Below are 111,091 nucleotides of genomic sequence, written 5' to 3' on the forward strand. Positions count from 1 at the left end.
TGCCACCGCCGCTGTTGCCGTAGCCACCACCGGAGCTGCCACCGCTGGAGCCACTGCCGCCCGGAGGCGTCCCGCCGTTGTTGCCGTAGCCGCCGTTGTTGCCGCCGCCGGAGCTGCCCCAGCCACCGCCGTTGTTGTCGTCATCGCGGTCTCGCCCCTGGCCGCGCCCGGGACGCGAGCCGCCGCGGTCATCATCCCTGTCCCGCCCGCTGTTGCCCCGGCCGTAACCACCGCCGTTGTTGCCGCCCGAGTTGTTCCCGCCGCCCCAGCCGCCGCCGTTGTTGTCCCCGTCGTATCGGGAGCCGCCGCGAGGAGGCTGGGTGCCCCAGCCGGTGCCGGAGGGAGGAGGCCGGTTCGAGGGACGGTCGTCGTTGCGAGACACGGAGCCGCGAGAAGCGGGGCGCGACCTGGCCCGGCTGTAGCCGTAACCCGCGGAGGCGGCGTGGGTCCGGTCATACACGTAGCCGCGGTTGCGCTCCCAGCGGTACGCCCGGCCCGCGTTCGGGTAGTAGTCGTGCGAGTGACGCCCGTGCAGGCCGCACGACGCCCCGAGCGGATCCAGGTGGAAGTCCCAGTACCAGACCATCGTCGGCCCTTGGTAGTAGTAGACGTCGTCTGTGTAGACGTAGTGCGTCTCGGCCGGGCGGTAGCCGTGCGTGTGGACGTGGTCGTACGGGCACCAGCCGCCACCGTCGTGGTCCGGAATGGGGTGGTCGCCCGAGAACCGGTAGTCCACCACCGCCACCACGGGGCGGCGGGCGGCGGGGCCGTGATAGTGGGCGTAGCAGCCCGTCCCCATCATCAGGGCAAGAGGGATGGCGAGTGCGAGCAGTCGGCGCATGTGACGAGTCTCCCGTGCGAAGGGCACTTCCAGCCAGTCCCTCTTCGCGACCACGGGCTGAAGACGGGCGGCCCGGGAGGAAATTCACGCCGGACTCCTTCTTGCCCGCCTGCTCCCTCTTTAACCGGGGGTGTGCCCTGGTGAACACCGTGCCGGCTGGTGTAGGTGCGGTGTGAGCGCGATGCGAGCGCCGGGGCTTTCTGGACCCGTCGCGCGAGGAGAAGGGCACCCATGTCGGAATCGGATTTTGGTCGGGGCAGGGGGGCGATGTGCCCGTTGCACCCGGATCACCTCGCGCAGCGGACCTGTACGCGCTGCGGCAACTTCATGTGCGACGCGTGCAGCGAGGGCGGCACGCAGGTGCACTGTCCCACCTGTCGTGAGCGCGAGGGCCTGGGTCAGGCCTTCCCGTTGGACCGCCACAACTGGTCCATTGGCGGGCTGCTGGAGGTGTGCTGGGAGCGGTTCAAGCGCGAGTGGGTGATGCTCAGCGTGGGCGCCATCCTCTTCTTCGCGGCCGCGATGGTGGGCAGCTTCGTCTCCCAGATTCTGTCCTTCATCGGCGGGCTGTCGGGCAGCACCACCGTCACCGTGCTGATGGTCATCGTGGGCACCGTGGTGTCGTGGGTCATCCAGGGCATGGGCACCCTCGGCATCACCCGCATGTGCCTGGACGTGCTCCAGGGCCAGCGCGCCGACCTGGGGAGGATGTTCTCGCAGTTCTCCAAGCTGGTGCCCTACCTGCTCACCCTGCTGCTGTCGTTCGCGGTGATGCTCCCCGTCATCATCCTCTGCTTCGGCGCCGCGCTCGCGGTGTTCCTCGGGATGACGGGGATACCGCTCGACGTGGGGAACTCGGCGGCGGCGGTCGAAGCGGCGATGTCGAACGCGCCCACGCATGTGTACGTGGTGATGTTCGTGGTGGGCATCGGGCTCTACATCTTCCCGGGGCTCTGGCTCGTCATGCCGCTGGTGCTCATGCAGCCGGCGCTCGTGGATGCGGAGAACCCGGGCCCCGTGGAGACGCTGAAGCGCTGCTTCGCCGCCGCTCAGGGGCAGCGCCTGGGCATGCTCGGCACCATGTTCATCGGCGCCGTCATCTTCATCGTGGGCATCTTCCTGTGCTGTCTGCCGGGCATCCCCGCCCTGGCCTTCTTCCAACTGCTGCTCGCCGGCCTCTACCTGTCGCTCAGCAAGGGCGCGGAAGAAGTCTGACGTCGGTCGCTCATCGGGGCCCGCGAAGGGATGCGGGCCCCGGTGCGGGACGTGCGTCAGTGCACCAGCCGCTCGGAGGAACCCGAGCGGGGCGTGGCCACCCGGCCCATGCAGGCCAGGATGTGCTCGCGGTACTCGGTCAGCTCGCGCAGACCGCACAGCATCCACCGCCCGCCGATGACGAGCGTGGGCACGCCGCGCACGCCGCGGCCCGTCGCGTCGCGGTGCTCATCCAGGATGAGCCGGCGCGTCTCCTCGGAGCGGAACGCGGCGGAGAACTCGTTCATCGCCAGGCCCACGCGCGACGCCAGCTCGAACACCACGTCCGGGCGCGACACGTTGACGCCCTGCTCCAACGCGGCGCGCTGCATGGCCCGCGCGAGGAAGGCGCGCGCCTGCGGTCCCTGGAGTCGCGCGGCCTCGAGCGCCGCCAGTGCCGGCACGCTGCTGCGCGGTGGGTCTCCACCCAGCCACAGGTCCGTGGACAACAGCGGAGCGGTCTGGTCCGACTCGCGTTGCGCGCGCTGCACTTCTTCCACGAGGCCGCGCTTCTCGCGCTCCGTGGGAAGCACATCGTGCACGCGAAGCGGATAAGGCCTCACGCTCCAGCGGACGGCTTCGCCCAACTCCTGGCGCAAGACGTCCAGGCGCAGCTCGGCGAGATAGCACCAGGAGCACAACACATCCTGGTACACGGTGATCTGCAGCGGCTTGTGCAGCGTTTTCATGGGGGGCCGCCAGATTAGAGGCCACGCCGCGCTGCTGCCAACTCCCCATGACACTCGGCCGCTGAATGCATTCCTGTGTTCCTGAGGAGCATGCGAGGTAGCTGTGGCCCAGGCTGCTCGCTTGCTTCAGGGCATGCGAGCAACCTCCACGGCCCTCCGTGCCTACTCTCCAAAGGCCTGCGGACCGCCCGACTTCGACCCGGCGTAAGCCAGCGCGTGGTCGATGATTTCTCCCGCGATGTCCCGTCCCGTGGCGCCCTCCAGTCCCTCGAAGCCAGGGCTGGAGTTGATCTCCATCAACCGGGGTCCCGCGTGGCCCTCCAGCATGTCCACGCCGGCGACCTCCAGGCCGATGATGTTCGCGGCCCGCACAGCGGCTTCCATGTACGCGGGAGGAAGCTCGATTGCCTGCCCTTCACCGCCGCGGTGGATGTTGGAGCGGAACTCGCCCTTCTTCGCCTTGCGACGCATCGCGCCCACCACCCGACTTCCCACCACGAGCGCGCGCACGTCCCGGCCCTCGCTCTCCGCGACGAACTCCTGGAGCACGATTTCCTGACCCAGGTCCCAGAACGTATCCAGGATGGTCTGCACCTCCGGCAGCGTGTGAGCGATCATCACCCCCACGCCCTGCGTGCCCTTGATGAGCTTGATGATGACGGGCAGCCCGCCCACCTCTTCCACCAGCCGGCGCACGTTGCTGCGGTCATGCGCCATCACCGTGCGCGGGATGTCCAGTCCGGAACGCGACAGGAACTGGAGCGCGCGCAGCTTGTCGCGGCTGCGTGCGATGGACGACGGAGGGTTGAGTACCGGAACACCCATCATCTCGAAGTGGTTCACCACCGCCAGCCCATAGGCGGTGATGGACGCGCCGATGCGCGGCACGACGACGTCCACGCCCTTCATCTCCACACCGCGGTACGTCATGCGCGGTGCGCCTTGCGCGAGCAGCAGGCAGCAACGCAGAGTGTCCAACACCAGCGGCCGGTGGCCCCGCTCCCGAATGGCGGACACCAGCCGGCGTGTCGAATAGAGCGAGCGCTTCCGGGACAGGATGGCCACCGTCTTCTTCACGCGTGAACGACGCGGCGCGGGGCGCTCGGGTGCCGGGGACCCAGGCGTGGCCGGGGCCTTCTTCTGCTGGATTTTTCGGGGAGACATGGGCGGAGCACCCGAGCGTACCATGTACCGCCGGACGGGGCGGGTGACGTGGTTCGTGTTTGCTATCCTCGAACACAGATGAGCGCGACAGATCCGCATCCCGACGACATCCACACCAGCCCCGGAGATGCCGCCGGGTTAGACCTTGCCCACTCTCCGTTGCTGGGAGAGACGCTCGTGGTGGACCCGCGTACCACGGTGAAGCTCCACAAGTGTCGGCTGGCCGTGGCCTCCGGGCCGGACACCGGACGCTCCGTCGTCAGCGACAAGGAACGCCTGCGCTGCGGCGCGCACCCGGGCAATGACCTGGTGCTCGTGGAGGACCGCACCGCCAGCCGCCACCACTTCGAAATCCAGTTCACCGAGCGCGGCTATCTGCTGGTGGACCTGGGCTCCACCAACGGCACGTTCCTGGACGGCCGCAGAATCGAGCGGGCCTATCTCTCACCGGGCTCGCAGATTCGCGCGGGCTCGTCCGTGCTGACCTTCGCGCCGCTGGATGAGGAAGTCACCATCGAGCCGGACCGCGACGGCGAGCTGTGCGGCATGGTCGGCCAGAGCATGAAGATGCGCCAGATATTCGGGCTCATCAAGAAGATCGCCCCGCTCGATGTCTCCGTCATCATCCAGGGCGAGACGGGCACCGGCAAGGAGCTGGTGGCGCGCGCCATCCATGAGCTGTCGGGTCGCAACAAGTCGCCCATGGAGGTGCTCGACTGCGGCGCCATCCCGCCCAACCTCATCGAGAGCGAGCTGTTCGGCCACGAGAAGGGCGCCTTCACCGGCGCGGTGAGCGGACGCCCCGGCGCCTTCGAGCGCGCGCACGGCGGCACCATCTTCCTGGACGAACTGGGCGAGCTGCGCCTGGACCTGCAGCCCAAGCTGTTGCGCGTGCTGGAGAACCACGAGGTGCGCCGCGTGGGCGGCAACGACGTCATCGAGGTGAGCTGCCGCGTCATCGCCGCCACCAACCGGGATTTGATGAAGGAGATTCAGGCGGGCAACTTCCGCGAGGACCTCTACTTCCGCCTGTCGGTGATTACGATTCAGCTCCCGCCGCTGCGCCAGCGCCGCGACGACATCCCCCTCATCCTCAAGGAAGCCCTCGCGGACCCGGAGGTCGTCCTCAAGCACGGCAAGAAGCGCTTCTCCGCGGAGTCCATGAGCCTGCTGATGTCCTACGCGTGGCCAGGCAACGTGCGCGAGCTGATGAACGTGCTGTCTCACGTGCTTACGTTCAGCGAGGGCGAAGAAATCCAGCCAGCCAGTCTCCCGCCCCGGGTGCGGGGGCAGGCCCGCGAGGGGCCGCTGCCCTTCAACGAGCACCTGTCCTTCAAGGACGCCAAGGAGCAGCTCCTGGAGAACTTCGAGCGGGAGTACGTCACCAGCGTCCTCACCCGCTGCGAGGGGAACCTCTCCCGCGCCGCCCGGGAGAGCGGCCTGCACAGGAAGTCCATCGAGCGGCTGGTGAAGAAGTATCAGCTCGATACCAAGGGCATGAAATCACGCTGATCCACGCCCCTGGGGTCGCCGCGCCCCGGGGGATTCCCGTGACACACGCGACACACGCGCTGCCCGGCCTGTAGCGCTGACTGGGAGACAGCCCCTTTGCGACGGGCAAGTTGACGTATGTCTTCTGGGGGGTAAATCCCTGGAACATGCGTGCTGCCATGAATTCCTACCCTCGAAGGAATGTTGGCCAGTCAGGACAAGCCATGGTGGAGGCGGCAATCACCCTGCCGCTGGTGGTGTTCCTGTTGCTGGGCACGTTGCAGTTGTTCCTGATGTTGCAGGCGCGCGTGCTGGCGCAGTACGCGGCGTTCCAGGCGACCCGGGCGGGCAGCGTGGCGCATGGCGAGTGCGAGCGGATGACCCACGCGGCCATCCTCGCGCTGCTGCCCTCGTTCCACTCGTTCCTGGGCATGTCGAGCGCCACCGACGAGGTGCGGCATGGTGGCGGGGGTGGCGCGCCGGCGAAGCTGGCGGCGGCCTTCGGCGCGCGCCGGGACAACCGCTACCGGAGCGGCCTGGACGGCGTGCACACCGGCGGCATCGTGTGGATCAACCGGGCGCTGGTGGGGGGCGGTATCGACGGCCCGCAGGACCGCGCGTTCGACGACCCGGGGCACCTCCGGCGGCTGGAGGTGCAGCTCATCTACTGGTACCCGATGCGCATCCCGTTCGCGAACTGGGTGATGTCGCGCATGTTCATGGCGCAGATGGGCATCCAGGACTACACGGCCGCCAATCCGCTGATGCCCGCGGAGCGCAACGCCAACTGGAACGCGGGGGAGTTCTCCACGCCGCTCAACCTGGCGGGTGACATCCGCTCCGAGCTGGCCTCGCGGGTGGCTCGCGAGGAGTACGTCTTCCCCATCGAAACCAGCTTCACCATGCGGATGCTGACGCCCGCCAAGCGGCGCCACTTCGCCACCATGGACTGCCCCCGATGAAGCGCTCCCTGTCTCGTGGTCAGACGCTGGTGCTGTTCGTGCTGGGCACCTTGTTGATGGTGCTCATGGTCACCATGACGCTCTCCTTCTCCATGAAGGTGCGTGAGCGCATCGAACTACAGACGGTGGCGGACGCGGCGGCCTACTCCAACGCGGTGGCCACCGCGCGCACCTTCAACAACATCGCGGTGATGAACCGCGCGCAGATTGGCCACGCGGTGGCGCAGGCGGGCGCCACCAGCCTGGTGAGCTGGGCCAGCCTCTACCGCGCGCAGCTCAACGCGGCCAACACGGGCTTCGGCATTGGCAAGAAGCCCTACCAACTGGCCATGGCCACCGGCTGTCCCTGCGCCGCGAAGAGCTCGTGGTGTCGGGAGAAGTGCCGCTGCGGGCGCCAGGGCGTGTCCGACCTGGGGATGCTCCAGACGCAATTGCGCATCGAGCAGGCGCGCGTGGAGGCCGTGTTCCAGTCCATGGACTTCATGGTGAACCTCCAGATTCTCGCGCACCAAATCGCGCAGGGAGCGTTCTACGTCGCGCAGCAGGACAACTACCGCGACCTGCGCGACGCCCTGGGGAGCCAGCACTTCACGAACAGGATTCTGCGCAACATCGAGGGGCCGGGGAAGTTCGTGGGGGACTCCGCCTGGAAGGTGCCCGACATCGGAGGCGTCAACGACGATGAGCTGAGCGGCGGCATCGCCTGCACGGACGACGGCGCCGTCTGTGATTTGCCGCTCACCGTCGCGCACGCCGTCAACGCGGCCATGGGCAGCCGCGGCTTCCACTTCGTCACCCACCGCCAGTGGCGGCTGGGGGACTACACCGCGCACCAGGCCAACCTGGACTTCGTCATCTGGCTTCCGGACGATGTGACGGTGCTGCCCACCACCAACGGGACGACGTACTTCGGCAAGCCGGGGCGGAAGATGCCGCTGCTGCCTCCCTATGCTCCCGCGCTCACGGGAGATGAGCAGGGCCGCATCGGCTGGATGTACAACCACCTGCTGCATGGCGGAAACCCCGTCGCCTGTCCCGCGAGCGTCGCGGGGACCCAGTCGACCACGGCGTCGCTGGTGTCGTCGGGGGGCTTCCTGCCCCGGCCCGAGCACAGGTGGACGGGCGGTGGGGATGCCGGTGGCCCCTTCAATCACATGCTGGCGCCCTGCCTGGGTGGGCCCTCGTCATGCCCTGGCATCTGGCCGCCGTTCCTGGACTACAACCTCACGCTGCTGCTCAACGGCGAGGGCAACAACTACGGCCAGCCGAAGAACTTCGCCGTCGTCCAGAGAGACCTGATGGCGCGCAAGCTGGACCCGTGGGACCTGTCCTTCCGCTACCGCTTCGAGTCCGGGAGCGCGGGCAACGTGTACGACGCGACCAGCTTCAACCTAGCGGATGGCACGCCCAACAGCACGCAGACGGCGCTGTCCACGGGCATCGCCTACTACCATCGTGGTGAGAGCCTGGGCTTCCACCACTGGAGCGAGCCGCCCAACCTGCTCAATCCGTACTGGCGCGCCACGCTCGTGGGCGCGGACATCGACAACAATGGCGTGCGCGACGCCATCGGGACGTTGGGAATCAGCTCGCCCGTCGCGGCGCAGACCTTCCAGGAGCTGCGCAACGCGGGCTTCAAGGGGCTTCAGTGATGACACCGCGCCGCTCTCGTCTTCAGCGCCGGAACGCTCGGGGCCAGGCCCTGCTCGAAGCGGCCATCGGCACCACGCTGTTCGTCACCATCATCGCCTTCGGCATCCACTTCGCGGAGGTGGGCTTCCTGTCGCTGAAGGTGCAGGAGGCCGCGGTCTCCGCGCTGTGGGATGGCACGCACGGGGAGATGCACACCATCCCCGTCTCGTATGACGACGCGGAGGACTCCATGCGGGATGCCGCCGCGAACGCCGAGGCGCGCTACTCGGACTTCAAGGGCCTGTCCTCCGTTCCGGGCGCCGGCCGCATCACCCAGGTATTCACGCAGGGCACCGGCATGCAGGTGCGCTGCGGCATGGACGTGGGCGTGGGCTGGACGGGCGCGATTCCCACCCGGCTCGTCTACCGGGACAACGGCGGCACGGCGTGCGGCGCCCAGGCCACGCTGAGCACCTGGCGCTTTCCCAGCTCGTTCCTCGACGGCCCCTCGGACGGCGCGCTCTACCAGAAGCAAAACCTGGACAACTCCCTCACCAACCTCCGGGTCTGCGCGGTGGGCCGCGCGGTGGGCGGCACCTGCAACGGCCGCTTCTCCATGCTCGTGGACGACTGGGGGCTCGCGGGCCCGCTGGAGTCGGCCACCTGCAACATCTTGATGCAGGACCAGCTCATCCCCTGCACCAACGCGCCCCTGCACGCGGCGGTGTGGTCCACCTACGCGCCGACGACGCTGCCCATCCCCACCGCCGCGAGCAACCTGGCGCAGGCCACGCTGTTCTGGAACCCGCTGCCTCCCACGGCGCTCGCCATGGTGGGCCTGGGCATGATGGAGAAGACCTTCTGGATGAGCGCGGCGGGTGAGGACGTCGTCAACTTCATCCAGGCTCCCCCCCTCATGGACCCCATCTCCCGCATCTGGCCCACGACGCCGGGCTCCATCATCGGCGTCACCACGTTCCCGTATGGCGCGGCTCACCTGGAGCGCTTCGGCAATGGCGGCTGCTTCCTGGGAAAGGACTGTGATTGAGATGACGCGCGTGTCCCTCTCGGGTGGGCGCTGGATGCTGGGCCTGGGCGCCGTGCTCATGGCTCAGCTGGCGTTGGCGGATGGCAACCAGTGCAGCATGGAGTGCACCACCAAGGCCGACGCCACCATGCGCTCGTGCATGGACCGGTGTCCCTCGCCCTCGGACGACCCCACGAAGCCCGGGCCCTTCCAGGCCTGCGCCCTCCGCTGTCAGGAGAAGCAGGACAAGAAGTTCAACGAGTGCGCGGAGCGCTGCGTGGACCCGGAGGGACTGGAGTCGCCCCGCAAGGGCAAGAGCGGACGGGTCCGTTAGATGGCGCGCGTGAGGAGCGGAGCCTGGGGTCTGCTGGTGTGGGGGCTGCTGTCCGCCGGACAGGCCGCCGCCCAGCGCACGCCCTTCAAGTGGGAGGTGCCCGGCGTCGTGGGCGTGGTGGAGGTGACGCAGCCGGTGCTCTCCAGCGGCGTCCCCGTGAAGCTCAGCGCGGTGCGCAGCAAGGCGCGGCCGGAGGACATCCTCCAGGCGCTGGTGGACCGCTTCCTGTCGTGGGGGCTGCATGTCCCGCCGGAGTCGCGTCAGCCGCAGTTGTTGCGCGAGCCGATGATTACCGCCATCGACACGCGCGCCTTCGTCTCCTACACGGCCATCCTCCAGCCCAATCCGGACGGGACGACGACGGTGTTCCTGGGACAGGCGGACCTGTCGCAGGGGCCGCGTCCGCAGTCCAACGTCGCGCCCATCTATCCCGGGGGCGCGGGGATGATGCAGACGGACATGGAGGGGGCGCGGACGCTCGTCTACTCGGTGAGCGCGAAGGCGGCGGACGTGGAGGTCTTCTACCGCAACGAGCTGACCCAGGCGGGCTTCGAGGAAGTCGAGCCCCGGGTGTATCGCTCCAGCCAGGACGAGATGCAGCTCAAGCTGACCCCGGCCAAGGATGGCAGGCTGGCCGTCATCATCGTGCGGCGCACCGTTTCTCCCGAGGATGCGAAGCCCGCGGGTGATTGAAGCGCTGAACCGAGCGTGTTACGGGCGCTGTCGACATGAGCGACACGCCCTCCCAGGACAAGGACTTCAAGGACTCGGTCAACCTGCCGCGCACGGAGTTCCCGATGAAGGGGAACCTGGCGCAGCTCGAGCCACGGATGCTCGGCTGGTGGGCGGAGCGGGGCATCTGGGGAAAGATTCTGGAGAAGAACGCGGCGGGTGAGCCCTTCGTGCTGCCAGACGGCCCGCCCTACGCCAACGGCCACCTCCACGCGGGCCACGCGCTCAACAAGGTCCTCAAGGACATCGTGGTGAAGTACCGCAACCAGGTGGGCCGCCGGTGCGACTTCATCCCGGGCTGGGACACGCATGGCCTGCCGATTGAGCAGGCCGTCGAGAAGCGGCTGAAGGACAAGAAGGTGGACAAGCGCACCCTGTCGCGCGACGCCTTCCTGGAGCAGTGCCGCGCGTACGCGCTGGAGTTCATCGACATCCAGAAGGCGGAGTTCCAGCGGCTGGGTGTGTTCGGCTCGTGGGACGCGCCCTACAAGACGCTCGACTTCGCCTACGAGGCGCAGGAAATCCGTGAGCTGGCCGTCTTCGCGCGCCGGGGCATGCTCTACCGCCGCAAGAAGCCCGTGTACTGGTGTCTGTATGACCAGACGGCGCTGGCGGAGGCGGAAGTTGAGTACGAGGAGCACGAGTCCCCGTCCGTGTACGTGGCCTTCGCGGCCGGCCCTGAAATCGCCGAGCGGGTGCCCGCGCTGAAGGGCAAGGACGTCGCCTTCGCCATCTGGACGACGACGCCGTGGACGCTGCCGGCCAACCTGGCCATCGCCGTCCATCCGGAGCTGGAGTACGTCTTCTACCAGCTGGGCTCGCGCGTCATCTGCGTGGCCAAGGACCTGTTGCCCAAGGTGCTGGCGGAGGTGAAGTCGGACGAACTGGCGGTGAAGCACGTGGAGCTGCCGGGCGGCGAGGTGTCCGCGGCGGCGCTGGTGGACCCGTCGCGCATCCTCGCGTACGCGCAGGGCCAGGATTTGGAGCACCTGACGTACCAGCACCCGTTCTACGCGCGCCGGGGGCGCATCGTCCTGGGCGAGCACGTGACGCTGGAGGCCGGTACGGGCCTGGTGCACACGGCGCCGGGGCATGGCCAGGAGGACTACGAGGTCGGCCTGCGCTACGGGTTGGACATCTACAACCCGGTGCGCCCGGACGGCCGCTACGACGACACGGTGGGCGAGGCGCTCACGGGCAAGCGCGTGTTCGAGGCGAACCCGCTCGTCATCGCCGTCCTGGTGGAGAAGGGCGCGTTGCTGAACGACGCGAAGGACACGGTGGCGCACAGCTATCCGCACTGCTGGCGCTGCCACAACCCCATCATCCTGAGCGCGACGTACCAGTGGTTCATCCCCATGGACGTGCCGTTCCACGGGGAGAAGACGTTCCGTCAGGAGGTGCTGGCGGAGGTGGACAAGGTGGAGTGGGTGCCCTCGTGGGGGCACAGCCGCATCCGGGGCATGCTGGAGACGCGGCCGGACTGGACCATCAGCCGTCAGCGCACGTGGGGCGTGCCCATCTGCATCGCGTACTGCGAGGGCTGTGACGAGTCGCTCGTGTCGCCGGAGTTGATGGAGAAGGTCGCGGCCCAGGTGGAGAAGGAAGGCGTGGGCGTGTGGTACCGCACGCCGGTGAAGGACTTCCTGCCCGAGGGCTTCAAGTGCTCGCGCTGCGGGCACGGGGAGTTCCGCCGCGAGACGGACATCCTCGACGTGTGGTTCGACTCGGCGTGCATGTTCTCCGCGGTGCTGGAGCGCCGTCAGCGGATTCCGGCGGACCTCTTCCTGGAGGGCAGCGACCAGCACCGGGGCTGGTTCCACTCGTCCATGCTGGTGGCGGTGGGGACTCGCGACATGTCGCCCTACAAGGCGTGCCTCACGCACGGCTTCGTGGTGGACGGCAAGGGCGAGAAGATGTCGAAGAGCCTGGGCAACGTGGTGGCGCCGGAGAAGATCATCCAGCAGTACGGCGCGGAGGTGCTGCGCCTGTGGGTGGCGGCGAGCGACTACCGCAACGACGTGCGCCTGTCGGACCAGATTCTCAAGGGCCTGTCGGAGGGCTACCGGAAGATTCGCAACACGGTGCGCTACGCGCTGAGCAACCTGTATGACTTCGACCCGGCGCTTCACACGGTGCCGTACGCGGAGCTGCTGCCGCTGGACCAGTGGGCACTGGGCCGGTTGTCGGAAGTCGTCACGCGCGTGAAGCAGGCGTATGAGGACTACGAGTTCCACCTCGTCTACGCGACGGTGGTGGACTTCTGCGCCGGTGACTTGTCGGCGGTGTACTTCGACATCCTGAAGGACCGCCTCTACACGTGGCGCACGGATGGGAAGGCGCGGCGGGGTGCGCAGACGGTGCTGCACGAGGTGGCCTCCGTGCTGCTGCGGCTCCTGTCACCGGTGATGAGCTTCACCGCCGAGGAGGCGTGGGGCTTTCTGCCCGGCAAGGCCACGGAGAGCGTGTTCCTGGCGGGCTTCCCAGAGGCGCGCGCGAAGTTGGAGCCAGCGCTGGCGGAGCGCTACGCGAAGCTGTTCGCGCTGCGCGAGGCGGTGCAGGGTGTGCTGGAGGCGGCTCGGCGCGAGAAGCGGATTGGCGCGTCGCTGGAGGCGCGGGTGCTGTTGATGGCGTCGGCTCCGGTGCGGGAGTTCCTGAAGGCGCACCTGGACGAGCTGCCCGGCCTCTTCATCACCAGCCAGGTGGAGCTGGTGGACGCGGAGGGCATCGACGCGACGTCGTTGGACGTGACGCGCGTCTTCGGTGAAGGCGTGAAGGTGCTGGCCGAGGTGAAGCCGGCGCTGGGCCACAAGTGCCCGCGCTGCTGGACGTACTCGGAAGCGGTGGGGCAGGGCGGCGACGTGTGCCTCAAGTGCCGCGAGGCACTGGCGGCGTAGGCTGTCGTCCGCGAAGGTCCACGGGCTCGCAGCTCTTCCATGCCGCGAGCCCGTCGTGTCTCCAGCGCTCCCGATGCTCTGGGGCCGCCAGGGCCCGAAACGAAACGGGCCCGAGTTCCGTGAGGAGACTCGGGCCCATGGGGACTTCGTGTCTGTCAGCGGGTGAAGCCGCAGGGCCTCCCCTCCAGACGGAGTGCTCAGTAAGGTGGTGGCTGCGCGGTGCACGCGGGCACGGAAAGGTTTTCGGCCTGCTTGGAGTCGCAGTCGAGCAGCGACGCCAGACCGGTGAGGGGCTCCACCATGAGCAGGCTGCGAGGGCGGCCCGACTCCGCGTTGAAGTTGAGCTGCAGGTTGCCCGGGGCCGCGGCGGCGAGCGCCGCCGTGTTGTCGAGCTGACCCTGCATGCAGCCCAGGTTTCCGGGCCGCACCGCGCGGCCCATGCCTGGCAGGTAGCAGAGCCCGTGCACCGAGGCGGCATTCATGGTGTCCGGGATGATGACGTCGGGCCCTACCTCGGAGCAGCAGGCCGCGTTGGTCCGGCACGTGGCGTTGACGCAGGCAATCTGGGGACAGGTGTTGTTGTCCCAGTTGTTGCCGCACGTCAGCCGCTCCCAGCGAGCCACCGTTCGCACCATTCCGTCCGGCATCGTGATGTTGGGTTCCACCACGATGCGCACCGGCTGGTTGGTGGCGATGGCGCGCTGACGCGCCCGCAGCGCGGAGGACCACAGCTCCCGCGTCGCGGCCGACTCACGCTGCCCGTCGATGGGCCGCTGGATGCCCATCAACGCCATGGACAGCATCAGCCCCACCACCGCCAGCGCGATCATCAACTCCAACAGCGTCATTCCGCGTGCGCGCATCATCCTCATATCCCCGCCGCGGGCTGCAGGCCCGCCGATACGAAGTTCCTGGGCGTCACCCGGAGGGTATAGGTCCGCCGCTTGAAGCCATCCTGCGGGAAGAAGTCCTGGTCCAGCACGTTGATGGTCGCCGGGTCCACCACCGACCGGTCCGAGCGTGGCGTCCGGATGACCAGCGTGATTTCCACCTCGCGCACCCGCTGGCGCAGGCGCGCACGCAGTTCCTCATTCGTCGTGACCGGGGTTTCGTCCGAGACCAACACGTCCACGGTGCAGGCCGTGGTGCCATTCATCGTGCACTGGTCGATGCTTGTCCCGCCAGGCACGGCGGGGAACCACCGGTAGGCGTTGTTGGGCAGGTTCAAGTTGATGACGCCATAGCGAACCGTCATCTGCTCCACGTCCCGGCTCACCACCGCCCAGGTGTTCGCGCCGGGAGCCATGTACTCCAGCGCGGGGCTGCCTCCCGCCCAGTTCACCCGGTAGGCCGCGCTCACGGTGCGCATGGCCACCCACCCCGCCCGCTGCCACAAGGGGTCCAGGGGGTCGGAACAGGGACCGTTGTTGGTGTTGGCGATGCCCAGGCCCGGGCTCGCCACCACCCGGGCATCCCCTGCGCGAACATCCGTGAGCCTGAAGTGACAGGCCAGGGCACCTTGGGTGGGGTTCGCGACGAGGATGGGGGTTGGCGGTCCGGCGGCCGGCTTGAGGACAGTGGGCGGGTTCGGAGTGGTGCACAGCTCCGCTCCCACCCTGACATTGCTGCTGATGCCACCGTCACAGCCCGTGAGCGAAATCATGCTGCGAGGGTCACCCCAGAACAACTGCAGCACGTCCGACGCCATGTCCGTATAGGGCGCGTTGGTGGGAAGCGAGAAGCCCAGGTCCGACGCGAAGGGCCCTGTCGCCACCCGCATGTCCAGCCCGGTCCAGCTCTGAATCGCGAAGCGTTGGTCTCCATCGGCGAACTGGATGGGCGAATTGCTCATGCCGATACCAGCCCGCTGCACGTCCAGGGTGAGCAGGTCCTTCACCGCCCGCCCCGTCACCTGGGCCACCATCGTCTGTTCCTCGAAGAGGGCACGCCGCTGCATCTGCATGCCCACCACCAGGCCCACTCCGAGCACGATGACGCCAATGGCGCTGGAGATCATCACCTCCAGCAGCGTGAAGCCCCTCTTGCGACGAAGAGACCCGCTCATGGCGCCACCCGCGTCTGGAGGACCACCACCTGGCGTCCCGTGCGTGCCGGCTCAATCCAGCTCACCGAGACGCGGACATTGACGACGTTACCGGGGCTGTTGGCCACCCCGCCGAGGTCCCGATTCACGGGTGGAAATCCCGCCGCACCATTTTCGATGGAGCCCCCGAGGGCGTTGCTGTCGAGGTCCACCGCCACCTCGTACTCACGCGCGACGGCGCCATTGGTGGGCTTCGCGGGCAGCAGGTCCCCAGCGGCCGTCTGCCATACACGCTCGCGCGTGTTGTCCAGGAACCCCAGGTTGCTGCACGGGTTGGGCGCGGGTGAGCATCCCATGGCGGTGATGGTCTCCAGCCTTCGCTCGGCGAGCAACTGCGCCTGGGTGGCGGTGAGGGTGCGCCGGTTGGACGCGCTGATCTGCGTCACCAGCGTCATCACCGCCGCGACGCCCACCAGCATCACGGCCATGGTGGCCAGCACTTCCAGGAGCGTGACGCCCCTGGAGGTATGGAACCGCGGAGACTTCATCGTGGCAGCCTTCCATCCGGGATGGGGTCGTAGATGAGCATACGCGAGCGTGAGTCATTCGCGTTGACCCCCGGGGGGATAAGGGCGCCACGCGATTGGGGCGTGCCACGACCCGGACCACCCGACGGAAGCACGATGACCTGGCTGCCCTGGACCACCGGTGCGCTGATGCCATGGCCCGTCAGGGCCACGCTCGTCTGCGCCACGCTGCCATTGCCATCCGGCGTCTGGGACGTCGAATAGAGCTTGCCGCTCTCGTCCTCGCTCAGGTTGCAGAGGTCCGCGGTCGTGCCCACGGCGGTGGTCGTGAAAACCTTGTCACCGCCCAGCGCCACGCCGCCCCACACGGCCTGACCGGCGTCCAGCGGGGAGACCCAAAGGGGGTCGAGCAGGGCACAAGCCCCGGTGCCCCTGGGGTCCGTGTCCTCGAAGGCCATCAGGTGGTACTGATAGTCGTTCTTGTTCGGGGGACCGTCGCTGAACTCGTCCGGGCTGTCGCTGGTGCCAAAGTAGAAGCGGACCCGAGGCGCGGCGCCGCTGCGCACCACCGAGATCGCCAGGTTGGCGTGAATCTGCTGGTAGATCTCTGTGCCAGCCGGGTTGTTCGCCGCGTCGCGGTGGGTCGCGGCCGCCACCGGAGCGCTGGCGATCTTGCACGTCTTGACCTGGCGTCCAAGCTTGCGGCTCGTCTCCACGGAGTCCAGGTTGATGCGGTACACGCTTCCCGCCGTGGTGGGCACGTACAGGACGTCGTATTCGCCGTCGCGGTTGGTGTCCACCGCCGCGGTCGCACCCGCGATGCCCGAGTTCTCGTCCAGGGTGATGACGCCAGCGTACCTGCCCGGGTTGCCGTTGCCCTTCCGGAGGGGTTTGCCTGTCGTCATGTCGAGCAGGTAGATCGTGCCGGAGCGGCCCGACGTGGGCTTGTAGTCCGTGCCGACGATGGCCGTCCACTTGCCCGCCGACTCGTCCCCCCACTTGATGCGGACCACGGACGGGTTGTGACGGGAACCAGAGTTGTCTGGCAGCAGAACGTCGTCGTCGTCATCGGCTGCATCCGTGAACGCGCCGAGGATGTTGTTGTCGTTCAGATTGAACTCCCACAACGGCATCGGGTACTCGGCGCTGTCAGGCCGGGTGATGTCGAGCGCGAACACGGCGGGGCTGCTCTTGCCGGTCGCGGAGACGAGCACCGTCCGGGCGCCCTTCAGGGGGCGGTCGGTCGCCTGTACGGGGCTGGGGAGCGTCCACTTGGCGCCAAGGCCGCCGAAGTCCACGTTGGCGATGGTGGGCGAAGCGTCCATCTGCGGCTTCGGCTTCTCCGCCGAGCCCTGGTACTTGACGTAGAGGTAGCGGTAGCGGTCGAGCAGCGTGCGCGGCAGGTACGCGAACTTCTCGGTGGCGTTGCCGTAGTCGCGCGGGGTGATGGGCGGGGCGCAGCCGGCGCCGGAGGGCTTGAAGTAGCCATTGGCCTGGAGCTTGCCCGGGCTACACGTGTCATTGGCGTCGACGCGGAAGGCACCCGACTCGAAGGCGTGCAGGAAGCCATTCATCGTCCCCACGTAGGCCACGGTGGGCCGCTGCTCCAGGGTCCTCATGAAGTTGCGACGATAGAGGTCGCGCTCGTCTATCGGCGCGTTCTGCGCCCACGAGTCGAGGTAGGGCGGGACGGCCACGGCCACCGTGGACAGGTTGATGCCGCCCATGGGCCAGGGGCGCTTCACGTTGGTGGCACCCGGCGACTGGTGGTCTTCCCACCCATACAGCCACTCGCGGAAGACGTTCCGGTCGTTGAAGTCTTCCGGGATGTGCTTGATCGCCGGCGACTCGATGGTCGGGGTGCCACACCGGCCGTCGTTGTTGATGTCGTAGAGGTACTTGCCAGCGACCTGCTCGTTGCAGAGCGAGTCGGGGAAGAGGACGCTGTCGGCCGCGTCGTCGCCGGTCATGTCGTCTTCGAGCGTGGCACGGCTGTCATCCGCGGCCTGCGTGTAGAGCTTGCGGTCGAGCGGATTGGCGGCGCCCCGGAGGCTCATGGCCATGACCCTGCCCGCATCCCAGCGCTCCATGAAGTTGGCGACGGTGGGGTTCTCCGGGTCATAGCGCGAGGCGAGGTACAGCCGGCCGCGCAGCGAGTAATCCTTGCGGTCGTCGTAGAGGCGCGTGCTGGCCTCGGGTTGCCCGATGCCGGGCCAGGACTTGCCCCAGGCGCTTCCGGGGGTCTCGTTCACGCCCCAGAGCATGACGTTGCCCACGGTGGAGGGTGAGGAGCGCGAGTACGCTCCCGCCCTGACGGCCTGATAGCCCACGTTGACGTTGTCGACGACAGGGACACACCGGTCATCAGGGCTGGTGATTTCCACCTTCCAGCACAACTGCGAGCCGGTGAATCCCATATCCAGTAGGTCGAGCTCCGTCGAGTTGGGGGAGTCGGCCGGGAAGCGCACCGGTATCCATTGCCTGTTCAAGTTCGGCTTGCGAACCCATGCGCCGTTCTCGAAGACCACGTTGTGGCAATCCACCGCCACCGAGTACTCGATGGTGGGCGGCTGGCGGCCAGGCAGCTTGCAGGCTCCCGGGGTGGTCTCCGTCCAACACGGGGGAGTGGAGCACCTGGCCGGGTAGTTCGGGTAGGGCGCCGCGTCGTCATAGCGCCCGAAACGCACCTTGGTGATGACGAAATCCGCCGCATCGCTCAGGTCGATGTCCCCGGAGAGGCTCGCCGAGCGCTCGGTGCCGCCATTCTTCTTGTTGATGACGAACACCACGTCGTTGAAGTCGCGGTCACCGCCGCCGGGAAGGTCCTCGAAGCCCAGAATCCATCGGAAGGGGTCGGTGGACGGCGCTCCCACGATGACGTGGGGCATGGGATTGCGGTTGCCCACGGGGCGAGGAATCGACACCGGCTCCTTGGGCATGACCAACTGGCCGTACGTCGCCTCTGAAGCCAGGCGGTCCAGCGTGTCGTCATCCAACCAACCACACATCTTCTTCGAGTTGTCCTGCAGCATGCAGTCAGCGGCCATGCTGGTCTGGTCGTCGGCATTGCAGGAATCCACGTACTCGCAGCCGATGTTGCGCTCGGCCACCGAGGGATTGTCCGTGGAGTTCTGGTCCATGTTCCACGCCGACTTGGAGAAGAACACGGAGATGGGGGAGCGGATGTGCAGCAGGCACTTCCCGTCACTGTCTTGCTTCAGGCAGGGATAGACGGTGCCCTCGTTCGGCCCATGGTTGGAATCGTAGTAGACGATGAGGAAGAAGACGATTTCCTTGCCACCCGGGATGGGGCCCAGGTCCACGGTGCGGTCCCGGATGTCGATGACATTGTCCCGGCTGCCCGGGTCCAACAGGATGCCCCGGTTATCGTAGTTGGAGACATTGTAGTCAGGGATACCGTTGAAGGAGTCGGAGATGTCGGCGATAGGAGGGAGTGCGCGGTAGGCGTCTTTGTCGCTATCATCGTCCGCGAGCAGGAAGACCATCTGGCCGATGCCCTTGCCGCCGTTCTCCGGGTCCTTGGGCTCCAGCAGGTTGGGGATGCGGGCAAACAGACCCCCGTCGGAGAAGCCCGCCCCCACGACGTTCCCGGCGCCCTTGGCGACACCCACGAGGTCTGTATCGATATGGGTGGACCCCCGGCCGGGGCGGGCATCCGCGAGTCCTGCTCGGGGGCCGGTTTCCCCTAGGCGCCGCTCCAAGGTGATGGCACAGTCGTCCTTCATGGCGAGTTCCGGTTCGGTGTAGTTCATCCCGCCGGAGGTAAAGGGCTTGTTGCAGCGGCGAGTGCCTGCCTTGCCAACGTAAGGACGCATCTTGGGGCCCGAGGTGGGCGCCATGTTGAACAGGTCCTCGTGGAGGTCGTAGATGCCGTTGGCGTTGAGGTCGAGCAGCGCTCCGGAATCCTCGTCCACGTAATCAGCATCAATCGCGTCATCCAGGAACATGTAGCCCAGCGCGTGGGAGGCGCCGGCGGACTCGAACACGTAGCTGATGGTGACGCGCTGGTCGTACGGGAAGAAGATCTTCTCCGGGTTGAGGGGCTCCGGGGGGATGAGCTGGAGGTTGGTGGCGTTAGTTTCAGGCGCCCCTCGTCCCGGTACGACGTTGATGGTCGCGTTCGGTTCGCCGGGGTCGCGCTCCATCGTGCCGCTGAACGTCTGCTGCTTGTCCACCGCCAGGTGGTCCTCACAGAGGTTCGTGGCGTTCTGGGCCGGTGCGAGCGGGGCCGCCAGCAGGCTGAGCACGGCAAGGGCACGGGTCAGGATTCTCATCACTTCTTCCCCTGTTCAGGACGGGAGGACTCACGCGCCTCGAGCCGCTGCTTCGCGCGGCGGGCGGCGAGGTCATTCTGGAGTTGCTGGCGAAGCTGGTCATCGCGCGACAGCGGGGGCGGCCGCGAGCTGGTCTTCAAGTAGGCCACCAACGCGTCCAGGTCGGTCGGATTCATCCCGCGCGTGTCACAACGGGTCTCCTTGTTGACCTCGCTGGGCGCGGTAATCCAGGTGCGGAGCTCCGCGCTGGAGCGCTCCTTCACGAGCTTGCCAATCTCGACCCGGCGCTCCAACGGAGACCGCGCGGGTGTCGTGACGCGCGCGTGGCCCGCCTTCTGTGCCTTCAACGCACGCTTCGAGGGCTGCGGTGTGAGGATGTGACAGCTTGAGCAGGTATTGTTGAAAGCACTCTGGCCTTCGGGATTCGCCGCAGCGAGTCCAGGAAGCAGCAGGAGCGCGAGAAGCGGGAGTCGTTTCATGGGCGGACTCGCAAGACAGCGAGAAATGTTCAGGGATTGGGGGGCAGTTCGATGGTGATGTCAGGGGCGGTGCCCCCGCCACTCTGCGAGGGGCTGTGCGTGTTGTCGGCGCCGCAGCCGCCTTGGGGACATCCAGGAGACACGATGATGGGGGGCGCCTGGTTGCGAATCAGGGCCTGGACGACGGACCGCGTGGGGCGTCCCTCCCGGCTCAGCACCTCGCCCACGGCGGCCACCCAGACTTGACCATTCACGTCTGTCAGGGGGTTGCCGTCGTCGACATCGTCGCGCACGAAGACGCGGTAGCGGACGTTGTTCTGCTCCGGGTAGTCGACGTAGACCTCGCCATCAGCGCTGGCCTTCTCGGCGGCCGGCATGTCGTTCGGCGTGAGGCGCAGGTAGTTCCAGGGGTCTCCGGCGCTGGCGGGAAGCAGCTCCATCCACGGCGGATTGGCACCGGCCAACCCCAGCTCCGCGACGATGGCGTTGGCGTTCTGGAGGTTGGTGAAGACCTGGTTGTAGGTCTCGTCGGTGATGGGCGTACGCAGGCGCATGGCCTCGCGACCCTCCGCCAGCCCCGCCTCCGCCGCGAAGAACGCCTCCTTCTGCCGGCGCGCATCCGCCTGCGTGTCCGCCTCGCGGCCCACCACCCGGTAGCTCAGCATCACCGCCATCGTCACCACCACGACGACGCCAAGCGCGACAAGCAGGGTGAATCCTCCGCTCGCTCGGCTTCGGGGTAGGTTTCGGTGCGCCATCTCACGGACTCCTGTGCGCGCCGCTTGGGGGAAAGCGACGGAAGTGTCGCTAACTCAGCAACTCACGTGCCCGTGGCGGGAAGCCCGCAACCCACTGAAATCCTTGTGGTAAGGGTTTTTCACCAGGAGTTTTGGGTCATTAGCGACCTCGCAAAAAGTGCGAGGGCACATGTTTTTGCGAGGTGCGGGCTTCACTGCGGGAGTTCCCAGGCGTGTGGTGGCCTGGGCGTGGATCAGCGCTCGGATTCCAGTGCGCGCAGACGGTCCACCAGGGCCTGCATGCGCTCCTGGTGCGAGCCGGCCCAGAAAACCCGGCGGCAGTCGGGACATTGCTGGAAGTGCGAGTGACGTTCCGCGACACCTTCGGGCACACGGCCCGTCACCTCGTGAGGTTCGGCGGGACTCAGGTTTGCGTTGCAGGCGATGCACCGGGAGAACGGTTTCATCCGGGCTCCAAGCCCATAGCGACGCACCACCTCCACCAACTGGTCCACGGGGTCCGCCGCGCGAGGGAAGTAGCCGAGCACGACTTCACCTCGCTTGAGCACGCCGATGTCGCGGGTCAGCACGACGCGGTGCTCGGTGCTCGAAATCCGCGCGAGCTCGTCGTCCGCGGAGTCGTTGCGCCACAGGGTGTCGAAGCCGAGCATCCGAAGGAAGCCGGACAGCCGGCCCAGGCCCACGTCGAGGACGAAGCGGGGCATTCCTTCCACGGGCTGGAGGGCCGGCCACACCTCCACGAACGAGCCCGGCGCCACCCGATGCGCGAAGCCCACGGGCTCTGCGTTGACGCGCACCCCGTCCACTTCGGGATGAGGCGGTCCGAGTGACTCGATGAGGTCCTTGACCGAGGGCGAGCCCAAGGGCGTCACCTGCAGCGTCTCCTGCGCGCGCTTCTCCGGCGAGAGGAAGTCCTTCAGTCGGCCATGGAGTCGAACAGTCACCACCGGGTGCTCTTGATTCCGCCGCGACGGTCCCGACGTCTCGGCCGAGAGGATTGGGAGAGGTTCGTCACCTGATTTTCACCGCTGTAAATGTACGATTTGGCGGTAAGTCGCAGGACTGACGCCCGGGTCGTCTCCTATACTCCCGCGCCCGTCCGCATGCCGGTGCTGGCGGTCGACACCCCTTGAATCGTCATCATGGAAGCAGGCCCGAGCGCATGAAGAAGACTTTTTCCTACCTCGCGTGTGCGGCGGTTTCGCTCACGATTCTCGCTCTGGCCTGTGGTGACTCGGATCCACCGAAGACGCCGCTGCCCCTCGAGGATGGCGGGGTGCTGTGGGTTCAGTGTGATCCGCAGCGAGGGGCGAGTGCCTGTGGCGAGGGCGAGGAGTGCCGCTACGTCCCGTTCTATGACCGAGCCATCTGCGTGCGCCCGTGTGGACCGCAGTCCGTGTGTGGTCAGGAGGAGGCGGCGTGCTGCCCCACGGGCGAGGAGCGCGACGGCGGCGAGACGACCTTCTGTCTGCCCAGCGAGGTCTGCGAAGCGACCCCGGATGCGGGGGATGACGCGGGCGTGGGGGATGGCGGAGACGGTGGAGAGGAGACAGACGGCGGCTCGTCGGCCGACGACGGTGGTGGGTCCACGCTGGATGGTGGCGACGTCGAGGTCGACGCGGGTCCTGGCACGGTGGTCGACGCGGGCACTGAGATTGACGCGGGTCCCGGCACGGTGGTCGACGCGGGCACTGAGATTGACGCGGGTCCCGGCACGGTGGTCGACGCGGGCACCGAGATTGACGCGGGCACGGTGGTCGACGCGGGCACTGAGATTGACGCTGGTACTGAGATTGACGCAGGTCCGGGTCCTGGGACCGACGCGGGTCCTGAGATCGACGCCGGCACTGAGATCGACGCCGGCACTGAGATCGACGCGGGCACCGAGATTGACGCCGGCACTGAGATCGATGCGGGCACCGATATCGACGCCGGTCCGGGTCCTGGCACCGACGCTGGCACGAGCACCGACGCGGGCACGAGCACCGACGCTGGCACGGGGACGGGGAGCTACACGAACATCCGCATCATGGCGGCGAACATCTCCAGCGGGAACGGGCAGGACTACGACCCGGGCCACGGCATCCGCCTGATGCAGGGCGTGGACCCCGACGTGGTGCTCATCCAGGAGTTCAACTACCAGACCGACTCCGTGGCGGACATCAGCTCGCTGGTGAACGCGGTGGGCAGCGGCTTCCATTACTACCGGGAGGAAGGCGCGCAGATCCCCAACGGCATCATCAGCCGCTGGCCCATCATCCAGTCGGGTGAGTGGAACGACACGCAGGTCTCCAACCGTGACTTCGCGTGGGCGCGCATCGACATCCCCGGTCCCAAGGACCTCTGGGCGGTGAGCGTGCACCTGCTCACCTCGGGCTCGGGCGCTCGCAACAACGAGGCGAACCTCATCGTCAACTACATCCGGGCGCAAATCCCGGAGAGCGACTATCTGGTCATCGGTGGCGACCTCAACACCGACAGCCGCTCGGAGTCCTGCTTCTCCACGTTCGATGACGTGGTCGTCACCACCGCGCCGTATCCGGCCGACAAGAACGGCAACGTCAACACCAACTTCAGCCGGGGCAAGCCGTATGACCACGTCCTGGTGGACGCGGACCTGAACCAGTACCGCCAGTCCACCGTCATCGGCTCCAGCACCTTCCCGGGTGGACTGGTGCTCGACAGCCGCGTCTACACGCCGCTGTCGGAAATCGCGCCGGTGCAGGCCGGAGACAGCGCCGCCTCCGGCATGCAGCACATGGGCATCATCAAGGACTTCCGCGTCCCCGCCTTCTGAGTCGGTGACGTTCGCGCGCGGCGGCCCAGGCTCGGGTCGCCGCGTGCGCTCAGAAGCTCCACTTGTGCTTGTTGCGCTCGATGAAGCGCGCCACCGGTGGAATGCGCGCGATGAGCGGCGTGAGCACGAACACCGCCGCCAGTCGCAAGGGCTTCACCACCTGCGAGGCCGCGTAGGCCGCCGCCCACGAGCCCGCCTGCTCGCCAGCGCTCGACGGCTGGAAGCCCAGCTTGATGGCGAAGTAGAAGCCCACCAGCACCAGGCCGAAGATGGCGTAGTTCGTCACCAGCGCCAGCGGGCCGTACTCCAGCATCAGCGTCTTGAAGCGCCCCATCAGCGTCGGCTTCTCGGGCTTCGCCGTCTGGGTCGGGGCGGGTGGGGGCGTGTCGGAGACTGAAGGATTCACGTCGGGCTCAACAGGCGACATATCTCCACCATGCCCCAAAGAAGCGCTGGCAGGGAGACAGAGCGGGCAGGCCTCCTGGGGCCAGGTGCGCTCACCGGGTTGTCAGGGCTCGGGGGGGCGGGTTAGAGGATTGGGACGCCTCATGAAAGCTTCCCTACGCCTCCTCCTCCTCGTGGCCACCACGGTGCTCGTCGCCGACCAGGTGACCAAATATCTGGCTGTGTCCCGGCTGACGGATGCCCTGGATGGGCGGGAAGGGGTGTCCCGGGTGACGGGCTTCCTCACCCAGCACAACCTGGACAATGACCCACCGCCCCAGGGTGAGCGGCGGGTGACGCGGCCCTATCGCTTCATCGAGGACTACTGGCACTTCCGCTACGTGGAGAACCCGGGCGCGGCGTGGGGCCTGTTCGCGAACCTGCCGGACGGTGTGCGGCGCGCGTTCTTCCACGTGGTGAGCGTGGCGGCGCTGGCCTTCATCTTCCTGATGTACCGCCGCACCTCGCTGGACCAGAAGATGGTGCGAGTGGCGCTGGCGCTCATCACTGGCGGCGCGCTGGGCAACTTCGCGGACCGGCTGATTCGCGGCTACGTCATCGACTTCATCGACTGGCATTGGCGCAACCAGCCAGGCATGCGCTGGCCCACCTTCAACGTGGCGGACGCGGCCATCTGCGTGGGTGTGGCCTTCATGCTGCTGGACTCTCTCAAGGTGCGCCGCCCGGAGGCCGTCGCGGCGCCCCTCACCCAGAGCCCCAATCCGTGACGGGCGGGGGCCCGGTGGTGTAAGCCCCCGGGCGTGCCTCGCAAATACGTCATCCTCATCGCCGTCGCCCTGGGCGTCATCGTCCTGGACCAGTGGACGAAGTACCTCGTCGTCCGTGAGCTGACCTCCCAGATGCAAGGGCAGGAGACGCTGGGCGGGCGCCTGGGCGCCATGTTCGGCGAGCCGCCCCCGCAGGGCTTCGACGGGCTGCACTACCGGCCCCGCCGCAGCATCGAGGTGGCCGACTCCTTCTTCCGCCTGCGCTACGCGGAGAACCCGGGCGCCGCGTGGGGCCTGTTCCGCAGCCTGTCCCCGGAGAAGCGCGGGCCGCTCTTCCATGTGGTGAGCCTGGGCGCGGTCGTCCTCATCGTCTTCTACTTCCGCAAGCTGTCCGGCTCGGACCCGGAGGAGAAGTGGGCGCTGTGGGGCCTGCCGCTCGTGCTGGGTGGCGCGCTGGGCAACTACATCGACCGGCTGGCCCGGGGCTTCGTCATCGACTTCCTGGAAGCCCACTGGTTCGACAAGGCCGCGTGGCCTTCGTTCAATGTCGCCGACGCGGCCATCTGCGTGGGCGTGGGGCTGCTGCTCGTGGACGCCTTCGTCCGCAAGGAGAAGCCCGCACAGGCCGAGTCCAAGGCCACCTGAAGCAACGCCTCCCGGGAGGGCAGCCGGGCGGACCGGCGGGCCCCCTCGCCTTGCCTGGCGGCGCGACAGGGGTAGCCTTCGCGCCGCGCCGCCCCTTTCGCCTTCCGGCAGGTCTCCATGCTCCCCGTCCTCATCCGCTTCACGTTCACCAGCCTCTGGACGCAGCTGTTGCTGTACGCGGTCGCCGTGGGCACGGTGGGCTACATCGCCTTCAACGGGTGGCGAGGCGCGCAGGGCGTGCTGGACCCGAAGACGGGCACGCGGGCCGCGACGAACTCCACCGACAAGCTGTTGCGCGCGCTGGGTTTCGGCGTCGCGGGTGCGGGGCTGGCGTGGTTCGGCCTGAAGTACGCGCTGCCCGCCGACGCCTTCCCCGGGGGCAAGGGCGAGGGCATCCCGCTGCACACCTACGGCGTGCTCCTGGCGTCTGGCTTCATCACCGCGCTGACGGTGGCGGGGCGGCTGGCGCAGGACGAGTGGCGCAAGGTGAAGCTCGTGGAGGGCCAGTGGGTGGATGTGGAGGGGCCCAAGAAGCGCGAGCAGGTGATGGACATGGCCTTCTGGGTGCTCATCGGCGGCATCGGTGGCAGCCGGCTGCTCTTCATCCTGGTCAACTGGAAGGACTACGCGCGGGACTGGACGCAGGTGTTGTCGCTGGGCGGAGGCCTCGTCTTCTACGGGGGGCTCATCGGCGCGGCCGTGGCGGCCTGGTTCTTCGCGCGCTCGTCCGGCATGGACTTCCTGCGGCTGGCGGATGTGTGCATCCCCACCGTGTCGCTGGGCCAGTGTCTGGGCCGGCTGGGCTGCTTCAGCGCGGGGTGCTGCTGGGGGGATGTGGCGCCCTCGCACGCGGCCACCGCCGTGCACTTCCCGGGGCCGGGGTTGGCGCAGGACCTGCTCGGGCGGGTGGGCAGCTCGTCGAGCCTCGCCTACTCCTCGCAGCTGGAGGATTCGCGCTTCGTGGTGGAGGCGACGGGGCAGATTCTGCACCAGGCGGCGCCTGATGCGATGCGCATCTCCGACTGGGTGGTCCAGCACGGCCACACCCTGGGTGTCTACCCCACCCAGTTGTTCGAGTCGGTGGGCCAGCTGGTCCTCTTCGTGGGGCTCTTGTACGCGCGGCGCTTCCGGCGCTTCCACGGGCAGATTTTCGCCCTGTGGCTGATGTCCTACGCGGTGCTGCGCAGCACGGTGGAATTGTTCCGCGGGGACGTGGAGCGCGGCACCCTGCACGGGCTCCTGGAGTCGTTGGGGGCCCAGGGCCTGGCGGGCGCGGTGCCGCTGGAGGCCTGGTACAACGTCTCCACCAGTCAGTTCATCTCGCTGTGCATGTTCGCTTTTGGCGCCGTGCTGCTCTACCAGAAGGGGCGGCGAGGGGCGGGCGAGGCGGCGGGCGGTCTGGGTCCGACACCGTCTGCGGCGTGAGGTTGATCCCCGGGCGCGGGTTGGGGACACTCTGAGGCGTCATGCCTCCCCCCGACGCCCGACAGTCCGCTTCGAAGTCCTTCGCTGGCAAGCCCCAGGCGGACCGCAGCTCCAGTGAGGCCGTCCTCCAGGAGTGTGAGGCGCTGGAGGCGGAGCTGGCCGTGCTCCGCAACCTCTACGAGCAGTACTTCCTGGGCAACGAGCGTCATCCGCCCACGCGGGCCCACGACGACTTCAAGAAGCGGGTGATGCGGCTGAAGACCGGCTTCATCCGCAGCACCGCCGCCAAGTTCCGCGTCGGGAGCATCCACGGCAAGTACCTCACGTACGAGCGGCTCTGGACGCGCACGCTGCAGGAAATCGAGGCGGGCACGTACAAGAGGGACTTGTTCAAGGCCCGCCGTCGCGCGGAGGTGCGCGGCACGTCTTCCAGCAGTGACGCGAAGAAGGGCGTGGTGGAGCTGCCGGAGGACATCTCCGACATGGACTTCGAGGAGGTGGAGGAAGTGCTCCGCCCCCGCCCCACCAACGAGCCGCAGCTGGCCGGTATCGCCGCCGCCGCTTCGGCCATGCCCGCGCGCGGGTCTTCCGCGGTGCCTTCGGTGGCACCCGCCATGGCGCCCGCGTCGCGAGCGGGCGTGCCGGGTGTGGCGCCGCTGACTTCGAGTGGAATGCCTTCGGTGGCGCCGGTGACGGGAACGCCCCCTCGTGGCCAGCCCACCGTGGCGCCGGTGACGGGAACGCCTCCGCGCGGACTGCCCACGATTACGTCGCCGGTGGGTGGCACTCCGGCGAGGGGTACCGCGACGGTGCCTCCGGGCATGGCCGCCGCGAAGCCGGCGGGCACCACCGTTCCCCCGGCGCGTCCGTCCTCCGTGCCTGCTGTGACGGCGCCCAGCCGGCCTCCGGCTCCGGTGGCTTCGGCGGCGCCCAAGCCTCCCTCGGCGGGTGGCGGAGGCATGTCGGACGACAAGCTGCGCGCGGTGTACGACGCGTATGTCACCGCGAAGCGGCGGTGCCAGGAAGACACCTCGAAAATCTCCTACGAGTCGGTGGCGGCGACGCTGCGCAAGCAGGTGCCGGAGCTGCTCAAGCAGCACAACGCCAAGGCGGTGGAGTTCAAGGTCGTCATCAAGGACGGCAAGGCCTCGCTCAAGGCCGTGCCGAAGTAGGCCGCTCGCGATGAATCAGAACCTGGAATCGCTCAAGGCGCGGGTGGCGCGTCTGTCGGTGATGATTTTCGACATCGACGGGACGCTCACCGACGGACGCATCTTCTGGGTGCCCAACTCCGGCTGGACGCAGATGTACAGCGTGCGGGATGGCATGGGCATCAAGCGACTCCAGGAGGTGGGCATCGAGGTGGCCGCCATCTCCGGGGGCGACAGCCTGTCCGCCCAGATGCGCATGCAGTCGCTGGGCATCAAACACGTGCACTTCGGCAGCCAGGACAAGGTGGCGCACTTCGAGAAGCTCCTGGCGCTGCTGAACGTCTCCGCGGAGCACTGCGGCTACATGGGTGACGAGGTGGTGGACCTGCCGCTGCTCAAGGCCGTGGGCTTCTCCTCCGCGCCGCCCGAGGCCCCCGACGAGGTGCGCGCGCAGGTGCATTACGTCGCCCAGAAGCCCGCGGGCTTCGGTGCCGCGCGCGAAGTGTGTGAGTTCATCCTTCGTCACCGGCCGTAGCCACTCGCGGGCCTGCGTGGACGGAGGCGAGGGGACTTGGATGAGAAGCCCGTGGGCGTGATGAAGGTCTCCCGGCCCTGGTGGTTCGTCGCGCCCGTCTTCGCGACTTGCGTCGGCCTCTGGGCGGCGAGTGCTCACGGTGTCCGTCCCGCCGCGTTTCTTCCGAACCTCGTGGCCATCGTGTTGGGCGGCGCGGGCTTCATGCTGCTGACGCGGGGCCCGTGGGAGTCGCATCGCCGGGCGGAGCGCGTGCTCCCCGTGCTCGCGTGTCTCGCCATCGCCGCGACGTTGGCCGCGCCGGGGCTGGAGGGTGTTCATCGCTGGTGGTCGCTGGGGCCCGTGCGAGTCAACGCGTCAGCGGCCTTCCTGCCGTGGCTGTTGCTCGGCGTCGCGTCTCGCGGGGGCTGGCCTCCGTGGCTCGCGTGCGGGCTCATGGTGTTGGTGCAGGGATTTCACCTCCTGCAACCGGATGCCTCGCAGGCCACGGCGCTCGCGCTCGCGACGCTGCCGTTGCTGGTGGGGGGCGACTTCGTGAACAGGCGCATGGGCATCCCCATCGCGATGGGGATGCTGGGGCTCGCGGTCGTCACCTGGACGCGGAGCGACCCGCTCGCTCCGGTCGACCATGTGGAGCGCATCCTCGTGCTCATCGTTTCGCGAGGCGCGCTGGGGGTGTTCCTGGCGATTGCCGCGATGACGGGGTTGTTGCTCCCGGGACTCCTCGCGGCGCGGAGTCGGGATTCGCGGACCGCGCGACTGGGCGTCGCCTTCGTCCTGTATTTCGCCGCGCTGGTGGGCTCGACGTTCTTCGGAAACTTTCCTGTGCCCGTCCTTGGCGCGGGCGCGGGGACTGTTCTCGGTTGGTGGGCGATGCTCACCGTGCTCGGCGTACATGTGCCAGCGCTTCGAGAGTGAAAAGAGGGCGTTGGCACCGCCGCCAACCCGCGCCGCGGTGTTGAGAATCGTCACTTCGTGAAAAGTCCGCCGGGTCGCTTGCCCGCACGGGTTGTCGCGTCAGGGGGGCCTCCCTAGTTTGGGTTTCGCGCGAGAGGCTTGCGGATGGCGCGAGACACGTGGGAGGCGATGTGGGGATGCAGAGGTGGCTCGGGCTGTCGGTGGTGGTGGTGGGCCTCTCGGTGACCACGGGGTGCTCGACGCCCTCGGAAGAGTCCCAGGAGCGGCTCGCGGCGTTGGAGGCGGAAGCCGAGCAGCTGGACGCGGTGTTGGACAATGTCGAGGAGCGGCTCCTGGGCAACCAGGCCATGCTCCAGACGTGGCAGGAGATGGGGCGTCGTCACCAGGAAGTGACGCAGCTGCATTGTCAGACTTCGGAACCGCACATGCTGGCGCGCATGAAGCACTACGAGAAGATGGAAGAGCGCGTGAAGCAGATGCGGCGTCGCAGCAGCGTGGCCGCGGTGGACACGGTGCTCACCTCCGGCAAGTCGTCCAAGCGCCAGCGTGGCGCCAACTGACGCGCGCTTCAGAGGCTCATGCGCTCACGGAAGCGCTGGGATTGACGGCGTGACATCTCCACCTCGGTGCCTCCGCGCAGGCGCGCCACCAGCGTGCCTCCGGGGCCGGGCTCCAGGGTCTCGACGAAGTCGAGGTTGATGAGGTGCTGGCGACTGGCGCGGAAGAAGCGCGCCGGGTCCAGCTTCTCTTCCAGGTAGCTCAGCGAGCGCAAGAGCAGCGGCTGATGTCCCTCCAGGTGCAGCCGGGCGTAGTTGCCCTCGGAGGTGATGAGCGGCACCTGCGCGAGCTGCACCAGCCAGCAGCGCTCACCGTCTCGAACGAAGACCCGCTCCAGGGATGCGTCCTGGGTGCGTGAAGGCGCGTGCGGTACATGGCCGCCGCGCTGGCGTACCCGCTCCAGGGCCTCGGCGAGCCGCTCCGCCTCGATGGGCTTGAGCAGGTAGTCGAGCGCGTTGACGGAGAACGCACGCACCGCATGGGCGTCATACGCGGTGGTGAAGATGACGTCCGGAGGCTCGTCGAGTCGGGCCAGCACGTCGAAGCCCGTACCGCCTGGCATCTGGATGTCGAGCAGCAGCAGGTCCGGCTCCAGGGCCTCCACCTGTCGGCAGGCGTCTTCCACGTGGGTGGCTTCACCCACCACCTCCACGTCAGGGAAGGCGGCCAGCAGTCGGCGCAGCTCGGCGCGGGCCAGTCGTTCGTCGTCGACGATGAGGACTCTCATGAGGGCAGGGGAATCCGGACGCGCGCCGTGGTGAGCGCCGCATGTGTCTGGTCGAGCAGGAGCGAGGCGTGGGCGCCGCACAGCAGGCGCAGTCGCTCGCTCGCGTTGTGGAGGCCCACGCCGTTGGAGTGGGGCGCGGTGGGAGTGCCGAGAGGCGCGGCGGTATTGGCCACCTCCAACAGCAGCGCGCCTCCGTGAACGTGGGCGAACAGGCTCACTTCGCCACCTTCCGGAGTCCGCGCGATGCCGTGCTTGATGGCGTTCTCCACCAGCGTCTGGACCAGCATGGCGGGCACGGGGATGTCGAGCGCTTCCGGGGCCACGTCCTCGCGCACGCGAAGGCGTTCGTCGAGCCGGATGGCCTCCAGGCTCAGGTAGTCACGCACCACCTGGAGCTCCTGGGACAGTGGCACCGTCTCGGGGCCGCGCGCGGAGAGGGCGTGGCGGAGCAGGGAGGACAGGCGCGTCACGGCCTGCTGCGCGCGGGCGGGGTCCTCGACGATGAGGGCGCGCACGCTGTTGAGACAGTTGAAGAGGAAGTGGGGTTGGAGCTGGGCCTTGAGGAAGCGCAGCTCCGCCGTCTGGGCCGCGGCCTGCTGTTGCCAGCGCTCGCGCTCCATGGTGCGGGCCCGGTCCACGAAGTGGACGGTGAAGTAGGTCAGCAGCCACATCAGCATCACCACGGCCCAGAACGAGACGCCGGTGATGGCGAAGGCGAAGGAGAAGTCCTCGGGCTTGTAGAGGCCGAGCACGGGGTAGGCGAGGAAGAGGCCCACGGCCTGCTGGATTGCGCCCAGTCCCACGCACGCGAGGACGACGCGTGGCGCCAGGCGAAGCAGCGGGAGTCGCACCCACGCGCGAAGGTTCAGCGGGGCTCGGGCGAAGTGCGTGATGACTCCGCCCGAGAGACTCATCGCGAGGGTCCACAACGAGCGGGGCAGCAGTTGCTCCGTGCCTCGCGACAGGGCCACCACCGTGAGGAGGGTCAGCAGGATGTTCACGAGACCGTAGAGGCCCCAGCCGCCCACCTGGCAGGCCGCATACACCTTGGCGCGTCGGGATGACATGCGAGCTCCTGCCTTGCGTGGGACCAGAGTTCACCACGCTCAGCGCCGTGACTCCACGGGAGCGGGGGTCTTCAGGAAGCCCTCCAGCGTGGCGAGGAAGCCCTGGGGGTCGTCCCACATGATGAAGTGCCGGGCCGTGTCGTGCATGACGACACGCGCGGTGGTGAGGGTCTGGTACTGGCCGCGATAGTTGGCCTCCACGGCCTCGCGCGGGACACGACCCTCGAAGGCCACCCACGAGCCGAGCACGAAGGTGGGCGCGGTGATGCGCGACAGCTCCGGACGCAGGTCGGTGATGCTCATCTCGTACATCGCCTGCGTCACGGTCTCCGGGTCCGAGTCCGCGCCCCAGCGCGCGGCGACCTCTCGTCGTGCCTCATCGGAGATGTAGACCTGAAGCGCGTGACGCGAGCCCTGGCTGCGCTGCTCCACGGTCTGCATGCGCATCTGGGTGCGGAACTGCTCGGCGAACGGCTTCGAGGTCTCCACGGTGGCGCCCGGGTACATCAAGGCGGGCAGGAAGGGCACGCTGTCCACGATGAAGATGCCGCCCACCAGGTCCGGTGCGTCGGCGGCGAGGCCGAGCGCCAGCGCACCGCCCAGGCTGTGTCCGACGATGATGGGCTTCTTCAATCCCTGCGCGCGGATGTACTCGGCGAGCGCGCGCCGCATGGTGGGCAGGAAGGGCGCGGGGACCGACGGCTGGCCCGCGAAGCCGGCGAGCGTGAAGACGTGGCAGTCGTACTGAGTCTGGAGCCTGGCGACCGTCTCCTCCCACACCTCGCCCGACGACGCGAGACCGGGGATGAACAGCACGGGCTGGCCCTGTCCGGAGCGCTTCACCGCGAAGGGCGCAGTGGGAGTGGCGGCGCTGCTGGCGCCGGAGGTGGTGGCGCAGCCGAAGATGAGGGGCACGGCGACGAACGCCGCCAGGAGGAGGGCACGAGACATGGAGGACTCCCACGAACTGGACGCCGCCGGGATGGCGGTGCCGGGCGAGGAAGAAGGTACGCGCCGGGCAGCCAGGAGCCCCGGATACTCCATGAGCGGTTCTGGTGCGGGATGAGTGGTGGAGGGGCCGGGCGGCTGGCGTGGAGACGGGCTTCTCGTGCAGGCTCATCGGTCAGGGCTTTGGGAAAGGAACCGCTGTGTCGCCGCCACCTTCCACGCAGTCCGCCTCCGAGGAAGCGTTGACAGGGCAGGTGCCCGCGCCGCCCGCCGCGGTGACTTCCGGACCGCCGTTCGCGGAGTACCTGGCGCGGCGGTTGATGGCCGACAAGGGCTTTCAGCCCGGCACGCATACAGAGGCGGCGGAGTTGGTCGATGTGTCGGACGCGGTGCTCACGTATTCGGACGGGTACTCATGCGTCATCGTCTGCATCGTGGACCGGGAGCGTGAGCCCTCGCGGCGCTTCTCGTTGGAGACCTCGGCGCTGGAACGTGTGGGCAAGGCGTGTCTGCACTACTCGGGCACGGTGAGTGGGACGAAGCTTCCCGTGGGCCTTCAGCTCATCGAAGTAGGGAGCGGGCCCGCGACGCGGGAGGACCAGGAGCGGTTGGAGCGTCACCGGCTCGGCATGTTCAACAAGGTCCACCTGCATGCGATGCACGTGGACGTGTCTTCTGGCGAGGTGTGGGCGAACACGTGGCGGCGCGCGATGGTGTCGCGTGGCTACGTGCGAGGGTTGCTCCGGGAGCCTCGCGTGGTGGAGGGGCAGGAGGTCGAGGTCGCGGAGGCCGTCGAGCGCAAGCCGGTGCTGACGGTGGCGTTGCTGGTGGCGCTGGCGCTTGGCTTCGCGGCGGAGCACCTCTTCGCTGTGGGCTCACCGGGCACGGGGCTGCTCGCGCCGGGTCTCCAGACACTGGTGGGATTGGGAGGATTGGTCTCGGGGCTGGTGCTGGAGCATGGGCAGTGGTGGCGGCTGTTCCTGGCGCCGCTGCTGCATGGAGACCTCATCCACCTGCTGCTCAACGGCTTCTGCCTCTGGTTTGGGGCGATGGTGCTGGAGAGCATGGTGGGCCGAGCGTGGCTGGGGGTGTTGCTCGTCGTGAGCGCGCTGGGCGGCGGGGCGTTGTCGATGGCTCTCAATGGGGATGCGGTGGTGTCGGTGGGCGCGTCGGGGGCACTGATGGGGCTCCTGGCGGCGGTGTTGGCGGTGAGCCGACGTCTGCCCGTGGGGCCGGGCCGTGTGGAGGTTCAGATGATGGCGCTGCGGCTGCTGGTGCCTTCACTGATTCCCATCGCAGTGTCGCGCACGGGGAATCAGGTCGACTTCGCGGCGCACGTGGGAGGCGCCCTCGCGGGAGGCGTGGTGGGGCTGGGGCTCGCGCGGGTGTGGCGGCGTGAGGACGCGACGCCCCCTGGGACGCGGTGGGCGGGCGCGGTGTCCTTGTTGGCACTGGGCGCGGTGGTGGTGAGTCTTGTCTTCGCGGCGGGCTTTCGCGAGGACCTGGCATCGATGCACTGGCCTTGATTCAGGCGAGTGACGGGCCCAGGGAGGAGAGGAACTCGGGGTGCCCTACCGTGCGCGCAGCTCTTCTCGAATCTCCATGAGGATGCGGCCCAGCATGTTCTTGCCGCGGCCATCTCCGCCGTCGCCCCAGTAGTCATCCTGGTCGGTGTGCTCGACGAGCTTCGCGTCGCCGGTCTCCAGCAGGAGCCGGGTGAGGTCCTCGTGTTGGGTGAACTTGGCGCGCACGGCCTCGCGCATGATGGAGACCTTGATGGACTCCCAGTCTCGTCGGAGTTTGCGCTTGCGGTCCCTGCCCAGGCGGGCCGCGAGCATCGGGGTCCGGGCTTGTCGGATGGCTTCTTCGTCCGTGGGGTCTTCGAACTTCCGGGCCTGGAAGTAGTGCTCGCTGGTGGGCCACGTCTTGCCACCCAGCTTGATGGGGTAGGGCGCGAAGTTCGAGCACCAGCCGTGGTCGTCGGTGACGCTGTAGAAGTGGATGGCCTCGGTCATGTTGATTCACCTGGGTGTGAGCCAAATCCTACCGGCATTGTGCCGGGTACTTCGTGACACGCTTGCTTTTCAGGCTTCACCGTCTGTGGTGAGGGTGCAAGGGGTCTCCCGGTAGGCAGACGAGCAGACACACCGTTCCGTGACGGCGTGGGCGAATCCAGGTAGAACCGCCGCCGTGAGACGCGCCACGCACGCAGTCCTCGCCGCCATCGGAGCGGGGTTGCTGGGATGCAACGACCTGGAAGTCTGCGGTTCCACGGCCCAGGACGTCACCCGTGAAGACGGGAGCGTCTTCCGCTGTGTCACGTCCGAGGACTGCCCTCGCACCTCCCGCGTCGACGTGTGCGTCACCGACGTCTCGCCCATCGCCGAGTGTGTGAGCTGCGAGGATTCGCGGTGCGTCACCGTCACTCCGGAGAAGTGCTAGTGCGGGCGCTCCGGTTCGCCCTCGTCGCGTTGGCCCTGGCGGGCGCCGGGTGTCGTCGCGACAAGCCTGTCGACCACCTCCAGAGAGCCCGCGACGCCATCTTCGAGAAGCGTCCCGACGAGGCCCTCGTCGAATACCGCAAGGCGTTCGACATGCTGCGCCACGACAGCTCGCCGGAGGCGCTCGTGTTGCGCGCCCGCTCGCTGAAGGGCGCCGCCGACGTCTACTGGCTGGAGCAGCGCAAGGTGAAGGAAGCCGTGGGCGTCTACCGCGAGCTCATCCAACAGTGCCCCGAGTCCCCCGAGGCACTCGAGGCCCGCATCATCCTCGCGGAGCTGCTGCGGGTGCACTACCGCGACCTGCGCGGCGCCATCGACCAGCTCACCGCCGCGCTCCAGCGCAATCCTCCGCAAGGCGCGGAGCTGCACTACCAGGTGGGCAAGCTCTACTTCGAGCTGGGCGACTATCAGCAGTGTGAGCTGGAGACGCGCCGCCTCGTCGAGCGCTTCGCCACCAGCGTCTTCGTGGACGACACCCTGTTCCTCCAGGCGCAGGCCATCGCGATGATGGAGGGCCGACGTCAGGAGGCCTCGCGCGCCTTCGCGGACCTGCGCACGCGCTTCCCGGACTCGGAGCTGTCCCCGCACGCCCTCTTCGAGATGGGCAAGCTGCGCTCGGATGCGGGCGAGCACGAGAAGGCCATCGAGACCTGGGTGGAGACGCTGAAGACGCACCCGGACCCGACGCTCGTGCAGGACTACATCGCCCGTGCGCGCAAGCGCATCGCCAACACCACGGCGGAGGGTGTGGGCGAGCGTGAGGTGGCCTTCGACCGGGCCCGTCCCGCGCGCTCCTCGCTCGAAGCCGTGGGCGGCAGGCCCGAAGAGGCGGCGCACGAGCACGACTGACGAGGGGCCCATCCAGGGCGCCTACGCCGGTACGTCCAGCACCGCCTCCAGCAGGGGCGCCGCCACCGTCGGGTCATCCGCGTCCGCCACCAGCAGCAGGTGCACGCGGCCACCTTCCACCCGCGCGTCCACGCCCTCCAGCTTCACCTTCGCGTCCACCGAGTCCAGGAACAGCGGCGTCCCATCCGGCGCCAGCAGCCCCACCGCGGAGCCCGCCACCGGGCCATCCGCGTAGGCATTCCGGGTGTCCTCGGCCGTCGCGGTGAAGACGAGCCGCCCATCCGGCAGCGGTGACGCATCGGTGAAGGACAGCCGCACCCCGCCGGCGTGGCCCAGGTCCCAGCGCCGAATCGTGCGCAGCACCTCCGGACCCAGCGCGCCCACTTCGATTCCGCGCAGCGCGCGCTCGCGGTCCAGGTCCACGAGCGCGTCCACGCCCGCGTCCCCATTGCCCCGCTGCAACAGCCGCAGGCGGCTGCCCACCATCGCCGCGCCCTCGATGTTGAGCGAGCCCAGCTCCCGGCCAATCTGCTGGTACAGCGCCGAGCAGTCCACCGTGCGCGCCTCGCCCGCGAGCGCTCCCTCCGCGCTCAACGGCAGCACGGCGCCGCGCATGCGCACGGAGGAGGAGCCCGACGGCAACGCGAGCAGGGCCCCATGAGGTGCCCCGGCGAAGGGCCCCAGCGCGCAGAGCACCTCCAGGTCGGGCTTGGCCGCCTTGCGTGCCTGGGTTTCCTCCGGCAGCTCGCCCGCGAAGAGTCGCGCGAGTCGTCCCGGGGCGTCTCCGCGCGCGGGGAACGTCGCCAGGTGCAGCGAGTCGTCCGCGACGACGTAGAGCCACTCCCCCACGCGCACCAGTCCACTGGCGGCGGAGACATGGGCGATGCGGCCCGGAGACTCAGGGGCCTCCAGGGTGAGGGTGCGCCGAAGGGTGGTGCGAATCATGGCCGGACCTCCCGCGAGGGATGTGGCTCGCGCCTCTAGAGCAGCGTGCCGCGCAGCAGGAGGCTGGCGACGGTGAAGTAGATGACCACGCCGCTGACGTCCACCAGCGTGGCGACGAAGGGCGCGGAGGCGCTCGCGGGGTCGAACCCGAAGCGGCGCAGCACCAGGGGCAGCATGGAGCCCGCGAGCGTTCCGAACGTCACCACGCCCAGCACGGAGAGCGCCACCGCGCAGCCCAGCAGGAAGGCGTGCTCGCCATAGGCGCCGGATACCTCCTGCCACAACACGATGCGACCCAGGCCCACCGCGCCCAGCACGAAGCCCAGCACCAGGCCGGAGAGCACTTCGCGCCGGGCCACGCGCCACCAGTCCTTCAGCCGCATCTCGCCGAGCGCCAGCGCGCGGATGATGAGCGTGGAGGCCTGGCTGCCGGAGTTGCCGCCGGAGGAGATGATGAGCGGCACGAAGAGGCTGAGCACCACCGCGCGCTCAATCGCGCCCTCGAAGCTGCTCATGGCCGTGGCGGTGAGCATCTGTCCGAGGAAGAGGACGAGCAGCCAGCCGATGCGCTTCTTCAGCATGCCGAAGAAGCCCACCTCGAAGTAGGGGGCCTCCAGGGCCTCCATGCCGCCGACCTTCTGGATGTCCTCGGTGGCCTCTTCCTGGACGACGTCGACGATGTCGTCCACCGTGACGATGCCCTTCATCCGGTTCTGCTCGTCGAGCACGGGCAGGGCCATGAAGCCGTGCTCGGCGAAGAGCTGGCTCACCACTTCCTGGTCCGTGTTCTCCGACACCGTGATGACGTCGTGGTGCATGACGTCCGCGACCTTCTTGTCGCTGGCGGCCTGGAAGAGCTGGCGCAACGAGAGCACGCCCTGCAGCCGCTGCTCCGCGTCCAGCGCATAGGCGTAGTAGACGGTCTCCACCTTCTCCCGCGCTTGCTTGCGCAGATAGCCGATGGCCTCGTCGATGGTCATGTCCGGCCGCACGCGGGCGAAGCGCGGGTTCATCAGACCGCCGGCGTCGTCCTCCGCGTAGGCCAGCAGCACGTTGACCTCGCGCCGGCTCGCGTCGTCGAGCTGCGCGAGGATGGCGTCGGCCTCCTCGGGCTCCACCGCCTGCACCAGGTCCGCCAGGTCGTCGGGGGGCAGCAGCCGCACCCACGTGCGCCGCTCCGATGTCGGGAGGTGGAGGATGAGTTCCGCCTGCTCGCGCGCGGACAGGGCGAGGAAGAAGTCGTCCGCCACCGCGGTCGGCAAGAGGCGGAAGCCCTCCAGGCGCTCGTCGATGGAGAGCACCGGCCACGCTTCATGGAGCTCCTCCATGGAGAGCGAGGCGCTGAGAGGGCTGTCCATCATGGGGCTCGCCTCCGAGGGTGGGAGCGCGCGGCCAGTCGCGACGCGCCGGCCTCTCTACACCCGCACGGAGGGCACTGCGAGAGGCAGGCAACCATCTCCCCTCGCTTTTTCCGAACCTGTCACCAGCCTGGGGCCGTGGACCGTTCGTGGGAGCCCCAGCCAGTCGCTTCCGGGGCTCGGACCGGTGGATTCAGGGCAGGGCCTGCTCGTAGACCGTGGTGAAGCCGACAGTGGGGCGCGAGTCTCCGCCCCAATGAAAGCGGGGTGAGGTGGCGCGAGCGCCCTCGGCGAGCGGCATGTTGGTGGGCATCAGCTCCAGCCCCAGCGCGGACCTGTCAGGGAGGACCCTCGGCCGTGTCAGCGCGGTGTTCTTCCGGGGGACGGCGTACAGGGCGGGGACGGTGAAGCCCCCTCGGAGGGGCGCGTCGGCCACGGCGATGGAGGCATCCAGGATGAGCGCGTTGCGTTCCTCGAGCCGCCCCTCGGAGATGCCCCAGCGATGCAGCATGCGTCCGGCGTTCAACGTGGGGATGTTGACGCCGACCTGGGTCCACAGGATGCCGTCCTCCATCCCCACGGGTCTGCCGCGTACGAGAGCGCACAGCAGGCCTTCGGGCAGGAAGGCCCCGTCCGCTCCGACCTTGAAGGTGCAGGCCGTGCTGTTGTCGATCGGCCCGGGCTGACTCACCACCAACACCTGGTCCTCCGCCGCGCGCACCAGCAGCCCCACCGCGCTGTCCAGGCCAAAGGGTATCCGAGGCTGCCCTGTCGCCCAGAAGGCGGGAGTGGGGGACTCAAGCACCCCGGTGTCGGTGAAGACGAAGCGGTGCAGGAGCTCGGCGTCCAGGACCACCAGCTCGTTCTCCGAGGCCAGTCGCGACTGGATGACCTTCACGCCCGTCGTCGTGCTCAGCAGCAGCGAGCCCGTCAGCTCCAATTCGGAGCCCGTATCCACGTACCGGCGCACCCGCCCATCTCCCACCACCCAGACGACGTTGCCCGACACGGCCACATCGGGAGGCGTGGCGCCGGTGCCCAGCCGCAGGGGCCGGTCGGAGGGGCTGCGCAAGGCGACCCCGTCACACAGCCACAGGCCGTGCGCGGTGCGCTCGAGCTGGCCACACCGGGGCAGGGGCAGGGTGACGGGGGAGGGAGCCCCCGCCCAGTGGCTCGCCGCATAGACGCCGAGCTGCCGGATGCCACCCACCGGGGTGAAGGCGAGGATGACGTGGTGCCGACCCACGACGGTGGGCGTGAAGCTCAGCGTGGCCACCGTGCCTGACGCCTGCAGGGAGACCTCGGAGGGGATGAGTTGGTTCTCCGGGTCGAAGACCTCCGCGGTGGCGGTGTCGGGAGCCTGGGCCGTCTTGCCGCTTTCGCACTGGAGCGTCCGGGTGGCGATGTCCACGCGCATCGCCGCGGGAGCGCCCACCGGGACGAGCAGTGGGTCGATGCCTGGCGCTTCCCCTGGGAGCGACAAGTTGCAGAGGGCCGGTTCATCGTTCTGCGCACAGCCAGGGAGGGCGAGCAGGGCGGCCAGGGCGAGGGGGAGGGTGGTCTTCATCCGAGGGGGTCTCACCCCGACGTCGGCGTCCCCTCCGGCCAGGGGGAAGCGGCGCGGGCTTCGTCCTGACTCATACCCCGAACCGGAAGCCCGGTCAGCCCCGGTGCGACAAGGGTGTCGCCTCGCGGATGCTGGTGTGTGCGGGGCAATCCCTGTCTGAAAACACTCGCATGTCAGGGATGAAATATCCGCGCGTCATTTCTCGATGAAAGGAGCGGTGACCATGACGACGGCGAACCTGACGAGCCCGATGAACCCCGAGATTCTGAACGACACTGTCAGCGGCATCGATGCGCTCGCGCCCGCCGGTCTTGCCACCGCTCTTGCTCCAGCCCTGCTGGGAGATACCGCCGGCGGTCGTCCGCCCGGAACCTGACTCTTCCGCGCCCGTTCTCGAACGTGGCACGGCAGGCAGGGCCGGGCTCCCGAAAGGGGACCCGGCCCTTCTCTTTTTCCGGGCACGCACCAGCACCAGCACACGCAGCCTTGGCCGAGAGGCGAGGCACCTGAGCGCCACTCAGGACGACGCGGGTTCAAATCCCGCAGGCTGCTTACTCAAAGACATTCATGGGGACGTAGCTCAGCGGGAGAGCACTCGGTTCGCATCCGAGCGGTCCCGGGTTCGAATCCCGGCGGCTCCACTCAATCACAGTTGTTGTTCGTGTCTGTTTCAAACGCCGCGGTAGCCCAACCTGGTAGAGGCGCTGCTCTCAGAATGCAGAGGTTGCGGGTTCGACTCCCGCTCGCGGCATGGTGGTTTCGGGACGTAGCTCAGCTTGGAATAGAGCGCACGCTTGGGGTGCGTGAGGTCGCTGGTTCGAATCCAGTCGTCCCGACTCGTTGCACGCAGTGGCTGTGAGTTTCCTGGATGTAGCTCAGTCTGGCCAGAGCGCACGGTTCGGATCCGTGAGGCCGCAGGTTCAAATCCTGTCATCCAGATGTGTCGTCCGTATCAGCTCCGGGATGCGATTGGATCGCAGCACGGCCGTCTACCGTGTGAACAGGGTTCGATTCCCTGTCGGAGCGCTGGCAGCACCCCTTCAGGGATCGTGGCTTAACGGGAGAGCACTCGGCTGGCGTCCGGGCGGTCCGGGTTCGATTCCCGGCGATTCCATTCACCTCAGGCGGACATGGGGGAGCAGATTTCCACCAGCACGCCGTTGAGGTCTTTCACGTAGGCCACCGTCTGTCCCCAGGGCTTCTGCTTGGGTGGATGGACGGGGCTCGCACCCGACTGCACCGAGCGCTGGAAGGCGGCCGCGACGTCCGGAGTGACGAGCGCCACCTCGACCGCGGCGGCGGTCTCCTTCGGCCGGTGGAAGCGCACGGTGAGGCCATTGTGGGCCGCCATCTCCTCCGACGCGAAGGCCAGGGCCGTGGTGCCCGTCTCCAGCTCTCCGTACGAGTTGCTCTCGTGGATGAAGCGCCGCTTCAGGCCGAACGCCGTCTCGTAGAAGGCGATGGTGGCGGGCACATCCGGGACGTAGAGGATGACATAGCCGAGCTGCATGGGAACGCTCCGAGGAGAAGGTGAGGTACCGCCAGGAGTCGCGGGTCTCTCATGCCCCCGCTGGAGCGTCTTGAAGAATTCGGACAGGCCTCATTCCAGGAGCCCGGTGGGGGACACTCCCGCCAGCTCGCGAACCTCACGGGTGAAGTGGGACTGGTCCGCGTAGCCGCAGTCGAGCGCGAGGGTGCTCAGGTCCTGCTCCCCCGTGCGCAGGCGCGCGAGGGCCCGCTGGAAGCGGAGCACCCGGGCGAGCAGCTTGGGGGCCACCCCTGCCTCCTCCAGGATATCCCGATGCAGTGTCCGCTCGCTGATGCCCAGGGTGCGGGCGAGTGAGGACATGCGCACCTGCCCGGCGGACGACTGGATGCACTGCAGGGCATGGGTGGTGCGAGCCCTCGGCATGTATCGAGGGGAGGCGTTGCGAATCGAGAGCTCTTCTTGAAGCAGGGACATGGCGTGCTTCAGCGAGCGGCAGGACGACAGTCGCTGCTGGAGGGCCCGAAACACCGGCGCGCATTCCTCCACGGGGACGTTCAGGTTCCGCAGCTCGCGAGGGCTCACTCCGAGCAACGCGAGCGCCCAGCCGGGCCTGAGTCGGATGCCGAGGTTCACTGAGCCCGGCTCGAGGTCGACGAGGGCGAAGCGCTCCATGGGGCCGACCACCGTCAGACGGGGCTCGGCACCTCGGCCGACGGCGCTGGCGTCGCGGAAGTGGACGATGAGGTCCGTGCAGCCGTCGGGGAGCACCCGGTGGACGCGGGGAGGTTCGCTTGCTCCCTGGGACGTCGGGGCCACGAAGCGCCAGAAGGCGTCCACCCGGTCCGCCAGGACTCCCGAGGGCGACACCTCCGTGTAGCCGCCCAACGCCTCACCCTCGTGCATCCCACACCCTCCACATGAAGGGAGGATAGCGCTGGAGGTCGGGCCGCGCGCGGGCCTTCACGACTGGGAGAACGTGGTGACGATGCCGCAGGGCCCGCAGGCCACCGCGTACAGCATGCCGATGTCGGAGAAGCATGCGTCCTCGTCCCGGACCTGCCCGGCGGCGCGCATGGGCTCGCCACAGTTGGGGCAGTCGAAGACATCCGGTGACTGAATCCAGGAGAGGGCTCCTCCGAGACGGTGGTGCTGTTCCCGCTCGCTCCGTGGAACGCTTCGTCGGATGCGCCCGGGGATGAGCTCCACCGTGCCCGTGGGTGGGGGGCGGACCTTGTGCGAATGCGGGGATTCAGAGACCTGGGAGACGGCCCGTCCCAGGGTTCCATCCCGTGACACCTCCACGTGCACCACGCCGCCCTGGAAGATGCAGGCGAGGCAGGTGGGCAGGCGCGTGGGCCAGGGGTGGCCCGTGGTGTCTTCATCGAGCCGGAGCGCGTCCACCAGTCCGGAACCGCAGGTCAGACAGGCGGCACCCACGGTGGGGAACCACAGCAGGCCCTTCGCCACGGGCGCGGGGCCGTCCTCGGACGCCTCGCTCGCGACACCTTCGAGACACGTCCGTGAGTACAGATACACCAGCTCTCCAGAGGGGCGTCTTCCGACATCCGCCAGGAACAGCAGGTGGAGCGCCTCGCGTTGCTCCTCTTCCCCGAGCCCGGCCATCCACTGCTCCAGGGCGCGCAGGGCCTCGGGGTGTCCGCTGCGCCCGAGCGCGAGCGCGGCGGCGGCCACCGGGTCTCCCGGGGCTCGCTCCTGTCGCCCCGCGTCCTGGTGGCTCATCACCGAGCCCACGGGAGGCCCGCCACGATTCGGCGTCCAGTCCGTGCGCAGCTCCTGGGTGAGCGCGAGGGCGCGGTGCAGCGGTGCGTCCACCCAGGCCAGGCACTCCGGCTCCTCTTCGCGGGAAAGCTCGTCGAGGTATGGGTGGAAGAGGGCGGGCTCCAGCTCGACCAGGTGGGTGAAGGGCTCCTCGGCCAGATGGGAGGTTCGCTTCAGCTCCATCAGCCCTCGGGCCAGGCGCGAGCGCTCCTTGGCTGTCAGCGCCTCGTAGTCGGTGGACTCCGGCTCCTCGGAGAGCCCCACGGTGTCGAGCAGCGCTGCTTCCCGCTCGAAGCGGGCCTCCTCCTCGGCGGCCTCCTGCTCGAACTGGGAGAGCTTGTCCTGCTCCACTCGTCCGGAGCGATTCACCACCTTGGCACGCTCGCCACGGCCCAGCGGGTCGGGTTTGGTCTCCACGAGCCATACGTCGAGCCCTGTCTCAGGCTCGAAGTCGGTGCACGCCGAGGCGCCGAAGCGGACCTCGCCACCATCCTCCGTGCGCAGGGTGCCGATGCCGTCGACGGCGTTCCATGTGACAACGAGCGCCCGAACGGGGAGTCGATATGAACTCATGCTTGAGACGTTAAATCAGGGTTGCTCACGTGAATACACGGTTTGTCAGGAGCCAATTCTAGATGCGTCAGTCCAAGGCGAAAGGAGCGGTGACCATGCCGACGGTGAATCCGATGAGCCCGATGAATCTCAAGCGCAAGAACGACACTGTCCGCGGCATCGCCGTGCTGTTCGCGAACACCGAGCAGGACACCGCTTCTGAAGAGGATGAGTTCCTGGAAGGCATCGCGTCCTTCCGTGGAGCTCCACCCGGACTCTGAGCTTCCACGCCACGTCGACCGACGCGGCATGGCTCTCCGAGGCCGGGCTCCCAGAGGGGACCCGGCCTCTTCCTTTTCCCCGGGTCCCCTCACTCGCAGTACCCACTTGCCTCGTTCGTCTATCGGCGAAGGACACCGCACTCTCACTGCGGAAAGACGGGTTCGACTCCCGTACGAGGTACTTCCCCAAGCTGTCTCGCAGCAGCCAGTTGCCTCGTTCGTCTATTGGCGAAGGACGCCGCACTTTCACTGCGGAAAGACGGGTTCGACTCCCGTACGGGGTACTCACGCGGTTCTTCAGGTCTTGTAGCTCAGCGGATGAGAGCACTCGGTTGCGAACCGAGAGGTCGCAGGTTCGATTCCTGCCAGGACCATACGCAACATGCACGCCGAGCCAGCGGGTGACGGCCGCGGTCTGACGTACCGCCTTCGCCGGGTTCGACTCCCGGGGCGTGCACTCTCGATGCAAGCAAGGCGCGAGGAAATGCGCCCGCGCGTTGAGTCATTCATCCGGTTGTGGCAAGGAGTGACCCGCCCGCCATGGATGAGCCCACTTCAATCCTCGTAGATGTCTGCCTTTGCCTCGCGGCCCACCAGGGGCCGTGGTGGGCGAGGCCCGTCCGTGTTGCCTCGGGTCTCCACGCCGGAACGGGCGCGCCATGAGCGCCGTCACGCTGCAAATCAACCTGGCGCCCACGGACCACCCGCACGCGCGACTCATCCTGCCGCACCAGCTCCGTCAGCTCGGTCCCTCCGTGCGGGAAATCCTGCTGGTGCTGGACCTGCATCGCAGCCAGGGCAGTCGCTTCGCGGAAGCGTGGCTGGAGCGGAAGCCGAAGATGGAGGCGTTGCTCGCGGAGCTGCGCGCCGCCGACCCCCGGGTGCGCGTGGTGGAAGTGGACTACTCGCCCGCCACCACCCAGGCCCTCTCCGAGCGCTTCTTCGGGGGCTCACGCCTGCCGATGAAGGACTCGCGCGGCGGCCCCTATCACTCCTATTTCTTCGGCGTGGCTCAGGCGGCGCACCGGCATGTCCTGCACCTGGACGCGGACATGCTCATTGGCGGCGGCTCACGGTCGTGGGTGACGGAGGCGGCGGAGCAGCTCGCCGCGCGTGAGGAACTGGTGAGCTGCAGTCCGCTCTCGGGCCCTCCGAGGGCGGATGGCACCATCGGCGTGGACGCTCGTTGGTACGAGCCGGATGGCGCGCCCCAGGCGTTCCGTTTTCGTCGCTTCAGCAGCCGGGTCTTCCTGGTGGACCGCGACGCCATGACGCGGCGCCTGGGCCCGCTGCGCGCGCGACTGGCGCCCCCCATCCATGCCCTGCGGGCGCTGCGCGCCGGCAACCCCCCCTACCGGGAGCCGGAGAACCTCGTCACCCGGACCATGGCTCGCAAGGGACTGTGGCGGCTGGACTTCCTGGGCACGGGCCCTGGCCTGTGGACGCTGCATCCGCAGTACCGCTCACCCACGTTCTACGAGCGGCTGCCGGAGCTCATCGCTCGGGTGGAGTCGGGCGACATGCCCGACGCGCAGCGGGGCCAGGAGAACGTGCACGACAGCCTGGTGGACTGGTCCGATGTCCGCGCCGCGCGCAAGCGCTGGTGGCATCGGAAGTAGGAAGCTCACCCACTCGCGGCGGGACGCTCCGTGGCGCGAGCCAGCGAGGGCAGCGCGTCCGGCCGGTCCCACAGGACGAAGTGGCTGCACCCGTCCAGCGTCACCACGCTGAGCTCCGGCATCGCACGCTGCGCGCTCTCCAGCATGGAGGAGGACTCCAGCACCCGGTCCTTGCCCGGGACGAGCACCGTGCCGCGCCGAATGTTCCGGAACAGCGAAGCGTCGCGCTCCCGACTCCAGGCGCCGATGTCCAGCACGTTGGCCACCATGGTCGACACCCGCTTCGGGTTGAAGGGGAAGGCCATGATGAGTTCGCGCTTGCGAGCGTCCTCCAGCGGTCCCCAGGCGCCCCGGTTGTGGCGGGAGATGGGCGCGCGGCGCCACAGGGGAATGACGAAGGGCAGCAGCCAGACCTGCGAGCGCGTCATGCTCGTGTACGGCCGTGCTTGCGGGAGCACGGGGGCCTCCAGCACCACCTCCACGCGCTCGAACAGGTCCGGTCGCTGCTTCGCGGCCTCCAGCACAACGGCGCCCCCTCGCGAGTGGCCATGCACCCGCACCACGTCCGTCTTCGGCAGGTGCTCCAGCGCCTGCACCAGCACCGCGGCGTCGTGGGAGATGGTGCCCTCGGGCTGCGCTGGGACCTTCGCCCAGGGAGCGGGCTGCTCGCGAGGCGTGGTGATGGGCAGGTGGTAGTCGCAGCTCGTCACCAGGATGAGCTGGATGTCCGCCTCGCCGTAGTGGCGAGTGAAGTAGCGCATGTCCGCCACGAAGCCGTGCATGCCGATGACCGTGGCGCGGGGCTGCTCGCAGCGTCGCTCGGCGATGACCGCCTTGCCGACCCGGTAGACGTGCCCGTCGAAGGGCTCGCTCGGGCTGGGCGTGCCCTCCCTGCGCAGCAACCACTGCCGCAGGGCGAGCACGGAGACGGTGATGCCAGCAAGGACTCCGAATGCCACGTACATGCTTGCTCCCAAGGCGGGGTGGCGCCGGCGCCTCGCGGGGCCGGCTCAGCTCGCCTCGCGCATCATATTGCGCGCGATGACCAGTTGCTGAATCTGACTGGTGCCCTCGTAGAGTCTGAAGAGTCGCACATCCCGATAGAAGCGCTCGATGCCGTAATCCGCGATGTAGCCCGCGCCGCCGAAAATCTGCACCGCGCGGTCCGCGACGCGCCCCACCATCTCGCTCGCGAACAGCTTGCAGCAGGACGCCTCGGTGCTGATGTTCTGTCCCTGGTCCCTGCGCAGGGCCGCGTCCAGCACCATGCACCGGGCGGCGTAGGCCTCCATGCGGCTGTCGGCCAGCATCGCCTGGATGAGCTGGAACTCCGCGATGGGCTTGCCGAACTGCTCGCGCTCCATCGCGTAGCGGAGGCTCTCGCGGATGAGGCGCTCGGAGACACCGACACACACGGCCGCGATGTGGAGCCGGCCCCTGTCCAACACCTTCATCGCCGTCTTGAAGCCCTGGCCCTCCACGCCCCCGAGCAGTTGGGTCGCCGGGACGCGACAGTCCTCGAACAGCACGTCGGCGGTGTGCGTGCCCTTCTGTCCCATCTTCCGGTCGGCGGGGCCGATGTGCAGCCCGGGTGTGCCTGCTTCGACGAGGAACGCGGAGATGCCACCCGCGCCCTTCTCGTCGGGGTTGGTGCGAGCCATCACCGTGAACAGCCCGGCCTCCGGCGCGTTGGTGATGAAGCGCTTGGTGCCATTGAGCACATAGACGTCACCGTCGCGCCGGGCCGTGGTCCTCAGCGACGACGCATCCGAGCCCGCGTTCGGCTCCGTCAGCGCGAAGGCGCCGACAATCTCTCCCGAGGCCAGGCGGGGCAGGTACTTGCTCTTCTGCTCCTCCGTGCCGTCCAGGATGATTCCCTGCGAGCCGATGCCGTTGTTGGTGCCGATGAGCGAGCGGAAGGCGGGCGACGTCTGTCCGAGCACGAAGGCCACCTGCACCTCCTGGCTCATGTTCAGCCCGATGCCGCCGTACTCCACGGGCGTGGACAGGCCGAACAGGCCCAACCCTCGCATCTCCATGATGATGTCGGGAGGAATGGCGTCCTCATCCGCGACGCGATGCTCGTTGGGTATCAAGCGCTCCTTCACGAAGCGCTCCAGCATGGCGAGCAGCGGGTCCAGTGTGTCGTCCTCGCGAATCATGGCAGGGATTCCTTGTCAGCGGTGCTGGAGGGCCGCTTCGACGTTGCGGACGAGATTCACCAGACGGGGACCGATATCCAGGAGCAGTCGTTGGCGTGGGAGCAGGAATGACGGGCCGCCACAGTTGAAGGCCAGCAAGCCGCTGCCGTCCGGCGCGATGAAGGGCACGCCCACCGCGTTGACGTCCTTGTCCCAGTCTCCGACGGAGAGCGTGAAGCCGTGCGTGCGGTACTCCTCGAGCGACTTCTCGATGCTGGCCTCGATGCGCGGCCACTTCTCCGGCTCGCGCTTCGCCATGTGCCCCATGAAGTAGCGACGCTCGCCCTCCGGCAGCGCCGCGAGAATCGCCCGCCCCATGGCCGTGGTGCCTAGCGGCAGCCGTGAGCCGATGTCGAGCCGCAGCGTCACCGCCGCCGTGGAGCGACAGTGCTCCACGTACACGACATTCAGACGGTCTCGACTGCCCAGGGACACCGGGACGTTGGCGTAGTCCGCCAGGTCCTGCATCAAGGGCCGCGCCACATCGCGCACGCCCATGTTGGACAGCGCCGCGAAGCCCAGCGCCAGCACGCGGGTGCCGAGCTGGTACTTGCCCAGTCGCTGGGAATACGTGAGGTAGCCCAGCCGCGTCAGCGTGTGCGTGAGCCGGGAGATGGTGGGCTTGGGCAGCCCCGTGCTCGCCGCGAGCTCCTGGTTGCCGAGCATGGGGCGCTGAGGCGTGAAGGCGCGCAGGATTTCCAACCCGCGCGCGAGCGCCGTCACGAACTGACGGTCCTTCACTTCCTCTTCGCCCACCTGCTCCAGCGACTCCACGTAGGGGGCACCATCGTCATTGGGAGGGGATGAGAGGGCTGCGAAGCGTCGCATAGCGGTCCTGAAAGTGCGGGATTGCCTTCACGATAAACAGACAGTACAAATGGGTCAAGGTTTGCGAAACTCAATTTCGCACAGCGAAATTAGGGAGACCAGCCCATGGCCCAGGTGCTCATTGAGAAGCCAGAGGAAGGCGTCGCATTGGTGCGACTCCATCGCCCCGAGGTTCGCAATGCATTGGGGTTGGAGCTGCGTCAGGAGCTGGCTGCCTGCTTCCTGGAGCTGGGAGCGGACACGGCCGTTCGTTGCATCGTCCTGACGGGCGGACCGGAGTTCTTCGCCGCGGGCGCGGACCTGCGAGCGCTGGCGGAGGCGACGCCCGTGGAGCTGTTGCTCCGAGACACACATCGACTCTGGCAATCCCTGGTGGAGTGCCCCAGCCCGGTCATCGCCGCGGTGAATGGCTTTGCGCTCGGGGGTGGCTGTGAGCTGGCGATGCACGCGGACATGATTGTCGCGGGCGAGGGCGCCAGCTTTGGCCAGCCCGAGATTCGTGTCGGCATCATGCCGGGCGCGGGTGGCACTCAACGCCTGACGCGGGCGGTGGGGAAGTTCAAGGCGATGAAGCTGCTGCTCACCGGCGAGCCGATGACGGCCCGGGAAGCGGAGGCGATGGGGCTCGTCACGGAGGTCGTCCCCGACGCGGAGGTGCTGGAGCGGGCGCTGGCGCTCGCGCGGAAGGTGGCGCGCATGCCGCCCCTGGCCGTGCGGCAAATCAAGGAGGTCGTCCTCGCGGGGCAGGATGCGTCGCTGTCGGAGGCGCTCTTGCTGGAGCGCAAGGCGTTCCAGCTCCTCTTCGCGACCAGGGACCAGAAGGAAGGCATGCGGGCCTTCCTGGACAAGCGCAAGCCCACCTTCGAGGGACGCTGACATGGTCGACGTCCAATCCTCCACACTCACGCTGGGCCTCGTCGGCACCGGTGTCATGGGCCGCGGCATCGCCCAGCTCGCCGCGCAGGCCGGAATCACGGTGCGCCTGTTCGATGCCCGTCCCCGGGCAGCCGATGAAGCCCGCGCGAGCGTCGCGTCGATGCTGGACTCGCTGGCGGCGAAGGGACGCTTGTCTCCTGAAGCCGCGCGCGCTGCGACGGCCCGACTGGAGCCGGTTCCCCAGGAGTCGTCACTCGCGGGCTGTGACGTGGTGGTGGAGGCCATCGTCGAGGACCTCCGTGTGAAGCAGGAACTCTTCACGCGGCTAGAGGGAATCGTCGGTCCTGATTGCCTGCTGGCCACGAACACCTCGTCGCTGTCAGTGACGGCCATCGCCTCGGCGTGCGAGCGCCCGGGGCGCGTCGGTGGCTTCCACTTCTTCAACCCCGTGCCGTTGATGAAGGTGGTGGAGGTCATCGAGGGCGCTCGCACGGAGCCCTGGGTGGGCGAGGCCCTGGTGACGCTGGCTCTGCGTCTTGGCCACCGGCCTGTGCGTGCGGCGGACACGCCGGGCTTCATCGTGAATCACGCCGGGCGCGGCTTCGGTACGGAGGCGCTGCGCATCCTCCAGGAGGGCGTTGCCTCCTTCGCGGACATCGACCGGGTGCTGCGCGAGGCGGCGGGATTCCGGATGGGGCCCTTCGAGCTGCTGGATTTGACGGGGCTCGACGTCTCCCACCCGGTGATGGAGTCCGTCTACGAGCAGTTCTACCAGGAGCCGCGCTTCCGCCCGTCGTATGTGCTGCGGCAGCGGCTCACGGCGGGACTGCTCGGACGAAAGAGCGGGCGGGGCTTCTACTCACACGAAGGTGGCAAACCGCACGTCGAACCGGAGCCCGCGATTCCGTCGGGCGAGCGTCGGCCCGTGTGGGTCGCCGCCGATGAGCCTGGTTGGCGCGACGCACTCCTGTCCCTCGTGCGCGCGGCGGGTTGGTTCCCGGATGACGGTGAGCGACCGGAGCCGGAGTCACTGTGTCTGGTGGCACCGCTAGGGCGTGATGCGACCACCACCGCGTTGGCGCTGGAGGTGGACCCCGAGCGCACCGTGGCCGTGGACCTCTTGTTCGGTCCGGAGCGTCGCCGCACGGTGATGACGACGCCGGTGACACGTCTGCCGTTCCTGGACTCGGCGCTGGCGCTGCTCGCGGCGGATGGCACTGCGGTGTCGCGCATCCATGACAGCACGGGCTTCGTCGCGCAGCGCGTGCTCGCCACGCTCGTCAACATCGCTTGCGACATCGCGCAGCAGCGCATCGCGAGCCCCGAGGATATCGATGCCGCCGTGACGCTGGGGCTTGGCTATCCCCGAGGGCCGCTGGCCTGGGGGGACGCGCTCGGGCCTCGCAGGCTGCTGAAGGTGCTGGAGGCCATCCACTCCGCCTCTGGAGACCCTCGCTACCGCGCCAGTCCGTGGTTGTCCCGCCGAGCCCGGCTCGGTGTCTCCCTCCTCACTCCGGAGAAGTGACTCTCATGAGCGCCTATATCTACGACGGGCTGCGCACTCCGTTCGGTCGTCATGCCGGAGCCCTGGCCCCGGTGCGTCCCGATGACCTGCTCTCGGGTGTCATCCGGACGCTGCTCACTCGAGGCCCCTTCGAGCCCGGTGCCGTCGAGGACGTCGTCATCGGCTGCGCCAATCAAGCGGGCGAGGACAGCCGCAATGTGGCGCGGCATGCGGCGCTGCTCGCGGGACTGCCTCTCGAGGTCGGCGGCGTCACGGTGAATCGGCTGTGCGGCAGCGGTCTCTCCGCGGTGCTGGATGCCGCGCGCGCCGTGATGACGGGGCAGGGTGAACTGCTCGTCGCGGGGGGCGTGGAGAGCATGAGCCGCGCGCCCTTCGCGATGGGCAAGGCGGAGTCGCCCTACAGCCGTGAAGCCCAGGTCTTCGACACGACGCTGGGCGCGCGGTTCCCCAACGCGCGTCTCGTGGCTCGCTTCGGCGGAGACACGATGCCGGAGACGGCGGACAACATCGCCCGGGATTTGGGCATTGGTCGAGCGGCGACGGACCGCTTTGCCCTCGCATCCCAGCAGAAATACGCCACTGCCCAGGCGCGCGGTTTCTTCTCCGGTGAGTTGGTCCCCGTGGAGCTTCCGGGCCGACGGGGCGCCGTCACTACGGTGTCGGCGGATGAGCATCCGCGCGCGGACACCACACTCGACAAGTTATCCACACTGAAGCCGCTCGCGCCGGACGGGGTCGTCACCGCGGGCAACGCCTCCGGCATCAACGATGGTGCGGCGGCCCTGCTCGTCGGCTCCCTCAACGTGGGGGAGCAGGCGGGATGCAGGCCCCTGGCTCGCATCGTCTCGGCCGCCATCGCCGGGGTTCCGCCGCGCACCATGGGCCTGGGTCCTGTCCCGGCCGCGCGCAAGGCGTTGGAGCGGGCGCGACTGACGCTGGCCGACGTGGACGTCATCGAAATCAACGAGGCCTTCGCCGTGCAGGTGCTCGGCTGCCTCAAGCTGTTGGAGCTCAGCGAGGACGACAGCCGGGTGAATCCGAATGGCGGCGCCATCGCTGTCGGTCATCCGCTGGGGGCCTCCGGTGCTCGCCTGGCGCTGACGGCCGCGCGCCAGCTCCAGGTCTCCGGTGGTCGCTACGCGCTCGTCAGCATGTGCATCGGGGTGGGGCAGGGCATCGCCGCCGTCCTGGAGCGCGTCTGACGGCTCCGCTCATTCCTCTGACGTTGGGAGAACCGCATGCAGGTCTACGACAAGCTCTACATCCACGGTGAGTGGGTGGCGTCCCTGGGGACGGGACACATCGATGTGCTCAGTGCCTCCACCGAGGAGGTCATGGGGCGAATCCCAGAAGGCACCGTGGAGGACGTGGACCGGGCGGTGCGCGCCGCGCGTACTGCCTTCGACTCCTGGTCCACCCGCCCCGTCGAGGAGCGCGCGGCCCTGCTGCGTCGCCTCCAGGCGGGGCTGACGGCGCGACAGGATGAGCTGGCCCGGACGATTACGGGCGAACTCGGCATGCCCATCGCGCTGTCGAAGCCCATCCAGGTGGGCACGCCCATCGCCGTCACGGGCACCTATGTGCAGCTCCTCCAGGACCTCTCCTTCGAGGAACAGGTGGGCAACTCCATGGTGGTGCGCGAGCCGGTGGGCGTCGTCGCCTGCATCACTCCGTGGAACTACCCGCTCCATCAGACCATCGCGAAGGTGGCTCCCGCGCTGGCGGCGGGCTGCACCGTCGTCCTCAAGCCGAGCGAAGTGGCTCCGCTCAACGCCTTCATGCTCGCGGAGATTCTCCACGAGGCCGGTGTGCCGCCCGGGGTCTTCAACCTCGTCTCGGGAACGGGCCCCGTCGTGGGCGAGGCGCTCGTGCGTCACCCCGAGGTGGACATGGTGTCCTTCACGGGCTCGACGCGCGCGGGGCGCCGCGTGTCGGAGGTGGCGGCGGCCACCGTCAAGCGGGTGTCGTTGGAGTTGGGCGGCAAGTCCGCGTCCATCATCCTCGATGACGCGAACCTCAAGACCGCCGTGAAGCGGAGTGTCGGTAACTGCTTCCTCAACAGCGGGCAGACGTGCACGGCCCACACGCGCCTGCTCGTTCCGCGCGCGCAGCATGAAGAGGCCGTGAAGCTGGCCGCGGAGGTGGCCGCCGGCTTCACGCTGGGGGACCCGTTCAAGGGCGAGGCGAAGCTCGGTCCCGTCATCTCCGATGCGCAGCGCACGCGGGTTCGTGAGTACATCCAGCAGGGTATCCGCGAGGGCGCGAAGCTCGTCGCCGGTGGTCCCGAGCAGCCCGAGGGCCTCCCGAAGGGCTACTACGTGAAGCCCACCGTCTTCGCGAACGTCACCCCGGAGATGTGCATCGCGCAGGAGGAAATCTTCGGTCCCGTGCTCGCCATCATGCCGTACGACGACGAGGACGACGCGGTCCGCATCGCGAACAGCACCATCTACGGCCTCGCCGGTGGCGTCTGGTCGGAGGATGTGGAGCGCGCGAAGCGGGTGGCTCGGCGGATGCGCACCGGTCAGGTGGACATCAACGGAGGCCGCTTCAATCCGCTGGCGCCGTTCGGTGGCTACCGACAGTCCGGACATGGCCGTGAGCTGGGCCGGTACGGGCTGGAGGAGTTCCAGGAACTCAAGGCGATGCAGCTCTGACGTTCGTCCGTCGTCCCCCCTCTCGTTGTCTCCCTCCGAATCAGGAGCCCCCATGAAGGCCGCCGTGTGTTTCGAGAAGGACGTGCTGACCATCACCGACGTGAGCTTCGAGCCGCCCAAGGCGCGCGAGTTGCTCGTCCGCATGGTTGCCTGTGGTGTCTGTCACACGGACCTGTCCGTGGTGAACGGCACCGTGAAGATGAAGCTCCCCTGTGTGCTCGGGCACGAGGGCGCGGGCATCGTCGAGGAAGTAGGCGAGGACGTCACCCACGTGAAGAAGGGCGACAAGGTCGTCCTCTCGTGGGTCGCGCAATGTGGGGAGTGTTACTTCTGTCGCATCCAACGTCCGAACCTGTGTGAGCTGGGCGAACGCATCAACGCGAGCAACCGGATGCCGGACGGCAGCTCGCGGCTGCGCAAGGACTCGCGGGAGCTGAATGTCTTCTCAGCGCTCGGTGCGCTGGCGGAGTACGCGGTGGTTCCCGCTCGGGCGGCGGTGCGGCTCCCTGAGGATGCGCCGCTGGACAAGGCCGCGCTGATTGGCTGCGCGGTGACGACGGGCGTGGGCGCGGTGCTCAACACGGCGCAGATGCCGCCCGGAGGTTCCGTGGTGGTGTTCGGCACGGGCGGCGTGGGGTTGAACATCATCCAGGGCGCGGTGATTGCCGGCGCGGAGCGCATCATCGCGGTGGATGTCCACCCGAGGAAGCTGGAGTTCGCCAAGGTCTTCGGCGCGACGGACGTCATCGACGCGCGAGAGACGGACCCGGTAGTGGCCATTCGCGAGCTGACGAAGGGACGGGGCGCGGACTACGCGTACGAAGCGGTGGGTCGCAAGGAGACCATCGAGCAGGCGTACCAGTGCACGCGCAAGGCTGGCACCTGTGTCGTCGTCGGCGTGGGCAGCGTGAAGGAGCAGATCAGCCTGAACGTCTTCGTGCTGCCCCTGTTCGAGAAGCGGCTGCTCGGCTCCTGGTTCGGGACGGCGGACATCCACCGCGACATGCCCCGGCTGCTGGAGCTCTACACGCAGAAGAAGCTCAAGCTGGATGAGCTGGTGACGACGACGTACACGCTGGACCAGCTCGACCGGGCCTTCACCGACATGAACAGCGGAGTGAATGCCCGGGGCGTCGTCCTCTTCTGAGGGCCACTCCCGAGGCTTCGTGGTTGGCACGGAGAGCGGTAGGCTCGGCGGGTATGCCTTCTTCCGCCGAAGCCATTCTCGCCCAGTTGGACCAAGCCGCCGAAGATTACGTCTTCCCCATGCTCGACAATGGGTACGTGTATCTGGTGGACGCCCGCCTGCACGTTTTTTCGGATGACGAGCGGTGGGCACTGGTCATCGAGGTGGTCGGATACGCACCTCGCGGCGGCGTCTTGGCTAATACGCTTCACCTCTACGGTGAGCCGTTGGGCAGGCGGCCTGGTACAGCCAACTCGGACATTCTTTACCCCGTGGAGGGCGCCCATGAGGACGCCGAGCATCCTGAACGAGCGAGGCCCGGGCTGAAGGAGCTGAGTATCCGAGGGAGGAAGATCTCACTTCCTCCACACGAGGACCCGTGGGCCCTCACGGACCTCTACCGCAGCGTAGTGCCGGAGCATCGCGACCTGCTGTTCGCGACCGAGGACGAACTCGGCTCCCGCCTCTCCCCGGGCATTCCCAAGCTGTTGCAGCTCGAATCCTGGCATCATCCGGACCTGGCGGGGGAGGAGCGACCCAGCGAGAGTGAGACCTTTGTTCAGCTCGCTCAGGCCATCGCACGGCGTGATGCGTCCTTGTATCGACCCTCTCGTCCTCCTAACACCCATTGGAAGAACTGGCCCGATGGGGGAGCGCTCTGACTTGAACCGAGCCACGTGGGAGACGGCCCGAGTGACAGGGCCGTCTCCCGATGACGGAGTTCCTAGAAGAACACGTGCGTGAAGCGCGCGCCGATGAACTGGCTCTTCGTCACGCCCTCCGAGACAGCGACGTCGGGCTGGAACTGGAGCATCAGCGTGGACGCCTTCTCCAGCCGGATGCCCATCGTCAGCCGCAGCGACTGCACCGTGGTGCGCTTGGCGACCTCCACCTCACCCACGGGCGTATCAATCGTGCGCTTGCCGGACGCCTCGACGATGTACCCCGCGCCGGTGAAGAACGTGGAGGACAGGTCCATGCCGAAGTGGAAGATGCCGCCGAAGGACGGCGCCTGGCTCATCACCAGCTTCGAGCCACCCTCCGCGCTCGGTACCAGGAACTCGTCGTTGTCGCCCTGGAAGGCCATGCTCGCCATCGCCTCCACCGTGAAGATCTTCTTGAAGCGCTGTCCCGCGACGAGCTGCGGGCGCACCACCCAGCGGTTGGCGCCGATGTTCACCAGCTTGTTGCTGTCGTACTGGCCCACCGGGACGGTGACGTAGGGCGTGAAGGCGAACCACGTATGGGTGTTGTCCTCGGGGTTCTGAACGAGCCCATATCCAATCGTGGGGATGTACGTGACGTCACCCACGCCAGAAGCGCGCAGCGCCGTCTTCGGGGCGGACGGCGTCGCGGGGTTGCCCGTGAACACCGTCACGTCGACCACCGGCAGGCTCACGTCGAACGGGACGACGACCAGGTCGCCGAACTTGAGCACATAGGTGGCGCGGAAGGCCGCCTGGAGTTGTGAGAAGTCACGCTCGCCGGAGGCAGATACGTGACGCAGGTACATGTTGGAGATGATGCCCCGGTGCGGCACGAAGAAACCGGCCTCGTAGTCACGCAGGTCCGCCTGCTGGGCCTGGGCACCGGTGGCCGACAGCAACGATACGAACAGGACAGTGAGCAGCACGCGCTTCATGGTGATTCCCTCCCTCATTGAACGTCGACGACTTGGATTGACTCAGTAACGGAACGGCCACGCCTGGAAGTACCGTCGGACCCGCAGCCACACGCCGAACAACCCCAGCGGCTCCAGCACCAACACCAGCACCACCACCAGCGACAGCAACACCGTCGCCTGCTGCGCGGACGTGAGCTGGTTCACCAGTGGAATCGCGCCGCCCACCGTCTCCGCCAGGGGACTCAAGAAGGTGAACGCGAGCGCGCCACTCACAGCGCCGAACACCGTGCCCACCCCTCCCAACACAATCATCGCGATGTATTGGATGGAGAGGTTCAGGTCGAAGGGCGGCTCGACGGTGATGTATTGCTGCTGGAACGCGAACATCGCCCCCGCGATACCCGCCAGGAAGGACGACACACCGAACGCCTGGAGCTTCGCCTGCGTCGTGCCGACCCCGAGCACCTCCGCCGCGAGGTCCTGGTCCCTCACCGCCATCATCGCCCTGCCACTGTCGGAGCGCTGGAGGTTCTTCGTCAGCCACACCGTGCCCGCGGCCAGGAGCGTGAAGACGAAGTACAACTTCCGCTCGAAGGTGAAGCCCACCCCACCCACCCGCCACGTCTCGCTCAGCGAAGCCGCCACGCCCGCGTCATCGCGGAACCACCAGTACATGGGCACCGCAGTCCCGCTCAGCCCGTTCGTCACCTCTGGATACGCGAGCAGCACGTGCTGCGTGAGGAACACCAGGCCCAGCGTGACGATGGCCAGATACAAACCCTTGAGCCGCAGCGCGAAGGCGCCGATGACCACGCCCACCAGCGCGGACACGCCACCCGCGAGGGGCAGCGCCAGCCAGAACGGCCAGCCATGCTTCGCGCCGAGCACCGCCACCGTGTACGCGCCCAGCGCGAGGAAGGCCGCGTGCCCCAGGCTCACCTGTCCCGCGAAGCCGGTGAGCACCATCAAAGACGCGGCGCCGACGATGGCCACCAGCCCCAGGTTGCCCACCGTGAGCCACCGCGTGCTCACCAGCCACGGGTACGCCAGGGCGATGCTCAATGTCAGCACCACGCCGGCCCTCTGCCACAGGCCGGGAAAGAGCTTCAGGTCGTCCTCGTACCGAATCACCAGGGGGCGGGTTGGCATGATGTCGTCTCGCGGCGCGCCTAGACGCGGCGCACCTCGTGCTCGCCCCAGAGTCCGCGTGGACGCAGGACCAGGAAGAGAATCATCGCGGCGTAGGGGAAGACGGCGTGGAAGTTGTGCCCGAAGGCGCCCAGGTGCGGATTCACATACGCCTGGGACAGCACCTCCAGCAGCCCCAGCATGAACGCCGCGACCACCGCGCCCACCACCGACTCCAGTCCTCCGACGATGATGGCGGGGAAGGCGCGCAGCGCCACGTAGCCCAGGTTGGAGTCCACCGAGCGCGGGAACATCCCCAGGAAGATGCCGGCCACCGCGGCCGTCGCTCCCGCCAGGAACCAGGTGAAGGCGAGCACCCGGCCCACGGGGATGCCCAGCACCAGGGCCACCTCCTGGTTCTCGCTCGCCGCGCGCATCGCCACGCCCATCGGCGTGCGCTGCACCAGCGCGTGCATCCCGACGAGCACCACCGTCGTCGCGCCCAGGGAGATGAGTGACGACAGGAGCACGGTGGCGTTGCCCACCTGCACCTCCGCCATCGCGTCCCACGGCGTCGGCATGCCGCGCGTGTCGGTGCCGAAGGCGATGACGATGCCCGCGCGCAGGAGCAACCCCAGGAACAGCGTCAGGATGATGGTGGTGAAGACGGGTCGCCCCACCATGCGCCGCAGGACGGTGCGCTCCAGGAGCGCGGCCAGTCCACCGGTGAGGCACGCGGAGGCGGCGAGCGCCAGCCACCACGGCATCACCTCGACGAGCGCGGTCATCAGGAACGCGCCCAGGCTGAGCAGCTCGCCGTGCGCGAAGTTGAAGAGTCGGGAGGCTCGGTAGACGACCGAGAAGCCCAGGGCGATGAGCGCGTAGCTCGCCCCGAGCGCCAGTCCCGAGATGCTGAGCTGGAGCAACTGCGTCATTCGCGTGTCCTCGCGTACATCTCTTCCACCAGCGCTGAATGCAGCGCGAGCACCGCCTTGCGCCGCACCTTGAGGGACGCCGTCACCTCACCCGCGTCCTGCGTCATCTCGCGCGCGAGCAGCCGGAAGGTGCGCACCTGCTCGACTCGCGCGAGTCCTTCATTGGCGCGTGCGACTTCCTCTTCGATGAGCTTGCGCACCTCGGGCCGCAGCGTGAGGTCCGTGTACGAGGTGAAGGCAATCTTGCGGCGCAGCGCCCAGTCCGCCACCGTCTCCGGGTCCACCTGCACCAGCGCGGTGACGAAGGCCCGGCGGTCGCCAATGGCCACCGCCTCCTTGATGTACGGACTGTTCTTCAGCGCGTTCTGGATGCGCTCGGGCGACAGGTTCTTTCCGCCGGAGGTGATGAGGATTTCGCGCTTGCGGCCGGTGATGCGCAGGTAGCCGTCCGCGTCGATATCGCCCAAGTCTCCGGTGTGCAGCCAGCCCTCGGAATCAAGGACCTCGGCGGTGGCCTCCGGCTTGTTGAGGTAGCCGAGGAACACGTTGGTCCCGCGCACCAGCACCTCGCCGTCCTCCGCGAGCCGACACTCCACGCCCGGCACGGCGCGTCCGACGGTGCCCAGTCGGGTGGCGCCCGGGACGTTGAGGTGGCTGGAGCCCGAGCCCTCCGTCTGGGCGTACCCCTCGTAGATGCGGACGCCGATGCTGTCGTACCAGGCGAGCAGCTCCGGAGAGATGGGCGCCGCGCCGGAGATGGGGAAGCGACAGCGCCGCAGTCCCAGGCGCTCCTGGAGCGGCCGGTAGACGAGCAGGTCTCCGACGCGCCACACGAGCGCGTCCCACCAGCGCCGCTGTCCGGTGCGCTCCCGCTCGCGAATCCCGGCGCCAAGTCGGGTGAAGGTGTTGAAGAGGGTGCGCTTGAGCCACGAGGCATCGCGCATCTTCACCGTCACCGACGCGTGCATCTTCTCCCAGATGCGCGGCACGCCCAGGAACACGGTGGGGGAGACCTCGGCCACGTCGTGCTGCACCGTCTCCAGGGCCTCACCGAAGTGGACCTTCCCTCCGACGACGAGCGGCAACAGCAGGCTGAACAGCTTCTCCGCGACGTGACACAGCGGCAGGTACGAGACGACGCTGTCGTCCTGGCCCAACCCGAGCTGCGCGGTGAAGGTCGCCGAGCCCTCCAGCATGTTGCGGCTGGAGATGAGCGCTCCCTTGGGCGCCCCCGTGGTCCCCGACGTGTAGATGACCATGGCCCCCTCGTCGGGCATGCGTCGCGCGAGCTGCTCGCGGAGCCAGCCCGGCTCCCGCTCCAGGAGCGTGCGCCCTTCCTCGAGGAAGCGCTCCCACGTGCGCAGCCGTGCGTCCTCCACGCCGCGCAGTCCGCGGGGCTCGAGGACGAGGATGTGCTGGACGGAGGGTGTCTCGGCCGCGACGGTGGCGACCTTGTCGTACTGCTCCTGGTCCTCGCAGAGCACGACGCGGCACTGGGCGTCGTTGAGGATGTAGGCCACATCGGAGGGGGGATTCGTCTGATAGATGCCGACGGAGCGCGCGCCGAGTGCCTGGGTGCCCAGGTCCGCGAACAACCACTCCGGCCGGTTGTCGCTGATGATGGCCACCGAGTCTCCGGCGCGCACGCCCAGCTCCCACAACATCCGCGCCACCCAGCCGACGCGCTCCAGGTAGCCCTGGAAGGACAGCTCGTTCCAGATGCCCAGGCGCTTCTCGCGGATGGCCACCGCGTGCGGGTGCTGCTCCGCGCGTTGGAAGAGCTGGCCCGGGAGGCTCAGGGGAAGCGCCGCGTTCATGCCGCCACCGCCCCGCCCACGTACGCGCTCAGCACGCGCGTGTCCTCGCGCAGCGCGGAAGGTGGCCCGTTCGCGATGACCTGGCCCCGGTCCAGCACCGTCACCTGCGTGGCCAGGTCCATCACGAAGCGCAGCTCGTGGCCGATGAGCACCTGCGTCACCCCCAGCTCGTGACGGATGTCGAGCAGGTGGTTCGCCATGTCCTCCGTCTCCTCTTGATTGAGTCCCGCCGTGGGCTCATCCAGCAGCAGCAGCTTCGGCTCCATGCACAGCGCGCGGCCCAGCTCCACGCGCTTGCGGATGCCGTAGGGCAGCACCGAGACGGGCATCCACCGGTAGTGCTCCAGGTTGAGGAAGTCGATGACCTCTTCGGCCTTCTCGCGGTGGCGGACCTCCTCCGCGCGCGCCCCTCGCGTCCAGAACAGGTTGCGCAACAGCCCCGTCTGGTACTTCGGGTGACGGCCGAGCAGCAGGTTCTCCAACACCGTGAGGTGCTCGAAGAGGGCCAGGTTCTGGAACATCCGCGCCACGCCGCGCCGGGCAATCTCCGGAGGCTCCAGGCCCGCGAGCGCCTGTCCTTCCAGCCTCACGCGGCCCTCCATGTGGCGATGGATGCCGCTGATGCAGTTGAAGAGGCTGCTCTTGCCCGCGCCATTGGGACCAATCACGGCGTGCAGCGCGCCGGCCTCGATGGAGAACGAGACGCCATCCAGGGCACGTACCCCGGAGAAGGAAAGGCCCACGTTGTCGAGCTCCAGCAGTGCCATTCCTCACCCTTCATGAAAGCCAGCGCCGCTTGCGCCGATACCGCTTCAGCTCGTGGTAGCCACGCTGCCCCTCGCGTCCGAAGCCCAGGTAGAACTCCTGCACGTCGGGGTCCTCGCGAAGCTTGTCCGCGGGGCCGTCCAGCACCACCTTGCCCGTCTCCAGCACGTAGCCGTGGCTGGCCAGCGTCAGCGCGACCCGCGCGTTCTGCTCCACGAGCAACACCGCGACGCCCTCCGCGCTGATGCGCTGAATCAGCTCCGACACCTCGCCCACGGCCTTGGGCGACAGGCCCAGGAAGGGCTCGTCCAGGAGCAGCACCTTGGGCCGTCGCATCAGTCCCCGGCAGATGGCCAGCAGCTGCTGCTCTCCACCGGAGAGGTAGCCGGCCTTCTGTCGCCGTCGCTCGCGCAGCACGGGGAAGCGCGTGAAGGCGGACTCGACCAGTTCCTTGCGTGCCTGGGCGCCCATGCCGAAGCCGCCCGCCAGGAGGTTCTCCTCCACCGACAGCTCGCCGAGGATGCGACGTCCCTCGAGCACCTGCACCACGCCCGCGTGCACGCGCCCGTCGGCGGGAAGGGCCAGGAGGCTCTGCCCGGACAGCTCCACCTTGCCCTGGGTGATAGCGCCGTCGTGCATGTCGAGCAGGCCGCTGATGGCGCGCAGCGCGGTGGACTTGCCCGCGCCATTGGGCCCGAGGAGGGCCACCACGCCCTGGTGAGGAACCTCCAGGGTGATGCCCCGGAGGGCCCGCACCGCTGAGTGATAGACGACCTGGAGGTTCTGCACGCGCAGCAGGGCAGGACTACTTGCTGTCATCGGCGGCCTTGGCGGCAGAGGCACCCAGCGCCTTCGGCGGCGCGAAGCCCGCGACGACACTCCAGCTCCCCTGGTCGAGCACGGGCTTGAGGACCCGCGCGCCGACGGACGTCTCGTAGGGGAACCGGGACAGGTCCACCGGCTCCACCGTCATGCCGCCGGCGGTGGTGCGGGTGATGCCCTTGAGCGCCTTGAGGTAGCCGGCGCGCGTGACGTCCTTGGACTCGATGGCGGCCTTGAGCGCTTCAATCTGCACGCGGCCCTGGACGTAGGAGGACAGCGTGTAGAAGTCCTTCGGCGTGTTGGGGTACTTCGCGACCAGGGCGAGGAAGTCCTTCATGCCGGGCACGTCGTCGCCCCAGAAGGTGAGCCCCGTGGCCCAGTAGAAGTTGGCGAAGACGGCGCCGGGGATGACCTTCGCGTCGAAGAAGCGGTCCACCCACGCGGGCGTCTGGCCCACCCAGGTGGGCTGATACTTGAGTTGCGCGGCCGTGCCCAGGATGGGACCCGAGGCGCTGGGCAGCACCGTGAGCAACACGTAGTTGGCGCCGGACTGCTGGAGCGCGGTGATGATGGCGGCGAAGTCCTTCTGTCCCGGCGCGACGCTCTGCTGAGAGACGATGGTGACGCCGTGGTGCTTCGCGGCCTCGCTCCAACCCTCCAGGCCGTCCTTCCCGTAGTCATCACCCTGCGCGACGATGGCGGCCTTCACCTTGTCCGCGCCGCCCGCGTGCTCCACGGCCCAGTCCATGGCGCGCATCGCCTCCATCTTGTAGGAGGCGCCAATGGGCGGCGTGTACTGGTGTCGCGCCATCTCCGAGGACTGCGACGCGGGGAAGGCCACCAGGTTGTCCGCCGTCATCTTGTCGCGCAGGGGCAGCGTGTTGGGCGTGCCGAAGCTGGTGCCCAGGAACAGCACGCGGTCGTGGATGTCGCTGTACGCCTGCACGGCGTTCTGCGGGTTGTAGGCGTGGTCCCGCTCGACGAGCTCGATGCGCCAGCCGGGCGGCAGCAGGCCGGAGTCACCCGCGTTCACCTGCTGGGCGAGCAGCCGCTTGCCCGCGGCGAAGGGCTTGCCGATGGCCGCGCCGGGGCCGCTCTCGTCATTGAGCGCGCCGATGTAGACGACCTTCTTCTCCAGGTCGACGCCCTTGTCTGTCTTGATGTCTGGTGCCGCCACGGGACGCTCCTGCGCGCCCTCCGACGGTGGTGTCGAAGCCTCTTCCTTCTTGCAAGCCATCAAACAGAAAGCTGTCGCCAGGAGTCCGACCACGAGTCGTTGCATCGCACTCTCCCCGTCAGAATCGTGGCGGAACAGTAGCCACACTCCCCTCGAAGAGGAAAGACAGTCACCCGTAATTCGATGGCTGTATTTCGCAGGGCGGAACGTCCTGGAAGGTTGTCTTGATTGTGTTTCGCACGGCGAAAATGTTTCGGGTGATGACACATTGCGCCAGGGAAACGGGGCGCGAACGAAGGCCTGTCAGGTCCGTGGGGCCAGCGCGTCGCTGGGGGCGCCCCGCATGCCCCTACCCGAACGGAATTTTCCCCGGCTCGATGCTTTCGGTGACCCTCTCCCGGAGCAGGCACACAGTCGCTGTGGCACCGTGCGCTTCTGGCACGCACCGGGCCCTGAGGGTTTTCCACGAGGCGTGGTGGCGCACGCCTTCTCCGAGGACTCGCGCAGGCTCGTCACATCGGGAGACTCGACGACCCGGGTGTGGAACCTGGAGGACGGCCGGGAGCTGCTCTCGCTCCGAGGAGACTCGAGGAGGGTGAACGCCGTGCTCTACCTGCCGGACGAGCGCATCGTCACCGGGAGCGATGGGGGCACGATGAGGTTGTGGGACGCGCGCAGTGGCGCGGAGCTGCGGCGCTGGGAGGGACTGGGCACGGACATCCGCAGCCTCGCGCGCTCGCCGGACGGGCGGATGTTGCTGGCCGGCACCCAGTATCCGAGTGGCTTCGTCGTGTTCGACCTGGAGCGGGAAGAAGAAGTCCGGCGCGTCCAGCTCGAAGACAGTCCTGGTTCAGCGGAGTGGCTGGTGTTCTCGCCGGATGGCGGCAGCCTGTTGGTGCTGGAGAACAGCAACGAGCCTTTTCGGCTGTCTGTCTTCGATACGGCGAACTGGAGCCCGCGCTGGTCCGTCCAGGGGGATGCCGAGTGCGGGCCGCCATGGGTGCACTTCACGCCAGAGGGTGCGTTCATCCGGTGCAAGCAGTCAGGGGCCGGCTTGAGGCGCATCGTGCGCACGTATGACGCCCGGACGGGGGAGTGTGTGGGCGACGTCGAGCAACGCGTGTCCAGCAGCGCAAGTCAGTTGCTCCCCGATGGTCGTCAGGTGCGAATCCTGAATCGACGGTTGCTCTTCACCCGAGGCGAGGCGCTGGAGGAGTGGCTGGAGCTGCCGAGCTCATACGGTTGCGCTGGCTGGAGTTTCGTCATCTCCCCTGATGGTCGGTGGGCATCGTTCGCGAAGCGGGAGTCCTGGGCCCACCTGCTGGTGGACATCCATACCCGGCGCGAGGTGCCGGGGCCCGCGCATCGCCACGGGGTGGAGCAGCTCACCTTCTCCTCGGACGGGAGGCACCTCCTCACGGCGTCGGGGGATGGCACGGTCCGGGTGTGGGACCGCGACTCGGGCCGGGAGGTGCGTCGTGAGTCGTTCTCATCGGAGGGGGCCTGCGTCCATGTGAGGGGCGGGCGTGCATTCAGGCTGTTGCCCCAGCATGGGGGCATGCGACTGAGCGGCCTGCTCGGAGGGGCCGACGTGGAGCTGGAGGAGAGATGCTCCAACGGTTCGTCGACGGTCTGGTCCGACGACATGGGGATGCTCGCGGAGAGTGAGAGCTGGTACGAGCATCGCTGGATACGCGTCGTCGACGCACGGACCGGACGGCCTCTCTGGAGGAAGGACCTCGCGCCCGAGGACCTCGCGCTGCGTGTGCTGTCCCGGTCGGGGCGGCTCGGCGTCATCTCACGCAGATGTCCGCCGCCCGGGGACAACACCGTCGAGCTGCGGCTGGTGGACCTGGAGAAGGATGAATGGCTGTCCTCGGTCCATGTGTCGAAGGGGAATCGCTTTCGTGCGCTCACCCCGGATGACAAGTGGGTCGTGCTCCAGAAGGAGTACGGGCACGTGCTCCTGGTGGAGCTCGAGCACCCGAATCGTCAAGTCCGGCTGGAGGTCCCCGACCCCGCGTTCGCGGTGACGTGTTCCCATGACGGACTGCTCGTGGCCACGGGTGACATGGCGGGCCGAGTGAGGGTGTGGAGCCGCGAGGGGACGCTCCTGGCCACGCTCGAAGGCCACGCCCATTCGGTTGGCGCGCTGGCGTTCTCGGAGGATGGCGCCTTCCTGGCCTCGGGGGGCTACGACGCCGTGGCCCTCATCTGGCCTCGGAGCGCGTGGACTCAGTCCAGCGCCGACTCCGAGGTGACGATGCCGTCCGCATCCGCGTAGAGGCGATGTCCGGGCTTGAAGATGACGCCCGCGAAGCGCACCTCCGCGTCGCGCTGTCCCTCGTTGCGCTTGGAGCTCTTGAGCGGATGCGTGCCCAGGGCCTTCACGCCGATGGCCGTGCGGCCCACTTCCTCCGAGTCCCGGATGCAGCCGTTCACGATGATGCCCGCCCAGCCGTTCTGCTGCGCGAGCAGCGCGAGCTGGTCGCCCACCAGCGCGCAGCGACGGCTGCCACCGCCATCCACCACGAGCACTCGCCCCGCGCCTGGTTCCTCCAGGGCCTTGCGGACGAGCGAGTTGTCCTCCGGCGCGCGCACGGTGCTGATGAGGCCCGAGAACGTGGTCCGCCCGCCGTAGTCGACGAAGCCGGGCTCGGCGACCTGGAAGTGGGCCGTGCCCGAGTGGGTGTCACACAGGTCCGCCGTCTTGAAGTCCATGGGAGTCTCCTGGGTCCTCGGGTCCGCCGTCACATCGCTGTATCAGCGCGTCTTCCAGGTCCATGATGCCCCGGCCTCTCGCTCGGATGTGCGTCCTGGTGTGATTTTCCAGGGATACGTTGCCGACGTCTCAACGCGACGTGTCCATAACCGACACTCGACAGGACGGAGAAGCGGCGAGCATGGGGGCAGGCGAGAGGAGAGGCGGGAGACGTCGCGGCGCGTGCTATGGAACGCGGCATGAATCACGCTCACAGTCAGTCCCTGTTCGCCCGCGCGCAGGCGCGCATCCCGGGTGGAGTGAACTCTCCGGTGCGCGCCTTCCGTGGCGTCGGCGGGGACCCTGTCTTCTTCCGTGAGGGCTCCGGAGCCTGGCTCACCGACGTGGATGGCAACCGCTACGTCGACCTAGTGGGGAGCTGGGGGCCGCTCATCCTTGGCCACGCCTACCCGCCCATCGTGGAGGCCATCATCGACGCGGCCCGGTGCGGCTCGTCGTTCGGCGCGCCCCATGCGGGCGAGGTGGAGTTCGCGGAGCTCATCTGCGGGACGATGCCGGCGGTGGAGATGGTGCGGCTGGTGTCCAGCGGCACGGAGGCCACGGTGGCCGCCATCCGCGTGGCGCGCGGCTTCACCGGTCGCGAGCACATCCTCAAGTTCGAGGGCTGCTTCCACGGCGCGGGAGACCCGTTCCTGGTGAAGGCGGGCAGTGGCGTGGAGACGCTGGGCCTGCCGGACTCGCCGGGCGTGCCCGCGGCGCTGGCGAAGCTCACGCTCACCGCGCCCTATAACGACCTGGCGGCCGTGGAGCGCATCTTCGCGGAGAAGGGGCAGGACATCGCCTGCGCCATCATCGAGCCGGTGGTGGGCAACATGGGCGTGCTGGTGCCCAAGCCGGGCTACCTCCAGGGCCTCCAGGCCCTGTGTCAGAAGCACGGCGTGCTGCTGGTGCTGGACGAGGTGATGACGGGCTTCCGGCTGGCGCGTGGTGGAGCGCAGGAAGTGTACGGGCTGAAGCCGGACCTGACGACGATGGCCAAGGTGATTGGCGGCGGCATGCCGCTGGGCGCCTATGGCGGTCGCGCGGACATCATGCGGAAGGTGGCGCCAGCGGGGCCCGTGTATCAGTCCGGCACGTTGTCGGGGAACCCGGTGGCGGTGGCGGCGGGGCTGGCGTGTCTCAAGGCGCTGGCGGCGCCGGGGACGTACGCGAGGCTGGAGCAGGTGAGCCGCATGCTGGAGGAGGGCTTCATCGCCGAGGCGAAGGCCGCCGGTGTGCCCGTCACCGTCAACCGCGTGGGCAGCATGCTGACGGTGTTCTTCACGGCGGAGCCGGTGTTCGACTACACGAGCGCGAAGACGTCGGACACGGGGCGCTTCGGACGCTTCTTCCACGCCATGTTGGACGCGGGCGTGTACCTGCCGCCGAGCCAGTACGAAGCGGCCTTCGTCTCGCTGGCCATTGGCGAGGCGGAGGTGGCGCACGTGCTCGGGGCGGCGAGAAAGGCCTTCCGCTCGCTTGGCCAGACCGGTTGAGCCGACGCCCCTCGAGGGGCCCGTTCGCTTCGGTCCCTATACCCTGGTGCGCCGCATTGGCGCCGGGGGGATGGGAGAGGTCTTCCTCGCGCGCGAGGAGGCGCCGCGCCGCGCATGCGTGGTGAAGAAGGTCCTGCCGCAGCTCATGGAGAGCCCGCAGTTCGTGGGGCGCTTCCGCGACGAGGCCCGGGTGGTGGTGCGGCTGACGCATCCCAACATCGCCCGCGTGTATGCGATGGGCGAGGTGGAGGGGCAGCTGTACCTCTCCATGGAGTACGTCCGAGGCAAGACGCTGAGCCGGCTCTCGTATCGGCTGCGGCAGCTGGGGCGGATGATGCCCTTGGGTATCATCCTGCATCTGGGCGAGCGGCTGTGTGAGGGATTGGCCTATGCGCACGATGCCACGGATGAAGAAGGGCATGCGTTGCATCTGGTGCACCGGGATTTGTCACCGGCCAATGTGTGTATCAGCTACGACGGCGAGGTGAAGATCATCGACTTCGGCGCGGCGCAGTCCACGCTGAAGGAGCAGCAGACGGCGCCCCGGGTGGTGATTGGGAATCTGACGTACATGTCGCCGGAGCAGGCGCGCAAGCGCTTCGTGGACCGGCGCGCGGATGTGTACGCGGTGGGCGTGTTGCTGTGGGAGCTGTGCGCGTGGAAGCCGCTGTCGCAGCGGGGAGACCCGGTGGAGCGCTGGCGCCGCGCGGCGTATCCGCAGTGGGAGAACGCGGGGAAGCATCGGCAGGGGCTGCCGTCGAGCGTGGATGCGTTCCTGATGCGCGCGCTCACGGCGGAGCCGGCGAATCGTTTCCCGGACGCGGCGGCGATGGGGGCGGAACTCGCGCGACTGAAGGCGAAGCTCGCGCCCGGCGTGGGGGACGCGGAGCTCGCGAGGCTGCTGGCGCTGGTCTTCCCGCGCGAGAAGAAGGCGGAGGAGAAGCTGCTCGAGGAGCTGCTGCGCGAGGAGGCGAAGCGCTCGCATACCGAGCCGGAGCTCGTCGCGACGCTCACCCCGCCGACGGCGCTCGCGTTCGAGCACAATGCCATCTACACGCCGGATGACTTCGTTCCGTCCGAGCGGGCGCAGGTGGGCCCGCGGCCCGAGGCCGAGGATGAGCCGACGCGCGCGGCCGGTGCTCGAGGTCCGGGCGACGATGAGCCGACGCATGTCGCTGGCGGGCGTGGCCCCGGTGAGGATGAGCCGACGCATGTGGCGGGTGGACGCGGCCCCGGCGACGATGAGCCGACGCGCGCGGATGCTCCGAGGAGAACCGCGTCGAGTGAGTTGCGACATGCGGTGGGGCTGCAAGGCCCCGGCGACGATGAGCCGACGCGAGCGGCTGGTCCGAGGCGAACTGCGTCGAGCGAGTTGAGACACGCGGAGGGGATGCAAGGCCCCGGCGACGATGAGCCGACGCGCGCTGCTGGTCCGGTGCGAACAGGGTCAGGCGAGCCGAGACAGGGCCCCGGCGACGACGAGCCGACGCGCGCTGCTGGTCCAGTGCGAACAGGGTCAGGCGAGCCGAGACAAGGTCCCGGCGACGACGAGCCGACGCGCGCGGATGGATGGGGAAACGCCGACGAGGATGAACCCACCGCCGTGGCCGTGCCTCCGCGAGTGGACGCACCGCGTGTCGATGACCCCCTGGCGACGATGCCTCTCCGGGCGGAAGACCTCGCAGCGCGGACCGCGCAATACGGAACCTACCTCTCGGAGTCGGACGCGAGTTCCGAGCGTGGAGGTGTCGGCACAGGGACTCGCTCGAAGCCCGCCTCTCCCGTCGAAGCGACCGAGGCCCTGGATGCGGCGAAGGTCCTCGTGGCCATCGAGCAGGCGGCCTCCGCGCGAGCCAGTGGTGCCCACGAGCCCCTGTTCCCGCCGGGCGCCGAGGACACCGTGACGCCCGCCATGTCGAGACATGCCCCCCGGCGCGCGCCGCGCGAGACGCAGGTCGGTTTCGGTATCGACATCTCGCAGACGGTGGCCACGGAGGCCCTCGAGGCGCGTCGACTGGAGTTGGTGCGTGCCATCACCGGTGACGGCGAGGTCCTCACCGCGGAGCCCGAGCCCTCCGGTGGATGGCTTCAGGGCTCCCGCGTCTGGCTCGCCGTCGCGCTGTTCACGGGCGCGTCGCTGCTGGGGCTGCTCGTGGCGTGGCTCACGATGTGGCGCTGACAGCCCACCCTCCTCTCGACTTCAAGTCACGGAACGGCCAGCAGCGGGCGCGTGGAAGCGGGTGAATCCAACGGCAGGTAGAGGCGGAAGCACGTGCCGGTGCCCGGCTGGGAGTCGAGAGTGAGGTGTCCCTGGTGGGACTCGATGATGCGCTTCACCACGGCGAGCCCCAGTCCGGTGCCCTTGGCCTTGGTGGTGAAGAAGGGCTCGAAGATGCGCGCGCGCACCTCGGCGGTGATGCCCGGACCGGTGTCGCTGAACTCCACCATGACCTCGGGCGCACCCGCGGCGCGGCGCACCGCGGCCCGCAGGCGTCCCCCTTGTGGCATGGCCTGCATCGCGTTGATGGCCAGGTTGAGGAAGGCCTGACGCATCATCCGCTCGTCCACCGTGACGGGCGGGACGTCCTCCTCCAAATCCAGCTCCACGCGGACCGCGCCGGGTGACTCCGCGAGCGCACCGCGCACCGCGTCTTCCACCAGCGGCGCCAGGGGCACTGGATGGGGATGCGGCGCGGGAGGTCGAGCGAAGGTGAGCAGGTCCGCGACGATGCGGTTGAGGCGGTCCGCCTCCTCCGCGACGATGTCCACCAAGGGCTCGGCCGGACTGCCCGGGCCGATGATTCTGCGGATGGAGGCCACCGAGTTGAAGATGGCGCCCAGGGGATTTCGCACCTCGTGGGCCACCACGGCGGACAGCTCGCCCAGGGCCGCCAATCGCTCGCGACGCACGAGCTGCTCCTGCGTCCGGGCCAGCTCCACGTAGCTGTCCTTCAAATCCTCCACCAGTCGCGCGCCTTCCAGGGCCAGGGCGAGCTGGTTGGCGATGGCGCTCGCCCGCTCGATTTCAGCGGGGGAGAAGCGGCGGGTCCTCCGTGTCTCCGTGGCGACCATGACCCCGACAGGCCTGTCCCGCACCACCAGGGGCAGCACCAGGAACGCCTGCGCGGAGGAGCTGTCTCGCAGCTCCTGGTCCACGCGGACGTCGGTGACGGCGTCCTCCACCATCACCAGCTCGCGCGTCAGGAAGGCCAACCCGGTGGCGGACGCATCCGGCGCGCCCGCGGGCAGGCAGCGTCCGAGCAGCTCCGGGTGGCTGCCACTCACCGCGCGGACCTCCAGCCACTCGCCCGTGGAGTTCGGCATGAGGACATAGGCATCCGGTGTGTCGATGATGCGCGCGAGGCTGGTGACCCCGGTGGCCAGCAGCTTGTCGAGCTCCAGCGTGGTGGCCAGGGCCCGCGCCACCTCGTGCAGCAGCGCCATGTCCTCGGCGCGTCCCCGCAGCTCCTGCAACAGTCGATGTGTCTCGATGGCCGCCGCGAAGTGGGTGCCCATCGCCTGCAGCGTCTCCAGCTCCAGCGGGGTGAGGTACCTGGGCTCGCGGAAGAGGATGCTGAGTGTGCCCACGCCTCGGGAGCGCACGCGCAGGGGGATGATGACCAGCGTCTGGAAGCCGCGCTGTCGCAAGTCCTCGCGCAGCCCGTTCGGGCAGTCTTCCACCTCCACCACCAGCGGCGCACCCTCCTGCTGGGCCTGGTTGCACAGTCCTCCCGCCAGCCACAGCCGCGCGAAGGGGTCCGTGTCCGCGTCGTCCAGGTCCATGCCGCGCGCGTACGCCAGCTCCATCTGGTTCTCTTGAGGGAGCAGGATGGTCACCGCGTCGCAGGCCACCAGCCCGACGATTTCCTCTGTGCCCGGCCCGAAGAAGGCGCGCGGGTGGGGCGCCGACGCCGCCTCCGAGGCCAGTCGGTTGAGCGCCGCCAGCGCCGTGTTCTGCGCGGACAGCCGGGAGATGGTGAGCGCCGCATCGAGCGCCGCGGACACCTGCGCGCCGAACAGCCGCACCGGCGCCATCTCCTCCTCGCGCAGCCATTCTCCCGCCACCGCCAGCATCGCGCGGGGACGGCCCTCCACGTCGATGCGCACGGCGATGGTGTGGGCCGGCCCGGCCCGGTTCAGCGCGCTCCGAGCGCAGTCCGCCTGGGCGCCGTCGAGGAACCAGGCCGCCTCCTGTGACAAGTCATTCGAGTAGGCCGAGCCCTCCTTCCACGCCCGGAACAGCAGGGACGGCCAGCGGCCCACCACGTCCCGCACCCACCGTCCGCTCATCATCCGCGCGTCCGGAGGCACCAGCGCGACGGGGACGAAGGTCTGCCCCAGCCGCACCCCCTCGCCTTCGGGTGACAGCCACGCGAAGGCGAGCCCCAGCTCCTCGAGCCCGGAGAACACCCGCCGCAGTACCTCGCCCTCGGTGCGCAGGGAGGGCAGCCCCGCGCCCAGCTCCGCCAGCCGTTGGAGCACGCTGCGCCGCAGGCCCCGGGACGTGACGTCGCGCACCAGCGCCACCCAGTCGGGCCCGCTGGGAATGATGGTCATCTCCACCTGTCGTTCTCCTGTTGCCGTGCGAAGCGCCGCCTCGTAGGTGCTGGATACCGATTCGCCGCGCAGTCGGCGTGACTGCTGCTCCATCACTTCCGTCACGCTCGACTCCGTCAGGAGGAGCGTCGCCGGGCGACCCACGATGAGCTCGCGTGGGTGCCCCACCAGCATGCCGAGCGCATCATTCACATACACGAAGCGACGCTCGCGGATGACGCAAACGCCGACGGACATCTCGTCGAAGGAGCCATAGGGAGCTCCGCCCCGGATGGATGGATTCACGGCACCCATGACTCTTCCACCGCATGCAAGGGTGGAGAAGTGGGGCTCCCGACACTTAGATGACCAGACCACAGACGCGGCCAACGACTCGCGGTTTTCCCTTACATCGCGAGACGCCCGTGTCATGTGTTGACGCGCGTCACGCGGGATGCGGGCGATGACAGGAAATGATGCGGGCGGGCCCGGAAACGAGGGCTCCGCCCGCGAGTCAGTCCATGAACTCGCCAGGTCTCCCAGCGAGCAGGCGGCGACTCAGGCCGACGCGCCGGGTCCCTGCGCTGAGCCCCGGTGGTGGACCTTCTCGTACAGCCCGATGAGGTCCGCCTGGCCCACGATGTGGCCCTCCATCGCCTTCAACAAATCCCTGCGGGTAGGCCGGCCCAGGTTCGGCAGCACGACGTCCAGGGCGTACAGCTTGAAGAAGTACCGGTGCCGGCCGATGGGGGGCATGGGGCCCCCGTACGCCTGGTGGCCGAAGTCGTTCAGCCCCACCCGCGTCCCTGGGGGCAGCACGTCCACCTGGGCCCCCTCCGGCAGCCCCTGGGCGCCCGGGGGGATGTTGTAGAGGACCTGGTGGCAGAAGATGCGCTGGGGATGCTTGGGGTCCGGAGCATCCGGGTCCTCGACGATGAGCGCCAGGCTCTTCGTCCCGGCGGGTGGGTTCTCCCAGTGCAGGGGTGGGGCGGTGTCCTCTCCTTCGCCGGTGAAGGCGATGGGGATGAGGTCCCCGTCCTTGAAACGGGGGGACGTCAGCACGAGGGGCTTGGGCATGGAGTCCTCCGACAATCGGGATAGGAGCAAGCTGGCGACGCGCACACCCCGGCGCGGATGAGCGACGCCCCGGCCGCTGGGGCGCCGGGCACCAGGGGAGCGGGGCGGGCGGGCCCTCGGTGAGGCTCGCGAAAAGGGCCGGCTCCCGCTCTGGAGGTGATAGCTGCGCTTGCCGGTGCCGCAACCCCCGCTGGCGCTGTCCCGTGCCGGGACACTGTAGCGGTTGCACGTGTCGCTCATTCGGTGTTAAGCGGCGCCCGCGTGTGAAGGGGTTGGATCGGGTGGCATGGGAAATCCGAGGGTTTCCCAGGGTTTGGGGAGGCGTCCGAATGGTGGAGCAAGAACCCCCAAATAAGGTCGGTTCGGACGGCAGCGAGCTGGGACCCATGGCTCGCCACATGCGGGCGGCCGAGCCCTACGTCTCGGCGGTGTGGAAGCTGGTGGGTGGGGCGGTGGTGGGCGTGCTGGGCGGCTACTGGCTGGACGGAAAGCTGGGAACGGCGCCGTGGCTGCTCCTGGGGTTGAGCCTGCTGGGTATCTGCGTGGGCTTCTACGGATTCCTCCGGGAGATGGCCCGACTGGGGAAGCGGAAGTGACGGGGCAGGGCGAAGAGAAGGACCCTTTCGGCTCCCACGCGGGGCTGGCGGCCGGGGTGGCGGTGGTGGGCGCGGCCGTGGCGGGGCTGTTGCCGACGGTGGTGGAAAACCGGGTGTCGGCGCTGTGGGGTGTGGGTCTGGCGGCGGTGACGGGCGTGGTGGCGCTGTTGTTGAAGCGGCGGGCGGTGAAGCAAGACCTGAAGGCGGCCATGAAGGTGGTGGCGGTGGTCTTCGGCCTGCGGGCGGTGGCGGTGTTGGTGGGGCTCTTGGGGATGATTTCGCGAGGTCTGCAGCCGGTGCCGTTCATCGCCGGCTTCTTTGGCGTCTACTTCGCGCTGCAATGGATTGAAGTCAGCTACGTGATGGCCGCGTCCAAGGGCGCGGCGGGCGGAGACGAGTGATGCGCAAGGCAATGGTGCTGTTCGCCTCTCTGTTCGTGGCCACGGCGTGGGCTTCGGAGTCCGGGGGCCACGGTGAGGGAAGCGAGCCGAGTGTTCCGGACTACATCCTCCACCACGTCGCGGACACGAACGACTTCGAGCTCGAGGTCCCGCTCAGCCAGCCCATCCACCTGGGCGCGATTCCGCCGCTGCGCATCGGCAGCTGCGAGCCGGTGATGACGGACCACGGGCTGGTGGCGCCCACCGGTTGGCCGGGGCTGATGGCGGGCTGCCTGGACCTCTCCATCACCAAGCACACGGTGATGATGTGGCTTGCGGCGCTGCTACTCCTGGGCACCATCTTCATCTGGAGCAGCCGCGACAAGACGAAGCTGGTGCCGCGCGGTACGGGCGCCAACCTCATCGAGATGCTGGTGCTCTTCGTTCGTGACGAGATGGCCATCAAGAACATCGGCAAGGAGGACGGCCCGCGCTACGTGCCGTATCTGCTGACCGCGTTCTTCTTCATCCTCTTCATGAACCTGCTGGGCCTCGTCCCCTGGATGGCCACGGCCACCGGCAACCTGGCCGTCACGTGCGGCCTGGCGCTGTGCACCTTCTTCGTGACGCAGGCTGCGGGCATCCGCTCGGCGGGCCTGGGCGGCTACCTGAAGCACCTGACGGGCGGCGTGCACTGGTCGCTGTGGATCATCATGATCCCCGTGGAAATCCTCGGGCTCATCTCCAAGCCCTTCGCGCTCACGATGCGTCTGTTCGCCAACATGCTGGCGGGCCACATCGTCCTCTTCTTCCTCATCGGCCTCATCTTCATCCTCGGCCATCCCGCGGTGGCGGTGGTGAGCGTGCCCTTCGCGTTCGCCATCTACCTGCTGGAGCTGTTCGTGGCCTTCGTGCAGGCGTACGTCTTCACGCTGCTGTCGGCGCTGTTCATCGGCATGGCGGTGGCCACGGGCCATCACCACGACGACCACGGCCACGCGGATGACCACGGCCACGGCCACTCCGAGCTGGGTGGCAGCCACGACCACGGCAAGGCGCACGCCTGAGACAGGTTAGCGGGGCGCGAGCAGTCGAGCGCCCCGCGTAGAAGACCTGGCGGTTCGAAAGGCCGTCAGAGGTAGTCCTGAAGGGAATCACGACCCCCCCACAAGTGGGTCCTTCGCTAGAAAAGAGAAGCACCGCCATGACCAACCTCGCTCTTGCCTTCCTCGCCGCCGGTTTCGGCGCTGGCCTGTCCATCATCGGTGCCGCGCTCGGCATCGGTAAGCTCGCCGCCGCCGCCATGGACGCCACGGGCCGTCAGCCCGCCGCCGGTGGCGACATCCGCACCACGATGATCATCGCCGCGGCCCTCATCGAAGGCGCCACGCTGTTCGCGCTGGTTGTCTGCGTCCTGCTGGCGACCAAGACCGCCTAGTTTCAACGCAGGTGCCTGGGAAGCGCCGGTGCTCGCGGGTCACATCGCGGGTGCCGGTGCCTCTTCGCAGGCTGTTTCACCCTGAAGACTCCCTCGCTGTCTCCTCCCTCACGCCGGACACGCCACCATGTTCCTGCCCAACGTCCTCGCCGCCAGCAGCCTCGTGAGCGTCCAGCCGGGCCTCATCTTCTGGACCCTCGTCACCTTCGTCATCGTGTTCTTCGTCCTGAAGGCGAAGGCGTGGGGACCCATCCTTCAGCTGGTCGAGGAGCGTGAGAAGCAGATTTCCGCCGCCATCGAGAGCGCCAAGCGTGAGCGCGCCGAGGCGGAGAAGCTCTTGGCCGACCAGAAGACGGCCATCTCCGAGGCCCGCCGTCAGGCCGCCGAGGAGACGCGTCGCAACCAGCAGGAGATGGAGAAGTTCCGCGAGGAGCTGATGGCGAAGAGCCGCAAGGAGGCGGAGGAGCTGAAGCTGAGCGCGCGTCGTGAAATCGACGAGCAGAAGACGAAGGCCATCGCCGAGGTCCGCGCCATGGCGGTGGACCTGGCCATGGATGTGGCCGGCAAGCTCATCGGCGAGCGCATGGACGACAGCAAGCACCGCGCGCTGGCCGAGCAGTTCGTGAAGGGCCTTCCGCTGAGCGGCTCCGGCAACGCCGGCGTCCGCCGGTCGGCCTAGTTCGGGGAAGCGCGCCCCCCGGCGCGCGTGTTCCAGGGAATCACCATGGCGCTATCCATCGGAATCGTCGGGCTGCCCAACGTGGGCAAGTCCACCCTGTTCAACGCGCTGTCGGCCGCGGGCGCACAGGCGGCCAACTACCCCTTCTGCACCATCGAGCCCAACGTGGGCGTGGTGCCCGTGCCGGACGAGCGGCTGGACAAGCTCTCCGAGCTCATCAAGCCGCTGAAGAAGGTCCCCACGTCGCTGGAGTTCGTGGACATCGCCGGCCTGGTGCGCGGCGCCTCCAAGGGCGAAGGCCTGGGCAACCAGTTCCTGGGCAACATCCGCCAGGTGGACGCGGTGCTGCACGTGCTGCGCTGCTTCGAGGACGACAACGTCACCCACGTCGAGGGCGGGGTGAATCCGGTGAGGGACCGGGACGTGGTCGACACGGAGCTGTGCCTCAAGGACCTGGAGACGGTGGAGAAGCGCCGCGAGCGCTCCTTGAAGAACACGAAGATGGGCGGCAAGGCCGGTGACGAGGCCAAGGCCGAGGTCGCCCTGCTGGACCGCGTGAAGGCCGGGCTGGATTCCGCCATCACGGTGCGGGCGCAGAAGCTGACCGAGGAGGAGAAGGCCGTCATCCACGACCTGTTCCTGCTGACGGACAAGCCGGTGTTGTATGTGGCGAACATCGGCGAGAGCGAGATTGGCAAGGAAGACGCCAACAAGCACGTCGCGGCGGTGAAGGAGATGGCCGCGAAGGAGGGCTTCGGCGTGGTGGTGCTCGCGGCGGCGCTGGAGTCGGAAATCCAGCAGCTCCCCGAGGCCGAGCGTCCGGGCTTCCTGGAGAGCGCGGGGCTGACGGAGCCGGGCCTGCACAAGGTGGTGCGGGCGGGCTACACGCTGTTGGGCCTGTGGACGTACTTCACGGTGGGCGAGCAGGAGTGCCGCGCCTGGACGATTCACAAGGGCTACACGGCGCCGCAGGCGGCGGGCGTCATCCACTCGGACTTCGAGCGCGGCTTCATCAAGGCCGAGGTGATGCGCTGGGAGGACCTGGTGAAGCTGGGCAGTGAGTCCGCGGTGAAGGAGAAGGGCATGCTGCGGATGGAGGGCAAGGAGTACGTCGTGAAGGACGGCGACTGCATGCACTTCCGCTTCAACGTGTGACGGGCTGACGCGGCCCTCTGAAGCCGCGAGCTGATGTACCGCGCGGGCGCGTTCTGGAGGGCCTTGGGGCCTTCTGGGAGCGCCCGCGAGGCGTTTCTGGGGGCGGCTCAGAAGCTGATGGTGGGGCCGCGCACGGCGGTGAGGACCCAGAGGCCGACGCCGACGAAGGCGAGCAGGGTGGTGAAGAGGGCGGCGCGGCGGATGCGCGGGCTGCCTTCCGTCTGCTGGCGGGCGTAGAGCCACATGCCGCCCACGCGGAGGATGACGAAGAGGGCCAGGAGGATGGGGCCTGCCACGAGCCATCCGGAGGGGCGTGAGAGCAGGACACCCCAGGAGGCGAGGAAGGCGACGTTGCCCAAGAGGGAGGCGATGGCGAATCGGGGATAGGCGCGTCGTGGGTCCACAGGCGCAGTGTCCACCGTGCGGCGCGCGCGGCCAACCTGGGAGTGCGCGGGGTGGCGGGAAGGCGACATCGGTGGGGGGGCTATGTCGCCACGAAGTCGGACGCTCACGACGAGGGAGGCGGCGCTACCAGTGGCAAGCCGAGAGCGTGGACAGTTGGCCCGAGGTGATTTCGAGGATCGAAACCACCCCTTCCCCTTCGTACACGGAGCAAACAGCCGTATCGCCGTATATCCTGCACCAGTTTGAGCAGAGCTCGACGCTGAAGAAAGATTGGTTTGAGCGGCACGGGCCCTTGGGGAGCACTCCGCTTGCGCATGGATTGCCGCACTTCGCGATGACGGCGGTGCTTGTGTCTCCCTTGGAGACTTTACAGATTCGTCCATCTGCTCGCGGGACGCTTTCCTCACCTGCGCATGCAGACGCGAGCATGATGGCGCCTGTGCGTATGAATGCGCCGAGAATGGTCTTCGCTGATAATGAGGCCACGGTTCCTCAGTGGGATTGTGGTTGGGTCGGCTACGTGGCGGTGAGCCGCGGTCAGGGCTCTTTGTTGGGCTGACATGATTCTGGGATGCGGACGACTCTGCCGTCGGAACTTCGTTGCGCATCATGACTGGGAGACCTGACAGCGAGACATCCCTCTTCGGTGAAGAGCGTGTAGTCTCTGCCGTATTCATTTCTGGGAATTCCAAGCAGAATGCATGCATCACCCGCACATTTGGGTGGGGCCAACTCCTCCAGCGATTGAGGCCACGTTCCTGTTGCCCTTTTGTAGGCAACGACCGCTGTTGCTACTTCTTGAAGATACCGCTTGGACTTGGCGGTGAAGTACGCTGATTCAGACCAGACTTGTAGTGCACCAGCCGCCAAGATAGCGACCCCGACGCCGACTCTCACGAGTATGGCCTTCCTGCTCAATCGAATGGGCAGCTTGTTTGGGACGGGGTGGGGCGAGCTACCTGGACGAGATTGGCTATCGGTCAAGGAGAAGTCTCAGCTTCCGCAGCGTACCCTGAAGGACCATGTTTGCCGTCCTCCCTGTGGTCTTGCCGACCGGTAGGTCGCCTTCGATCAGTAGCAGTTCTTGATCGGATGGTTCATGTGCTGGCCGTCCAGCTTGCTGCGGAAAGGTTGACTGGATTCGATAACGTTCAATTCGCCAAAGGCGGCTGAAGTACTGCCGAGTGCCTGACCTCGCCCGACAGATTTCAATCCTGAGCCTGACTTCTTCTCCTCCAACGTCCATGGGTTCCAAGTCAACGACACGAGTCACCTCGCTTCCAATCACGACCTTGGATGGGCGGTTGCGCGGACGCTTGGCGCTTCTGACAGGTACAGGTGCGATGCTCTTTGTGCTGGACGGGATTGGCTTTTTTGATTTGTGCGGCAAGACAGGCATGTCCTTTCTGTCCCTGCTCAGCGGGTACCACATAGTTCGGAGAGCGCTTGTTTACTTCAATAGCGCACCGAAACGTTTGCAATCTTCTTGAAGTTGATGCCGGTCGGGATTCAGTTCCGTCGAATACAAAAGAAATCCCCCGCCGCACTCGATTCGCCAGAATGAGTACCCCTGGAAGCGACACGGCTTCACTTCCTTTGCGCCACCACAAGCCTGATCGAGGGCGCGGCGCAGGGGAGAATCGGGCTTCTCACGGTCCGACGAGCGCGACTCTCGCAGCCACACACTCATCACGCGCTTCAGGTCGCCCTCGACAAGAGCCCCGAGTTGGTACGAATTCGAGGCGAGCATGCGTACGGACATCCAGGTGTCCTTCTCCTCTGACTGGTTCACCCAGCCCGCGGCTTTCACGCTGTCCACAGGATGTCCTGGCACAGGCAAACAAAGGCCAAAAATCGCGAGTCCAGCACAAAGCGATGTCATGGATATTGCTCCAGTTCAGCGTGCGCCACATGGGAGGAGTCAACCATGATGATGTGAAAGTGTCCAAACGAACGCTCGGATGAGCTTCAAGAGGGCTCTCCAACGGCAAGTAGTGCCAGAAACTTCTCCAGTAGTTCGTACTGTGCTTCTGCATATCGAGGCATGTCTAAGCGCACGTCGGCGTCCGCCAGGTAGTGCCATATGAAATCGGGCAGGCCCAAAATCACTTCTGGCGCAGACTCAATTTGTTCGCGCACTCGACTTGCCTCCTTGTTCCATTTGCCCAAGGATGCCTTGTCCTGCGGCTCAGTCATTCTGAGCTGCCGTAAGTCATCTGCCAACTCGGCGCGAGTGTATTTCACGGCCGCCCCTGTTCCAGGAAAATCAGATGTTGATGTGGTTGTTTTTCAGGGTTTTGTGGTGAATCATGGTTGACATGGAGAGCGGGCGCTCGTTTTTGGATCTGATTTGTATCGTTAGGGGGAGACATCAGCCGGACTATTTGTCCCACTCGAAAGCTCACGTGTCTTCCTCCCTCACGGCGTGTCCCAGGCGCGGTCAGACATCGATTGACCGCCGCTCTGTTCGGCCAGTTGCATCATCGAGTGCCCTCGAACACCTCGGGAAGCGGCGGGGTGAGCAGGTACACCGCAATCATCGCGGCGGTGGAAAAGAGTGTGACCGCGGACCACCACGCCCCACGCCGAGGCCAGGCTTCCAGCGAAGCGGTCAATCGTGGAGCTATCCAAACGATTGAAGCCAAGAGGCCGTACCAGACGAACTCGATGAAATTCGCCAGTGACTTGATGGCGTGATTCTCGGCCCATAGATGCAGCATGACGCCGAGCTGAACGGCTGCGAATGAGGCCAGTGCCAGGCAGAGCCGCCATGGGACGCGAGAGCGAAAGAGGATGAGCCACAGCAGTGATACGCCGAGGGCATAGCCCAATAGGAATTGAATCAGTCCCATGGTGTGAACCCCATTTTTCTGGTGTGGCTCATGGGTTGATGACCTCTCTGGCGTATTCTGTCTTGCCATCTGCGTTCATGTACCAGATGCGTTCAGTCCGACCGCTCGCAGTGCGCTCATCGCGCAGGATGAATCCGTCGACACCGACGATGCAATACCGAACGCGCAGTGTGCCCTCTTCTCTAAATGGGCCGCAGGCATAGAATCCTCGGGGGACGCCTGTGTCGGTTCTGGAAACGAATATCCAGTAGGGCCACGACAGGACCACGCAGGCCGCGAAGGTGATGAGAGCCACCACGATGTGTAGGGGTCTCATTTCTTGGGTATGCAGATCGGTGGGGCGCCATGGGCCGAACCAGCGCAGGCCATATCGCCTGGGCAGGCTGGGTGCCCATCACCGCAGAGGATTTCGCAGCTTCGATACGACTGAAATCGACCCCACCAAGGCTTTGAGAGTGGCATCGCCTCTCTTGGCCACCCCATGCAGTATTGAGCAGACATCCCGCGGCAATCCTCGTCGATAAGGCACTCCCCCTGGATGCCGGTAAGGAGCCATGTCGTCAGGGCTGTTGAGATGATGGTGAGTACCCAAAGGATCGGCTTGAGCGCGGCCACGACTACCACCCCTCGGAGATTGGATTCCCGTTCATCGTTCGAAGCCTCAGCCCTGTATGCGGAAGGTTCTCATTCTCGAGTCGAGGAGTGGGGAGCATGCACATAGCGGGCCCTGGGGCGCAGCAGGTGGCCCTGCTCCCGCTGCTCCAGGATGTGTGCGACCCAGCCCGCCGCGCGTCCCACCGCGAAGATTGTCGCCGCCGCTCCCGGGGGCAGGCCCAGCGCATCCGCCAGCATCACCAGTCCCAGGTCCACTGACGGCGCTGGGTGTCCCGCTTCTGTCATCGCCTCCTGGACCGCTCTTGCCACTTTGACTCTCGGCGCCTCCGGTCGTACCTCCCTTGCCGCCTCGATGATGGGCGGGGACCTTGGGTCTCCCTCGGGGTACAGCTGGTGGCCGAAACCGGGCACCGCCTCGCCTCGGCGCAGCCGCTCGTACACCACGGCCGCCGCGCGCTCTGGCTTCCCCACCTCCGTCAACAGCGCCTCCACCCTGTCACACGCACCACCGTGCCTTGGACCCGATAGCGCTCCCAGTGCCGCGCACAGGCACGCGTACAGGTCCGCTCCCGATGACGCCGTCACCCGCGCAGTGAAGGTCGACACGTTCAGCTCATGGTCCGCGCACAACACCAGCGCGCGATTGAGCAACTCCGGTGCTCGCTTCACCTTGGTGTCCCACGCCAGCGCCAGTGACTCCGCCACCGTTCCCGCCCGCAGTGCCCGAGCCACCCGCCCCGGTGCATGCGCCACGCACACCCATGCCGCCAACTGACGCAGCAGTCGTCTCGCTCGCGCCTTCTCCTGTTCGGGCGGCGCGGCGAAGCGCACCACATCCCTGGCCGCCAGCAGTGGCACCAGTGCGGACAGCGCCGCCACCGGAGGTGTGTCTCGCGGCAACAGTCTCGCCAGCTCCGACGGTGGAAACGGTGGCTCCTCGCTCTCCCACCGTGGGTCCTGCTCCGGGAGCCTCCCCGTCCACAGCAGCTCCGCCACCGCTTCGAGACTCCGCCCCTCCAGCGCCACCGCCGAGTGTCCCCGGTACGCCAGCCCCTCCGCGCCCACCTGTGACACGGACGAGTCGATGACCGGCTCACCCCAACGCAACGCCCCCGAGGCCACCGCCGCGTGCCCCGCACGGGCGTCGTGCCTTGTCTTCAGCCGCTCCAAATCCGAGCGCACATAACGATTCTCCTTCGTCCCCGGCTCCGGCACGCAGCGCACGAGCCCCCGGCTCACGTACGTGTACAGCGTCGCCCGCTTCACCCCCAGGAGCGCCGCCGCCTCCACCGCCGTGACGAGCTCCTCCTCGGGTCGATGGTCGAATCGAGATTGAGAGCGTCCACCCTTGCGTCTACTCATATCTCCGCAACCTCCTGAACACGCATTGTCGACTCGACTCGATTCCATTGTCGATGTGAGCCTTTCGGCCCATACGGCGCTCGGGACGACGCGAGAGGAGCACTGTCATGCCTGTCGTCGACTTTGGTCGCACGTCCGAGGACTACTCGAAACACCGCATGGGCTTCCCGGATGCCTTCTTCACCCGTCTGGCCCGAGAGAACGTCCTCCGCCCCGGACTCCGTACGGTGGACGTCGGCTCCGGCACGGGCACCGTCGCACGAGGACTCGCGCGACACGGCTGCTCGGTCACCGCGCTCGATGTGTCCGCGTCCATGCTCGCGGCCGGACGCCAGCTCGCCTCCGAGGCAGGTCTGTCCATCGACTCACTCGAAGCCCCCGCCGAGGCCACGGGCCTGCCTTCCGGCGCGTTTGACCTCGTGACGGCAGGTCAATGCTGGCATTGGTTCGACCGTCCCGCCGCCGCGCGCGAAGCCGCTCGCCTGCTCGTTCCTGGCGGCAAGCTCGTCATCGCGCACCTCGACTGGATATCCCTGCCCGGCAACGTCGTCGCCGCCACCGAGGCCCTCATGGGCGCCTTCAATCCCAATCCACCGGACCACGCTCGCTTCGGCTGCGGCGTCGGCCTCTACCCGCAATGGCTCCATGACGTCAGCGACGCGGGCTTCACACCGCTGGAGACCTTCTCCTTCGACGTGCTCCTGCCCTACACCCACGAATCCTGGCGAGGCCGCTCCCGCGCCAGCGCCATGGTCGGCGCCACCCTGCCTCCGGATGACGTGGAGCGCTTCGACGCCGCCCACGCCCGACTCCTCGCCGAGCGCTTCCCTCACTCCGCGCTCGACATCCCTCACCGCGTCTTCGCCCTCATCGCCACGCGTCCCTGAACCCGGAGCACACCCCATGTCCTCACATCCCCACGTCGTCCACGAGCCCACGCTCCCGTGGACCGAAGTCACGCAGGGCCCCCGTGTCTCGTACCGGCGCAAGCAACTCGGCGCCGCCGCGAAGGGACAGAAGCTCGGCTGCAGCCTGATGGAACTCGCACCCGGCAAACACGCCTTCCCGCTCCACTTCCACCTGGCCAACGAAGAGGCCTACTTCATCCTCTCCGGCACCGGCCGCCTGCGCCTCGGTGACACGTCTCTGCCCGTGAAGGCCGGCGACTACGTGGCCCTCCCCATTGGCCCCACGGGCGCGCACCAGCTCGTCAACGACGGCACCGAGACACTCCGGTACCTCGCGTTCTCCACCATGGTGGAGCCGGACGTCATGGTGTACCCGGACTCGAAGAAGGTCTGTGTCACCGCCGGCTCCGCCCCAGGTGGCGACAAGGCCGCGCGAACCCTGTACACCGTCCTGCCCCTCTCCGCCGAGGTGGACTACTGGAGCGGCGAGGAGCGATAGAGTTACCGCCCTCATGTCCCCCTTGCTCGACGTGCTCACCCGGGAGCGACTCCTCAAGGACCGCGAGGCCGCCACGGAGCTGCTTCCCCGGGGCGAGCCGCCCCACGTCTCCTTGCTTCGCCTGTGTGACGCGGGGCTGCTCATCGGCGGCCTCTCCGTCGCATACGGCGTCCGCCCCGACGAACTCATGGGACCCCTCACCCTGGCCATGGGCGGCGCGGCGCGGAACCTCAAGGTCGTGGATGTCCGTGAGCGCCCCGTCCTGGAGCTGCACGTCCAGGCTGGAGACCTCACCGAGCGTTGGGAGGTGGAGGACCTCTCCGTCCTCGTCCACAACCTCAATGACCTCTACCGCGACGCCGCCGATGTGCGCGCGGTGGCCGAGCTGGGGGAATGGGAGGACGCCCTCCAGCTCTGGTGTGTCGACAAGCCCACCCTGCCGCGCCTCGTGCGCCAGCCTTTCTTCGCGCCCCGAAACGCACGGGCGCTGACGCGTCCGGTCGACTGACGTCAGATACGACCTGGCATGCTCTCGCGGTAATCCCAGGTTCTGAGGCAGCATGGGGGGCACATGCGTTTAGCGCCCTGCCTGCCGCTCCTGCTGCTGTGGTCCTCCTCCGTCCTGGCCGAGCCGGACTCCTTTGGTCTCGGCAACGCTCGCAGCGGCGCCCTCACCGTCAACACCGCGCGCACCATCATCAACACCGCGATGCGGTTGCCGACCGGCGCACAGCGCGGTGACTCGACGCTCGCGGTGGAGACCTCCACGGTACCTCCGACGGGGGGACTGGTGATGGTGCACCAGACGATGGGCTTCCCGTCCAGCACCCCTTCGGGCAGCACGGGCCAGACGAGCCCCGGGGACGTGGGGCGCTGGGAGCTGGCGCGCGTGTCCTTGGTGACGGTCGGCACTCCCACCGTGCTCCGGCTCACGGCGCCGCTCATGTACACCTATACCTCTCCGGGCGCCCAGGTCGTGACGGTGCCCGAATACAGCACCGTCAGCGTGACGGCGTCCGGCTCGCTCGTGGCGCCTGCCTGGGATGGGAACAGCGGAGGCATCCTGGCCTTCCTCGCCTCGGGCACGTTGACAAACAACGGCGCCATCCACGCCGACGGCGCGGGCTTCCGGGGTGGGGCCTTCACCAACAATGGCTCCCGCATGGCCTGCGAGGGAGGAGACCTCTCCACCACGCTGGGCGGCTCCTACAAGGGAGAGGGCCTGGTGGTGGAGCGCTTCGGCTCGGCCTCCGGGCGCGGCAACCTGCTCAACGGCGGCGGCGGCGGCAACTGCAACAACGCGGGCGGTGGGGGCGGTGGGCACCGGGGCTTTGGCGGAACGGGCGGACGTTCCTCCTTCTTGGATGGCTCGCGTGACGTGGGCGGCCTGGGCGGCTCGCGGATGGACTACTCGATTGTGGAGGCTTTCCTCTTCGGCGGCGGTGGTGGCGCGGGTGAGGGCGACAACGGCGTGGGGAGCGCGGGAGGCGCGGGCGGAGGCGCGGTGTTCCTCCGCGCGGCCAACGTTTCGGGAACGGGCCGCATCTCCGCCACGGGCGTGAACGCGTTGGCGGCGGGTGGCGAGGACGGCGCCGGAGGTGGAGGCGCGGGTGGCTCCATCATCGTGCGGACCTCTGGCGCGTTGAACTGCGGTCAACTCGATGTGCGAGGCGGGAGCGGCGGCAACGTGCTCGCGACGTCCTTCCAGCTCGGGCCAGGAGGGGGTGGTTCGGGTGGCTACGTGCTGCTGAATGGCACGCCGCTATCGTGCGGCGTGGGGTCTTCGGGAGGCGCCGCGGGGGTGACGTCCGCCAGCGCCGGCGCGCATGGCCCCACGCATGGCGCGGGCGTTGGAGGCGGCGGTTCCGTGACGCTGTACACCTATTCGTATGCCACGCCCGCCACGCCGACCATCACCCTGCCGACCGCGAATGCAGTGGATGTCTCCGCGCGGCCGCGCATCGAGGGCGTGGCGGACCCGGGCTTGCGCATCATCATCTCCGTGGATGGCGTTGAGTTGGCCCAGGTGACGTCGAGCACCGATGGAAGCTTCTTCACCGAGGTGGACGAGCCGCTGCCCGCCCTGTCTGGTGGCGCTCACACGGTCTCCGCCATCTCCGAGGGCCTGGGCGCGTACAGCAGACCCGGGGCCTCGAGCTTCACCGTCGTCGCCGCCCCCGTGATTTCCCAGCCCATCATCGTCGTGCCCGAGGATGGCGAGGTGACGGGCCCCACGCCCTACATCGCGGGCGTGGCGCCCGACGCTCTGACGGTAGGTCTGTACGTGGACAACCGCGACGAGGTCATTGTCCCCACGGACTCCTTGGGCCGCTTCCGCTACCAGATTCCCGACGACGCGCCGCTGACTCCGGGCCCGCACCGCGTCAACGCGCATGGGCACAACAATGACGACACCGGGCCCACTTCTCCCAACACCGTCTTCGAGGTCGTCCTGGAGGACGAGGACGCGGGCACGACGGTGCCGGACGCTGGAGATTCGGGAACCGTGGATTCGGGAACCGTGGACTCGGGGACGCCGGGCCCGGACGCGGGTTCGGGAGATGGTGGCGCCGTGGTCACTCGTGAGACGCCCGTGCTGGTGGTGCCCGCCGAGGGTGAGTTGGTGGACTCGACGCCCCTGTTCGCCGGTGTCGCGCAGGCCGGTGCTTCCGTGTCACTCGAGGTGGATGGGGTCCTCGTGGTCACCGTCGTCGCGGACTCGACGGGCACGTTCCGTCACGTCGTGCCCGCGGACAGCGCGCTCTCCATGGGGGCGCATGCCGTGTCGGCGTACTCGGTCAACGGCGAGTCGGGAACGCCGGGCCCCCGGTCCCCGAACACGGGCTTCGAGGTGCGTGGACCCACCGCGTTGAACGTGGGCTGCGGCGGCTGCGGCGCGTCTCCCGTGGGCGCGGCGGGTGCGTGGGTCCTGCTGGTGGGTGTGGCCACCTTGATGCGCAGGCGTCGGGGCCCGTGACGGAGCCTGCTTCCCAACCACAGTGGCGAGGCGCGCCGTGCCTCGCCACCGGTTGACTCCGCGGGCGACGCGAAAGCCTAGTCGTCGCTCCCGAGCAGTGAGCCCAGGCCGACACCACCGAGCACGCTGCCCTCGTCGCGCGCGCCACCCGGACGCGCGGCGGAGAGGATGCGGCCCGCGAGCCGGCTGAAGGGCAGGGACTGGAGCCACACCTTGCCGGGCCCTCGCAGCGTGGCGAAGAAGAGTCCCTCGCCGCCGAAGAAGGCCGTCTTGATGCCGCTCACCATCTGGATGTCGTAGTCCACGGTGGGTTGGAACGCGACGATGCAGCCGGTGTCCACGCGCAGCAATTCGCCGGGGCCCAGCGTGCGCTCGCGCAGCGTGCCTCCCGCGTGGATGAAGGCGAGGCCGTCGCCCTGGAGCCGCTGCATGATGAAGCCCTCGCCGCCGAACAGGCCGGTGCCCAGCTTCTTCTGGAAGGCGATGCCCAGCGACACGCCCTTCGCCGCCGCGAGGAAGCTGTCCTTCTGTGCAATCAGCTCTCCGCCCAGTTCGCGCAGGTTCACCGGAATGATTTTGCCGGGATAGGGCGCCGCGAAGGCCACCTTGCGCTTGCCGCCACCCCGGTTGAGGAAGACGGTGGTGAAGAGGGACTCGCCCGTCAGCAGCCGCTTGCCCGCGCCGAGCAGCGAGCCCAGAAAGCCGCTCTTCTTCTCCGAGCCGTCACCGAAGATGGTTTCCATCTCGATGCCGTCCTCCATGTACATGAGGGTGCCGGCCTCGGCCACCGCCGCTTCCTGCGGGTCCAGCTCCACCTCCACGAACTGCAGGTCGTCGCCGTAGATGTGGAAGTCGACCTCGTGCATCTGCGCCATGGAATCGCTCCGTCGTCGTAAAGGGACGGCGCACCATAGCCGCCCCGTTGCATGGCTCAACCCGCGAGCACACGGGAACGCGTCCCGGCCTCACGGGTTTGCCGATGCGTGAAAGACGGAGGGCTCGCGCTGCTACTGCGCCAGCAGGATGGAGAGCGCGGTGACGAGCTCTTCATCCTCGTCCGCGAGCGACGGAGGAATGGTCAGCGAGACGCTCCTGTCCAGCTTGGTGCCGCAGGTGCGCGCGCCCTCGTAGCGGTGGGGGCGGGTGATGAGCAGCTCGTAGCTGCACGCGCCCACCGTGCCGGTGATTTGCTGGGGACTCACCTGGAAGTTGGTGAGCTTGCCGCCGAAGGTCCCCACGGCATCGAGGGTGTCATTCGTGTCCGTCACCTTGACGTTCACGGGGCCCTGGCCGTAGGTGCCGCGGATGGTGTCGTTCTCCAGGGTGAGGTTGACGGGGCGGCCGAACGCCTGGCCGCGCACGGCGTCGGCATCGTCGTCGAAGGAGAGCTGGATGTCCGGGCCGGAGAGGTTGTCGTCGGTGACGCCGACCGTGACGGAGCGGTCCTGGGTCTTGAGGTTGAGGGAGGAGGGCGCTGCTGGCGCGGCCAGGGCGGAGCCACAGGCGAGCAGGCCGAAGGCAAGGAGGCGCGGGGTCTTCATGCGACTCAAGGTAGGTCGTGGGGACACCCCGTGTGCTCAGTCCGCAGGCAGGGCGGGCGTGCTGCCTCCGGCGGGGAGCTCCACGGAATCTCCACGCTCGGGGCGCAGCACCAGCTTGCGCAGCGTCCAGCGGTCCGTCGCGTAGGCCACCTGGGCCTCGAGGACGCCCCGGCCGAGCGGGCCCTGGACGGTGAGGTCGAAGTCCACGAGCCCCTCGTCGGGCGTGGAGCCGTGGGCTCGCAGGGTGAGGAAGCTGCTCGTCAGCGGGGTGCCCAGTCGCCCGGTGGCGAGCGGGCTGGACTCCGCGGTGCGCAGCGCCAGGCGGTGGACGTCATTGCGGCGCAGCTCCTGCTCGATGCCCTGGAAGAGCGAGCGGGAGACCCAGGCCACACCGCCGGCGAAGCATCCGAGTCCGCCGAGCACGAGCGCGGCCGCCACCATCCAGCTCTGCCAGGGACTGTCGAGGCGGTGCGGGCGCATGAGGATCTCCGGGTCCCCTCACTAACGGGCGGTCGCGCGGGTTGCCGGGCAGGCGACGGAGGCGGCCATTATGCTCCGCCTCCCCACCGGGTGCGATTCACCCTGTTCGGAGGTCCTGGCCGTGGCGGAGCTGTCGGAGAGCGTGGAGCGAGAGTCACGGAGGGAGTCGCGTGCGACGCCCAGGCGGGTGTTGCGCTGGCTGATGTCCCTGGGCGGCATCCTCACGCTGATGGGCGGGCTGCACGCGTACCTCGCGGTGCGGTTGTTCGTGAGCCCGGCGTGGCCCTCGCCCTGGGGTGTCCTGGGCGTGGCGCTGATGGTGCTGCTGTTCGTGTCGATACCGGCCGGAGTGCTGGGCGGCCGGGGCGAGCCATCGACGGCCCGGCGCGTGTTGCAGTGGACATCGTACCTGTGGCTGGGGAGCTTCGGCATCCTGCTCAGCGCGGTGGTGACGGCGGACGTCGTGGGCGCGGTGCTGGGATGGACGGGCGTGGTGACGGATGCGCTGGCGCTGGCCCGGTGGAAGGCTGGCGTCGTGGGCGCGGTGACGGTGCCGGCGGTGGTGTTCGCGTTCGTCACGGCGCGCGGCAAGGCGACGGTGGAGCGACTGACGGTGCCGGTGAAGGGGCTCCAGCCGGGGCTGGGCGGCCTGCGAGTGGTGCAGATCTCCGACGTCCACGTGGGGCCCACGCTGGATGGACGGTGGCTGCGGCGCGTGGTGGAGCAGGTGAACGCGCTGAAGCCAGACATCATCGCCGTGACGGGAGACCTGGTCGATGGTGGGGTGGAGGAGCTGCGCGAGGAGGTGCGCCCGCTGGCGGAGCTGCGCGCGTCGCTCGGCGTGTTCTACGTGACGGGCAATCACGAGTACTACCACGGAGGCCCCGCGTGGGAGGCGGAGGTGGCTCGGTTGGGGCTCACGGTGCTGCGCAACACGCACCGCGTGGTGGAGCGCGATGGGGCACGGCTCGTCGTTGCGGGCGTGACGGACCACGACGCGGGGCACATCGTTCCCTCGCACGAGAGTCGTCCAGGCGCGGCGCTCGCCGGGGCTCCCGAAGGCGTGCCGGTGGTGTTGCTGGCGCATCAGCCGCGCTCGGCGCTGCGAGTGGCTCAGGCCGGTGTGCGCGTGGACCTGCAGCTGTCCGGACACACGCATGGCGGACAGGTGTTCCCGTTCATGTTCTTCATCAAGCTGCAGCAGCCCGTGGTGCGGGGGCTCGCCACCGTCTCCGGCGTGCGCGTGTACACGCACCGGGGCACAGGCTACTGGGGGCCGCCCCTGCGGCTGGGACCCTCTCCCGAAATCGCGGAGCTGACGCTGGTTCCGGCAGCACAGTAACTTATGTAATCCGGAGTCGGCGGCGGCGTGTCATGCTCACCGGGATGCGTCCGTCCGCCTGTGCGGAGGTGTTTGCATGACGACCTTGGGCTTCGATGAACTCCTCACCACGGCTCGCGGCGTGGCCGCCGAGTCCGTGCTCGTCGTCACGGGGGCTGGCATCAGCCTGGCCAGTGGAATCCCCACGTTCCGGGGCACGGACCCGGGCGCGGTGTGGGCGAACGAGGTGACGCAGAAGGGGACCCGCGCCTACTTCAAGCTGTTCCCGCACGAGTCCTGGAAGATGTACCTCCAGCGCCTCGAACTGGCCCGGAAGGCGAAGCCGAACGCGGCGCACGCGGCCCTGGTGGACTGGGAGCGCTGGCAGACGGGGCAGGGGGGCGGCTTCACCGTCGTCACGCAGAATGTCGACTCACTGCATGAGCAGGCCGGGAGTCAGGCGTTGGTGAAGGTGCATGGGAGCCTTCAGCTGGCGCGGTGTTCCGCCCGTGGCTGCGAGCTGGGGCCGCCCACCGGCACCATTCCGTTGGAGACGCTCGACTTCAGTGCGTTCCACGCGAGCCCGAGCGCCGAGACGGTGCCGCGCTGCCCGAGCTGCCGCAGTCGCGTGCGACCTCACATCCTGTGGTTCGACGAGTACTACTCGGAGCACCTCGGGTACGAAATCGAGCGGGTGTACGACCTGGCGCGACAGAGTCGGCTGGTCGTCTTCATCGGGACGTCGTTCTCGGTGGGCGTGACGGATAGCATCCGCGCCCTCGCGCTGAAGCGCCTCACTCCGATGTTCAGCATCGACCCCTCGGGCGTGGCCCCGCCCCAGGGAATCCAGGCGGTGACGGGGCGGGCCGAGGAGCTGCTCCCCGAGCTCGTCCGTTCCCTGCGGGGTTGAGTTCACGGCACGGGCCCCGCGCTGCTTGCGGCGGGGATACGCTGCTGTATCTCAACCCGTGGCGTGCCGAGCGTCCTGTCAGGTGGGCGTGAAAGCCGGCGTCGGCTGGCGGCTTCATTCCACACACCGTGACGAGGGGACGTACCGATGACGACCTTCGCAGTGGATTCCGTCGAAGAGGCTGTGACGCCCCTGGAGACCGTACCCCTGGGGAGCCTGGTGGGTGAGGCGCTGTGGCTGGCGCCAGCCGCGGACACCCGGGTGGTGGACCCCGAGGGAGTGCACCCGCTGCTCGCCGCTGTCCACATCGCCTTCGCCGAGCATCGCCCCCTGGTGTTGTCCCCGGACGTGGTGTGGCTCACCCTGGCCCAGGGGTTCGCCCACCACATCCGCCTGCACTCCGAGACGCTGCGAGGCCGGCTCGTCCGACACTCGGGCCGACGGACGCTGACGGTGGGAGTCTCCGCCGCGCCCCGGACCGAGGAGGAGTTCGGCGCCACCCTCACGGCCTTCCGTGAGTTGCTCCGCGAGGAGCTGGGGCCGGGACTCCCCCGGCTCCTGTCGTGTGACTTCTCCACCAGCACCGACGTGGAGCGCATGGCGGGGGACGTGGTGTTGATGGACGCGATGTCCCCGTACTTCGACTTCGCCATCACCGCCATGTGTGGAATCCCTCGCATCACCCTGCTTGGAACTCCGGAGGACTGGCGGGCCATCCGCCGCCGCATCGACGTCCTCGCCGAGTTCGACCTGGGCTGGTGGACCTCGTCGCTCATCCCGATTGTCGATGAGTTCGTGCGCACCTCGGAAGGCCACCCGGACCGCGAGCTCTGGTCGGAGCTGTACAAGCCTCGTCGGGCGTATGGCTGGGACCGCGCGTCGGGCTGGGTGACGCGACTGTTCCCGTATGTGGGGAACGCCGGGCGCTTCAACCGACGCAACCCCATTCTCGAGCAGTCCCACGCGGACATGATGAAGTCGGTCGAGAACGGGGATGAGAATGATTGGCATTGGGGGCCCGGCCTCGCGCTGCATGAGGCGCCCGCCGGGCTGTCCTGCGTTCCGCTCCAGCTCTCGGCCGTCACGTCGGACTGGAGCGAGACGTGGTCCCTGGAGGCGGGTGTGCTCGCGGTGGCGGTGGACTCGGAGGGCGCGCTGGTGCCTCGCGCGGGGGTGCTGGTGCGGAGGTCCCACGCCTCCATGTCCCAGGTCATCGAGCGCATCGTCGCCGAGCACTCCGTGACTCGCGCCACCGAGGCCTCCACCTTCCACGGCGTCGCCGAGTTGAACGCGCTCTATGACCACCTCGCCCGCGCCACGCTCTTCCCGGACACGATGCCCTGGCGCCTGCGCTCCACGGCCGAGCACACCGAGGTCCACATCCCGGTTGACGGAAACGGAGACTTCGTCGTGCCGGTGCGGTGCCTCGTCGACCTGCCGGATGGGACGGTGATCGCGCTGCGCTACTGCAGCGGTCGTCGTCCGCACTGCTACGTGCGCCTGCGCTCGGACGCGCTGGAGCCCCTGACGGTGCCTCCCGGAAAGCAGCCCGAGGATGAGGTGATGCTGGAACTCGAGCGGGTGACGCCGCCGCTTCGCTCCCGCCAGACGGCGACGGACATCCCCGTCGTCGGTCCCTCCCTCACCGAATTGCTCTCCCATGCGCTGGAGCACGGAGGCTCCACGGAGCTGCCCGTGCTGAGGACGCTCGTCGAGGAGCTGGAGCCCTGGGAGAACCCGCCTCCGCGCGCGCCCATGCCGCAGCGCAGGAAGTGATGTCTGGGTTGGTCATGACTCACTGAACATAAATCCATGGCCCCCAGGTCTGTGCCGTGGGGCCGTGGGTATGTCATTGAGTCCCAGAGAGCGGACTACTCGGATAATTGAAGTGTAGTTTGATATTTCCGCTATTCCTGGCTATTGTTCAATGCGTGCCCCCCGCCACCACCGTCCAGCCGCGTTTGCTCCAGTCCGTCCCCGCGCCTCGCTTGAGGGAGGTGGGTGGTGTCGAGGTCTACGAGACGCGCCGCGCCATGCGGGCCTCGGGTGCGCCCTCGGTGATGGTGGTGTCCGAGTCCCCGTTGCTGCGGCTGGCCATGGGGCGGGAGCTGGCGCCGGTGGTGGGGTTGATCCACGCGACGGGCATCGCGTCGGCGATTCGGCGGCTGGAGATGGGCGTGGTGCCGGCGGCGGTGGTGGTGGTGCTGGACTCGGCGGAGCGCGGTGCCGCGCACGACTTCCTCGCGCGGCTGGTGGAGATGGACTTCGCGGGCCCGCGCATCCTGGTGTCCTCGCGCTTCTGCCCGGAGCTCGCGGAGGCGTTCGGTGGCTCCTGCCTGACGCACTTCGCGCTCGCGCGTCCGTGGCGTCCAGGGGCGATGCGTTCGATGGTGGAGTCGGCGCTGGGGTTGAGCGCGCCGCTTCGAGTCGCCGCGGGACGCTGAGGTTCATCCCATGAGCGTGGGCTTCTCGCTGGCCTCGCGGCTGGTGGACGCGGGCCGTGGTCTGCTCACGGGGGTGGTAAGCGCCCTGAGGGGTGTCGCGCGGGGGCTGCGCGTGGTGCTCACGGGCGTTTTCGGTGGACTGGTCCTGTATGCCCGAGGGCGTCCGCGTGAAGGGCGCTTCCAGTTGCGCCGTGGGCTGTGGCGCGTGGCGCAGCTTCCGGTGGACCTGTTCCTGATGCTGGCCGGGCGTGTGGTGAGCGCGGTGCAGGTGTTGCTGTGGATGGAGCCCGTGGGGCGCCGGCTGTCGGGGTTCGAGGTGGAGCTGCTGCGCCCCATCTTCGGCGCAAGCCTGGACTACGCGGCGGTGCGGGTGAAGGAGGGGCCCATCGGAATCCTGGGTGTGTCGGGGCGCGCGTTCGTCCATGGCGACACCGTCTTCGTCCCGCCGAGGAGTGGCCCCACCGACCTGGGGCTGTTGGTGCATGAGCTGGTGCATGTGTGGCAGCACCAGCATGGAGGCACCGCGTACCTCAGCTCGGCGATTGCCGCGCAGCTCTCGGGAGATGGCTATGACTGGCGCAAGGGGGTGGAGAAGAGCTTGCGCTGGGAGGAGCTCAATCCGGAGCAGCAGGCGCAGTTCATCGAGGAGGCAACGGTCGCGGGACTGATTCATCCTGACCACCGTGCGCTGTCTCCCCGCGCGCGGCTGAAGGGCTGGACGGAGAATGCGCTGCCGTTGCTGGAGGATGCACTCGCCAGCGTTCGCTCGGGACGCGGCGCGCCCTGAGTCGCGGCTCAGGCGTGTGAGGCCTCGGCGATGCAGAGGGCGGCTTCCCTCGCATCGCAGCCGTTGAGGCCAGCGCCCCAGGCGGCGTTGGCTTCGAGGAGCACCCAGCCGCGGCCCTCGACGCAGGCCGCGTCCAGCACGCAGGTGCGAGGGAGCTTCGCTTCCCTGGCCACGGTGGTCAGGAATGCGCGCGCCTCCGCGAGGTCCCCTTCACCTTCGTACATCGCACAGGTGCGGAGCTGGCCGTCGAGTGCCCAGGCCCTGGCCTCCGCGCGCACGGTGACGACCTCCGAGGACACCACGGGCGTCTCGGGCGTGAGGCCCTTGCATTCACTCCGCAGGGACTCCGGGTCATTCCACACGCTCGCGCGGAACACCTTGGGCACCTGCGACTTGATGAAGCGTGGGAAGGGCTCCGTGAGGACCTGCTCCAGCGTGGAGCCGCGCACCTCGCGGCCCAGCCAGTCGGAGTCCACGCGCAGCAACAAGTCATCGGGCGGTGAGACGAGGGTGAGGCCTAGCTTCTGCGCCAGGACGAGACAGAAGGTGTCGTTGCCATAGAGGCGGGTCCGCGCGGGCGTGACGTCGGGCGGGCTCCAGAAGCGGTCCAGTCGCAGCACCGTGCCTCCCCCTGCCTCCCAGGCGCGAGCGACCGCGTCGCGCTCCGGGTCGGCCTTGGCCGGAATCAACAGACTGAGCCCCTGGAACATGCGCGTGACGCTACCTCATCCCGCGCGGACCCAAAGGCGGGCGCGCGAGGCGCTACAGCTTCGGCGGCGACATCGGGTCGTGCTCGGAGAGCATCTTCGCCACCCGGGCCTCATCCAGCCGCGTGCCGAGCTGCTCCATCTCGTGCTGGTCTCGCACCGTCTTCGACAGGCTGAAGGTGGAGCCCACGCTGAACAGCAAGCCCATGCCCAGGAAGGCCTTCACCCAGGGGTCCAGCGGCAGGTTCCAGATGCCGACGGCCGTGACACCCACGGAGAGGGCAAAGGACAGCCAGGTCTGGATGACCCAGGCGGAGCTGTGCGCGACGACGACCTTCGGGGTGGAGCGGGACATGATGGTCTCCTCAAAAACGAGCCGTACTCTCGCTGACGTGGAGAAAACATGCCGCTTCCGCTCGTAAAGCGCATGGAACTAATCAATGCGAGATTGATAACCTGGAGTGCATGATTCAGCTCCAGCGCCTCGAGGGCTTCTACCGCGTGGCCCGTGCAGAAGGCTACGCGCGAGCGGTGAGCTCCTTCCCGTATCCCATCACCCAGCCCGGCATCCACCAGCAGGTCAAACGCCTGGAGGCCGAGGTCGGCGTCGCCCTCTTCGAGCGCGTGGGCAAGGACCGCGTCGTCCTCACCCCCGAGGGCCGCGCGCTGTACTCGCACGTCGCGCCGTTCCTGGAGGGACTGGACTCGGTGGTGCAGTCGCTTCGCAAGGGCGAGGTGGGCGGCACGCTGCGCATCCATGCCTCCGGACACGTCCTGCGCCACCTGCTGCCCGCCTGGCTGCGGCGACTCCAGACGAAGCGCCCGGACATCGAGGTCGTCCTCTTCGAGTCCAAGGTCCCCGCCGTGGACATCCTGCGCTCCGGCGACACGGACCTGGTGGTCGACCACCTGCCCGAAGTTCCCGACGAGGCGGAGGCGCGCGAGGTGGGCCGGACGTACCCCTTCCTGGTGCTGCCCTCGCATCACCCCCAGGCGAAGAGTCGCCGCGTGCGGCTGGAGTCGCTCCGGGATGACGCCTTCATCGCGTACAGCACGGACCGACACCTGCGAGAGCTCCAACTTGGGGAGCTGGCGCGAGCGGGCGTGAGACCGAAGCGGCTGCACGCGGCGGACTCGTCGGAGACCATCCTCGGCTTCGTCGCGGCGGGGCTGGGCTACTCGCTGCTCGCATCCCTGCTACCGGGTGGCCCTCGCGAGGCCGGTGTGGTCTCCCGGCCCCTGCCCGGTGTGCCCTCGGGGTGCATTCACGCCGCCTGGCGGAAGTCCGCGGCGAAGAGTCCGCTCATCCAGGCCGCGCTCGCGCTCGCGCCGAAGCCGTGAGCCGGACGTGAAACGGGGCCCCGCTTCCGCTCGAGTGGCGGAGGCGAAGCCCCGGGGGCACTGCTCATGGCCTGTCGCGCCGGCTCAGCCCTGGTACTGGTGAACCGACATGATGGGGTAGCTCATGCTGCTGAAGCTGATGCGCTGCGAGCCATCCGAGTTCACGTTGTTGGAGCCGATGAACTGGGGCTTGCCGTCCTTCCAACCCGCGAACATCACCACGTGCTCGCCGCCGCCCACCTTCATGGACACCACGTCGCCGGGCTTCGCGTCCTGGATGGACACGCGCTTGAAGTTCGGGTCCGCGTCCAGCTTGCGCTGCAGGCCCATCACGCTGTTGTCGTGCTGGCTGTTGGAAATCTGGCCCGCCTGCTCCAGACACGCGGAGACGAAGTTGGCGCAGTTGACGTTGTTGGGGACCCAGTCCTCCATGTCCGCGCCTACGCCGCTGCCTTCCATCTTCAGCGAGCCCGCGTTCTTGTTCAGGTGCGAGCGCGCGATGTCGAACGGGCTGCCCTTCGGGCCCTTCACGCCGTCACCCGAGTTCGTCGGGCCGGAGGGACCGTCCACGCCGCCCGTGAGGTTCGGACCCGTGCGGCCCGAGGGCCCGTCGAAGCCGTCCGTGGCGCCAGGGAGCTTGAGCGTGTCACCCGCGTAGATGAGGTCCACGTTCTTGATTTGAGGATTCGCCTTCTGCAGGGCGTCGACGCTGGTGCCGTAGCGCTTGGCGAGCGCGGACAGGGTGTCGCCGGACTGGATGCGGTAGCTCATGGAACGAGGGCTCCGTGGACGTGGGCTCGCGGCTGGGCGAGGAGTTTCAGGTACGACTTGCACCTATTCTCGGAGGTTGAGACCCCGAGTTGCTTGGCGGCGCGTATTTCCCCCGGGCTTTCGGTGAGATCAACAAGTCTCGCGCACTTGCACGAGGGCCGAGTCACCAGGAGTCGGAGTCCTTCTCTCGGGGAGTAGGAGTTTTCGCGCTGCCTCCTACCGGACGGACGGCCCCAGGCCGCGCCAAGGTTCTTGAACCGGGTGGGTGGGTCCGCGCATGGTGCCGGCGTGAGCACCTCCATCCCCCACCCTGACTTCGCGGTCGAGCGGTTCTCCCGGTGTCCGGACGCGCGCTTCCAGCCAGCGCCCGCGGACGGTGTGTTGCCGGAGGGCTTCTTCACCACCACGAACCTGCCCACCTACGTGCGCCTCGGCGGTGAGTGGCGCATGCCGCGCGAGCCGCGCATGGACGGCGCGCTCGTGCTGGACGAGCAGGGCGTGCTGTGGATTCGCGAGGGCCGCCGCGTCCGCGCCGGAGAGCGCGTGGTGGTGGGGCACGCGGAGGACGGCTCCGAGGGCGTCTACGTGAATACGGCGTACCTGGGCGGCGGCGGCGAGGGTGAGTTCAAGTTCATGACGAGCGAGGTGTCTCGCGAGAAGCCCATCGACTACGCGCAGATGGCGCGGCTGTTGGTGGAGGAGCGCGAGCGCGGCGGCTATCCGGTGTGGGTGACGGGGCCGGCGCTGGTGCATTCGCGGGCGCGCGCGGACATGACGTGGTTCATCGACAACGGCTTCGTGGGCGCGCTGCTGGCGGGCAACGCCGTGGCGGTGCATGACATCGAGGCGTCCATCTTCGGCACCACCCTGGGCATGAGCGGCACCGGCGAGGCCACGTCTGGAGGCCACGGTCTGCACATGCGCGCCATCAACAAGGTGCGCGCGGCGGGCTCCATCGCGAAGGCGGTGGAGGCGGGCGTGATTACCAACGGCATCATGCACGCGTGTGTCACGCACCAGGTGCCCTTCGTCCTGACGGGCTCCATCCGTGATGACGGTCCGCTGCCGGACGTGGTGACGGACAACGTGGCGGGGCAGGACGCCATGCGCCGTCACGCGGTGAAGGCCACCATGGCGGTGATGGTCGCCACCGCGCTGCATGCCATCGCCACCGGCAACATGCTGCCCGCGTTCGTCACGGAAAAGGACGGCTCGCTGCGGGAGCTGGCCACCATCTGCGTGGACTCGTCCGAGTTCGTGGTCAGCAAGCTGAAGGACCGGGGCACGCACCAGGCCTTCGGCGTGGTGACCAACGCCCAGGACTTCATGCACATCCTGCGGCTGTACGTGGAGCGCGAGCTGTCCGCCCGGGCCCAGGCCCCGAAGGGCACCTGAGCCGCGAGCCTGTCACCCGCTCACTGGCAGAGCGCGGCCTCGATGGAAATACAGCGCTGGCCCAGGCAGCGGCTTCCGGTGTCACATGTGGAGGACAGCCGTCCGCAGGGCTCTCCCTCACGAGCGATGGGCAGGCAGAGCAGGCCCGACTCAGTCACGGCGCAGGCGTGGCCTTGGGGGCAGATCAGGTTCTCGTAGTCACAAGCCTCTCCTGGTGCCACGGCCTTCACGCAGACGCCCAAGCGGCCCACCTCGAGGCGCGCGTCCTTGCACAACAGTCCCTCCGCGCACTCGCTGTCCAGGCGGCACTCCTGACGCTCCTCGCGGCGTGGCCGGCACAGCCCCAGGTCGTCGGGGTTCGCGTCGCAGAAGAGCTCTCGCTGGCACACGTCGACGTGGAGCCCGGTGGTCCCGTCACGGGTCGGCGCGGTGCAGGCCGAGCCTTCCTTCGCGTGGCGGACGCATTTGTTGTCGCTGCACACCAGGGAGGGGCCGCACGGGTAGTAGCCCTGGTTCTCGCAGATGTCTCCCTCCGAGCCCACCCGCTTGCACGTCTTGTAGCCATTCCAGTCGCACCAGAGGCCCTCCGCGCATGGCAGGGTAGAGGTGCCTCCCGCCTCTTGGACGACACACGAGGCGCCTTCCTCCAAGGGGCGTAGACAGGTCCAGGGCAGGCCTACGAGCACGAGCCCTGGTTCGCACGGGGTTCGCTGGGGAATCACGGAACCCTCCGTGCCTCGTGCCTGGCACACACCCGCGCAGGCGTTCTCCGACACGTGGCCGCAGTAGCCCTGTTCGCCACATTCGAGATTGCTCTGACAGCTCTCGGATGAAGCCGAAGCCACGAGCACCCGGCAGGTCGCGTCGTACTCGATGCCGAACCGCCACGAGTCATCGGACAGCGCGGGCGTGTCACAGCTTCCTCCCCGGATGGAGTCCAGACAGCGCCGGGCCGCGCCTTCGTCGAAGCGGAGCTGGCCGTTGCGCAGCGACTCGTCGTAGCGCGTCCCCAGCCCCAGGTAGGCGTCGCGTCCCCAGCGGCGCATGTCCTCTTCACACGCGCTCGCGCGGGCGTACTCGCCGCAGCGCTCGGCCCGAGCACAGAGCGCCTGGACGACCTCGCCGCCGAAGTCCTCCTTCTTCACCGCGTCCTCGCCGCCGCAGGCCCAGAGCCCCGCCAGCATCATCACCAGTGCCGCTTGTCGTCCATGCATCGCGCGTCCGCCCATCCGTGGCCTGAAAAGGGCCCTGACCCGGCGTGCCCTCCATGGGCATACGGACCCGACCTTCGCCACGGGCCGATGATGTCTCGCTTTCGGTGCGAGGCGCGAGGGCTACCGCGTCGCGAGCCGCCCCTCGGTGTCGATGAGGAACACCCCGCCCTCCGTCGCGACGCGCACGCCCCGCCGCTCCTCCTCGATGTGCAGCACCGGTCCGGCGACGGTCCACACCCGGTGGGTGCCGAGCTCCATCACGCGCCCATCCTCCGTCCCCGCATGGCGCGAGGTCAGCACCGTGTAGGTCGCATCCGGGGGCAGGGTCCGTGTGAGTGCGTCCAGTCGCTCGACGTACTCGGCCTCGCTCGCGTCCTCGGCGTCGGGCAGTGCGTGCCAGCGCACGTCGAGCACGGGCTCCACCCGGAAGGACGCATCCAGCGAGACGATGCCCGCGTCGGTGGCCGCGAAGAGCCGGTCGCCCGCGACTTCCAGCGCGAGACAGAAGGGGCTCGGCAGCCCGTCCTCCGTGGAGACGCCGCGCACGGGCTTGCCGGAAGAATCAAGCACCTCCAGGCCGTCCTCCGTGCAGGCGACGACGTGGCCGGCGAAGCGCGCCAGCTCCAGCGGTCCTCCCGTCTCGGGAGCGGGAGAACCCAGGGCGACGGCGGCGGCGACGGTGAGGGCGGAGAGCATGACTCCCACCCTCAATGCGAACCCCGGGCCACCACGACTTCCCCAGGAGGAACGGACGGATGGCGCCGGAGGTGTCCTCCCCCGGCCACAGGTGCGGCCGGGGGACAGCAGGCTTCAGTGCGCCTGACTCAGTACGACTCCTCGGGGACGTCCATCAGGTCCAGCGTGCCGGCCTCCACCATGCGGGCGGCGTGCGCGAGGCCCGGGAGCACTTCCGCGCAGTACCAGCGCGCGCTGGCGAGCTTGCCCACGTAGAAGGCCCTGTCACCGGGGTTGCTCTTCATCCGCTCCAGCGCCACGCCCGCGTGACGCACCAGCAGCCAGCCGATGACGAGCTCCGCCACGCTCGCCAGCACGCGGTTGCCCTGCAGGCCCACGTGGTAGACGGACTCGCCCAGCTTGCCCATCAGTGTGCCGAGCATCGTCTCCAAATCACCGAGCGCCTTGCCCAGCGTGGTGCGCTCCGTCTGCAGCTCGCCGCCGCCCAGGTCGCCCTCGGCCGTCTCGCGCACCTGCGACAAGAGGCCCTGCAGCGTCGCCCCTCCGTCCTTCGCCACCTTGCGCATGAGCAAGTCGAGCGCCTGGATGTGCGTGGTGCCCTCGTAGAGCGTGTCGATTTTCTGGTCCCGCAGGTACTGCTCCACCGGGTAGTCCTGCAGGTAGCCAGAGCCACCGTGGACCTGCAGCGCCACCGCGAGCAGCTCGAACGCCTTCTCCGAGCAGTAGCCCTTCACCAGCGGCAGCAGCATGTCGTTGAGCGTGTCCAGCTCTCCGGCCTCGGTGGCGCGGTGGCCGCCCTTCATCTCCACGCCGTCCTGCACGGACGCGGTGTAGAGACACAGCGCGCGCATGCCCTCGGCGTGCGCCTTCTGCGCCATCAGCATGCGGCGCACGTCCGGGTGCTGGAAGATGGGCACGCGCGGCGCCAGCTTGTTGCGCGCCTGGAGCAGGTCCGCCCCCTGGAGCCGGTCCTTCGAGAACGCCAGCGCGCGCTGGTAGCCCGCGGACAGCGTGGCCATGGACTTCACACCCACCGCCATGCGCGCCTGCTCGATGATGTAGAACATCTGCCGGATGCCGTCGTGGACCTCGCCCAGCAGGAGGCCGCGCGAGGGCTGGCCGTCGCCGAACGTCAGCTCGCACGTGACGGAGCCCTTCAGCCCCATCTTCTTCTCCAGCTTGGTGCACACCACGCCGTTGCGCTCACCCTGGCTGCCGTCCTCGTTCACCCAGAACTTGGGCACGACGAAGAGCGACAGGCCCTTGGTGCCCGGAGGCGCGCCTTCCGGCCGCGCCAGCACCATGTGGATGATGTTCTCGGACATGTCCGAGTCGCCGTTGGTGATGAAGCGCTTCACGCCCTCGATTTCCCACACGTCGCCGCCCACGGGACGCGCCTTGGTGCGCGCGGCGCCCACGTCGCTGCCGGCGTCCGGCTCGGTGAGCACCATGGTGCCGCCCCAGCGCTTCTCCAGCATGTGCGGCAGGAAGCGCTTCTTCTGCGAGTCCGTCCCCAGCCGGTCGATGATGCGCGCGAGCAGGTTGCCCAGCGTGTAGAAGGCCAGCGAGGCGTTGGCGCCCACCATCAGCTCGAACGCGGCCCAGCCCAGCGACGGCGGCGCGCCCATGCCACCCAGGTGCGGCGGCTGCTCCAAGAGGTGCATCCCCGCGTCGAAGAACGCCCCCATGGACTTCTTCAGCCCGGGAGGCAGCGTCACCTCGCCGTTCTCCAGCTTGGGCGGCGTGTGCTCGGCCTCGTCGAAGGAGGGCGCCAGCTCGTTCGCGCAGAGCACGGCGAACGCCTGCAACATCTGCCGGGCGGCCGTCTCGTCCAGGTCGCCAAAGGGCGCATGTCCCAGGGAGGTACGGCCGATGTCGAGGAACTCGAAGAGATTGAACTCGATATCGCGCAGGTTGGGGACGTAGTGGTTCGCGGACGACGACATCTCGGACTCCTCACGGGAACGAAAGCCCTGAGGGTAGCCGAGATTGATTTTCGAGTCAGCCCAGGTTGCCGGGCGCCACGGACGGTGAATGACGCGCGGTGCCGTGAACGCACGAAGGGCCCCCGGGGAACCGGCCCCAGAGGCCCTTCGCTCAGCGGTGTGTCACGTGTGACGGGGATTCAGCCCTTGAGCTGGAGCGAGGGCACCGCGCCCTCGCCGAGCACCAGGTGGACCTGGCCGACCTTGGCCGCGAGGTCCTTGTAGGCCTCCAGCTCCTTGAGGCGCACGAGCAGCGGGTTCTCCGCGAGCACCTTCGCCGTCTGGGCCATGGAGCGCGTGGCGGCCGTCTCCTCGCGGCGGGTGATGACGTTCGCCTCGGCCTCCTTCTGGGCCTGGATGACGCGGTTGAGCAGTTCCTTCATTTCACCCGGGAGCACGACGTCCTTGATGCCGAAGCGCAGCAGCTCCAGGCCCACCGACTCCGCGCGCTCCTTCACCTGCGCGAAGAGGTCCTCGGCCACGGCCTCACGCGAGGCGAGCAGCTCGTCCAGCGTGCGCGTGGCGACGGCCTCGCGGGCCGCCAACTGCATGGCGAGGTAGAGGATGTCATCCGGAGCGCGGGCGACGACGGCGAGCCGGCGGGCATCCGCCACGCGGAAGGCGGTGGAGAGGTTGAGCCGCAGCGTGACGCGGTCCTTGGTCATGACTTCCTGGCCGGTGACGTGGAGCAGGCGCTCGCGCAGGTCGATGACGGCGAGCTGGACCTTGCGGGCGACGGTCCACGCGGCGTGACGGCCGGCGGGCAGCACCGCGTCCAGGGTGCCGTCCACGTAGCGCAGCACGACGCTGCCCTCGGTGGCCGTGGCCTCCACGTAGTCGCTGGCGGGGACCTTGGCGCGCACGTCGTCCTGCAGTGGCGCGGTGGCCACGCCGGACGTGTCCAGGCGCTCGATGCTCACGGCGGAGGCAGCAGGGACGGAGTCGCGACTGGGGAGGCGCTCCACCGTCCACACCTGGTGCTGGCCACGGCCGAGCCACAGGGTGGGGCGGCCGCGGTGGTAGAGCATGGCGCGCTCGGTGGGACCCAGCTCGAGGACCTGGAGGTCCGACGGGGGCACGAGCGCGAGCAGCTCCGTGTCCAGGTTCGTCAGCGGCATGCCCGTGGCGACGCGGACGATGCGCACGTTGCGGAAGGGGTAGGTGAGCCGGTAGCGGCCCGGAACGAGGTAGCGCGTGGGCACCTCGTCGACGAGGACGAACGCCCGCTCGTGCTGCACGACATCGACACGCTGGAAGAAGCTCATCGCGCACCTCCTTTCCCCCGTGGGGGACTTGATGAAACCCGGGAGGCGAGGTGGCGCGAGGAAGCGCGCGTCCCGGGGGACTGCTGAAAAGTGGAAGCCCCGCCCTTCGCGGGTGGAGAGCGCTGACTGCGTGCCCGGCCTCGTCACCACATCCCGCGCTCGCGGGCCGGGCCGGGCGCGGACGACGACAGGACTTCCGTTGACGGCTCGGAAGGGGACTGTCGCCCTGGCGGACGGCGAGGCTTCGCGGTGGGGGAGGGTGGACGGGGTGGGCCAGCGCTCCTACCGGCTCGGGGTGGAGCTTCCTGGCGGAGCCGAGTTTTCAATTCGGTTCAGAACGAAGGAGTCGAACCTTCAACCTCAAGATTAAGAGTCTTGTGCTCTCCCATTGAGCTAGTTCTGAGAGTCCCCGTGAGGGGCCACTCAAATGGCTTTCGAGGCGGCCGGCCTGACGCAACCAATGTGAGGGAGACACCGCGGACGATGGACCCGGGAACACCCTGACCGGCACGTGAGCGCAGAGCGCCCCGGTCCAGCCTTCAGGAGCCCAGGGACAGACCCGTGACACCTCTAGAGATGCGTCGGGGGCGAGGGACGCCACCGTGGCACGGAGGCTGACAACGGATGATTCGCCGAAGCGCGGGACGTGGGTCACCGCGCCCGGGCGAAAGGATTGATTCGTTGCGCAAGCGCGGGACGTTCGTCACCGCGCCTGGGAGGAGGGGCTACTCCACCGAGCCTGGCTGCGCCGACTTCAGCGGCAGCGGCACGGAGGCCGTCTGGGATTGTGCCTGGGGCGCGAGGGACGGCTCGGGCTCCGTGGACTCGGAGGGATGCATCGGCTGGCAGCTCGGGGGCTCGCTCTTCGTGTCCGTCTCGCTTGCCGTGGCCTGCTTCGCGGCGCTCTTGGAGGGCAGCGAGCACATGGTGCTTGTCGGTGTCGCCACGATGGGCTTCGCCACGCGGGGATTGCTCGGCGTCGCGGAGTCACCTCGCGCGCGGGAGTCACCTCGCGAGTTGGAGTCGCTGCGCGTGTCCGCCTTGCCTTCGCTCGTGGAGGTGGACGTGGCCGTCGCCACCGCGGACGGGGTCGGCCGCTTCGCCGCTTCTCCGAGCGCGTTCGCCAGCCGTCCGTTGCTCTCGTGCATCTGGTCCCGCGCCCGGTCCAGGCTGGCCTGCGCGTGCTCGCGCTGCGCATCCATGCTGCCCTGGAGTCGCTCGCGCTCCTTCACCAACGCCGCCTGGGCCTCGTCACGCTGGGCATCCAGCTTCGTCCGATACGACTCGCGCTCCTGCTCCTGGTTGGCGCGCAGGCTGTCGCGCTCCTTCGAGACATCACTCAGGCGCTGCTCCAACTCCCCCTTCTCCGCCGAGAGCATCTTCTCCGTGGTGACCATGCACGCCTCGAGCACCTTCTCGTCTGGCTCGCGCGTGGGCAGCGGCTCACCGCGATTCCAGGCCACCATCGCGCTGCTCTGCCAGCGGTAGTCCGCGTGCATCACGCACTCCTGCACCAATCGTGTCACACGGTCCGCTGACCACTCCGGCTTCGGCCGCGCGCAGGGACCCACCTCTTCCTTGAAGCTGGAGGGAAAGGTGCGGACCTGCTTCACCCAGCAACCGTCCCGCTGCTCCACCTTCACCGACGCGCACCCGCTCACCGCCACCGCGAGCACCACCGCAGCCACACGCTTCATGACGCCCCCGCCTTCCATCCCGCCCGCCGGCCCGTGCTTCACCTCTTCGCCACTCGAAGGCACGGTAGGAACGATGGAAGGCCTCGCCCATTCGGCGGAGCCCTCTCGCGCAAGGCGCCTGTTCTCGACTCAACGGACCCGGGCAGACAGGCGAGCATGCTTCGACCCACCCCGTGTGCGCCGCTCAACGCTCGCACCATCCGAAGAGGGTGAGCGGCCGAGCATGCGCTCCACCGCCCACCACGCGCCTCGTGCTGCTCAGGGAATCAGGCTTCGCGTGTGCTCCAGCAGCTCCGGTCCGCCCGGCGCGCCGTGGCCCGGGATGATGACGCGGGTCTCTGGGAAGCGCTCACGCGTGCGCTCCAGGCTCGCGGGCCAGGCCGCGAGGTCCGCGTCCTCCACGTTGCCCAGGTCCTTCGCCGCTCCATCCTTCACGAAGCAGCCACCGAACAACACACCGCTGTCCCGATGCCACACGAGGAGGTTGTCGCGAGCATGCCCCGCACCAGGGAAGAACAGCTCCACCGGCCCCAGCGTGCGCGCTCCCGAGAAACTCTCCGTGGGCACGGGCCGTCCATGCTCCGTCGCGAGCTTCACCGTGTCCTCCAGCCCGTACACCGGAATGTTCCGCGCCACGAGCACCGGGATGCCCGCGGTCCGGTCGACGTGGAAGTGCGTGGACACCGCCGCGCGCACGGGCTTGCGCAGCGTCTCCTTCGCCCAGGTGAGCAGGTGCTCCGTCTGTGCCGGACTCCAGCCCGTGTCGACCAGCAGCGACTCCGCGCCGTCCTCGATGACCAATCCGTTCGCGGGGTAGCGGCCGAAGTCCGGGCCCGACAGCGTCGTGTGGACCCAGACACCCGGAGCGATGCGGCGCACGGAGATGTCCTCCGTGAGCGTGTACTCACTCGGGCCCGTGTCGGGTGTTGCCACCGTGGAGGCGGGGCGCCCGGGTGTCGAGGTACAGGCCGGAGCGAGCATCAGCACGGGCGCGAGGACGAGGGCGCGAAGCCGTTGTGAGGTCATGACGTGGGCTGCTGAACTCGTGCGGAAGAGGGGGCGATTCATGAGGGCTCGCCACCGAGGATGACCGTGCACTGGCCCGTGACGACCTGGGGGCGCTCATCCACCCACTGCCAGACGCGGCTGTAGCGAAGCCGCGCTTCGAACTCGGTGCCGTCGTGGGTTCCCTTCACGGAGGCGCTGACGATGACCACCGCGCCCGCCGAGAGGTAGCGGATGATGGGCGCCGACACGTCCAGCCGCGTCAGGCGCAGCGCGCGCGAGCGATGCGCCGCCAGGTCCGCTTCCTTGTCGAACACCTGTCCGGTGTGGTTGACGAAGACGAGGTCGTCGGAGATGAGCGCGTCGAGCGCGGCGACGTCACCCCGGAGCATTGCCTGCCGCAGCGACTCCTCGGCGGCGAGGAGGTCTTCTTCCGTCATCATCCGTGGCGCTCCCTTGGCTCGATGCCAGTCACGGTGGAGTCTGTAGCGTCGCGAGTCCGCCTTGGCCACCTACTCGGGGTGCGCCACTTCCATCGCGACGACGCTACCCCCGCTCCACGTCCCACCAACCGAACCACATCGTCCGCTCCTCGGTGAGCTGCACCCAACCCGGGGCATGCACGTAGTCGCGCGGTTGCAGCCCCGCTTCCACGACGGCGCGAGCCGTGTCCTCGAAGGAATACAGATGCAGCGTCACCGCCGGGCCCGCCGTCTGGACCTCGTGCGTGGCGGTTTCATGTCCCTCGAAGCCGGGCCGTTGCTCCAGCACCGTGAACAACATCCGACCACCGGGCGCCAACGTCGCGGCGAGATGGCTCAGCACGCGCGGCAGGTCGTCACAGAAGTCGAGGCAACCGATGGCCAGCACCACCTGGAAGCGTCCCCACTCCTCGGGGAAGGGGCGGTGATAGCTGTGCACGTGCCACGCGCCCTCGGGCCGGGCCTGTCGCGCCAGCTCCAGCATCTCCGGGGACAGGTCGACTCCCACCACGTCGATGGAGGCGTCCAGGCCCCGCGTATGGAGCCCCGGCCCGCACCCCACGTCCAGCACTCGACACCCCGGAGTCACCGCTTCCGCGAGGAAGCGCTCCACGCGGTCCTCATATCGGTGAAGCACGGGGAAGAGCGCCTCATAGGCCGAGGCAATCTCCCCATACACCTGCTTCACATCCTCTTCCTGAGCATCCCGCGACATGGCGCCGCAGCCTATGCACGAGGAGGGCCCAGGTGGCGTGGAACACACGCGGACACTCCGTGCGGTGAGCGTCCTGGGATGAACGCTGGAGCCTCCGCCGTGGCGTCACTTGTTCCGGGGAGCACCACAGTCCGGGCAGAACTTCGCGCTCTCCGGCACCTCCAGGCCACACGTCCCGCAGCTCACCTTCCGGGCCGCGAGGGGCTTGCCGCACTCCATGCAGAACTTCCCGCCGTCCACCTTGGCGGCGCAGTGCGGACACGTCGCCAGCCGCGTCTCCTTCATGTCCAGCGTCGCGACGTGGTCCACCGTGCGCGCCTTCTCTCGCGCCTGCTCCACCGCCACGTGCGCCTGGATGGAGGCCGCCTCTTCCGCCAAATCGGGAGCGCACGCCTCGCACAGTCCGCGCCCCTCGTTCCAGCACGAGCGCGGACACACCCACTTGCCGCACCGGGTGCAGTTCTTGAAGTGCTGCTTCCCCGCGTCCACGGCCTCCGCGTAGGCCTCATCCCAGCCCTGGCCGCGCAGCGCGTCCTTCAGGTGCGTGCCCGCGTGCGCCGCGCGTCCAATCGTCCCGCCGAAGAACGAGCCCGCAGCGCGCAAGAGGCCCGTGGCCACGCCTACCTTGCTCGCGATGAACGGCGACATGTGCCCGTTGCCGCACTTGTCGCAGAAGAACTCGAACTGGAACCCGTAGTCGTTCGAGCGGTCCGTGTAGTTCCGGGTGAACTGAATCATCGCCATGTCGTGCGTGCTCCCTGCCGCAACACGCCGTCACGCTATCACGGATGCAACAGGGCCTCGCCCGGATGACGAGGCCCTCGGACGTCCGGGTGGCTCAGTCCTCCACCTGCCGGAACACCGCCATCGCGCGGCCCACCAGCTCGAACTTCCCCCGAGGCGTGACTTTCTCCGCGCCCCGGGTGTCGTCCGCCGTGTACAGCGCCAGCTCCCACCGCTGGCCCGTCACCACCGCGGGCACGGTGAAGGACACCGGCTCATGGTGCGCGTTGAGCAACACCAGCACCGCGTCGCCGATGATGCGCTGGCCGCGCTCGTCCGGCGTGGGGATGGCGTCGCCTCCCAGGAGGAACGCCAGCGAGCGCACGAAGGGCTTCTTCCAGTCCTCCGCGCCCATCTCCGTCCCATCCGGACGGAACCACGCCAGGTCCTTGTGCTCGGAGTCCCACAGGTGCGCGCCCTTGAAGTAGCGCCGCCGCTGCAACACCGGCTGCCGGTGTCGGAAGTGGATGAGCTTCCGGGTGAACTCCAGGAGCTTCTCCCTCCGGGCATCCAGCTTCCAGTCCACCCACGACAGCTCGTTGTCCTGGCAGTACGCGTTGTTGTTGCCCCGCTGCGTGCGCCCCATCTCGTCGCCCGCGACAATCATCGGGACACCCGTGGACAGGAACAGCGAGGCCAGGAGGTTGCGCTTCTGCCGCTCGCGCAAGGCGACGACGCCTGCGTCCTCCGTCTCGCCCTCCACGCCGCAGTTCCACGACTGGTTGTCGTCCGCTCCGTCGCGGTTGTGCTCGCCGTTCGCCTCGTTGTGCTTGTGGCTGTACGTCACCAAATCGTGAAGCGTGAAGCCGTCGTGCGCCGTCACGAAGTTGATGCTCGCCTGCGGCTTGCGCCGCGCCTCCGCGTACAGGTCCGAGTTCCCCGTCAGCCGGTAGCCCACCTCGCCCGCGAGGTTCTCGTCCCCCTTCCAGTAGCGGCGCAGCGCGTCCCGGTACTTGCCATTCCACTCGCGCCACGGCGCGGGGAAGCCGCCCACCTGGTAGCCGCCGAGCCCCACGTCCCACGGCTCCGCGATGAGCTTCACCCGGCTGAGCACCGGGTCCTGCTGAAGAATCTGGAACAGCGCCGCCCTCGGGTCGAACCCGCCTTCGCCCGTGCGCCCGAGCACCGTGGCCAGGTCGAAGCGGAACCCGTCCACATGCATCTCGTTCACCCAGTAGCGCAGGCTGTCGATGATGAGCCGCGCCGCGTTCGGGTTCGACGCGTTGACGCTGCTGCCGCACCCGGTGAAGTCCAGGTAGTAGCGCGCGTCCGGCATCAGCCAGTAGTAGCTCGCGTTGTCGATGCCCTTCAGCGACAGCGTGGGCCCCAGGTGGTTGCCTTCACAGGTGTGGTTGTAGACGACGTCGAGGATGACCTCGAGCCCCGCCGCGTGCAGCGCACGCACCATCGCCTTGAACTCGGCCACCGCGGCGCCCGGCGTCTTGCGGCTGGCGTAGTACTGCTCGGGCGCGAAGAAGCCGAGCGTGTTGTAGCCCCAGAAGTTGGACAGCTTCTTGTCGTTGAGGAACGAGTCGTCCGCGAACGCGTGCACGGGCAACAGCTCCACCGACGTGACGCCCAGCTTCTGGAGGTGCTCGATGATGGGCGGCGAGGCGAGCCCCGCGTAGGTGCCGCGCAGGTGCTCGGGCACTTCGGGGTGTCGCATGGTGAGGCCGCGTACGTGGGCCTCGTAGATGACCGTCTTGCGCCAGGGGATTTCCGGCCGGCGGTCATTGCCCCAGTCGAAATAGTCGCTCACCACCACGCCCTTGGGTACCCCCGCCGCGCTGTCGCGCTCGTCGCGCGCCAGGTCCTGCTGGGGGTTGCCGAGCGGGTAGCCGAACACCGGCTGCTTCCAGTCCACGTCGCCGTGCAGGGCCTTGGCGTACGGGTCCACCAAGAGCTTGTGCGGATTGCAGCGGTGCCCCTTCGACGGCTCGTAGGGGCCATGGACGCGCAGGCCGTACAGCGTCCCGGGCTCCAGGCCCGGCACGTAGCCGTGGTGGACGAAGTCCGTCGCCTCCGGCAGCGGGAAACGTTCGATTTCCTTCGTTGGATTCGCGGGGTCGAAGAGACAGACCTCGATGCGCGTGGCCACCTGGGAGAAGACGGCGAAGTTCACTCCCGTGCCGTCGAAGGTGGCACCACGCGGCCAGGGTTTCCCCGGCCAGACCTCCCTGCTCATGCGGGCTCTCGATTCCTCTCAAGGATATGGCCCGCTGAATGTGGGATGGCCCCCGCGTACCGGCAACCGTCAAGCAGCGACTGC

At 68.2% G+C, this 111,091-nt stretch carries 104 protein-coding genes and 10 tRNA genes (1 of these 114 cut by a window edge); 57 read left to right on the forward strand and 57 right to left on the reverse strand.

The window, feature by feature from the left end:
- Nucleotides 1–841: hypothetical protein (locus tag HUA78_RS36295; RefSeq protein WP_174478295.1), on the reverse strand; the 841-nt coding region annotated here is incomplete at its 3' end.
- Nucleotides 842–1,072: 231 nt separating this feature from the next.
- Here HUA78_RS36295 and HUA78_RS36300 point away from each other — a divergent pair.
- Complete coding sequence (locus HUA78_RS36300) at nt 1,073–2,056, forward strand: hypothetical protein (protein ID WP_174478296.1); 984 nt, start codon at nt 1,073–1,075, stop codon at nt 2,054–2,056.
- A 56-nt stretch (nt 2,057–2,112) separates the two neighbouring features.
- Here HUA78_RS36300 and HUA78_RS36305 read toward each other — a convergent pair whose 3' ends face one another.
- Complete coding sequence (locus HUA78_RS36305; protein WP_174478297.1) at nt 2,113–2,784, reverse strand: DsbA family protein; 672 nt, start codon at nt 2,782–2,784, stop codon at nt 2,113–2,115.
- Between the two features lie 162 nt (nt 2,785–2,946).
- The gene (locus tag HUA78_RS36310; protein WP_141644035.1) at nt 2,947–3,948 is read right to left on the reverse strand and encodes a RimK family alpha-L-glutamate ligase; all 1,002 of its coding nucleotides are present in this window, start codon (nt 3,946–3,948) and stop codon (nt 2,947–2,949) included.
- A gap of 78 nt (nt 3,949–4,026) precedes the next feature.
- Here HUA78_RS36310 and HUA78_RS36315 point away from each other — a divergent pair, with 78 nt between their 5' ends.
- The 7 genes from HUA78_RS36315 (at nt 4,027) to ileS (ending at nt 13,023) form a co-directional block, all read left to right on the forward strand.
- Nucleotides 4,027–5,460, forward strand: coding sequence for a sigma 54-interacting transcriptional regulator (locus HUA78_RS36315; RefSeq protein WP_174457055.1), 1,434 nt, complete (start codon nt 4,027–4,029; stop codon nt 5,458–5,460).
- Between the two features lie 203 nt (nt 5,461–5,663).
- Nucleotides 5,664–6,401, forward strand: a complete 738-nt coding sequence (locus HUA78_RS36320; RefSeq protein ID WP_246137289.1) for a TadE/TadG family type IV pilus assembly protein — start codon at nt 5,664–5,666, stop codon at nt 6,399–6,401.
- A complete protein-coding gene (locus HUA78_RS36325) occupies nt 6,398–8,053 on the forward strand; it encodes a TadE/TadG family type IV pilus assembly protein (RefSeq protein WP_174478298.1) in 1,656 nt (551 codons plus the stop codon). The genes HUA78_RS36320 and HUA78_RS36325 overlap by 4 nt, the downstream gene beginning before the upstream one ends.
- Nucleotides 8,053–9,081, forward strand: coding sequence for a pilus assembly protein (locus tag HUA78_RS36330; RefSeq protein WP_174478299.1), 1,029 nt, complete (start codon nt 8,053–8,055; stop codon nt 9,079–9,081). The genes HUA78_RS36325 and HUA78_RS36330 overlap by 1 nt, the downstream gene beginning before the upstream one ends.
- Nucleotide 9,082: 1 nt before the next feature.
- On the forward strand, nt 9,083–9,394 hold the full coding sequence (locus HUA78_RS36335; RefSeq protein WP_174478300.1) for a hypothetical protein: 312 nt from the start codon (nt 9,083–9,085) through the stop codon (nt 9,392–9,394).
- A complete protein-coding gene (locus HUA78_RS36340) occupies nt 9,395–10,087 on the forward strand; it encodes a hypothetical protein (RefSeq protein WP_174478301.1) in 693 nt (230 codons plus the stop codon).
- 35 nt (nt 10,088–10,122) lie between these two features.
- A complete protein-coding gene (gene ileS / locus HUA78_RS36345; RefSeq protein ID WP_174457050.1) occupies nt 10,123–13,023 on the forward strand; it encodes an isoleucine--tRNA ligase in 2,901 nt (966 codons plus the stop codon).
- A gap of 197 nt (nt 13,024–13,220) precedes the next feature.
- On the opposite strand, the gene HUA78_RS36350 is transcribed toward ileS, so the two are convergent.
- The 7 genes from HUA78_RS36350 to HUA78_RS36380 form a co-directional block, all read right to left on the reverse strand.
- Nucleotides 13,221–13,889, reverse strand: a complete 669-nt coding sequence (locus HUA78_RS36350; RefSeq protein ID WP_174460119.1) for a Tfp pilus assembly protein FimT/FimU — start codon at nt 13,887–13,889, stop codon at nt 13,221–13,223.
- 2 nt (nt 13,890–13,891) lie between these two features.
- Nucleotides 13,892–15,088 (reverse strand): prepilin-type N-terminal cleavage/methylation domain-containing protein, encoded by a 1,197-nt coding sequence (locus HUA78_RS36355; protein WP_174457048.1) that lies wholly within the window; start codon nt 15,086–15,088, stop codon nt 13,892–13,894.
- Nucleotides 15,085–15,615 carry a prepilin-type N-terminal cleavage/methylation domain-containing protein gene (locus tag HUA78_RS36360; RefSeq protein WP_174457047.1) on the reverse strand — a complete coding sequence of 177 codons (531 nt, stop codon included), beginning with the start codon at nt 15,613–15,615 and terminating at the stop codon, nt 15,085–15,087. The genes HUA78_RS36355 and HUA78_RS36360 overlap by 4 nt, the downstream gene beginning before the upstream one ends.
- Nucleotides 15,612–19,889, reverse strand: a complete 4,278-nt coding sequence (locus HUA78_RS36365; protein ID WP_174460117.1) for a DUF4114 domain-containing protein — start codon at nt 19,887–19,889, stop codon at nt 15,612–15,614. Before HUA78_RS36365 ends, HUA78_RS36360 begins: the two co-directional genes overlap by 4 nt.
- Nucleotides 19,889–20,368 carry a cytochrome c family protein gene (locus HUA78_RS36370; RefSeq protein WP_174478302.1) on the reverse strand — a complete coding sequence of 160 codons (480 nt, stop codon included), beginning with the start codon at nt 20,366–20,368 and terminating at the stop codon, nt 19,889–19,891. Before HUA78_RS36370 ends, HUA78_RS36365 begins: the two co-directional genes overlap by 1 nt.
- Nucleotides 20,369–20,397: 29 nt before the next feature.
- Nucleotides 20,398–21,126, reverse strand: a complete 729-nt coding sequence (locus HUA78_RS36375) for a hypothetical protein (protein WP_174460115.1) — start codon at nt 21,124–21,126, stop codon at nt 20,398–20,400.
- Between the two features lie 233 nt (nt 21,127–21,359).
- Entirely contained in the window at nt 21,360–22,073 is a 714-nt protein-coding gene (locus HUA78_RS36380; protein ID WP_174478303.1) for a Mut7-C RNAse domain-containing protein, read from the reverse strand.
- A 215-nt stretch (nt 22,074–22,288) separates the two neighbouring features.
- Between HUA78_RS36380 and HUA78_RS36385 the strand changes: the two genes are divergently transcribed.
- The gene (locus HUA78_RS36385) at nt 22,289–23,923 is read left to right on the forward strand and encodes an endonuclease/exonuclease/phosphatase family protein (RefSeq protein ID WP_174478304.1); all 1,635 of its coding nucleotides are present in this window, start codon (nt 22,289–22,291) and stop codon (nt 23,921–23,923) included.
- A 49-nt stretch (nt 23,924–23,972) separates the two neighbouring features.
- Here HUA78_RS36385 and HUA78_RS36390 read toward each other — a convergent pair whose 3' ends face one another.
- Nucleotides 23,973–24,329, reverse strand: coding sequence for a hypothetical protein (locus HUA78_RS36390; protein WP_371745747.1), 357 nt, complete (start codon nt 24,327–24,329; stop codon nt 23,973–23,975).
- 142 nt (nt 24,330–24,471) lie between these two features.
- Between HUA78_RS36390 and lspA (HUA78_RS36395) the strand changes: the two genes are divergently transcribed.
- The 7 genes from lspA (HUA78_RS36395) (at nt 24,472) to HUA78_RS36425 (ending at nt 30,326) form a co-directional block, all read left to right on the forward strand.
- On the forward strand, nt 24,472–25,095 hold the full coding sequence (gene lspA, locus HUA78_RS36395; RefSeq protein WP_141645085.1) for a signal peptidase II: 624 nt from the start codon (nt 24,472–24,474) through the stop codon (nt 25,093–25,095).
- Nucleotides 25,096–25,128: 33 nt separating this feature from the next.
- Nucleotides 25,129–25,740: a signal peptidase II gene (gene lspA, locus HUA78_RS36400; protein WP_174457041.1), complete on the forward strand. Its 612-nt coding sequence runs from the start codon at nt 25,129–25,131 to the stop codon at nt 25,738–25,740.
- 117 nt (nt 25,741–25,857) lie between these two features.
- Nucleotides 25,858–27,165, forward strand: coding sequence for a prolipoprotein diacylglyceryl transferase (locus tag HUA78_RS36405; protein WP_141645087.1), 1,308 nt, complete (start codon nt 25,858–25,860; stop codon nt 27,163–27,165).
- Nucleotides 27,166–27,206: 41 nt separating this feature from the next.
- On the forward strand, nt 27,207–28,337 hold the full coding sequence (locus HUA78_RS36410; protein WP_174478305.1) for an MXAN_5187 C-terminal domain-containing protein: 1,131 nt from the start codon (nt 27,207–27,209) through the stop codon (nt 28,335–28,337).
- Between the two features lie 10 nt (nt 28,338–28,347).
- Nucleotides 28,348–28,851, forward strand: a complete 504-nt coding sequence (locus tag HUA78_RS36415; RefSeq protein ID WP_141645089.1) for an HAD family hydrolase — start codon at nt 28,348–28,350, stop codon at nt 28,849–28,851.
- A gap of 36 nt (nt 28,852–28,887) precedes the next feature.
- Nucleotides 28,888–29,766 carry a hypothetical protein gene (locus tag HUA78_RS36420; protein ID WP_174460113.1) on the forward strand — a complete coding sequence of 293 codons (879 nt, stop codon included), beginning with the start codon at nt 28,888–28,890 and terminating at the stop codon, nt 29,764–29,766.
- Nucleotides 29,767–29,942: 176 nt separating this feature from the next.
- Nucleotides 29,943–30,326 carry a hypothetical protein gene (locus tag HUA78_RS36425; protein WP_217439225.1) on the forward strand — a complete coding sequence of 128 codons (384 nt, stop codon included), beginning with the start codon at nt 29,943–29,945 and terminating at the stop codon, nt 30,324–30,326.
- Between the two features lie 8 nt (nt 30,327–30,334).
- On the opposite strand, the gene HUA78_RS36430 is transcribed toward HUA78_RS36425, so the two are convergent.
- Genes HUA78_RS36430 through HUA78_RS36440 form a run of 3 tightly spaced genes read right to left on the reverse strand, consistent with a single transcriptional unit; the run spans nt 30,335 to nt 33,069 of the window.
- A complete protein-coding gene (locus tag HUA78_RS36430; RefSeq protein WP_174460112.1) occupies nt 30,335–31,051 on the reverse strand; it encodes a LytTR family DNA-binding domain-containing protein in 717 nt (238 codons plus the stop codon).
- On the reverse strand, nt 31,048–32,118 hold the full coding sequence (locus HUA78_RS36435) for a sensor histidine kinase (protein WP_174460111.1): 1,071 nt from the start codon (nt 32,116–32,118) through the stop codon (nt 31,048–31,050). The genes HUA78_RS36430 and HUA78_RS36435 overlap by 4 nt, the downstream gene beginning before the upstream one ends.
- A gap of 39 nt (nt 32,119–32,157) precedes the next feature.
- Entirely contained in the window at nt 32,158–33,069 is a 912-nt protein-coding gene (locus HUA78_RS36440; protein WP_174467804.1) for an alpha/beta fold hydrolase, read from the reverse strand.
- 197 nt (nt 33,070–33,266) lie between these two features.
- Between HUA78_RS36440 and HUA78_RS47840 the strand changes: the two genes are divergently transcribed.
- On the forward strand, nt 33,267–34,592 hold the full coding sequence (locus HUA78_RS47840) for a rhomboid family intramembrane serine protease (RefSeq protein ID WP_174467803.1): 1,326 nt from the start codon (nt 33,267–33,269) through the stop codon (nt 34,590–34,592).
- 45 nt (nt 34,593–34,637) lie between these two features.
- Here the strand turns inward: HUA78_RS47840 and HUA78_RS36450 are convergent, their stop codons facing one another.
- A complete protein-coding gene (locus HUA78_RS36450) occupies nt 34,638–35,081 on the reverse strand; it encodes an NADAR family protein (RefSeq protein ID WP_174457034.1) in 444 nt (147 codons plus the stop codon).
- Nucleotides 35,082–35,256: 175 nt separating this feature from the next.
- On the opposite strand from HUA78_RS36450, the gene HUA78_RS36455 reads away from it, so the two are divergent.
- Nucleotides 35,257–35,508 carry a hypothetical protein gene (locus tag HUA78_RS36455; RefSeq protein ID WP_246137398.1) on the forward strand — a complete coding sequence of 84 codons (252 nt, stop codon included), beginning with the start codon at nt 35,257–35,259 and terminating at the stop codon, nt 35,506–35,508.
- A complete protein-coding gene (locus tag HUA78_RS36460) occupies nt 35,508–36,416 on the forward strand; it encodes a tetratricopeptide repeat protein (protein ID WP_174457033.1) in 909 nt (302 codons plus the stop codon). Before HUA78_RS36455 ends, HUA78_RS36460 begins: the two co-directional genes overlap by 1 nt.
- A gap of 21 nt (nt 36,417–36,437) precedes the next feature.
- Here HUA78_RS36460 and HUA78_RS36465 read toward each other — a convergent pair whose 3' ends face one another.
- The 3 genes from HUA78_RS36465 to HUA78_RS36475 all read right to left on the reverse strand — a co-directional run bounded on the left by HUA78_RS36465 (nt 36,438) and on the right by HUA78_RS36475 (nt 40,286).
- The gene (locus tag HUA78_RS36465; protein WP_174460107.1) at nt 36,438–37,361 is read right to left on the reverse strand and encodes a hypothetical protein; all 924 of its coding nucleotides are present in this window, start codon (nt 37,359–37,361) and stop codon (nt 36,438–36,440) included.
- A gap of 35 nt (nt 37,362–37,396) precedes the next feature.
- Nucleotides 37,397–38,722 (reverse strand): magnesium transporter, encoded by a 1,326-nt coding sequence (gene mgtE / locus HUA78_RS36470; RefSeq protein ID WP_141645100.1) that lies wholly within the window; start codon nt 38,720–38,722, stop codon nt 37,397–37,399.
- Nucleotides 38,723–38,912: 190 nt separating this feature from the next.
- Nucleotides 38,913–40,286, reverse strand: a complete 1,374-nt coding sequence (locus HUA78_RS36475; protein WP_174460106.1) for a hypothetical protein — start codon at nt 40,284–40,286, stop codon at nt 38,913–38,915.
- A 223-nt stretch (nt 40,287–40,509) separates the two neighbouring features.
- Here HUA78_RS36475 and HUA78_RS36480 point away from each other — a divergent pair, with 223 nt between their 5' ends.
- The 7 genes from HUA78_RS36480 to HUA78_RS36510 all read left to right on the forward strand — a co-directional run bounded on the left by HUA78_RS36480 (nt 40,510) and on the right by HUA78_RS36510 (nt 41,400).
- Nucleotides 40,510–40,662, forward strand: a complete 153-nt coding sequence (locus HUA78_RS36480) for a hypothetical protein (RefSeq protein WP_174457030.1) — start codon at nt 40,510–40,512, stop codon at nt 40,660–40,662.
- Between the two features lie 104 nt (nt 40,663–40,766).
- A tRNA-Gly gene (locus HUA78_RS36485) sits at nt 40,767–40,838 on the forward strand.
- A gap of 17 nt (nt 40,839–40,855) precedes the next feature.
- Nucleotides 40,856–40,927 (forward strand) — tRNA-Ala (locus HUA78_RS36490).
- 35 nt (nt 40,928–40,962) lie between these two features.
- A tRNA-Leu gene (locus HUA78_RS36495) sits at nt 40,963–41,037 on the forward strand.
- A gap of 9 nt (nt 41,038–41,046) precedes the next feature.
- Nucleotides 41,047–41,122, forward strand: a tRNA-Pro gene (locus HUA78_RS36500).
- A gap of 28 nt (nt 41,123–41,150) precedes the next feature.
- A tRNA-Pro gene (locus HUA78_RS36505) sits at nt 41,151–41,225 on the forward strand.
- 104 nt (nt 41,226–41,329) lie between these two features.
- Nucleotides 41,330–41,400, forward strand: a tRNA-Ala gene (locus tag HUA78_RS36510).
- Nucleotides 41,401–41,406: 6 nt separating this feature from the next.
- Here HUA78_RS36510 and HUA78_RS36515 read toward each other — a convergent pair.
- The 3 genes from HUA78_RS36515 to HUA78_RS36525 all read right to left on the reverse strand — a co-directional run bounded on the left by HUA78_RS36515 (nt 41,407) and on the right by HUA78_RS36525 (nt 44,127).
- Nucleotides 41,407–41,796, reverse strand: coding sequence for a VOC family protein (locus HUA78_RS36515; protein WP_174457029.1), 390 nt, complete (start codon nt 41,794–41,796; stop codon nt 41,407–41,409).
- 90 nt (nt 41,797–41,886) lie between these two features.
- Nucleotides 41,887–42,678, reverse strand: coding sequence for an AraC family transcriptional regulator (locus HUA78_RS36520; protein ID WP_174478306.1), 792 nt, complete (start codon nt 42,676–42,678; stop codon nt 41,887–41,889).
- A 57-nt stretch (nt 42,679–42,735) separates the two neighbouring features.
- The gene (locus HUA78_RS36525; RefSeq protein WP_174478307.1) at nt 42,736–44,127 is read right to left on the reverse strand and encodes a hypothetical protein; all 1,392 of its coding nucleotides are present in this window, start codon (nt 44,125–44,127) and stop codon (nt 42,736–42,738) included.
- Between the two features lie 95 nt (nt 44,128–44,222).
- Between HUA78_RS36525 and HUA78_RS36530 the strand changes: the two genes are divergently transcribed.
- From HUA78_RS36530 to HUA78_RS36550, 5 genes are all read left to right on the forward strand, one after another.
- Nucleotides 44,223–44,387 (forward strand): hypothetical protein, encoded by a 165-nt coding sequence (locus tag HUA78_RS36530; RefSeq protein WP_174457026.1) that lies wholly within the window; start codon nt 44,223–44,225, stop codon nt 44,385–44,387.
- Nucleotides 44,388–44,495: 108 nt separating this feature from the next.
- Nucleotides 44,496–44,568 (forward strand) — tRNA-Glu (locus HUA78_RS36535).
- 30 nt (nt 44,569–44,598) lie between these two features.
- Nucleotides 44,599–44,671: transfer RNA gene (locus HUA78_RS36540), tRNA-Glu, on the forward strand.
- Between the two features lie 16 nt (nt 44,672–44,687).
- Nucleotides 44,688–44,761, forward strand: a tRNA-Arg gene (locus HUA78_RS36545).
- A 285-nt stretch (nt 44,762–45,046) separates the two neighbouring features.
- A complete protein-coding gene (locus tag HUA78_RS36550) occupies nt 45,047–46,006 on the forward strand; it encodes a hypothetical protein (protein ID WP_174478308.1) in 960 nt (319 codons plus the stop codon).
- A 5-nt stretch (nt 46,007–46,011) separates the two neighbouring features.
- On the opposite strand, the gene HUA78_RS36555 is transcribed toward HUA78_RS36550, so the two are convergent.
- From HUA78_RS36555 to HUA78_RS36565, 3 genes are read right to left on the reverse strand one after another with little or no spacing between them, the layout of a single operon-like run.
- Nucleotides 46,012–46,971, reverse strand: coding sequence for an alpha/beta fold hydrolase (locus tag HUA78_RS36555; RefSeq protein ID WP_174457024.1), 960 nt, complete (start codon nt 46,969–46,971; stop codon nt 46,012–46,014).
- 45 nt (nt 46,972–47,016) lie between these two features.
- Nucleotides 47,017–48,168 (reverse strand): acyl-CoA dehydrogenase family protein, encoded by a 1,152-nt coding sequence (locus tag HUA78_RS36560; protein WP_141645108.1) that lies wholly within the window; start codon nt 48,166–48,168, stop codon nt 47,017–47,019.
- Between the two features lie 15 nt (nt 48,169–48,183).
- A complete protein-coding gene (locus tag HUA78_RS36565) occupies nt 48,184–49,035 on the reverse strand; it encodes an IclR family transcriptional regulator (RefSeq protein ID WP_141645109.1) in 852 nt (283 codons plus the stop codon).
- A gap of 105 nt (nt 49,036–49,140) precedes the next feature.
- Between HUA78_RS36565 and HUA78_RS36570 the strand changes: the two genes are divergently transcribed.
- Genes HUA78_RS36570 through HUA78_RS36595 form a run of 6 tightly spaced genes read left to right on the forward strand, consistent with a single transcriptional unit; the run spans nt 49,141 to nt 55,941 of the window.
- Nucleotides 49,141–49,911 (forward strand): enoyl-CoA hydratase, encoded by a 771-nt coding sequence (locus tag HUA78_RS36570; RefSeq protein ID WP_141645110.1) that lies wholly within the window; start codon nt 49,141–49,143, stop codon nt 49,909–49,911.
- 1 nt (nt 49,912) lies between these two features.
- Nucleotides 49,913–51,436, forward strand: a complete 1,524-nt coding sequence (locus HUA78_RS36575) for a 3-hydroxyacyl-CoA dehydrogenase (protein ID WP_174478309.1) — start codon at nt 49,913–49,915, stop codon at nt 51,434–51,436.
- Between the two features lie 5 nt (nt 51,437–51,441).
- The gene (locus HUA78_RS36580; RefSeq protein ID WP_174478310.1) at nt 51,442–52,638 is read left to right on the forward strand and encodes a 3-oxoadipyl-CoA thiolase; all 1,197 of its coding nucleotides are present in this window, start codon (nt 51,442–51,444) and stop codon (nt 52,636–52,638) included.
- A 36-nt stretch (nt 52,639–52,674) separates the two neighbouring features.
- Complete coding sequence (locus HUA78_RS36585; protein ID WP_174478311.1) at nt 52,675–54,093, forward strand: aldehyde dehydrogenase family protein; 1,419 nt, start codon at nt 52,675–52,677, stop codon at nt 54,091–54,093.
- A gap of 52 nt (nt 54,094–54,145) precedes the next feature.
- On the forward strand, nt 54,146–55,240 hold the full coding sequence (locus HUA78_RS36590) for a Zn-dependent alcohol dehydrogenase (RefSeq protein ID WP_141645114.1): 1,095 nt from the start codon (nt 54,146–54,148) through the stop codon (nt 55,238–55,240).
- 53 nt (nt 55,241–55,293) lie between these two features.
- Nucleotides 55,294–55,941 carry a hypothetical protein gene (locus HUA78_RS36595; protein WP_174466149.1) on the forward strand — a complete coding sequence of 216 codons (648 nt, stop codon included), beginning with the start codon at nt 55,294–55,296 and terminating at the stop codon, nt 55,939–55,941.
- Between the two features lie 62 nt (nt 55,942–56,003).
- Here HUA78_RS36595 and HUA78_RS36600 read toward each other — a convergent pair whose 3' ends face one another.
- Genes HUA78_RS36600 through HUA78_RS36630 form a run of 7 tightly spaced genes read right to left on the reverse strand, consistent with a single transcriptional unit; the run spans nt 56,004 to nt 63,607 of the window.
- Nucleotides 56,004–56,921, reverse strand: coding sequence for a transporter (locus HUA78_RS36600; RefSeq protein WP_174457016.1), 918 nt, complete (start codon nt 56,919–56,921; stop codon nt 56,004–56,006).
- Between the two features lie 42 nt (nt 56,922–56,963).
- The gene (locus HUA78_RS36605) at nt 56,964–58,052 is read right to left on the reverse strand and encodes a branched-chain amino acid ABC transporter permease (protein ID WP_174478312.1); all 1,089 of its coding nucleotides are present in this window, start codon (nt 58,050–58,052) and stop codon (nt 56,964–56,966) included.
- Between the two features lie 20 nt (nt 58,053–58,072).
- Nucleotides 58,073–58,966 carry a branched-chain amino acid ABC transporter permease gene (locus tag HUA78_RS36610; RefSeq protein WP_141647709.1) on the reverse strand — a complete coding sequence of 298 codons (894 nt, stop codon included), beginning with the start codon at nt 58,964–58,966 and terminating at the stop codon, nt 58,073–58,075.
- The gene (locus tag HUA78_RS36615; RefSeq protein WP_174478313.1) at nt 58,963–60,783 is read right to left on the reverse strand and encodes a long-chain fatty acid--CoA ligase; all 1,821 of its coding nucleotides are present in this window, start codon (nt 60,781–60,783) and stop codon (nt 58,963–58,965) included. The genes HUA78_RS36610 and HUA78_RS36615 overlap by 4 nt, the downstream gene beginning before the upstream one ends.
- Nucleotides 60,780–61,550, reverse strand: coding sequence for an ABC transporter ATP-binding protein (locus tag HUA78_RS36620; protein WP_174478314.1), 771 nt, complete (start codon nt 61,548–61,550; stop codon nt 60,780–60,782). Before HUA78_RS36620 ends, HUA78_RS36615 begins: the two co-directional genes overlap by 4 nt.
- 10 nt (nt 61,551–61,560) lie before the next feature.
- A complete protein-coding gene (locus tag HUA78_RS36625) occupies nt 61,561–62,367 on the reverse strand; it encodes an ABC transporter ATP-binding protein (RefSeq protein WP_174478315.1) in 807 nt (268 codons plus the stop codon).
- Nucleotides 62,354–63,607, reverse strand: a complete 1,254-nt coding sequence (locus HUA78_RS36630; protein ID WP_217442735.1) for an ABC transporter substrate-binding protein — start codon at nt 63,605–63,607, stop codon at nt 62,354–62,356. Before HUA78_RS36630 ends, HUA78_RS36625 begins: the two co-directional genes overlap by 14 nt.
- A 415-nt stretch (nt 63,608–64,022) precedes the next feature.
- On the opposite strand from HUA78_RS36630, the gene HUA78_RS36635 reads away from it, so the two are divergent.
- Complete coding sequence (locus HUA78_RS36635) at nt 64,023–65,831, forward strand: hypothetical protein (protein ID WP_174478316.1); 1,809 nt, start codon at nt 64,023–64,025, stop codon at nt 65,829–65,831.
- Here HUA78_RS36635 and rraA read toward each other — a convergent pair.
- Entirely contained in the window at nt 65,783–66,268 is a 486-nt protein-coding gene (gene rraA / locus HUA78_RS36640; protein WP_174478317.1) for a ribonuclease E activity regulator RraA, read from the reverse strand. The genes HUA78_RS36635 and rraA overlap by 49 nt on opposite strands.
- Nucleotides 66,269–66,508: 240 nt before the next feature.
- Here rraA and hemL point away from each other — a divergent pair, with 240 nt between their 5' ends.
- Together hemL and HUA78_RS36650 are read left to right on the forward strand one after the other, a co-directional pair.
- Nucleotides 66,509–67,804, forward strand: a complete 1,296-nt coding sequence (gene hemL, locus HUA78_RS36645) for a glutamate-1-semialdehyde 2,1-aminomutase (RefSeq protein WP_174478318.1) — start codon at nt 66,509–66,511, stop codon at nt 67,802–67,804.
- Complete coding sequence (locus HUA78_RS36650; protein WP_254624099.1) at nt 67,788–69,983, forward strand: serine/threonine-protein kinase; 2,196 nt, start codon at nt 67,788–67,790, stop codon at nt 69,981–69,983. The genes hemL and HUA78_RS36650 overlap by 17 nt, the downstream gene beginning before the upstream one ends.
- 26 nt (nt 69,984–70,009) lie before the next feature.
- Here HUA78_RS36650 and HUA78_RS36655 read toward each other — a convergent pair whose 3' ends face one another.
- A complete protein-coding gene (locus HUA78_RS36655) occupies nt 70,010–72,646 on the reverse strand; it encodes a GAF domain-containing protein (RefSeq protein WP_371745748.1) in 2,637 nt (878 codons plus the stop codon).
- 252 nt (nt 72,647–72,898) lie between these two features.
- Nucleotides 72,899–73,417 carry a YbhB/YbcL family Raf kinase inhibitor-like protein gene (locus HUA78_RS36660; protein ID WP_141647718.1) on the reverse strand — a complete coding sequence of 173 codons (519 nt, stop codon included), beginning with the start codon at nt 73,415–73,417 and terminating at the stop codon, nt 72,899–72,901.
- A 329-nt stretch (nt 73,418–73,746) separates the two neighbouring features.
- Between HUA78_RS36660 and HUA78_RS36665 the strand changes: the two genes are divergently transcribed.
- The 6 genes from HUA78_RS36665 to ychF all read left to right on the forward strand — a co-directional run bounded on the left by HUA78_RS36665 (nt 73,747) and on the right by ychF (nt 77,665).
- The gene (locus HUA78_RS36665) at nt 73,747–74,013 is read left to right on the forward strand and encodes an AtpZ/AtpI family protein (RefSeq protein WP_174457008.1); all 267 of its coding nucleotides are present in this window, start codon (nt 73,747–73,749) and stop codon (nt 74,011–74,013) included.
- Nucleotides 74,010–74,414, forward strand: coding sequence for a hypothetical protein (locus HUA78_RS36670; RefSeq protein WP_174457007.1), 405 nt, complete (start codon nt 74,010–74,012; stop codon nt 74,412–74,414). The genes HUA78_RS36665 and HUA78_RS36670 overlap by 4 nt, the downstream gene beginning before the upstream one ends.
- Nucleotides 74,414–75,460, forward strand: coding sequence for a F0F1 ATP synthase subunit A (gene atpB / locus HUA78_RS36675; RefSeq protein ID WP_174478319.1), 1,047 nt, complete (start codon nt 74,414–74,416; stop codon nt 75,458–75,460). The genes HUA78_RS36670 and atpB overlap by 1 nt, the downstream gene beginning before the upstream one ends.
- Nucleotides 75,461–75,597: 137 nt before the next feature.
- Complete coding sequence (locus HUA78_RS36680; protein WP_141647851.1) at nt 75,598–75,831, forward strand: ATP synthase F0 subunit C; 234 nt, start codon at nt 75,598–75,600, stop codon at nt 75,829–75,831.
- A 127-nt stretch (nt 75,832–75,958) separates the two neighbouring features.
- On the forward strand, nt 75,959–76,510 hold the full coding sequence (gene atpF / locus HUA78_RS36685; RefSeq protein ID WP_141647850.1) for a F0F1 ATP synthase subunit B: 552 nt from the start codon (nt 75,959–75,961) through the stop codon (nt 76,508–76,510).
- A gap of 45 nt (nt 76,511–76,555) precedes the next feature.
- Nucleotides 76,556–77,665: a redox-regulated ATPase YchF gene (gene ychF, locus HUA78_RS36690; protein ID WP_174457006.1), complete on the forward strand. Its 1,110-nt coding sequence runs from the start codon at nt 76,556–76,558 to the stop codon at nt 77,663–77,665.
- 107 nt (nt 77,666–77,772) lie between these two features.
- On the opposite strand, the gene HUA78_RS36695 is transcribed toward ychF, so the two are convergent.
- The 5 genes from HUA78_RS36695 to HUA78_RS36720 all read right to left on the reverse strand — a co-directional run bounded on the left by HUA78_RS36695 (nt 77,773) and on the right by HUA78_RS36720 (nt 82,899).
- A complete protein-coding gene (locus HUA78_RS36695) occupies nt 77,773–78,069 on the reverse strand; it encodes a hypothetical protein (RefSeq protein ID WP_174478320.1) in 297 nt (98 codons plus the stop codon).
- A 1,451-nt stretch (nt 78,070–79,520) separates the two neighbouring features.
- Nucleotides 79,521–79,952 (reverse strand): hypothetical protein, encoded by a 432-nt coding sequence (locus tag HUA78_RS36705; protein ID WP_174478322.1) that lies wholly within the window; start codon nt 79,950–79,952, stop codon nt 79,521–79,523.
- A gap of 86 nt (nt 79,953–80,038) precedes the next feature.
- Nucleotides 80,039–80,314, reverse strand: a complete 276-nt coding sequence (locus HUA78_RS36710) for a hypothetical protein (RefSeq protein ID WP_174478323.1) — start codon at nt 80,312–80,314, stop codon at nt 80,039–80,041.
- A 236-nt stretch (nt 80,315–80,550) separates the two neighbouring features.
- Complete coding sequence (locus HUA78_RS36715; protein ID WP_174478324.1) at nt 80,551–80,922, reverse strand: hypothetical protein; 372 nt, start codon at nt 80,920–80,922, stop codon at nt 80,551–80,553.
- A 684-nt stretch (nt 80,923–81,606) separates the two neighbouring features.
- Nucleotides 81,607–82,899 carry a citrate synthase gene (locus HUA78_RS36720; protein ID WP_174478325.1) on the reverse strand — a complete coding sequence of 431 codons (1,293 nt, stop codon included), beginning with the start codon at nt 82,897–82,899 and terminating at the stop codon, nt 81,607–81,609.
- Nucleotides 82,900–83,006: 107 nt separating this feature from the next.
- On the opposite strand from HUA78_RS36720, the gene HUA78_RS36725 reads away from it, so the two are divergent.
- From HUA78_RS36725 to HUA78_RS36740, 4 genes are all read left to right on the forward strand, one after another.
- Nucleotides 83,007–83,786 carry a class I SAM-dependent methyltransferase gene (locus tag HUA78_RS36725; protein WP_174460092.1) on the forward strand — a complete coding sequence of 260 codons (780 nt, stop codon included), beginning with the start codon at nt 83,007–83,009 and terminating at the stop codon, nt 83,784–83,786.
- 16 nt (nt 83,787–83,802) lie between these two features.
- On the forward strand, nt 83,803–84,306 hold the full coding sequence (locus HUA78_RS36730; protein ID WP_174460091.1) for a cupin domain-containing protein: 504 nt from the start codon (nt 83,803–83,805) through the stop codon (nt 84,304–84,306).
- Between the two features lie 13 nt (nt 84,307–84,319).
- Entirely contained in the window at nt 84,320–84,814 is a 495-nt protein-coding gene (locus HUA78_RS36735) for a hypothetical protein (protein ID WP_174460090.1), read from the forward strand.
- A 63-nt stretch (nt 84,815–84,877) separates the two neighbouring features.
- Nucleotides 84,878–87,283, forward strand: coding sequence for an MYXO-CTERM sorting domain-containing protein (locus tag HUA78_RS36740; RefSeq protein WP_174478326.1), 2,406 nt, complete (start codon nt 84,878–84,880; stop codon nt 87,281–87,283).
- Between the two features lie 77 nt (nt 87,284–87,360).
- On the opposite strand, the gene HUA78_RS36745 is transcribed toward HUA78_RS36740, so the two are convergent.
- From HUA78_RS36745 to HUA78_RS36755, 3 genes are all read right to left on the reverse strand, one after another.
- Complete coding sequence (locus HUA78_RS36745) at nt 87,361–88,158, reverse strand: TIGR00266 family protein (RefSeq protein WP_141647309.1); 798 nt, start codon at nt 88,156–88,158, stop codon at nt 87,361–87,363.
- Nucleotides 88,159–88,290: 132 nt separating this feature from the next.
- The gene (locus tag HUA78_RS36750; RefSeq protein ID WP_174456998.1) at nt 88,291–88,824 is read right to left on the reverse strand and encodes a hypothetical protein; all 534 of its coding nucleotides are present in this window, start codon (nt 88,822–88,824) and stop codon (nt 88,291–88,293) included.
- A gap of 36 nt (nt 88,825–88,860) precedes the next feature.
- Nucleotides 88,861–89,304 carry a cytochrome c oxidase assembly factor Coa1 family protein gene (locus HUA78_RS36755; RefSeq protein ID WP_141647311.1) on the reverse strand — a complete coding sequence of 148 codons (444 nt, stop codon included), beginning with the start codon at nt 89,302–89,304 and terminating at the stop codon, nt 88,861–88,863.
- 121 nt (nt 89,305–89,425) lie between these two features.
- Here HUA78_RS36755 and HUA78_RS36760 point away from each other — a divergent pair, with 121 nt between their 5' ends.
- The 5 genes from HUA78_RS36760 to HUA78_RS36780 all read left to right on the forward strand — a co-directional run bounded on the left by HUA78_RS36760 (nt 89,426) and on the right by HUA78_RS36780 (nt 94,766).
- Nucleotides 89,426–90,646: a metallophosphoesterase gene (locus HUA78_RS36760; protein WP_174460088.1), complete on the forward strand. Its 1,221-nt coding sequence runs from the start codon at nt 89,426–89,428 to the stop codon at nt 90,644–90,646.
- Nucleotides 90,647–90,722: 76 nt separating this feature from the next.
- Nucleotides 90,723–91,535 (forward strand): Sir2 family NAD-dependent protein deacetylase, encoded by an 813-nt coding sequence (locus HUA78_RS36765; RefSeq protein WP_174460087.1) that lies wholly within the window; start codon nt 90,723–90,725, stop codon nt 91,533–91,535.
- Between the two features lie 147 nt (nt 91,536–91,682).
- Nucleotides 91,683–93,311: a DUF4419 domain-containing protein gene (locus HUA78_RS36770; RefSeq protein WP_174460086.1), complete on the forward strand. Its 1,629-nt coding sequence runs from the start codon at nt 91,683–91,685 to the stop codon at nt 93,309–93,311.
- Between the two features lie 155 nt (nt 93,312–93,466).
- The gene (locus tag HUA78_RS36775; protein ID WP_371745749.1) at nt 93,467–93,979 is read left to right on the forward strand and encodes a hypothetical protein; all 513 of its coding nucleotides are present in this window, start codon (nt 93,467–93,469) and stop codon (nt 93,977–93,979) included.
- A 10-nt stretch (nt 93,980–93,989) separates the two neighbouring features.
- Nucleotides 93,990–94,766 (forward strand): hypothetical protein, encoded by a 777-nt coding sequence (locus HUA78_RS36780; protein ID WP_141647315.1) that lies wholly within the window; start codon nt 93,990–93,992, stop codon nt 94,764–94,766.
- 8 nt (nt 94,767–94,774) lie between these two features.
- Here HUA78_RS36780 and HUA78_RS36785 read toward each other — a convergent pair whose 3' ends face one another.
- Nucleotides 94,775–95,476, reverse strand: a complete 702-nt coding sequence (locus tag HUA78_RS36785) for an ATP-grasp domain-containing protein (RefSeq protein WP_174478327.1) — start codon at nt 95,474–95,476, stop codon at nt 94,775–94,777.
- A gap of 52 nt (nt 95,477–95,528) precedes the next feature.
- Entirely contained in the window at nt 95,529–95,828 is a 300-nt protein-coding gene (locus HUA78_RS36790) for a YiaA/YiaB family inner membrane protein (protein WP_174466701.1), read from the reverse strand.
- A gap of 110 nt (nt 95,829–95,938) precedes the next feature.
- Between HUA78_RS36790 and HUA78_RS36795 the strand changes: the two genes are divergently transcribed.
- Nucleotides 95,939–96,814 carry a LysR family transcriptional regulator gene (locus tag HUA78_RS36795; protein WP_174478328.1) on the forward strand — a complete coding sequence of 292 codons (876 nt, stop codon included), beginning with the start codon at nt 95,939–95,941 and terminating at the stop codon, nt 96,812–96,814.
- 84 nt (nt 96,815–96,898) lie between these two features.
- Here the strand turns inward: HUA78_RS36795 and HUA78_RS36800 are convergent, their stop codons facing one another.
- On the reverse strand, nt 96,899–97,585 hold the full coding sequence (locus HUA78_RS36800) for a LysM peptidoglycan-binding domain-containing protein (protein WP_174456991.1): 687 nt from the start codon (nt 97,583–97,585) through the stop codon (nt 96,899–96,901).
- Nucleotides 97,586–97,873: 288 nt separating this feature from the next.
- Here HUA78_RS36800 and HUA78_RS36805 point away from each other — a divergent pair, with 288 nt between their 5' ends.
- Nucleotides 97,874–98,980: a hypothetical protein gene (locus tag HUA78_RS36805; RefSeq protein WP_174456990.1), complete on the forward strand. Its 1,107-nt coding sequence runs from the start codon at nt 97,874–97,876 to the stop codon at nt 98,978–98,980.
- Between the two features lie 20 nt (nt 98,981–99,000).
- On the opposite strand, the gene HUA78_RS36810 is transcribed toward HUA78_RS36805, so the two are convergent.
- The 12 genes from HUA78_RS36810 to HUA78_RS36865 all read right to left on the reverse strand — a co-directional run.
- Nucleotides 99,001–100,194, reverse strand: a complete 1,194-nt coding sequence (locus HUA78_RS36810) for a Dickkopf N-terminal cysteine-rich domain-containing protein (protein ID WP_174460082.1) — start codon at nt 100,192–100,194, stop codon at nt 99,001–99,003.
- 120 nt (nt 100,195–100,314) lie between these two features.
- Nucleotides 100,315–100,890: a hypothetical protein gene (locus HUA78_RS36815; RefSeq protein WP_174460081.1), complete on the reverse strand. Its 576-nt coding sequence runs from the start codon at nt 100,888–100,890 to the stop codon at nt 100,315–100,317.
- 128 nt (nt 100,891–101,018) lie between these two features.
- A complete protein-coding gene (locus HUA78_RS36820; protein ID WP_174478329.1) occupies nt 101,019–102,836 on the reverse strand; it encodes an acyl-CoA dehydrogenase in 1,818 nt (605 codons plus the stop codon).
- 179 nt (nt 102,837–103,015) lie between these two features.
- Nucleotides 103,016–104,140, reverse strand: a complete 1,125-nt coding sequence (locus HUA78_RS36825) for a slipin family protein (protein WP_174478330.1) — start codon at nt 104,138–104,140, stop codon at nt 103,016–103,018.
- 331 nt (nt 104,141–104,471) lie between these two features.
- Nucleotides 104,472–104,543: transfer RNA gene (locus tag HUA78_RS36830), tRNA-Lys, on the reverse strand.
- Nucleotides 104,544–104,865: 322 nt separating this feature from the next.
- Complete coding sequence (locus HUA78_RS36835; protein ID WP_174478331.1) at nt 104,866–105,837, reverse strand: hypothetical protein; 972 nt, start codon at nt 105,835–105,837, stop codon at nt 104,866–104,868.
- A gap of 258 nt (nt 105,838–106,095) precedes the next feature.
- Nucleotides 106,096–106,863 (reverse strand): subclass B1 metallo-beta-lactamase, encoded by a 768-nt coding sequence (bla, locus tag HUA78_RS36840; RefSeq protein WP_174478332.1) that lies wholly within the window; start codon nt 106,861–106,863, stop codon nt 106,096–106,098.
- 38 nt (nt 106,864–106,901) lie between these two features.
- A complete protein-coding gene (locus HUA78_RS36845) occupies nt 106,902–107,285 on the reverse strand; it encodes a nuclear transport factor 2 family protein (protein ID WP_141645021.1) in 384 nt (127 codons plus the stop codon).
- A 103-nt stretch (nt 107,286–107,388) separates the two neighbouring features.
- Nucleotides 107,389–108,039 (reverse strand): bifunctional 2-polyprenyl-6-hydroxyphenol methylase/3-demethylubiquinol 3-O-methyltransferase UbiG, encoded by a 651-nt coding sequence (locus HUA78_RS36850; RefSeq protein WP_141645020.1) that lies wholly within the window; start codon nt 108,037–108,039, stop codon nt 107,389–107,391.
- A 105-nt stretch (nt 108,040–108,144) separates the two neighbouring features.
- The gene (locus HUA78_RS36855; RefSeq protein ID WP_174456982.1) at nt 108,145–108,783 is read right to left on the reverse strand and encodes a zinc ribbon domain-containing protein; all 639 of its coding nucleotides are present in this window, start codon (nt 108,781–108,783) and stop codon (nt 108,145–108,147) included.
- Between the two features lie 94 nt (nt 108,784–108,877).
- A complete protein-coding gene (glgX, locus tag HUA78_RS36860) occupies nt 108,878–111,007 on the reverse strand; it encodes a glycogen debranching protein GlgX (RefSeq protein ID WP_174466706.1) in 2,130 nt (709 codons plus the stop codon).
- 69 nt (nt 111,008–111,076) lie between these two features.
- Nucleotides 111,077–111,091: the 3' portion of a hypothetical protein gene (locus tag HUA78_RS36865; RefSeq protein WP_174478333.1), read on the reverse strand. 1,260 nt of this gene lie beyond the right edge of the window; 15 of the gene's 1,275 nt are visible here — the last part of the coding sequence; its start codon lies off the right edge, out of view — the gene reads right to left on this strand; its stop codon occupies nt 111,077–111,079.

This window comes from Myxococcus sp. CA033 (genome assembly GCF_013336625.1).
GTDB lineage: Bacteria > Myxococcota > Myxococcia > Myxococcales > Myxococcaceae > Myxococcus > Myxococcus llanfairpwllgwyngyllgogerychwyrndrobwllllantysiliogogogochensis.

Excerpts from the sequence above, each read along its gene's own strand:
- HUA78_RS36430 (WP_174460112.1), bottom strand. The coding sequence starts at position 31,051 with ATGAGAGTCCTCATCGTCGACGACGAACGACTGGCCCGCGCCGAGCTG.
- HUA78_RS36740 (WP_174478326.1), top strand. The coding sequence starts at position 84,878 with ATGCGTTTAGCGCCCTGCCTGCCGCTCCTGCTGCTGTGGTCCTCCTCC.
- HUA78_RS36820 (WP_174478329.1), bottom strand. The coding sequence starts at position 102,836 with ATGTCGTCGTCCGCGAACCACTACGTCCCCAACCTGCGCGATATCGAG.
- HUA78_RS36795 (WP_174478328.1), top strand. The coding sequence starts at position 95,939 with ATGATTCAGCTCCAGCGCCTCGAGGGCTTCTACCGCGTGGCCCGTGCA.
- HUA78_RS36385 (WP_174478304.1), top strand. The coding sequence starts at position 22,289 with ATGAAGAAGACTTTTTCCTACCTCGCGTGTGCGGCGGTTTCGCTCACG.
- HUA78_RS36530 (WP_174457026.1), top strand. The coding sequence starts at position 44,223 with ATGCCGACGGTGAATCCGATGAGCCCGATGAATCTCAAGCGCAAGAAC.
- HUA78_RS36715 (WP_174478324.1), bottom strand. The coding sequence starts at position 80,922 with ATGGGACTGATTCAATTCCTATTGGGCTATGCCCTCGGCGTATCACTG.
- HUA78_RS36575 (WP_174478309.1), top strand. The coding sequence starts at position 49,913 with ATGGTCGACGTCCAATCCTCCACACTCACGCTGGGCCTCGTCGGCACC.
- HUA78_RS36590 (WP_141645114.1), top strand. The coding sequence starts at position 54,146 with ATGAAGGCCGCCGTGTGTTTCGAGAAGGACGTGCTGACCATCACCGAC.
- HUA78_RS36350 (WP_174460119.1), bottom strand. The coding sequence starts at position 13,889 with ATGATGCGCGCACGCGGAATGACGCTGTTGGAGTTGATGATCGCGCTG.
- HUA78_RS36855 (WP_174456982.1), bottom strand. The coding sequence starts at position 108,783 with ATGGCGATGATTCAGTTCACCCGGAACTACACGGACCGCTCGAACGAC.
- HUA78_RS36315 (WP_174457055.1), top strand. The coding sequence starts at position 4,027 with ATGAGCGCGACAGATCCGCATCCCGACGACATCCACACCAGCCCCGGA.
- HUA78_RS36615 (WP_174478313.1), bottom strand. The coding sequence starts at position 60,783 with ATGAACGCGGCGCTTCCCCTGAGCCTCCCGGGCCAGCTCTTCCAACGC.
- HUA78_RS36325 (WP_174478298.1), top strand. The coding sequence starts at position 6,398 with ATGAAGCGCTCCCTGTCTCGTGGTCAGACGCTGGTGCTGTTCGTGCTG.
- HUA78_RS36595 (WP_174466149.1), top strand. The coding sequence starts at position 55,294 with ATGCCTTCTTCCGCCGAAGCCATTCTCGCCCAGTTGGACCAAGCCGCC.
- HUA78_RS36335 (WP_174478300.1), top strand. The coding sequence starts at position 9,083 with ATGACGCGCGTGTCCCTCTCGGGTGGGCGCTGGATGCTGGGCCTGGGC.
- HUA78_RS36440 (WP_174467804.1), bottom strand. The coding sequence starts at position 33,069 with ATGTCTCGTGCCCTCCTCCTGGCGGCGTTCGTCGCCGTGCCCCTCATC.
- atpB (WP_174478319.1), top strand. The coding sequence starts at position 74,414 with ATGCGCAAGGCAATGGTGCTGTTCGCCTCTCTGTTCGTGGCCACGGCG.
- HUA78_RS36570 (WP_141645110.1), top strand. The coding sequence starts at position 49,141 with ATGGCCCAGGTGCTCATTGAGAAGCCAGAGGAAGGCGTCGCATTGGTG.
- HUA78_RS36630 (WP_217442735.1), bottom strand. The coding sequence starts at position 63,607 with ATGGCTTGCAAGAAGGAAGAGGCTTCGACACCACCGTCGGAGGGCGCG.
- mgtE (WP_141645100.1), bottom strand. The coding sequence starts at position 38,722 with ATGATGGACAGCCCTCTCAGCGCCTCGCTCTCCATGGAGGAGCTCCAT.
- HUA78_RS36755 (WP_141647311.1), bottom strand. The coding sequence starts at position 89,304 with ATGCGCCCGCACCGCCTCGACAGTCCCTGGCAGAGCTGGATGGTGGCG.
- lspA (WP_141645085.1), top strand. The coding sequence starts at position 24,472 with ATGAAAGCTTCCCTACGCCTCCTCCTCCTCGTGGCCACCACGGTGCTC.
- HUA78_RS36825 (WP_174478330.1), bottom strand. The coding sequence starts at position 104,140 with ATGAGCTTCTTCCAGCGTGTCGATGTCGTGCAGCACGAGCGGGCGTTC.
- HUA78_RS36465 (WP_174460107.1), bottom strand. The coding sequence starts at position 37,361 with ATGATTCGCACCACCCTTCGGCGCACCCTCACCCTGGAGGCCCCTGAG.
- HUA78_RS36850 (WP_141645020.1), bottom strand. The coding sequence starts at position 108,039 with ATGTCGCGGGATGCTCAGGAAGAGGATGTGAAGCAGGTGTATGGGGAG.
- HUA78_RS36480 (WP_174457030.1), top strand. The coding sequence starts at position 40,510 with ATGACGACGGCGAACCTGACGAGCCCGATGAACCCCGAGATTCTGAAC.
- HUA78_RS36330 (WP_174478299.1), top strand. The coding sequence starts at position 8,053 with ATGACACCGCGCCGCTCTCGTCTTCAGCGCCGGAACGCTCGGGGCCAG.
- HUA78_RS36730 (WP_174460091.1), top strand. The coding sequence starts at position 83,803 with ATGTCCTCACATCCCCACGTCGTCCACGAGCCCACGCTCCCGTGGACC.
- HUA78_RS36355 (WP_174457048.1), bottom strand. The coding sequence starts at position 15,088 with ATGAGCGGGTCTCTTCGTCGCAAGAGGGGCTTCACGCTGCTGGAGGTG.
- HUA78_RS36450 (WP_174457034.1), bottom strand. The coding sequence starts at position 35,081 with ATGACCGAGGCCATCCACTTCTACAGCGTCACCGACGACCACGGCTGG.
- HUA78_RS36375 (WP_174460115.1), bottom strand. The coding sequence starts at position 21,126 with ATGGCGCACCGAAACCTACCCCGAAGCCGAGCGAGCGGAGGATTCACC.
- HUA78_RS36405 (WP_141645087.1), top strand. The coding sequence starts at position 25,858 with ATGCTCCCCGTCCTCATCCGCTTCACGTTCACCAGCCTCTGGACGCAG.
- hemL (WP_174478318.1), top strand. The coding sequence starts at position 66,509 with ATGAATCACGCTCACAGTCAGTCCCTGTTCGCCCGCGCGCAGGCGCGC.
- HUA78_RS36410 (WP_174478305.1), top strand. The coding sequence starts at position 27,207 with ATGCCTCCCCCCGACGCCCGACAGTCCGCTTCGAAGTCCTTCGCTGGC.
- HUA78_RS36785 (WP_174478327.1), bottom strand. The coding sequence starts at position 95,476 with ATGTTCCAGGGGCTCAGTCTGTTGATTCCGGCCAAGGCCGACCCGGAG.
- HUA78_RS36610 (WP_141647709.1), bottom strand. The coding sequence starts at position 58,966 with ATGACGCAGTTGCTCCAGCTCAGCATCTCGGGACTGGCGCTCGGGGCG.
- HUA78_RS36585 (WP_174478311.1), top strand. The coding sequence starts at position 52,675 with ATGCAGGTCTACGACAAGCTCTACATCCACGGTGAGTGGGTGGCGTCC.
- HUA78_RS36425 (WP_217439225.1), top strand. The coding sequence starts at position 29,943 with ATGCAGAGGTGGCTCGGGCTGTCGGTGGTGGTGGTGGGCCTCTCGGTG.
- ychF (WP_174457006.1), top strand. The coding sequence starts at position 76,556 with ATGGCGCTATCCATCGGAATCGTCGGGCTGCCCAACGTGGGCAAGTCC.
- HUA78_RS36360 (WP_174457047.1), bottom strand. The coding sequence starts at position 15,615 with ATGAAGTCTCCGCGGTTCCATACCTCCAGGGGCGTCACGCTCCTGGAA.
- HUA78_RS36745 (WP_141647309.1), bottom strand. The coding sequence starts at position 88,158 with ATGGCGCAGATGCACGAGGTCGACTTCCACATCTACGGCGACGACCTG.
- HUA78_RS36845 (WP_141645021.1), bottom strand. The coding sequence starts at position 107,285 with ATGATGACGGAAGAAGACCTCCTCGCCGCCGAGGAGTCGCTGCGGCAG.
- HUA78_RS36720 (WP_174478325.1), bottom strand. The coding sequence starts at position 82,899 with ATGAGTAGACGCAAGGGTGGACGCTCTCAATCTCGATTCGACCATCGA.
- HUA78_RS36515 (WP_174457029.1), bottom strand. The coding sequence starts at position 41,796 with ATGCAGCTCGGCTATGTCATCCTCTACGTCCCGGATGTGCCCGCCACC.
- HUA78_RS36555 (WP_174457024.1), bottom strand. The coding sequence starts at position 46,971 with ATGTACGTGGCATTCGGAGTCCTTGCTGGCATCACCGTCTCCGTGCTC.
- HUA78_RS36835 (WP_174478331.1), bottom strand. The coding sequence starts at position 105,837 with ATGAAGCGTGTGGCTGCGGTGGTGCTCGCGGTGGCGGTGAGCGGGTGC.
- HUA78_RS36660 (WP_141647718.1), bottom strand. The coding sequence starts at position 73,417 with ATGCCCAAGCCCCTCGTGCTGACGTCCCCCCGTTTCAAGGACGGGGAC.
- HUA78_RS36340 (WP_174478301.1), top strand. The coding sequence starts at position 9,395 with ATGGCGCGCGTGAGGAGCGGAGCCTGGGGTCTGCTGGTGTGGGGGCTG.
- ileS (WP_174457050.1), top strand. The coding sequence starts at position 10,123 with ATGAGCGACACGCCCTCCCAGGACAAGGACTTCAAGGACTCGGTCAAC.
- glgX (WP_174466706.1), bottom strand. The coding sequence starts at position 111,007 with ATGAGCAGGGAGGTCTGGCCGGGGAAACCCTGGCCGCGTGGTGCCACC.
- HUA78_RS36300 (WP_174478296.1), top strand. The coding sequence starts at position 1,073 with ATGTCGGAATCGGATTTTGGTCGGGGCAGGGGGGCGATGTGCCCGTTG.
- HUA78_RS36560 (WP_141645108.1), bottom strand. The coding sequence starts at position 48,168 with ATGATTCGCGAGGACGACACACTGGACCCGCTGCTCGCCATGCTGGAG.
- HUA78_RS36550 (WP_174478308.1), top strand. The coding sequence starts at position 45,047 with ATGAGCGCCGTCACGCTGCAAATCAACCTGGCGCCCACGGACCACCCG.
- HUA78_RS36600 (WP_174457016.1), bottom strand. The coding sequence starts at position 56,921 with ATGAAGCGCGTGCTGCTCACTGTCCTGTTCGTATCGTTGCTGTCGGCC.
- HUA78_RS36565 (WP_141645109.1), bottom strand. The coding sequence starts at position 49,035 with ATGCGACGCTTCGCAGCCCTCTCATCCCCTCCCAATGACGATGGTGCC.
- HUA78_RS36780 (WP_141647315.1), top strand. The coding sequence starts at position 93,990 with ATGAGCGTGGGCTTCTCGCTGGCCTCGCGGCTGGTGGACGCGGGCCGT.
- HUA78_RS36770 (WP_174460086.1), top strand. The coding sequence starts at position 91,683 with ATGACGACCTTCGCAGTGGATTCCGTCGAAGAGGCTGTGACGCCCCTG.
- HUA78_RS36415 (WP_141645089.1), top strand. The coding sequence starts at position 28,348 with ATGAATCAGAACCTGGAATCGCTCAAGGCGCGGGTGGCGCGTCTGTCG.
- HUA78_RS36680 (WP_141647851.1), top strand. The coding sequence starts at position 75,598 with ATGACCAACCTCGCTCTTGCCTTCCTCGCCGCCGGTTTCGGCGCTGGC.
- atpF (WP_141647850.1), top strand. The coding sequence starts at position 75,959 with ATGTTCCTGCCCAACGTCCTCGCCGCCAGCAGCCTCGTGAGCGTCCAG.
- HUA78_RS36620 (WP_174478314.1), bottom strand. The coding sequence starts at position 61,550 with ATGGCACTGCTGGAGCTCGACAACGTGGGCCTTTCCTTCTCCGGGGTA.
- HUA78_RS36475 (WP_174460106.1), bottom strand. The coding sequence starts at position 40,286 with ATGAAGACCACCCTCCCCCTCGCCCTGGCCGCCCTGCTCGCCCTCCCT.
- HUA78_RS36815 (WP_174460081.1), bottom strand. The coding sequence starts at position 100,890 with ATGCTCTCCGCCCTCACCGTCGCCGCCGCCGTCGCCCTGGGTTCTCCC.
- HUA78_RS36790 (WP_174466701.1), bottom strand. The coding sequence starts at position 95,828 with ATGTCCCGCTCCACCCCGAAGGTCGTCGTCGCGCACAGCTCCGCCTGG.
- rraA (WP_174478317.1), bottom strand. The coding sequence starts at position 66,268 with ATGGACTTCAAGACGGCGGACCTGTGTGACACCCACTCGGGCACGGCC.
- HUA78_RS36305 (WP_174478297.1), bottom strand. The coding sequence starts at position 2,784 with ATGAAAACGCTGCACAAGCCGCTGCAGATCACCGTGTACCAGGATGTG.
- HUA78_RS36725 (WP_174460092.1), top strand. The coding sequence starts at position 83,007 with ATGCCTGTCGTCGACTTTGGTCGCACGTCCGAGGACTACTCGAAACAC.
- HUA78_RS36310 (WP_141644035.1), bottom strand. The coding sequence starts at position 3,948 with ATGTCTCCCCGAAAAATCCAGCAGAAGAAGGCCCCGGCCACGCCTGGG.
- HUA78_RS36580 (WP_174478310.1), top strand. The coding sequence starts at position 51,442 with ATGAGCGCCTATATCTACGACGGGCTGCGCACTCCGTTCGGTCGTCAT.
- HUA78_RS36605 (WP_174478312.1), bottom strand. The coding sequence starts at position 58,052 with ATGCCAACCCGCCCCCTGGTGATTCGGTACGAGGACGACCTGAAGCTC.
- HUA78_RS36520 (WP_174478306.1), bottom strand. The coding sequence starts at position 42,678 with ATGCACGAGGGTGAGGCGTTGGGCGGCTACACGGAGGTGTCGCCCTCG.
- HUA78_RS36435 (WP_174460111.1), bottom strand. The coding sequence starts at position 32,118 with ATGTCATCCCGACGCGCCAAGGTGTATGCGGCCTGCCAGGTGGGCGGC.
- HUA78_RS36525 (WP_174478307.1), bottom strand. The coding sequence starts at position 44,127 with ATGAGTTCATATCGACTCCCCGTTCGGGCGCTCGTTGTCACATGGAAC.
- HUA78_RS36705 (WP_174478322.1), bottom strand. The coding sequence starts at position 79,952 with ATGACATCGCTTTGTGCTGGACTCGCGATTTTTGGCCTTTGTTTGCCT.
- HUA78_RS36370 (WP_174478302.1), bottom strand. The coding sequence starts at position 20,368 with ATGAAACGACTCCCGCTTCTCGCGCTCCTGCTGCTTCCTGGACTCGCT.
- HUA78_RS36665 (WP_174457008.1), top strand. The coding sequence starts at position 73,747 with ATGGTGGAGCAAGAACCCCCAAATAAGGTCGGTTCGGACGGCAGCGAG.
- HUA78_RS36320 (WP_246137289.1), top strand. The coding sequence starts at position 5,664 with ATGGTGGAGGCGGCAATCACCCTGCCGCTGGTGGTGTTCCTGTTGCTG.
- HUA78_RS36625 (WP_174478315.1), bottom strand. The coding sequence starts at position 62,367 with ATGACAGCAAGTAGTCCTGCCCTGCTGCGCGTGCAGAACCTCCAGGTC.
- HUA78_RS36750 (WP_174456998.1), bottom strand. The coding sequence starts at position 88,824 with ATGAAGACCCCGCGCCTCCTTGCCTTCGGCCTGCTCGCCTGTGGCTCC.
- bla (WP_174478332.1), bottom strand. The coding sequence starts at position 106,863 with ATGACCTCACAACGGCTTCGCGCCCTCGTCCTCGCGCCCGTGCTGATG.
- HUA78_RS36365 (WP_174460117.1), bottom strand. The coding sequence starts at position 19,889 with ATGAGAATCCTGACCCGTGCCCTTGCCGTGCTCAGCCTGCTGGCGGCC.
- HUA78_RS36810 (WP_174460082.1), bottom strand. The coding sequence starts at position 100,194 with ATGCATGGACGACAAGCGGCACTGGTGATGATGCTGGCGGGGCTCTGG.
- HUA78_RS36800 (WP_174456991.1), bottom strand. The coding sequence starts at position 97,585 with ATGAGCTACCGCATCCAGTCCGGCGACACCCTGTCCGCGCTCGCCAAG.
- HUA78_RS36735 (WP_174460090.1), top strand. The coding sequence starts at position 84,320 with ATGTCCCCCTTGCTCGACGTGCTCACCCGGGAGCGACTCCTCAAGGAC.
- HUA78_RS36765 (WP_174460087.1), top strand. The coding sequence starts at position 90,723 with ATGACGACCTTGGGCTTCGATGAACTCCTCACCACGGCTCGCGGCGTG.